This window comes from Streptomyces sp. NPDC048650 (genome assembly GCF_043199095.1).
Lineage (GTDB): Bacteria > Actinomycetota > Actinomycetes > Streptomycetales > Streptomycetaceae > Streptomyces.
In genome coordinates, this window is the sequence record NZ_JBICVM010000001.1 from 953464 (window position 1) to 1068806 (window position 115343).

Annotated in this window: 96 protein-coding genes and 1 riboswitch (2 of these 97 only partly in view); of the genes, 55 read left to right on the forward strand and 41 right to left on the reverse strand. The window is 71.8% G+C overall.

Translation table 11 applies throughout. The annotated features are described in order from the left end of the window. The 5 genes from ACGFML_RS04430 to ACGFML_RS04450 form a co-directional block, all read left to right on the forward strand. Positions 1–106: the 3' end of a DUF3817 domain-containing protein gene (locus ACGFML_RS04430; protein WP_393539843.1), read on the forward strand. The gene continues 227 nt to the left of window position 1, outside the view; only the last 106 of its 333 coding nucleotides appear in the window; the start codon falls outside the window, past its left edge; its stop codon occupies positions 104–106. Positions 107–263: 157 nt separating this feature from the next. After that, on the forward strand, positions 264–1964 hold the full coding sequence (locus tag ACGFML_RS04435) for a methylmalonyl-CoA mutase (protein WP_393539845.1): 1701 nt from the start codon (positions 264–266) through the stop codon (positions 1962–1964). Between the two features lie 40 nt (positions 1965–2004). Continuing rightward, positions 2005–2409 (forward strand): hypothetical protein, encoded by a 405-nt coding sequence (locus ACGFML_RS04440; protein ID WP_393539847.1) that lies wholly within the window; start codon positions 2005–2007, stop codon positions 2407–2409. A 452-nt stretch (positions 2410–2861) separates the two neighbouring features. Next, a complete protein-coding gene (locus ACGFML_RS04445; protein ID WP_393539849.1) occupies positions 2862–3101 on the forward strand; it encodes a hypothetical protein in 240 nt (79 codons plus the stop codon). 149 nt (positions 3102–3250) lie between these two features. Next, positions 3251–3499 carry a hypothetical protein gene (locus ACGFML_RS04450; protein WP_393539851.1) on the forward strand — a complete coding sequence of 83 codons (249 nt, stop codon included), beginning with the start codon at positions 3251–3253 and terminating at the stop codon, positions 3497–3499. A gap of 185 nt (positions 3500–3684) precedes the next feature. Here ACGFML_RS04450 and ACGFML_RS04455 read toward each other — a convergent pair whose 3' ends face one another. Then, complete coding sequence (locus tag ACGFML_RS04455) at positions 3685–5088, reverse strand: ATP-binding protein (protein ID WP_393539853.1); 1404 nt, start codon at positions 5086–5088, stop codon at positions 3685–3687. Next, positions 5085–5846: a response regulator transcription factor gene (locus ACGFML_RS04460; RefSeq protein WP_393539855.1), complete on the reverse strand. Its 762-nt coding sequence runs from the start codon at positions 5844–5846 to the stop codon at positions 5085–5087. Before ACGFML_RS04460 ends, ACGFML_RS04455 begins: the two co-directional genes overlap by 4 nt. Positions 5847–5909: 63 nt before the next feature. Between ACGFML_RS04460 and ACGFML_RS04465 the strand changes: the two genes are divergently transcribed. After that, positions 5910–7064, forward strand: coding sequence for a glycosyltransferase (locus ACGFML_RS04465; RefSeq protein ID WP_393539857.1), 1155 nt, complete (start codon positions 5910–5912; stop codon positions 7062–7064). Further along, positions 7061–8086: a GDP-mannose 4,6-dehydratase gene (locus tag ACGFML_RS04470; RefSeq protein WP_393539859.1), complete on the forward strand. Its 1026-nt coding sequence runs from the start codon at positions 7061–7063 to the stop codon at positions 8084–8086. Before ACGFML_RS04465 ends, ACGFML_RS04470 begins: the two co-directional genes overlap by 4 nt. 85 nt (positions 8087–8171) lie before the next feature. Here the strand turns inward: ACGFML_RS04470 and ACGFML_RS04475 are convergent, their stop codons facing one another. After that, positions 8172–8819, reverse strand: coding sequence for a TetR/AcrR family transcriptional regulator (locus ACGFML_RS04475; RefSeq protein ID WP_393539861.1), 648 nt, complete (start codon positions 8817–8819; stop codon positions 8172–8174). Between the two features lie 385 nt (positions 8820–9204). Here ACGFML_RS04475 and ACGFML_RS04480 point away from each other — a divergent pair, with 385 nt between their 5' ends. The 4 genes from ACGFML_RS04480 (at position 9205) to ACGFML_RS04495 (ending at position 13411) form a co-directional block, all read left to right on the forward strand. Next, the gene (locus ACGFML_RS04480) at positions 9205–10179 is read left to right on the forward strand and encodes a tetratricopeptide repeat protein (protein WP_393539863.1); all 975 of its coding nucleotides are present in this window, start codon (positions 9205–9207) and stop codon (positions 10177–10179) included. Between the two features lie 609 nt (positions 10180–10788). After that, positions 10789–11406 (forward strand): DUF6230 family protein, encoded by a 618-nt coding sequence (locus ACGFML_RS04485; RefSeq protein WP_393539865.1) that lies wholly within the window; start codon positions 10789–10791, stop codon positions 11404–11406. 132 nt (positions 11407–11538) lie between these two features. Next, on the forward strand, positions 11539–12108 hold the full coding sequence (locus tag ACGFML_RS04490; RefSeq protein ID WP_393539867.1) for a DUF6114 domain-containing protein: 570 nt from the start codon (positions 11539–11541) through the stop codon (positions 12106–12108). Beyond that, on the forward strand, positions 12098–13411 hold the full coding sequence (locus tag ACGFML_RS04495; RefSeq protein WP_393539868.1) for a hypothetical protein: 1314 nt from the start codon (positions 12098–12100) through the stop codon (positions 13409–13411). The genes ACGFML_RS04490 and ACGFML_RS04495 overlap by 11 nt, the downstream gene beginning before the upstream one ends. Before the next feature lie 106 nt (positions 13412–13517). Here ACGFML_RS04495 and pyk read toward each other — a convergent pair whose 3' ends face one another. Genes pyk through pta form a run of 3 tightly spaced genes read right to left on the reverse strand, consistent with a single transcriptional unit; the run spans position 13518 to position 18344 of the window. Continuing rightward, entirely contained in the window at positions 13518–14945 is a 1428-nt protein-coding gene (gene pyk, locus ACGFML_RS04500) for a pyruvate kinase (protein ID WP_393539870.1), read from the reverse strand. 60 nt (positions 14946–15005) lie between these two features. Further along, positions 15006–16217, reverse strand: coding sequence for an acetate kinase (locus ACGFML_RS04505; protein ID WP_393539872.1), 1212 nt, complete (start codon positions 16215–16217; stop codon positions 15006–15008). A 30-nt stretch (positions 16218–16247) separates the two neighbouring features. After that, complete coding sequence (pta, locus tag ACGFML_RS04510; RefSeq protein ID WP_393539874.1) at positions 16248–18344, reverse strand: phosphate acetyltransferase; 2097 nt, start codon at positions 18342–18344, stop codon at positions 16248–16250. 247 nt (positions 18345–18591) lie between these two features. Between pta and ACGFML_RS04515 the strand changes: the two genes are divergently transcribed. Then, positions 18592–19617, forward strand: coding sequence for an ATP-dependent 6-phosphofructokinase (locus ACGFML_RS04515; RefSeq protein WP_393539875.1), 1026 nt, complete (start codon positions 18592–18594; stop codon positions 19615–19617). A gap of 84 nt (positions 19618–19701) precedes the next feature. Here ACGFML_RS04515 and ACGFML_RS04520 read toward each other — a convergent pair whose 3' ends face one another. From ACGFML_RS04520 to ACGFML_RS04555, 8 genes are all read right to left on the reverse strand, one after another. Continuing rightward, positions 19702–22269 (reverse strand): ABC transporter permease, encoded by a 2568-nt coding sequence (locus ACGFML_RS04520; protein ID WP_393539877.1) that lies wholly within the window; start codon positions 22267–22269, stop codon positions 19702–19704. 114 nt (positions 22270–22383) lie between these two features. Continuing rightward, complete coding sequence (locus ACGFML_RS04525) at positions 22384–23202, reverse strand: ABC transporter ATP-binding protein (protein WP_393539879.1); 819 nt, start codon at positions 23200–23202, stop codon at positions 22384–22386. 139 nt (positions 23203–23341) lie between these two features. Beyond that, positions 23342–24052 carry a helix-turn-helix transcriptional regulator gene (locus tag ACGFML_RS04530; protein WP_393539881.1) on the reverse strand — a complete coding sequence of 237 codons (711 nt, stop codon included), beginning with the start codon at positions 24050–24052 and terminating at the stop codon, positions 23342–23344. A 122-nt stretch (positions 24053–24174) separates the two neighbouring features. Continuing rightward, positions 24175–25014: a carbohydrate ABC transporter permease gene (locus tag ACGFML_RS04535; protein ID WP_393539883.1), complete on the reverse strand. Its 840-nt coding sequence runs from the start codon at positions 25012–25014 to the stop codon at positions 24175–24177. Further along, positions 25014–25904, reverse strand: a complete 891-nt coding sequence (locus ACGFML_RS04540; RefSeq protein WP_393539886.1) for a carbohydrate ABC transporter permease — start codon at positions 25902–25904, stop codon at positions 25014–25016. Before ACGFML_RS04540 ends, ACGFML_RS04535 begins: the two co-directional genes overlap by 1 nt. Continuing rightward, positions 25901–27265 (reverse strand): extracellular solute-binding protein, encoded by a 1365-nt coding sequence (locus ACGFML_RS04545; protein WP_393540412.1) that lies wholly within the window; start codon positions 27263–27265, stop codon positions 25901–25903. The genes ACGFML_RS04540 and ACGFML_RS04545 overlap by 4 nt, the downstream gene beginning before the upstream one ends. Before the next feature lie 78 nt (positions 27266–27343). Beyond that, a complete protein-coding gene (locus ACGFML_RS04550; protein WP_393539888.1) occupies positions 27344–28024 on the reverse strand; it encodes a response regulator in 681 nt (226 codons plus the stop codon). 16 nt (positions 28025–28040) lie between these two features. After that, positions 28041–29693 (reverse strand): ATP-binding protein, encoded by a 1653-nt coding sequence (locus ACGFML_RS04555; RefSeq protein ID WP_393539890.1) that lies wholly within the window; start codon positions 29691–29693, stop codon positions 28041–28043. 164 nt (positions 29694–29857) lie between these two features. Here ACGFML_RS04555 and ACGFML_RS04560 point away from each other — a divergent pair, with 164 nt between their 5' ends. Beyond that, positions 29858–31276, forward strand: a complete 1419-nt coding sequence (locus tag ACGFML_RS04560; RefSeq protein ID WP_393539892.1) for a cation:dicarboxylate symporter family transporter — start codon at positions 29858–29860, stop codon at positions 31274–31276. Positions 31277–31371: 95 nt separating this feature from the next. Here ACGFML_RS04560 and glgB read toward each other — a convergent pair whose 3' ends face one another. From glgB to glgX, 7 genes are all read right to left on the reverse strand, one after another. Beyond that, positions 31372–33669, reverse strand: a complete 2298-nt coding sequence (gene glgB / locus ACGFML_RS04565; RefSeq protein WP_393540414.1) for a 1,4-alpha-glucan branching enzyme — start codon at positions 33667–33669, stop codon at positions 31372–31374. A 157-nt stretch (positions 33670–33826) separates the two neighbouring features. Further along, the gene (locus ACGFML_RS04570) at positions 33827–35269 is read right to left on the reverse strand and encodes a maltokinase (RefSeq protein WP_393539893.1); all 1443 of its coding nucleotides are present in this window, start codon (positions 35267–35269) and stop codon (positions 33827–33829) included. 319 nt (positions 35270–35588) lie between these two features. Continuing rightward, positions 35589–37307, reverse strand: a complete 1719-nt coding sequence (gene treS / locus ACGFML_RS04575) for a maltose alpha-D-glucosyltransferase (RefSeq protein ID WP_393539895.1) — start codon at positions 37305–37307, stop codon at positions 35589–35591. After that, positions 37304–39307, reverse strand: coding sequence for a maltotransferase domain-containing protein (locus ACGFML_RS04580; protein WP_393539897.1), 2004 nt, complete (start codon positions 39305–39307; stop codon positions 37304–37306). The genes treS and ACGFML_RS04580 overlap by 4 nt, the downstream gene beginning before the upstream one ends. 1008 nt (positions 39308–40315) lie before the next feature. Continuing rightward, a complete protein-coding gene (locus ACGFML_RS04585) occupies positions 40316–41947 on the reverse strand; it encodes a M4 family metallopeptidase (RefSeq protein WP_393539899.1) in 1632 nt (543 codons plus the stop codon). 286 nt (positions 41948–42233) lie between these two features. Further along, complete coding sequence (locus ACGFML_RS04590) at positions 42234–44528, reverse strand: M4 family metallopeptidase (RefSeq protein ID WP_393539901.1); 2295 nt, start codon at positions 44526–44528, stop codon at positions 42234–42236. A gap of 737 nt (positions 44529–45265) precedes the next feature. Further along, positions 45266–47521: a glycogen debranching protein GlgX gene (gene glgX / locus ACGFML_RS04595; RefSeq protein WP_393539903.1), complete on the reverse strand. Its 2256-nt coding sequence runs from the start codon at positions 47519–47521 to the stop codon at positions 45266–45268. A 297-nt stretch (positions 47522–47818) separates the two neighbouring features. On the opposite strand from glgX, the gene ACGFML_RS04600 reads away from it, so the two are divergent. The 7 genes from ACGFML_RS04600 (at position 47819) to ACGFML_RS04630 (ending at position 54538) form a co-directional block, all read left to right on the forward strand. Continuing rightward, on the forward strand, positions 47819–49027 hold the full coding sequence (locus ACGFML_RS04600) for an Ig-like domain-containing protein (protein WP_393540415.1): 1209 nt from the start codon (positions 47819–47821) through the stop codon (positions 49025–49027). 275 nt (positions 49028–49302) lie between these two features. Continuing rightward, a complete protein-coding gene (locus ACGFML_RS04605; RefSeq protein WP_393539905.1) occupies positions 49303–50541 on the forward strand; it encodes an Ig-like domain-containing protein in 1239 nt (412 codons plus the stop codon). Between the two features lie 86 nt (positions 50542–50627). After that, a complete protein-coding gene (locus ACGFML_RS04610; RefSeq protein ID WP_393539907.1) occupies positions 50628–51395 on the forward strand; it encodes an enoyl-CoA hydratase/isomerase family protein in 768 nt (255 codons plus the stop codon). A 264-nt stretch (positions 51396–51659) separates the two neighbouring features. Next, positions 51660–52199, forward strand: coding sequence for an ATP-binding protein (locus tag ACGFML_RS04615; protein ID WP_393539909.1), 540 nt, complete (start codon positions 51660–51662; stop codon positions 52197–52199). 145 nt (positions 52200–52344) lie between these two features. After that, entirely contained in the window at positions 52345–52785 is a 441-nt protein-coding gene (locus ACGFML_RS04620) for a hypothetical protein (RefSeq protein ID WP_393539911.1), read from the forward strand. Between the two features lie 119 nt (positions 52786–52904). Continuing rightward, entirely contained in the window at positions 52905–53696 is a 792-nt protein-coding gene (locus ACGFML_RS04625; RefSeq protein ID WP_393539913.1) for a DsbA family protein, read from the forward strand. After that, positions 53693–54538, forward strand: coding sequence for a cytochrome c biogenesis CcdA family protein (locus ACGFML_RS04630; RefSeq protein ID WP_393539915.1), 846 nt, complete (start codon positions 53693–53695; stop codon positions 54536–54538). The genes ACGFML_RS04625 and ACGFML_RS04630 overlap by 4 nt, the downstream gene beginning before the upstream one ends. Before the next feature lie 57 nt (positions 54539–54595). Here the strand turns inward: ACGFML_RS04630 and ACGFML_RS04635 are convergent, their stop codons facing one another. From ACGFML_RS04635 to ACGFML_RS04650, 4 genes are all read right to left on the reverse strand, one after another. Next, on the reverse strand, positions 54596–54958 hold the full coding sequence (locus ACGFML_RS04635; protein ID WP_393539917.1) for a hypothetical protein: 363 nt from the start codon (positions 54956–54958) through the stop codon (positions 54596–54598). 153 nt (positions 54959–55111) lie between these two features. Further along, positions 55112–55942, reverse strand: a complete 831-nt coding sequence (gene nadE, locus ACGFML_RS04640) for an ammonia-dependent NAD(+) synthetase (protein WP_393539919.1) — start codon at positions 55940–55942, stop codon at positions 55112–55114. Positions 55943–56066: 124 nt separating this feature from the next. Continuing rightward, positions 56067–56621 carry a GH25 family lysozyme gene (locus ACGFML_RS04645; protein WP_393539921.1) on the reverse strand — a complete coding sequence of 185 codons (555 nt, stop codon included), beginning with the start codon at positions 56619–56621 and terminating at the stop codon, positions 56067–56069. A gap of 379 nt (positions 56622–57000) precedes the next feature. Then, positions 57001–58236, reverse strand: a complete 1236-nt coding sequence (locus ACGFML_RS04650; RefSeq protein WP_393539923.1) for a glycosyltransferase family 4 protein — start codon at positions 58234–58236, stop codon at positions 57001–57003. 214 nt (positions 58237–58450) lie between these two features. On the opposite strand from ACGFML_RS04650, the gene ACGFML_RS04655 reads away from it, so the two are divergent. Continuing rightward, positions 58451–59191: a response regulator transcription factor gene (locus ACGFML_RS04655; protein ID WP_393539925.1), complete on the forward strand. Its 741-nt coding sequence runs from the start codon at positions 58451–58453 to the stop codon at positions 59189–59191. A 1-nt stretch (position 59192) separates the two neighbouring features. Next, complete coding sequence (locus tag ACGFML_RS04660; RefSeq protein ID WP_393539927.1) at positions 59193–60680, forward strand: ATP-binding protein; 1488 nt, start codon at positions 59193–59195, stop codon at positions 60678–60680. A gap of 10 nt (positions 60681–60690) precedes the next feature. On the opposite strand, the gene ACGFML_RS04665 is transcribed toward ACGFML_RS04660, so the two are convergent. Both ACGFML_RS04665 and ACGFML_RS04670 read right to left on the reverse strand, forming a co-directional pair. Next, on the reverse strand, positions 60691–61635 hold the full coding sequence (locus tag ACGFML_RS04665) for a M56 family metallopeptidase (protein ID WP_393539930.1): 945 nt from the start codon (positions 61633–61635) through the stop codon (positions 60691–60693). After that, positions 61632–62096, reverse strand: coding sequence for a BlaI/MecI/CopY family transcriptional regulator (locus tag ACGFML_RS04670; RefSeq protein WP_393539932.1), 465 nt, complete (start codon positions 62094–62096; stop codon positions 61632–61634). Before ACGFML_RS04670 ends, ACGFML_RS04665 begins: the two co-directional genes overlap by 4 nt. Positions 62097–62268: 172 nt before the next feature. Here ACGFML_RS04670 and ACGFML_RS04675 point away from each other — a divergent pair, with 172 nt between their 5' ends. The 3 genes from ACGFML_RS04675 (at position 62269) to ACGFML_RS04685 (ending at position 63980) form a co-directional block, all read left to right on the forward strand. Then, positions 62269–62874: a phosphatase PAP2 family protein gene (locus ACGFML_RS04675; RefSeq protein WP_393539934.1), complete on the forward strand. Its 606-nt coding sequence runs from the start codon at positions 62269–62271 to the stop codon at positions 62872–62874. Further along, positions 62871–63560: a phosphatase PAP2 family protein gene (locus ACGFML_RS04680; protein ID WP_393539936.1), complete on the forward strand. Its 690-nt coding sequence runs from the start codon at positions 62871–62873 to the stop codon at positions 63558–63560. Before ACGFML_RS04675 ends, ACGFML_RS04680 begins: the two co-directional genes overlap by 4 nt. 120 nt (positions 63561–63680) lie before the next feature. Next, complete coding sequence (locus tag ACGFML_RS04685) at positions 63681–63980, forward strand: hypothetical protein (RefSeq protein ID WP_393539937.1); 300 nt, start codon at positions 63681–63683, stop codon at positions 63978–63980. Positions 63981–64017: 37 nt separating this feature from the next. Here ACGFML_RS04685 and ACGFML_RS04690 read toward each other — a convergent pair whose 3' ends face one another. The 4 genes from ACGFML_RS04690 to gcvT form a co-directional block, all read right to left on the reverse strand. Then, positions 64018–65400, reverse strand: coding sequence for an L-serine ammonia-lyase (locus ACGFML_RS04690; protein WP_393539939.1), 1383 nt, complete (start codon positions 65398–65400; stop codon positions 64018–64020). A gap of 261 nt (positions 65401–65661) precedes the next feature. Continuing rightward, positions 65662–66921 carry a serine hydroxymethyltransferase gene (glyA, locus tag ACGFML_RS04695; protein WP_393539941.1) on the reverse strand — a complete coding sequence of 420 codons (1260 nt, stop codon included), beginning with the start codon at positions 66919–66921 and terminating at the stop codon, positions 65662–65664. Between the two features lie 71 nt (positions 66922–66992). Beyond that, the gene (gene gcvH / locus ACGFML_RS04700; protein WP_393539942.1) at positions 66993–67370 is read right to left on the reverse strand and encodes a glycine cleavage system protein GcvH; all 378 of its coding nucleotides are present in this window, start codon (positions 67368–67370) and stop codon (positions 66993–66995) included. Between the two features lie 89 nt (positions 67371–67459). Next, positions 67460–68587 carry a glycine cleavage system aminomethyltransferase GcvT gene (gcvT, locus tag ACGFML_RS04705; RefSeq protein ID WP_393539943.1) on the reverse strand — a complete coding sequence of 376 codons (1128 nt, stop codon included), beginning with the start codon at positions 68585–68587 and terminating at the stop codon, positions 67460–67462. Between the two features lie 151 nt (positions 68588–68738). Next, a riboswitch (glycine riboswitch) is annotated at positions 68739–68834 on the reverse strand. A gap of 216 nt (positions 68835–69050) precedes the next feature. Here gcvT and ACGFML_RS04710 point away from each other — a divergent pair. From ACGFML_RS04710 to ACGFML_RS04750, 9 genes are all read left to right on the forward strand, one after another. Then, positions 69051–69752: an AAA family ATPase gene (locus tag ACGFML_RS04710; protein WP_393540417.1), complete on the forward strand. Its 702-nt coding sequence runs from the start codon at positions 69051–69053 to the stop codon at positions 69750–69752. Between the two features lie 102 nt (positions 69753–69854). Beyond that, entirely contained in the window at positions 69855–70673 is an 819-nt protein-coding gene (locus ACGFML_RS04715; RefSeq protein ID WP_393539944.1) for an enhanced serine sensitivity protein SseB, read from the forward strand. Between the two features lie 62 nt (positions 70674–70735). Beyond that, positions 70736–71539 (forward strand): enhanced serine sensitivity protein SseB C-terminal domain-containing protein, encoded by an 804-nt coding sequence (locus ACGFML_RS04720; RefSeq protein ID WP_393539945.1) that lies wholly within the window; start codon positions 70736–70738, stop codon positions 71537–71539. Positions 71540–71957: 418 nt separating this feature from the next. Then, a complete protein-coding gene (locus ACGFML_RS04725; protein WP_393539946.1) occupies positions 71958–72956 on the forward strand; it encodes an ABC transporter permease in 999 nt (332 codons plus the stop codon). Positions 72957–73030: 74 nt separating this feature from the next. Next, entirely contained in the window at positions 73031–74785 is a 1755-nt protein-coding gene (locus ACGFML_RS04730) for an ABC transporter substrate-binding protein (protein ID WP_393539948.1), read from the forward strand. A gap of 78 nt (positions 74786–74863) precedes the next feature. Beyond that, positions 74864–75874, forward strand: coding sequence for an ABC transporter permease (locus ACGFML_RS04735; protein ID WP_393539949.1), 1011 nt, complete (start codon positions 74864–74866; stop codon positions 75872–75874). Beyond that, positions 75871–77241, forward strand: coding sequence for an ABC transporter ATP-binding protein (locus tag ACGFML_RS04740; RefSeq protein WP_393539951.1), 1371 nt, complete (start codon positions 75871–75873; stop codon positions 77239–77241). Before ACGFML_RS04735 ends, ACGFML_RS04740 begins: the two co-directional genes overlap by 4 nt. Continuing rightward, positions 77238–78332: an ABC transporter ATP-binding protein gene (locus ACGFML_RS04745; protein WP_393539953.1), complete on the forward strand. Its 1095-nt coding sequence runs from the start codon at positions 77238–77240 to the stop codon at positions 78330–78332. The genes ACGFML_RS04740 and ACGFML_RS04745 overlap by 4 nt, the downstream gene beginning before the upstream one ends. Before the next feature lie 132 nt (positions 78333–78464). Further along, positions 78465–79874, forward strand: coding sequence for a M1 family metallopeptidase (locus ACGFML_RS04750; protein WP_393539955.1), 1410 nt, complete (start codon positions 78465–78467; stop codon positions 79872–79874). Positions 79875–79889: 15 nt separating this feature from the next. Here the strand turns inward: ACGFML_RS04750 and ACGFML_RS04755 are convergent, their stop codons facing one another. Next, positions 79890–80522, reverse strand: coding sequence for a trimeric intracellular cation channel family protein (locus ACGFML_RS04755; protein WP_393539957.1), 633 nt, complete (start codon positions 80520–80522; stop codon positions 79890–79892). A 126-nt stretch (positions 80523–80648) separates the two neighbouring features. Between ACGFML_RS04755 and ACGFML_RS04760 the strand changes: the two genes are divergently transcribed. The 5 genes from ACGFML_RS04760 (at position 80649) to ACGFML_RS04780 (ending at position 89722) form a co-directional block, all read left to right on the forward strand. Continuing rightward, the gene (locus ACGFML_RS04760; RefSeq protein ID WP_393539958.1) at positions 80649–81497 is read left to right on the forward strand and encodes a thioesterase family protein; all 849 of its coding nucleotides are present in this window, start codon (positions 80649–80651) and stop codon (positions 81495–81497) included. Between the two features lie 126 nt (positions 81498–81623). After that, a complete protein-coding gene (locus tag ACGFML_RS04765; protein WP_393539959.1) occupies positions 81624–82055 on the forward strand; it encodes a CU044_2847 family protein in 432 nt (143 codons plus the stop codon). Beyond that, positions 82052–84235 carry a trypsin-like peptidase domain-containing protein gene (locus ACGFML_RS04770; RefSeq protein ID WP_393539961.1) on the forward strand — a complete coding sequence of 728 codons (2184 nt, stop codon included), beginning with the start codon at positions 82052–82054 and terminating at the stop codon, positions 84233–84235. The genes ACGFML_RS04765 and ACGFML_RS04770 overlap by 4 nt, the downstream gene beginning before the upstream one ends. Before the next feature lie 43 nt (positions 84236–84278). Then, on the forward strand, positions 84279–85292 hold the full coding sequence (locus ACGFML_RS04775) for an AAA family ATPase (protein ID WP_393539963.1): 1014 nt from the start codon (positions 84279–84281) through the stop codon (positions 85290–85292). Then, positions 85289–89722 carry an SAV_2336 N-terminal domain-related protein gene (locus ACGFML_RS04780; RefSeq protein WP_393539965.1) on the forward strand — a complete coding sequence of 1478 codons (4434 nt, stop codon included), beginning with the start codon at positions 85289–85291 and terminating at the stop codon, positions 89720–89722. The genes ACGFML_RS04775 and ACGFML_RS04780 overlap by 4 nt, the downstream gene beginning before the upstream one ends. Positions 89723–89727: 5 nt before the next feature. Here the strand turns inward: ACGFML_RS04780 and ACGFML_RS04785 are convergent, their stop codons facing one another. After that, positions 89728–90579, reverse strand: a complete 852-nt coding sequence (locus ACGFML_RS04785) for an alpha/beta fold hydrolase (protein ID WP_393539966.1) — start codon at positions 90577–90579, stop codon at positions 89728–89730. A gap of 146 nt (positions 90580–90725) precedes the next feature. Between ACGFML_RS04785 and ACGFML_RS04790 the strand changes: the two genes are divergently transcribed. Continuing rightward, a complete protein-coding gene (locus ACGFML_RS04790; RefSeq protein WP_393539968.1) occupies positions 90726–91895 on the forward strand; it encodes a cysteine desulfurase family protein in 1170 nt (389 codons plus the stop codon). Between the two features lie 81 nt (positions 91896–91976). On the opposite strand, the gene ACGFML_RS04795 is transcribed toward ACGFML_RS04790, so the two are convergent. Beyond that, entirely contained in the window at positions 91977–92699 is a 723-nt protein-coding gene (locus tag ACGFML_RS04795; protein WP_393539969.1) for an N-acetylmuramoyl-L-alanine amidase, read from the reverse strand. A 54-nt stretch (positions 92700–92753) separates the two neighbouring features. Here ACGFML_RS04795 and mnmA point away from each other — a divergent pair, with 54 nt between their 5' ends. From mnmA to ACGFML_RS04825, 6 genes are all read left to right on the forward strand, one after another. Continuing rightward, positions 92754–93884, forward strand: a complete 1131-nt coding sequence (gene mnmA / locus ACGFML_RS04800; protein ID WP_393539971.1) for a tRNA 2-thiouridine(34) synthase MnmA — start codon at positions 92754–92756, stop codon at positions 93882–93884. 284 nt (positions 93885–94168) lie between these two features. Further along, a complete protein-coding gene (locus ACGFML_RS04805) occupies positions 94169–94933 on the forward strand; it encodes a VC0807 family protein (RefSeq protein ID WP_393539973.1) in 765 nt (254 codons plus the stop codon). Positions 94934–95535: 602 nt separating this feature from the next. Further along, on the forward strand, positions 95536–96912 hold the full coding sequence (gene gdhA / locus ACGFML_RS04810; RefSeq protein WP_393539975.1) for an NADP-specific glutamate dehydrogenase: 1377 nt from the start codon (positions 95536–95538) through the stop codon (positions 96910–96912). Positions 96913–97011: 99 nt separating this feature from the next. Then, positions 97012–97554, forward strand: coding sequence for a TIGR00730 family Rossman fold protein (locus ACGFML_RS04815; protein WP_393539977.1), 543 nt, complete (start codon positions 97012–97014; stop codon positions 97552–97554). A gap of 43 nt (positions 97555–97597) precedes the next feature. After that, a complete protein-coding gene (locus ACGFML_RS04820; protein ID WP_393539979.1) occupies positions 97598–98287 on the forward strand; it encodes an SDR family oxidoreductase in 690 nt (229 codons plus the stop codon). Between the two features lie 48 nt (positions 98288–98335). Then, entirely contained in the window at positions 98336–98776 is a 441-nt protein-coding gene (locus ACGFML_RS04825) for a MarR family winged helix-turn-helix transcriptional regulator (protein WP_393539980.1), read from the forward strand. Between the two features lie 193 nt (positions 98777–98969). On the opposite strand, the gene ACGFML_RS04830 is transcribed toward ACGFML_RS04825, so the two are convergent. Then, positions 98970–99713, reverse strand: a complete 744-nt coding sequence (locus tag ACGFML_RS04830) for a DUF4232 domain-containing protein (protein ID WP_393539982.1) — start codon at positions 99711–99713, stop codon at positions 98970–98972. Positions 99714–99985: 272 nt separating this feature from the next. Here ACGFML_RS04830 and ACGFML_RS04835 point away from each other — a divergent pair, with 272 nt between their 5' ends. From ACGFML_RS04835 to gatB, 8 genes are all read left to right on the forward strand, one after another. Continuing rightward, positions 99986–101386, forward strand: a complete 1401-nt coding sequence (locus tag ACGFML_RS04835; RefSeq protein ID WP_393539984.1) for an MFS transporter — start codon at positions 99986–99988, stop codon at positions 101384–101386. Positions 101387–101554: 168 nt separating this feature from the next. After that, positions 101555–102511 carry a methionine synthase gene (locus ACGFML_RS04840; protein WP_393540419.1) on the forward strand — a complete coding sequence of 319 codons (957 nt, stop codon included), beginning with the start codon at positions 101555–101557 and terminating at the stop codon, positions 102509–102511. 31 nt (positions 102512–102542) lie between these two features. After that, positions 102543–104759, forward strand: a complete 2217-nt coding sequence (ligA, locus tag ACGFML_RS04845; protein WP_393539986.1) for an NAD-dependent DNA ligase LigA — start codon at positions 102543–102545, stop codon at positions 104757–104759. A gap of 156 nt (positions 104760–104915) precedes the next feature. Beyond that, positions 104916–107024: a putative bifunctional diguanylate cyclase/phosphodiesterase gene (locus ACGFML_RS04850; protein WP_393539988.1), complete on the forward strand. Its 2109-nt coding sequence runs from the start codon at positions 104916–104918 to the stop codon at positions 107022–107024. Between the two features lie 385 nt (positions 107025–107409). After that, on the forward strand, positions 107410–107706 hold the full coding sequence (gatC, locus tag ACGFML_RS04855; RefSeq protein WP_033266824.1) for an Asp-tRNA(Asn)/Glu-tRNA(Gln) amidotransferase subunit GatC: 297 nt from the start codon (positions 107410–107412) through the stop codon (positions 107704–107706). A gap of 5 nt (positions 107707–107711) precedes the next feature. After that, positions 107712–109205 carry an Asp-tRNA(Asn)/Glu-tRNA(Gln) amidotransferase subunit GatA gene (gene gatA / locus ACGFML_RS04860; protein WP_393539990.1) on the forward strand — a complete coding sequence of 498 codons (1494 nt, stop codon included), beginning with the start codon at positions 107712–107714 and terminating at the stop codon, positions 109203–109205. Continuing rightward, on the forward strand, positions 109202–109444 hold the full coding sequence (locus ACGFML_RS04865) for a hypothetical protein (protein WP_393539992.1): 243 nt from the start codon (positions 109202–109204) through the stop codon (positions 109442–109444). The genes gatA and ACGFML_RS04865 overlap by 4 nt, the downstream gene beginning before the upstream one ends. A 30-nt stretch (positions 109445–109474) precedes the next feature. Next, positions 109475–110983 carry an Asp-tRNA(Asn)/Glu-tRNA(Gln) amidotransferase subunit GatB gene (gatB, locus tag ACGFML_RS04870; RefSeq protein WP_393539994.1) on the forward strand — a complete coding sequence of 503 codons (1509 nt, stop codon included), beginning with the start codon at positions 109475–109477 and terminating at the stop codon, positions 110981–110983. A gap of 93 nt (positions 110984–111076) precedes the next feature. On the opposite strand, the gene ACGFML_RS04875 is transcribed toward gatB, so the two are convergent. The 3 genes from ACGFML_RS04875 to ACGFML_RS04885 are packed head-to-tail and all read right to left on the reverse strand — an operon-like array spanning position 111077 to position 112980. Beyond that, complete coding sequence (locus ACGFML_RS04875; protein WP_393539995.1) at positions 111077–111334, reverse strand: hypothetical protein; 258 nt, start codon at positions 111332–111334, stop codon at positions 111077–111079. A gap of 47 nt (positions 111335–111381) precedes the next feature. Further along, positions 111382–112518, reverse strand: coding sequence for a hypothetical protein (locus ACGFML_RS04880; RefSeq protein ID WP_393539997.1), 1137 nt, complete (start codon positions 112516–112518; stop codon positions 111382–111384). Between the two features lie 54 nt (positions 112519–112572). Then, on the reverse strand, positions 112573–112980 hold the full coding sequence (locus ACGFML_RS04885; RefSeq protein WP_393539999.1) for a hypothetical protein: 408 nt from the start codon (positions 112978–112980) through the stop codon (positions 112573–112575). Positions 112981–113407: 427 nt separating this feature from the next. Between ACGFML_RS04885 and ACGFML_RS04890 the strand changes: the two genes are divergently transcribed. After that, positions 113408–113650 carry a hypothetical protein gene (locus ACGFML_RS04890; protein ID WP_393540001.1) on the forward strand — a complete coding sequence of 81 codons (243 nt, stop codon included), beginning with the start codon at positions 113408–113410 and terminating at the stop codon, positions 113648–113650. 35 nt (positions 113651–113685) lie between these two features. Here the strand turns inward: ACGFML_RS04890 and ACGFML_RS04895 are convergent, their stop codons facing one another. The 3 genes in view from ACGFML_RS04895 to ACGFML_RS04905 are tightly spaced (at most 17 nt apart) and all read right to left on the reverse strand, a layout consistent with a single transcriptional unit that may run on beyond the window. Continuing rightward, positions 113686–114690: an aldo/keto reductase gene (locus ACGFML_RS04895; protein ID WP_393540422.1), complete on the reverse strand. Its 1005-nt coding sequence runs from the start codon at positions 114688–114690 to the stop codon at positions 113686–113688. Between the two features lie 17 nt (positions 114691–114707). Further along, positions 114708–114971 carry a DUF397 domain-containing protein gene (locus ACGFML_RS04900; RefSeq protein ID WP_393540003.1) on the reverse strand — a complete coding sequence of 88 codons (264 nt, stop codon included), beginning with the start codon at positions 114969–114971 and terminating at the stop codon, positions 114708–114710. Further along, positions 114968–115343 carry the 3' end of a Scr1 family TA system antitoxin-like transcriptional regulator gene (locus tag ACGFML_RS04905; protein ID WP_393540005.1) on the reverse strand. 449 nt of this gene lie beyond the right edge of the window, so only the last 376 of its 825 coding nucleotides appear in the window; the start codon falls outside the window, past its right edge; its stop codon occupies positions 114968–114970. Before ACGFML_RS04905 ends, ACGFML_RS04900 begins: the two co-directional genes overlap by 4 nt.

Genomic DNA, 115343 nt, shown 5'->3' on the forward strand with positions numbered 1-115343 from the left:
GGTCGCCGGGACGATCCCGACGGCCGCCTTCTTCGTCGAGCGCACGGTCGTCCGTGAGGTCGAGCCGCTGCTCGCGGACGGTGCGCCGCAGCCGGTCAAGGTCTGAGAACCGGCGTCCGTTCCCGCTTTCGACGCGCCTGTCCCTGAGGGGGCGGGCGCGTTCGCGCTGTTTCGGGCGCGTTTGCGCTGGTACGGGCGGTGTGCGAAGACTCGCCACCGCCAGCCATCGACAATTACTAGGACGTCCTAGTAAATTCGAAGGTATGGACGCTGACGCGATCGAAGAGGGCCGCAGCCGCTGGCAGGCCCGGTACGACTCCGCCCGGAAGCGGGACGCGGACTTCACCACGCTCTCCGGCGATCCGGTGGAGCCGGCGTACGGCCCCCGGCCCGGCGACAACGTCGAGGGCTTCGAGCGGATCGGCTGGCCCGGGGAGTACCCCTTCACGCGCGGTCTGTATCCGACCGGCTATCGGGGCCGCACCTGGACGATCCGCCAGTTCGCGGGCTTCGGCAACGCCGAGCAGACCAACGAGCGCTACAAGATGATCCTCAAGGCGGGCGGCGGCGGTCTCTCGGTCGCCTTCGACATGCCGACGCTGATGGGCCGGGACTCCGACGACCCCCGCTCGCTCGGCGAGGTCGGTCACTGCGGCGTCGCCATCGACTCCGCCGCCGACATGGAGGTCCTGTTCCAGGACATCCCGCTGGGCGACGTCACGACGTCCATGACGATCAGCGGCCCCGCCGTACCCGTCTTCTGCATGTATCTGGTCGCGGCCGAGCGCCAGGGGATCGACCCGGGCGTCCTCAACGGCACCCTGCAGACGGACATCTTCAAGGAGTACATCGCCCAGAAGGAGTGGCTGTTCCAGCCGGAGCCGCATCTGCGGCTGATCGGCGACCTCATGGAGCACTGCGCGAAGGGCATCCCCGCGTACAAGCCGCTCTCGGTGTCCGGGTATCACATCCGCGAGGCGGGCGCGACGGCCGCGCAGGAGCTGGCGTACACCCTCGCCGACGGCTTCGGCTACGTCGAACTGGGCCTGAGCCGCGGGCTGGACGTCAACACCTTCGCCCCGGGCCTGTCCTTCTTCTTCGATGCCCATCTCGACTTCTTCGAGGAGATCGCCAAGTTCCGGGCGGCCCGCAGGATCTGGGCCCGCTGGATGCGCGACGTCTACGGCGCGACCAGCGAGAAGGCCCAGTGGCTGCGGTTCCACACGCAGACCGCCGGTGTCTCGCTGACCGCCCAGCAGCCGTACAACAACGTCGTCCGCACGGCGGTGGAGGCGCTGGCGGCGGTGCTCGGCGGCACCAACTCCCTGCACACCAACGCCCTCGACGAGACCCTCGCGCTGCCCAGCGAGCAGGCCGCGGAGATCGCGCTGCGCACCCAGCAGGTGCTGATGGAGGAGACCGGCGTCGCCAATGTCGCCGACCCGCTGGGCGGTTCGTGGTTCATCGAGTCGCTGACCGACCGGATCGAGGCGGACGCCGAGAAGATCTTCGACCAGATCAAGGAGCGCGGCGCGCGGGCGGTGCCCAACGGCGCGCACCCGATCGGCCCGATCACCTCCGGGATTCTGCGCGGCATCGAGGACGGCTGGTTCACCGGCGAGATCGCCGAGTCCGCCTTCCAGTACCAGCAGTCCCTGGAGAAGGGCGACAAGCGGGTCGTCGGCGTCAACTGCCACCACGGTTCGGTCACCGGTGATCTGGAGATCCTGCGGGTCAGCCACGAGGTCGAACGCGAGCAGGTGCGGGTCCTGGGGGACCGTAAGGCGGCCCGCGACGACGCCCGGGTGAAGGCGTCGCTGGAGGCCATGCTCGCCGCCGCCCGCAACGGCGGCAACATGATCGAGCCCATGCTGGCGGCGGTCCGCGCGGAGGCGACGCTCGGCGAGATCTGCGGCGTGCTGCGGGACGAGTGGGGGGTCTACACGGAGCCGGCCGGGTTCTGAGCAGCACTCTTCCGAGTACGGATGGAGGGGCGGGGTCGTCGTGTTGACGACCCCGCCCCTCCATCCGTACCGGGTCGGCTCAACTGCCGGCAGTGAGCGCGAAGCCGAGGACCGGGCTGATGACGAACGCGCCGAAGAGGGCCGCCGCGGCGGCGCCGAGCACGATCTTGCGGGTTCGGGTGCCGGCGGTCGCACGCCATGCCTCCCGGGTTTTGGGGCGCGGACCATCGGTTTCTTTCGTGCGCCAGGAAAAGATCAGGTACGGGACGATGAGGAATATGGCGAAGAAGGCGAGAAAGAAGTCCTCCGTGGCCTCTCCGCGACTGGCGAGGGTGTAGGTCCCGGCGGACAGAATGCTGAGAACGATGTTGCCGTTGTGCCCCTGGACCGAGAGTCGGTCCCCGCGTCGTATTCGGTGTCGAGAGAGCTGATGGTCGCTTCGTGATCCACGACCTTTCCGTCGTCCGAGCGGAAGGTGCCCGCACAGTTGTCATCGTCGGGGTGCTTCCTGCTGTACGAGTGGCACTCCTTGACCGAAAGAGTTCCGTGCGTGCCGGTGAGGCCCACCGCGGTCAGCCCTTTTACCGTCATAATGCCGAGGATCACCAAGGCGACAAGGAATCCCGCAAAGTAGGCGCATAGGGCCTTGAATGGGACCTTGTCGGACATGTGTGAGGGGTTGGGCATGACGGTTGTTCCCTTTCCTGCTTACGAGCCGGGACCCTCCGGCCGTCGCGGACGTCGGCTACCGTACGGCACGGGCTTGACGGATTCTCGGCAGCCGAGAGCGTGGGGACCCACGGCAGGCTCCGGGTACGACGTGGATCCGGGCGTCCTCAAGAAGTAGGGCGGCGTCTTCAAGGTATTGGTGCCGATTTCAGTGCCGCCGCCAAGGAGTTGGCGACCACGCTCAAAGACGCCCAAGAGTGGGGCGACGGCGAGCTCCTCAAGATTTTCATGGACATCCATACGCCGGTGAGCGTCGGCATCGCCGAGTCAATGCCGACCCTTGGTGAAGGCCCTTCCAGGATCGGCGACAATCTCGAGGCGATGGGCGCGCAGTGCGGCAACATCGAGCAGGGTGCGCACGAGCGGCTCGCCAAGTGTGCGGCGAGTCGCCCCCAATTCGTGAACTGACGCCAATTCAACTCGGCGATGTCGCCCCGCAAAACACCGCACGTGTGCCCCATGGATCACAGAACATATGCCCCCCGGGATTGACTCGCCATGGCCCCCCTCATGCTTCCTGGCGAGGTCGACTGGGTCCTGGATCTGCTGGGCTTCCCATGGCCCCATGTCGACGAGGGCAGGATGCGCGCAACTCCGGCGAGGCGATCGAGGCGTTCGACGACAAGTGGAAGAGGTTCTCCGGCGATGGCTTTCTCGCCGAGTCCGCCGACGCCGCCGAGGCGCTCAGCTTTGTGCTCCAGGTGGTGGCCACGATCATCATGGTGATGAAGTTGGCGGAAATCGCCCAACTCATCGCACTGGCATTTGAGTTCGGACCAGGGCGTCGGCAAGGTCGCGACGGGTGATTCCTCCGAGGGTGATAAGCAGATCCGGGAGGGTGACCAGAAGGCGGCCGAGGCCGTCAGGAGCGTCTACGGCGTCGCCCACAAGGACAAGGGGCCTGCCGCCTCGGGTGATGGCACGTCGTCGGAGGGCGGCGGCGGAGGCCGAGGCGGAGGCCGCCGGCGCCGCGTACCGACCCCGTTGAGCGCTACGGCTTCGCCACCGGCACCCGCAGCCGGAACAGCGCGCCGCCCCCCGGGGCCTGTTCGGCGGTGAGTTCGGCGCCGTGGGCGCGGGCGATCTGGCGGGCCATGGCCAGGCCGAGGCCGGAGCCGGGCAGGGCGCGGGCCGCCTGGGCGCGGTAGAAGCGGTCGAAGACATGGGGGAGGTCGGCGGCGGCGATCCCGGGGCCGTGGTCGCGTACGGTCAGGTCCAACTGCCCTGAGGTCAGGGTGAGTTCGGTGTCGACGGGGCCGCCCGGCGGGGAGAACTTCGCGGCGTTGTCGAGGAGGTTGGACAGCAGCCTGGCCAGGCGGGGCGGGACGCCGGGGACGGTGATCGTGGCCGCGACCGGGTCGATGCGGGCGGTGAAGGTGATCTCCGGCCAGTGTCCGCGGGCCGCGCCGACCGCATGCTCCAGGAGCGCGGCCGGGCGCACCTGCTCCACCAGCGGCTGCGGCTCCTCGTCCCGGGCCAGCTCGATCAGGTCGTTGACCAACGTGGTGACCTCGCGCAGCTGACGGCCGAGCGCCGCCGCGGCGCGGTCGCGCTGGGCGTCGGTCAGGCGGTCGGCGCGGGCCAGGAGTTCGGCGTTGGTGCGCAGCGCGGTCAGCGGGGTCCGCAGCTCGTGGGAGGCGTCGGCGACGAGGCGGCGCTGGGAGGTGACGGACTGTTCCAGTTCGCCGAGCATGATGTTGAAGCTGGTGGCGAGGCGGGTGACCTCGTCCTCGCGGGCGGGCGGGCCGGCGGGCAGCTCGATGCGGTGGCGGGCGTCGCGGGTGGCGGCGATGCGCTCGGCGGTGGCGGTGAGCCGGGCGACCGGGGCCAGGCCCGTACGGGAGACCCAGTAGCCGAGCGCGGCGGCCAGCAGCACCCCAGCGCCGCCCACGGCGGACAGTGCCCAGGCGGCATGTCGTACGCCCCGCTCCACGGTGTCGGAACGCAGCGCCACCTGGAGTGCCTGCCGCCGGTTCGGGAGGTGCTTGGTGAACATCCGGACGGGCTGCTCGGCGACCGTCAGATTGGTGTAGTAGCCGGACCGGTGTCCGGCGGCCACCTGGCGGGTGGCGGCCGTGACCGGCAGCGCGTACCGGTTGCGGGGGTCCTCGGCGGGGTCGGACGGCACGATCTGGACGCACGGCACGGCCTGGTAGCGGCAGGAGGTGTCGCTCGCGGTCGGGCCCCATCCCCGGGTCTGCTGGGTGAGCTGGGTGGCGGTCTGGGCCAGGTTGAGGTCGAGCTGTCGGGTCATCTGGATGCGGATGATGACGAAGGCGGCCGCGCAGACGCCGACGGCCACCAGGGCCACCGCCGCGGAGGCGGCCAGCGCCAGCCGGGTGCGCAGCGGGCGCCGCCGCACCCAGCGGCCGCCCAGCCCGCGCCGGCCGCTCATGCCTCCTCCGGTCGGCCCAGGCGGTATCCGACGCCGTGCACGGTGTGGACGATGCGGGGTTCGCCGCCCGCCTCCAGCTTGCGGCGCAGGTAACCGACGTACACGGCGAGGGAGTTGGAGTCCGGTCCGAAGTCGCGGCCCCAGACCCGCTCCAGGATCACCTCACGCGGGATGACCTGTCCCGGGTGCAGCAGCAGCAGTTCCAGCAGCGCCCATTCGGTGCGGCTGAACTCCAGGGGGCGGCCCGCCCGGTGGCCGCTGCGGGTGTGCGGGTCGACGACCAGGTCTCCGAAGGCGAGCGCGGTGTCGTCGGCGGCGGGGGCGGTCGCCCGGCGGAGCAGGGCCCGCAGCCGGGCGAGGAGTTCGTCCAGCGCGAAGGGCTTGACCAGGTAGTCGTCCGCTCCGGCGTCCAGGCCGTCGACGCGTTCGCTGACGGAGTCGAGTGCGGTCAGGACGAGGATGGGCGTGCGGTCGTCCAGCGCGCGCAGCCGTCGGCAGACGGCCAGCCCGTCCAGCACCGGCATCATCACGTCCAGCACGAGGGCGTCCGGCTGCCAGGAGGCGACCTCGGACAGCGCCGCCAGGCCGTCGGCGGCGCCGCGCACCGCGTAGCCCTCGACGGTGAGCCCGTCCTCCACGGCGGCGCGCACCTCCGGTTCGTCGTCGACGACGAGGATCTTGGGCGCGGACGGCGCGGACGGCGGGGAGGGCGGGAGGACGCGGGCCGCGGGGGGCGGCTTCGGCGGCTGATGCGGCATGGACACAGGCTGTCAAACACTCCTCTTAGAAGCCTCTTAGGGCGTTTCGCGAGCGTGGCGGCCATGAGCACACCACTGTCTGTCGTGATCGGTGCGGGCGGCACCGGCGGTCACATCTATCCCGGCCTGGCCCTCGCCGACGCGCTCCGCCGGGCGGTGCCGGATGCGGTGATCTCGTTCGTCGGGACCGAGCGCGGGCTGGAGACCCGGCTCATACCGCAGGCCGGATACCGGCTGCACACCGTCGACATGATCCCCTTCGACCCGTCGCTGGGTGCCCGGCGCTATCTGCTGCCGGCCGCGCTGCTGAGATCGGGCGCCCAGTGCCGGGCCATCCTCAAGGCGCAGGGCGCACAGGTGGCCGTCGGGATGGGCGGCTATCCGAGCGCGCCGGTCATCGTGGGGGCGCGGCTGGCCGGGCTGCCGAGCCTGATCCACGAGTCCAACGCGGTGCCCGGCCGGGCCAACAGGTTCGCCGCCCGGCTCACCCCGCATCTCGCGGTCGCCTTCGACCGCAGCCGGGCCCATCTGGCGGGCGGCGAGCGGGCCGAGACGGTGGGGATGCCGCTGGTCGGGCCGCTGGCCGGGCTGGACCGGGCGGCGCTGCGGGCCACGGCCCGGCGGGCGCTGGGTGTCCCGGACGGGGCCCGGCTGCTGCTGGTCAACGGCGGGAGCCTGGGCGCGGCGCGGCTCACCGCGGCCGCGGTCGGTCTGGCGGGTCGCCACCGCACCCGCACGGACCTGCGGTTGCTGATCAAGACCGGTCCGGCCGCCATGGCGGAGACGCGGGCGCTCCTGGCGGCGAACGGCGGCGCGGCCGTCGCGGAGGCGGTGCCGTATCTGGACCGGATGGACCTGGCCTACGCCGCCGCCGATCTGGTGGTGTGCCGGGCCGGTTCGGCGACCGTCGCGGAGCTGGCCGCCATCGGGATGCCCGCCGTCCTCGTCCCGTATCCGCATGCGCCGGGCGATCACCAGACGCACAACGCGCGGGTGCTCTCCGACGCCGGGGCGGCGCTGCTGCTGCCGGACGCGCAGACCACCGCCGAGCGGCTGGACGCGCTGGTGACCCCGCTGCTCGACGATCCGGCCCGGCTCGCCGCGATGGGCGCCGCCGCCGACCCGAGCACCCACGCCCGCGCCGCCGAACTGTTGGCCGCCATGGCGCTGCGCCTGGCCGGTCACCCCCACCCGATGACGATCAAGGAGACAGCATGAGTGAGCACAGCATGAGTGAGCACAGCACGACGACGCAGTGGGCGGGGCGCAGGGTCCTGGTCACCGGGGCCGAGGGGTTCATCGGCTCGGCCCTGGTGGACATGCTGGTCGGGGCGGGCGCCGAGGTGCGCGCCTTCGTCCACTACAAGCCGTATGCCGAGAAGGGCAATCTGGCGCACCATCTGGCGCCCGGCTCGCCGGTCGAGATGGTCGCGGGCGACGTCCGGGACGCCGGCCGGGTGAGTGATGCCGTCGCGGGCTGCGACACCGTCTTCCACCTGGCGGCGCTGATCGGCATCCCGTACAGCTATGCCTCGCCCGGCGCGTATGTCCAGACGAACGTGGTCGGGACCGAGAACGTCGCGGAGGCGTGCCGCCGGCACGCCGTGCGGCGGCTGGTGCACACCTCGACCAGTGAGGTCTACGGGACGGCGCTGACCGCCCCGATCAGCGAGGAGCACCCGCTCCAGCCCCAGTCGCCCTACTCCGCCTCGAAGATCGGCGCCGATATGACGGCGCTGTCGCACTGGCACGCGTTCGAGTTGCCGGTGACGGTCGTGCGGCCGTTCAACACCTACGGGCCGCGGCAGTCGGCGCGCGCCGTGATCCCCACGATCCTGGCCCAACTGCACTCCGGTGCGCGGCAGATCCGACTCGGTTCGCTCACCCCGACCCGCGACTTCACCTATGTCACGGACACCGCGGCGGGCTTCCTGGCGATGGCGGACTGCGAGCGGGCGCTGGGCGGGGTGGTCAATCTCGGTACCGGCCGGGAGATCGCCATCGGCGCGCTGGCCGAGGCGCTGATCGCGGCGTCGGGCCGCGAGGCGGAGGTCGTGGTGGACCGGGCGCGGCTGCGGCCCTCGGGCAGCGAGGTGGAGCGGCTGCTGTCGGACAACTCCCGGGCGCGGCAGTGGTCCGGGTGGGAGCCGCGGGTGTCCCTGGAGGAGGGGCTGGTGCGGACGTCGGTGTGGGTGGCGGAGAACCTGCACCTGTTCGCGGCCGACCGCTACCAGGTCTGAGGCGCCGCCGGCCCGGAGGGCACCGGCCGACCGGGCCGACCGGGCCGACCGGTGCCAGGGGTTCCGCCCGGTTCCGCCCGGCCGGTCAGCCCAGGCCGACCAGGCCGGTCAGCAGCACTGTCGAGAACTGGTGGGCCCAGGCGGGGTCCACCGGTTCGGAGCTGACCAGGGTGCGGTGGACGATCGCACCGGCGATGACGTCGAAGATCAGGCCGACGGCCCGGTCGGCGGCCGCCGTGCCCTCGGGCCCGGGGCTGTCGGGCGGCAGTTCGCCGCGCTGCTGGGCGCGTTCGCGGCCCAGTACCACCAGCCGCTTCTGACGGTCGACGATGGCCGAGCGGATCCGCTCGCGCAGCGCACTGTCGGTGGTGGACTCGGCGACCACGGCCATCAGGGCCGTCTTGGTCTCGGGCCGGGCGAGCAGCGCCCCGAACTGGAGCACCACGCCCTCGATGTCGGATTTCAGACAGCCCCGGTCGGGGAGTTCGAGCTCGTCGAAGAGGACCGCCACGGCGTCCACGACGAGCTCGTTCTTGTTGGCCCAGCGGCGGTAGAGCGTGGTCTTGGCGACGCCGGCCCGCGCCGCGACGTCGCCCATGGTGAGTTTTCCCCAGCCCAGATCGACGAGCGCGGCGCGGGTCGCATCGAGGATCGCGCGGTCGGTCTCGGCGCTGCGCGGGCGGCCCGTGCGGCCTTTCCGGGGGCTGGTGGAGTCGTGCATGCGGGCGACCATACCGGCCGGTACGCGCCGCGGCGGCGCGGCCCGTGAGGCAGATCACGTTGCACGGGGCCGGATCCGGTTGTCGGGCGGGGTCACCGGACAGTTACGCTACGGGTCGTAGCGTAAGAGCTCTTTCGCGGAGCTCCCGTCGCGACAACCACAGGCCGTGGGTGGGGACCCAGGGCCGCACCACGGTCCTCCTCGGGACCATGCAACGGTCCTCCTCGGGACCACACGCCGGTCCTTCTCGGACCGGCTCGGGCACCTTCCCGGACGTACGCCGCAATCCGGCGGGGCGTACGCGCGGGGGCGGTGCTCCGGCGGAGCCGTCCAGGTCGTCCGGCCGGATTTCCGTATCGCTTTTCGGAACACGGTGCCCAGGGGGGAGGATGGACCCATGCAGCCACGCAACATGTCCATGAGCGGAGTCGTCGACCTCGGAGCCGTGAAGGCGGCCGGGGAGGCGAAGCAGAAGGCCGAGCAGGCACGCGCCGACGCGGCGCGCACCGGCCAGGCGCCCGCGGGCGCCACCCGCCTGGTGTTCGACGTCGACGAAGCAGGGTTCCAGCAGGACGTCCTCCAGCGCTCCACCGAGGTCCCGGTCGTCATCGACTTCTGGGCCGAGTGGTGCGAGCCGTGCAAGCAGCTCGGTCCGCTGCTGGAGCGGCTCGTGACCGAGTACGCCGGCAAGTTCGTGCTGGCGAAGATCGACGTCGACGCCAACCAGATGCTCTTCCAGCAGTTCGGGGTGCAGGGCATCCCGGCCGTCTTCGCGGTGGTCGCCGGGCAGCCCATCCCGCTGTTCCAGGGCGCGGCCCCCGAGGCGCAGATCCGGGACGTGCTGGATCAGCTGGTGCAGGCCGCCGAGCAGCAGTTCGGCATCGTGGGTGCGCCGGTCGACGCCGCCGCGCAGGAGACCGAGCAGCCCGCGGCCGAGGTGCCCGAGCCGGTCGGCCCGTACGACGCGCTGCTGGAGGCGGCGAGCCAGGCGCTGGACACCGGTGACCTGGGCGGCGCCATCCAGGCGTACCGCAACGTCCTGTCCGACGATCCCGCCAACCCCGAGGCCAAGCTGGGCCTCGCGCAGGCGGAACTGCTCAGCCGGGTGCAGGACCTGGACCCGCAGGCGGTGCGCAAGGAGGCCGCGGAGGGCCCGGCGAACGTCGAGGCGCAGATCCGCGCCGCCGACCTCGACCTGGTCGGCGGGCACGTCGAGGACGCCTTCGGGCGGCTGGTCGAAGCCGTGAAGCGGACCTTCGGTGAGGACCGGGAGGCCGCGCGGGTGCGGCTGCTGGAGCTGTTCGACGTGATCGGCGCGGACGACCCGCGGGTGACCGCCGCGCGCACCGCCCTGGCTCGGGTGCTGTTCTGACAGACCCTCGTGTGAACACCGTCTGACCTCCACACCTCCCGCGAGGTGTCTCGGCAAACGGAACGGCGCCTACGTTTTACCAAATCTTGGTAATCGTAGGCGCTGTTACTTGGAGTAAGACCGGCCACCCTTCTTGCGGCACTCTGCCCGCAATTGACCGATGTCTCTTCACTGTCGGCACGACGGTGTGTGTCTGCGGGGTTTCGGTGCGTCGCGACGGGGTTATCGCACCGTTACCCGCAAGTAACGAGCCCCTTGTGCGGCGGCCCCGAATGCACGACGATCGGCCACGCTCGGTCCATTCCCGCAGCCCCGGCATCCGGTCGGCGCGGCGGGGTATTTGGGTCCCCACCGAGTGGCCGGCGGCAGTGCGCGCCGGTCTTGGACAGGGGGGTCTTTGCCCCATCCGGCAGAGCCTGTCCAGTGCGGCCCCGCGCGAGCGTGGCCAGTGGTTGTCGCTCGGGGGTGATCGCCGGTCATCGGAACGCACATCGCCTCCGAGACGGGCGCTCTCCTTCCCGAGGACGTAGCACTTCTCCCATCCCAGGTGTGCTGCTCTCAACTTCGAGGGCGGGCACCGGAGATGTACGTCCGAGAAGGAGGAAAGTCATGGAGTCCCTGGCTCGTGGCGGGACCAGATGGAAGCGGTTCGCCGTCGTCATGGTGCCGAGCGTTGCCGCGACGGCGGCGATCGGTGTGGCCCTCTCGCAGGGTGCCCTCGCGGCGTCGTTCAGCGTGTCCGGTCAGCAGTTCAAGGTCGCGACCGACCGCTTGGACGGCACCGGATTCGTTCAGTACGGAGCCGTTGACGCCCAGAAGGGCGGCAAGAACGTCCCGGTGGCGGTCTCGGGGTTCTCGAACGCCAAGATCAAGAACCTGTGCCAGTCCGTCGTCGTGCCGGTCCCGGTGTTCGGCGATGTGTCGATGAAGCTGACGGCCGGTGGCGGCAGCACGCCGGTCGAGGCGAAGAACCTCTACATCGACCTGGACCAGCTGGACGCGGACGCGACCTTCAACAACATCAACATCGGTGTTGCTGCGGGCTCGACGTCCAAGGGCCCCGGCATGCACAAGGGCGACAAGGCCGACCCGGGCTCGTTCGCCCAGGAAGCCGACTCGGCCGTGCTGACCAACGTCAAGCAGCGTGCCTGGGCCACCACGGCCGGCACGTTCAAGCTCAGCGGCCTGAAGATGAGCGTCGCCAAGGGCAAGAACGAGTGCTACTGACGCACTGAGCGTGCGGGCGCGGGGCGAGCTGTACGGCGACCAGAGCCGTGCCCCGTGCCCGTGCGCCGGTTGCGCCGGATAGGCACTCCAGCTCAGTACCACCGATTTGCCAGTCCCGAGGAGCTGTACAACATGAGCGCCGACACGCGACCACGGCTGATCGAGACCATCGGCCACAAGCGTCTTTCGTTCCGGGAGTGGCGGGGCCGCCGCCCCTACTGGGGCGGCTTGCTGACCTTGATCGCCGGGGTCCCGATCATGTACTTCCCGTACGCGAACCTCTCGCTCGGTGGCTTGACCGTCAGCATGGCGACCACCGCCGGTGCCGGCTCGCTGATCATCGGCGTGCTGCTGGTCGTGCTCGGTCTCACCATGTGGTTCCAGCCCGTCTCGCGCGTGTTCGCGGGCGTGGCGGCGATTCTGCTCTCCCTGGTCTCCCTGGTCGTCTCGAACTTCGGCGGCTTCGTGGTCGGCTTCCTGATGGGGCTGATCGGCGGCGCGCTGGCTGTTTCGTGGGGGCCGGGCAAGCCGCAGAGCACGAACGATGCCGGCGAGCCGGACCGTGAGGTGATCGCCGGACCGGTGGTCGCCACCAACCCCGCACCGGCCACGGGTGGCGGTTCCGGGTTGGGCTTCGGACGGGACGACCTGTCAGGAACGAGCCCGACCAACGGAACGAACGGGAGGCACCGTGCCGGGTGACGAGCTGCACGACAACGCAGCCGCCGGGCCGAGAACCGGGCCGCGCCACGCGGCACCGAGGAAGCACCTGCTGACTCGGTTCCACGTGCCCGCGGGCAAGGCGATAGCCATCGCCGCCATGCCGTCCGCCGTGCTCATGGGTATGGGGCTCACGCCCCAGATGGCGATCGCCAAGCCGGCGCCCAAGAGCCCTTTCAAGGACGGCCCGTGCGTCACTGCCCCGGACAAGGTGGACGGGCAGGACGCCAAGGCCAAGCAGGACGCCAAGGCCAAGCAGGATGCCAAGGCCAAGGAGGACGCGAAGGACAAGCAGGACAGCAAGGACACCGCCAAGCCGTCCAGCAGTTCTTCCGCGACGCCCTCGCCCACCAAGGATGCGGGCAAGACGGCCGACCCCGCGCCGTCCGGCTCCCCGAAGACCGACGAGCCCTCGGGCTCCGCGACCCCGTCGCCGTCGGCCTCCGAGGACAAGAAGGACGACGGGGGTGTGCTGGGCGGCATCGGTGACGCGCTCGGCGGCCTCTTCGGCGGCAAGAGCTCCGACGAGGAGCCGGCCGCATCGCCGAGCCCCTCGCCGTCCGCGTCCAAGGACTCCGGGGCCACCGACTCCGCGTCCGAGGACTCCGGGGCCACCGGCTCCGCCGACAAGGTCACGAAGCCGGTCCAGGACACGGTCGACGGCCTCAAGGACGGTGCCGACAAGGCGACCGGAGCCCTCAAGAACGGCTCGAAGACGGTCAACGACACCGTCCACGGCGCGGTCGGCACGGCGGACAACGCCCTGCCCGGCGGTGGGCTGGACGGCAAGGACGCCAACGGCAAGAAGGCGTACCCCTGTGTCGTCGAGAACAAGCAGAAGGGCAAGAACGAGCAGACGCCCGGCACCCTGCCCGACGACCCCTGGCACCTGGAGTCCAGCGCGCTCACCCTGCGCGGCCTGAACTACGAGGGCGTCGTCAACGTCACGACCCAGGGCGGCCGCACCAAGCAGGCCCTGAAGTTCACGGCCGACAGCCTGGACATCGGGGATCTGCACCAGATCGTGGACGGTCCGCAGGGCAAGAAGTACCACGTGCAGGGGGCCCCGGGGTCCACGTCGACGATCCGCGGCGGCAAGGTGACGATGTACACCGAGCGGCTGCAGGGCAATCTCTTCGGCCTGATCCCGATCGTCTTCGACCCCGAGCACCCGCCGCCCATCAACGTTCCGTTCGCCTACTTCACCAAGGTGAAGATCGATCAGGCGGGACAGTTCGGCGGCAATCTCCACATCCCGGGCCTGCACCAGTCCATCACGGACTGAGCCGGCCGGGAACGCAGGACCCCGGAACCGTTCGGGAGCCGCAGAGAACGGCTGTGGGCCCGCCCCCTCCAAGGGGGCGGGCCCACAGCCGTCGGGCGGGGCGGCGTCAGGCGCTCTGGCCGCCGAGGTGGTGCACCCGCACCATGTTGGTGGTGCCGGGGACGCCGGGGGGCGAACCGGCGGTGATCAGCATGGTGTCGCCCTTGCTGTAGCGCTGGAGCTTGAGCAGCTCGGCGTCCACCAGGTCGACCATGGCGTCGGTGTTGTCCACGTGCGGCACGACGAAGGCGTCGACGCCCCAGCTCAGCGTCAGCTGGTTGCGGGTCGAGGCCTCGGTGGTGAAGGCCAGGATCGGCTGCGCGGCGCGGTAGCGGGACAGGCGGCGGGCGGTGTCACCGGACTTGGTGAAGGCCACCAGCGCCTCGCCGTCCAGGAAGTCGGCCATCTCGCAGGCCGCACGGGCCACCGCACCGCCCTGCGTACGCGGCTTCTTGCCGGGCACCAGCGGCTGCAGGCCCTTGGACAGCAGCTCCTCCTCGGCCGCCTCGACGATCTTCGACATCGTCTTGACGGTCTCGATCGGGTACTGGCCGACCGAGGACTCCGCGGAGAGCATGACCGCGTCGGCGCCGTCCAGGATGGCGTTGGCCACGTCGGACGCCTCGGCGCGGGTCGGCCGGGAGTTGGTGATCATCGACTCCATCATCTGGGTCGCCACGATCACCGGCTTGGCGTTCCGCCGGCACATCTCCACCAGGCGCTTCTGCACCATCGGGACCTTCTCCAGCGGGTACTCCACCGCCAGGTCACCACGGGCGACCATGACGGCGTCGAAGGCCATCACGACCTCCCGCATGTTGGCCACCGCCTGCGGCTTCTCGACCTTGGCGATGACCGGGACGCGGCGGCCGACCTCGTCCATGACGCGGTGCACGTCCTGCACGTCCTTGGCGTCGCGGACGAAGGAGAGGGCGACCATGTCGCAGCCCATGTTCAGGGAGAACTTGAGGTCGTCGATGTCCTTCTCGGACAGCGCGGGAACGTTCACCGCGGCGCCGGGCAGGTTGATGCCCTTGTGGTCGGAGATGACCCCGCCCTCGATGACGATGGTGCGCACCCGCGGGCCGTCGACCTCGGTGACCTGGAGCGCGACGTTGCCGTCGTTGATGAGGACCGGGTCGCCCTTGGAGACGTCGCCGGGCAGACCCTTGTAGGTCGTGCCGCAGATGGTCCGGTCGCCGGGGACGTCCTCGGTGGTGATGACGAACTCGTCGCCCCGCACCAGCTCCACGGGGCCGTCGGCGAAGGTCTCCAGGCGGATCTTGGGGCCCTGGAGGTCGGCCAGCACGCCGATGGCGCGGCCGGTCTCCTCCTGGGCCTTGCGGAGGCGGTGGTACCGCTCCTCGTGCTCCGAGTGGGTTCCGTGGCTCATGTTGAATCGGGCCACGTTCATACCGGCTTCGATCAGCGTCTTCAACTGATCGAAAGAGTCAACGGCAGGGCCCAGGGTGCAGACGATTTTGGAACGGCGCATGGCTAAATCCTATCGGTTTGTTTCGGAGCGGAATATTCCGGTAGGCGGAAACACCAACTTCTAGGCGTTGACCAGGGCGTATGTCTGCTGGGCGATCTCCAGTTCCTCGTCAGTGGGGACCACGGCGACCGCGACCCGGGCGTATTCGGGCGAGATCAGCCGGGGCTCGTCCGACCGCACGGCGTTGAGGGAGGCGTCCACGGCCAGGCCCATCTCCTCCAGGCCGGCGACGGCGGCCTCCCGCACCGGCGCGGCGTTCTCGCCGACGCCCGCGGTGAAGGCCACCGCGTCGACCCGGCCGAGCACCGCGCTGTAGGCGCCGATGTACTTCTTCAGCCGGTGGATGTAGATGTCGAAGGCGAGCCGGGCGCGCTCGTCGCCCTCGTCGATCCGGCGCCGGATCTCGCGCATGTCGTTGTCGCCGCAGAGGCCGACCAGCCCGCTCCTCTTGTTGAGCAACTCGTCGACGTCGTCCGTCGACATCCCCGCCACCCGCTTGAGGTGGAAGGTCACCGCCGGGTCGATGTCACCGGAGCGGGTGCCCATGACCAGGCCCTCCAGCGGCGTGAGCCCCATCGAGGTGTCCACACAGCGGCCGCCGGCCACCGCCGCGGCGGAGGCGCCGTTGCCCAGGTGCAGCACGATGACGTTGACCTCGGAGGGGTCCTTGCCCAGCAGCGCCGCGGTCTTGCGGGAGACGTAGGCGTGCGAGGTGCCGTGGAAGCCGTAGCGGCGGATGCGGTGCGCGTCGGCGATCTCCACGTCGATGGCGTAGCGGGCCGCGTACTCCGGCATCGTGGTGTGGAAGGCGGTGTCGAAGACGGCGACCTGCGGCAGGTCGGGGCGGAGTGCCCGGGCGGTCCGGATGCCGGTGAGGTTCGCCGGGTTGTGCAGCGGCGCGACCGGCACCAGGCGCTCGATCTCCTCGAGCACCGCGTCGTCGACCACGGTCGGCTCGGTGAACTTCAGCCCGCCGTGCACCACCCGGTGCCCGATCGCGGCCAGCTGCGGGGAGTCCAGCCCGAGCCCGTCGGCGGCCAGCTCCGCTGCGACGGCCTTCAGCGCGGCCTTGTGGTCGGCTATCGCACCCTCGGTCTGGCGCCTGTCGCCGCCGGTGACCAGCGGGGTGTGGGCCAGGCGCGAGTTCTCCTCCCCGATCCGCTCGACCAGGCCCACGGCGAGACGGGTGCCGTCGCTCATGTCGAGCAGCTGGTACTTCACCGACGAGGAGCCGGAGTTGAGGACGAGAACGCGGGAGGCGGTGGCAGTCATGTACGGCTTTCCGTGGTGGGGGGGGAGGGGTCAGGCGGTGCGCGCGGCGCCGGGGTGGTCGCCCTGGGCCTGGATGGCGGTGATGGCGACGGTGTTGACGATGTCCTGGACCAGGGCGCCGCGCGAGAGGTCGTTGACCGGCTTGCGCAGACCCTGCAGCACCGGCCCGACGGCGACCGCGCCCGCCGAGCGCTGGACGGCCTTGTAGGTGTTGTTGCCGGTGTTGAGGTCCGGGAAGATCAGCACGGTGGCCTTGCCGGCGACGTCGGACTCGGGCAGCTTGGTCCGTGCGACCGCCGCGTCCACCGCCGCGTCGTACTGGATCGGCCCCTCGACCAGCAGGTCGGGGCGGAGCGAGCGGACGAGCTCGGTGGCCTTGCGGACCTTGTCGACGTCCGCGCCGGAGCCGGAGGTGCCGGTGGAGTACGACAGCATCGCGATCCGCGGCTCGACCCCGAACTGCGCGGCGGTGGTCGCCGACTGGATGGCGATGTCCGCGAGCTGTTCGGCGTTCGGGTCCGGGTTGACCGCGCAGTCGCCGTAGACCAGGACGCGGTCGGCCAGGCACATGAAGAACACCGAGGACACGATCTGGGCGCCCGGCCTGGTCTTGATGATCTCGAAGGCCGGGCGGATGGTGGCGGCGGTGGAGTGCACCGCGCCGGAGACCATGCCGTCGGCCAGGCCCTCCTGGACCATCAGCGTGCCGAAGTAGGAGACGTCCGCGACCACGTCGTAGGCCAGCTCGTAGCCGACGCCCTTGTGGGCACGCAGCCCGGCGTACAGCTCGGCGAACCGCTCGCGCAGCTCGGAGGTCTGCGGGTCGATGATCTGGGCGCCGGTCAGGTCGATGGCCAGGTCGGCGGCGCGCTTGCGGATCGCCTCCTCGTCGCCGAGCAGGGTCAGGTCGCACACGTCGCGGCGCAGCAGTACGTCGGCGGCGCGCAGCACCCGCTCCTCGCTGCCCTCGGGCAGGACGACGCGGCGGCGGCCGGAGCGGGAGCGCTCGATCAGCTCGTGCTCGAACATCATCGGGGTGACCCGGCCGGAGCGGGCGACGGAGATCCGGTTCGTCAGCTCCACGGTGTCCACGTGCCGCTCGAACAGGCCGAGCGCGGTCTCCGCCTTGCGCGGCGAGGCGGCGTTCAGCTTGCCCTCGACGGCGAACAGCTCGCCCGCGGTCGGGAAGGACCCGCCGGGTACGGAGACGACCGGGGTGCCGGGCGCGAGCCGTCCGGCCAGCGCCATGATGTCCGGGCCGGGCCGCTCGTCGAGGGTGAGCACCACACCGGCGATCGGCGGGGCGCCGGCGCTGTGCGCGGCCAGCGAGCCGATGACCAGGTCGGCACGGTCCCCAGGGGTGATCACCAGGCAGCCGGGGGTCAGCGCCTTGAGGAAGGTCGGCAGCATGGCGCCGCCGAAGACGAAGTCCCGGGCGTCGCGGGCCAGGCCGGAGTCGTCGCCCAGCAGCACCTCGGCGCCCAGGGTGTGCACGATCTGGCCGACGGTCGGCGCGGAGAGCGAGCCGTCCTCCGGGAGCGCGTAGCAGGGCACCGGGAGGCGCGCGGCGAGCCGCTCGGCGACGGCCGTGCGCAGCTCGGGCGCGACCCGGTTGGCGATCATGGCGACGACGTCGCAGCCCAGCGAGTGGTAGGCGCGGTAGGCGTTGCGGACCTCGGCCCGCACCGACTCCGCCTCCTGGCCCTGACCGCCGACGACGGCGAGTACCGAGGCGCCGAACTCGTTGGCGAGGCGGGCGTTGAGGGCGAGCTCGGCCGGCAGGTTGGTGGCGGCGTAGTCCGAGCCCAGGACCAGGACGTACTCGTACTCCCTGGCCACCGCGTGGAAGCGGTCGACGAGCCGGGAGACCAGCTCGTCGGTGCCGCGCTCGGCCTGGAGGGTGGCGGCCTCCTCGTAGCCGATGCCGTACACGGTGTCGGCGGACTGGGTGAGCCGGTAGCGGGCCCGCAGCAGGTCGAAGAGCCGGTCGGGCCCGTCGTCGTGGACCAGCGGGCGGAAGACGCCCACCCGGTCGACATGGCGGGTCAGGAGCTCCATGACCCCCAGCTCGACGACCTGGCGGCCGTCGCCCCGGTCGATACCGGTCACGTACACGCTGCGCGTCACGCGTGCTCTCCGTCCTTCTGTGCCCGCAAGCCACGCCGGTGCTCGCAAGGTCAAATTACCCGATATGGTGAACTTGCCCCTCTTGACAATACCTGTGCAGCTGGCTAGGCCGCGCTCCCAGTTTCCCTTGTGGTGTTTGGTGAGGAGACAGTAGGGGTGGTCCGTCGGGGAGGTCGGCTCCCGCACGCTCATGAAACAATCGGACCGGCTCACAAGAACCAACAGCGAGCACAGGAGACACAGCACGATGCGTATCGGAGTCCTCACCGCAGGCGGCGACTGCCCCGGCCTGAACGCTGTGATCCGGTCTGTGGTCCACCGCGCCCTCACCGGTCACGACGACGAGGTCATCGGCTTCGAGGACGGTTTCGCGGGTCTGCTGGAGGGCCGTTTCCGCAAGCTCGACCTGGAGGCCGTGAGCGGCATCCTCGCCCGAGGCGGCACCATCCTCGGCTCGTCCCGGCTCGAACGCAACCGGCTCCGCGAGGCCTGCGAGAACGCCAAGGACCACTCCCAGGACTACGGCATCGACGTCCTGATCCCGATCGGCGGCGAGGGCACCCTCACCGCCGCCCGGATGCTCTCGGACGCCGGGCTCCCCGTCGTCGGCGTTCCCAAGACCATCGACAACGACATCTCCGCCACCGACCGCACCTTCGGCTTCGACACGGCCGTCGGCGTCGCGACGGAGGCCATCGACCGGCTCAAGACCACCGCGGAGTCGCACCAGCGGGTCATGGTCGTCGAGGTCATGGGCCGGCACGCGGGCTGGATCGCGCTGGAGTCCGGCATGGCCGGCGGCGCCCACGGCATCTGCCTCCCGGAGCGCGAATTCGACGTCCACGACCTCGTCGCGATGGTCGAGGAACGCTTCGCCCGCGGCAAGAAGTTCGCCGTGATCTGCGTCGCCGAGGGCGCCCACCCGGCCCCCGGCACCATGGACTACAAGAAGGGCGCCATCGACCAGTTCGGCCACGAGCGGTTCTCCGGCATCGGCAACGCCCTCGCCCACGAGCTGGAGGAGCGCCTGGGCAAGGAGGCCCGCCCGGTCATCCTCGGCCACGTCCAGCGCGGCGGTACCCCCACCGCCTACGACCGGGTGCTGGCCACCCGCTTCGGCTGGCACGCCGTCGAGGCCGCCCACCGCGGCGAGTACGGCATGATGACCGCGCTGCGCGGCACGGACATCACGATGGTGCCGCTGGCCGAGGCCGTCACCGCGCTGAAGACGGTGCCCGCGCACCGGATGGACGAGGCCGAGTCGGTCTTCTGAGCAACCCCGCAGCGGAACGGAAGGCGGCGCGCCTGTCCTCGGTCGAGGACGGGCGCGCCGCCTTTGTGGGGGGTGGTCAGGCGGTCACTGTGCGCCGATGGCTTCCAGCATGTTCAGCCGGGCCGCCCGGCGGGCCGGCCACAGTGCGGCCAGTACCCCGACGACCAGCGCGATCAGCAGGAACAGCCCGAGCCGGCCCCAGGGCAGCAGCAGTTCGTACGTCGGGAGCCCCTGGCTGACCAGGTTGCCGCCGGCCCAGGAGAGGAAGACGCCCACGCCGATGCCCAGGACCGCGCCGAACAGCGAGATGACCACCGACTCCAGCCGGACCATCTGCTTGATGCCGCTGCGGGCCAGTCCGATCGCCCGCAGCATCCCGATCTCGCGGGTCCGCTCGAAGACCGACATCGCGAGGGTGTTGACGACGCCCACCACCGCGATGATCACGGCCATGCCCAGCAGGCCGTAGACGATGTAGAGCACGGTCTCGATCTGCCCGGCGTTCTCCTTGCGCAGGTCGGCGTGGTCCTGGACCTTCAGCAGCGGGCTGTCGCCGAGCGCGTGCCGGATCTGCTTCTCCAGCTCGTCCGTGCTGCCGCCTTCGGTCTTCACCAGCAGCTCGTCGTTCTTGAGCTCGGTCAGGTGCGGGTCCACCAGCGAGGTGGCGCCGATCGCCTCGCCGACCACCGGGTTGTCCGCGTAGATCCCGACGATCTTCAGCTTCGTCTTCTTCCTGTTCGTCTCCTTCCTGTCGAAGAAGGTCGCGTCGAAGGTGTCGCCGGTCTGCCAGCCGTGCTCCTTGGCCGCGGTCCGGGAGACCGCGATGCCGTCGGCGCCGGACGCCTTCAACGAGCCGCTGCTGAAGTCCAGTCGGGCGACCCTGCCGATGGCTGCGAAGTCGGTGCCGATCAGGTTCAGGGAGGAATCACCGGTCTCGACACCCGAGTTGCGCAGCGGGGCCACCGCCTCGACACCCGGGATCTCCGCCACCTTCTGCGACAGCTCGGGGTCCAGGCCGACGTACGTCGAGGTCGCGATCTTGTAGTCGGCCTTCAGACCGTCGGCCGTCATCTTGTCCATGGCCTGCTGCGCCGAGTTCCCGACGACCGTCATGCCGGTCATCAGGGTGAGGCCGATCATCAGCGCCGATGCGGTGGCCGCCGTACGGCGCGGGTTGCGCAGCGCGTTCTGCTTGGCCAGCTTGCCGCCGATGCCGAAGAGCCGGGTGGTGACCACGCCCGCCAGCGAGACCAGGGGCCGGGACAGCAGCGGCGCGAGGATGATGACGCCGGTGAGCGTCAGCATCGCGCCCGCCATGGCGATCGGCATGTCGTCGGAGGACTTCAGCGTGGTGACGTAGAACATGACCGCGACGCCGAGGCCGGTGACGACCGTGCCGACGGAGTTGCGGATCACCAGACTGCGCAGCGCCGGCGGCGCCTCGACGGTGTTGAGCGCCTCCACCGGAGCGATCTTCGCCGCCTTGCGGGACGGCAGCCAGGCGGCCAGGACGGTCACCACGACACCCACGCCGAGTGCGCAGAGCACCGCGGTCGGGCTGATGATGAGCGGCCCGTCGGGGAAGCCCGCGCCGTTGGCGTCGAGCACCGCCCGCAGCCCCACCGCGATCGCGGCGCCCAGTCCGAGCCCGATCACGGACGAGATCAGACCCAGCATGGCCGCCTCGGCGAGTACCGAGCGCACCACCTGCCGGCGGGAGGCGCCGACCGCGCGGAGCAGGGCGATCTCCCGGCTGCGCTGGGAGATCAGCATGGTGAAGGTGTTGGCGATGATGAAGATGCCGACGAACAGCGCGATCCCGGCGAAGACCAGCAGCGTCTGGCTCAAGGACTTGTTCTGTTCGGCGATCATCCGGGACTGTTCGGCGGCGAGTTCGGTGCCGCTGGTCGCCTCGGCACGGCCCTTGGGCAGCACCTCGCGGACCTTGCCGGCCAGCGCCTGCTGATCGGTGCCGGGCGCGGCTCCCACCACCAGCTCGTCGAACTGGCCGGGGTGCAGATACAGCTTCTGTGCGGTGGCGGTGTCGAAGAGCGCGAGGCTGCCGCCCGCGGTCACCTGCGGGTCCTCGGTCGAGACGATGCCGACCAGCTTCTTCGTCAGCACCGGGCCGTCGGTGGCGAACCGCACGGAATCGCCGACCTTGTGGGCGGCGGCCTTCGCGGTGGCCTCGTCCAGCGCGATCTCGCCCCCGGCGGCCGGTCCGCGGCCCTCCAGCAGCGGATAGCGCTCGTCGTGGCCGTCCTTGTCCGGCTGGAAGTTGGTGGCGATGTTCTGCCAGCCGTTGCCGATCGGTATGCCGTCCGGGCCGGCGAGGGTCGCCGTGCCGGCGACATTGCGCCGCACGGACTGCACGCCGGGCAGCGCGCGGACGGTGTTCACGAGCTTGTCGTCGAGGGCGGTGGTGCGCTTGCCGTCCTTGCCGATCAACGGGGCGTTGTCGTCGGAGACGGCCTGGACGGAGACGGCCACGTCCTTGAGGTTCTTGGTGGAGGCCTTCTTGATGGCCTCGCCGACGGTGTCGCTGAAGATCAGGGTGCCGGCGACGAAGGCGACGCCGAGCAGGACCGCGAGCGCGGTCATCATCAAACGGGCTTTGTGCGCAAGGACGTTGCGCAAGGCGGTTCGCAGCATGGTGGTGGTGTCAGTCCTGAGGTCCGGTGCGCGGAATTCGGAGGGCCGAGGGCAGGGCCCGGTCGGCGGGGCGGGGTACGGCGCGCGGGGTGGACCCGCGTCGGCCGGTGCGTCTCAGCTGGTGCGGCCCTTGGAGTCGAACAGCCGCATCCGGTCGAGGACGGCGTCGGCGGTGGGCTCGTGCAGCTCCTCGACGATCCGGCCGTCGGCGAGGAAGACCACCCGGTCCGCGTAGCTCGCGGCGACCGGGTCGTGGGTGACCATCACCACCGTCTGCTGCATCGCCCGTACCGACTCGCGCAGGAATCCCAGCACTTCGGCGCCGGAGCGCGAGTCGAGGTTGCCGGTCGGCTCGTCCGCGAAGATGATCTCCGGCTGGGCGGCCAGCGCCCGCGCCACCGCGACCCGCTGCTGCTGGCCGCCGGAGAGCTGCGCCGGCCGGTGCGCCAGCCGCTCCGACAGGCCCACCGTCGCGATGACGGTGTTCACCCACTCCCGGTCCGGACGGCGGCCCGCGATGTCCATCGGCAGCGTGATGTTCTCCAGCGCGGTCAGTGTCGGCAGCAGATTGAACGCCTGGAAGATGAAGCCGATCTTGTCCCGGCGCAGTCGGGTCAGCTGCCGGTCGTTCAGCGACGCCAGCTCCGTCTCGCCGATCCGGGCGGAGCCCGAGGAGATGCCGTCCAGACCCGCCATGCAGTGCATCAGCGTGGACTTGCCGGAGCCCGACGGTCCCATGATGGCCGTGAACCGGGCCCTGCCGAACTCCACGGAGACGGAGTCCAGAGCGACCACGCGGGTCTCGCCCGTGCCGTAGACCTTGCTCAGGTCCGAGGCCCGGGCGGCGACGGCCGCGGTGGCGGTGGAAGGGGGGAACGGGGCCGTATGGGACACGGGGACTCCTGCGTGGGGACGGTCGATGCGATATCCCATTCTCGAATCCGCAGGTCAGCCGAGTCGTCAGTCCCAAGGACCCAAAACGGACCGGCCTGAGGTGCGACGCCGGCCGCCGGCGTCCTCCCGCAGGGGGACCCCTGTCTGACCTTCGGCCTACGGGCCGCGGCGCCGGGACTCAGGGTTGCCGCCGGCCGATCCGCTCCCAGAACGCCGCCAGGATCCCGTCGAGGAAGGCACGTCCGGTCCTGCCGGACTCGTCGGCGCTGCCCGTCCCGCCCCAGTTGAGTGTGCCGGTCATGGTCGCCTGGTAGTCGTCGTGCAGCTCCTGCAGCACGTCCTGGAGCGGCTGCCGGGGCAGCGCCGCGAGCTTGCCGACCGGCCGCACATACGCCTGCCAGCGGGTGGTGGCGGCGCTGGTCAGCATCTCGGTCAGCTTCCCGTCCTGCCCGGTGAACCGCACCAGCGCGGGCGGCGGCAGCTCGAGCGCCTCCCGCAGCGCCGCCGCCTGGCGGTCGTTGCCGGTCCACTTCCCGCCCTTCTCCAGCCGCTCGTAGGCCCGCTGGTCCATGCCGGTCCGCATCGCGACATCGGCCGCCGCGAGGCCGCGCGCCATCCGGTATTCACGCAGCGTCCCGGGGGTCCCCAGCAGTTCCCCGGGCGCGCACCACAGGGCACCCGCCAGCGCGGTCAGCTCCGCGTCCGTGGGGGCGCTCTCGGCCAGCTCCCAGGACGCCACCATGGCGGGTGAGATGCGCAGTCCGTAGGCGGCCGCCATCCCGTAGGCGACGTGCGCGGGCGTCATACCGAGGGCCTCGCGCAGCCGGCGGGCGGCCTCGGCGTCGAATGGGGGCCGGCGCGCCTCCCCGTCGTGCGTGTTCACCGGCACACGGTAAGTGACGGGGTGCTGCCGCTCCTATGGTGCGGATGAACAAGTTGTTAACTCGTAGGTTCGTACGTGGGAAAAGGGCAGGGTGCCGCCCGCCGTACCGGGCGGACGGTATGGCGCCGCTATCCCTTCACCGCCCCGCCCGGTGCGAACCCGCCGCCCAGCCGCCGCGCGATGAGGACGTACAGCGCGATCACCGGCGTCGAGTAGACGACGGAGAAGGCCGCCAGCTGCCCGAAGGCGACGCCGCCCTCGCTACCGAAGAAGGTGAAGACGCTGACGGAGGCGGGCAGCTGTTCCGGGGAGAGCAGCAGCATGAAGGGGACGAAGAAGTTCCCCCACATCATGATGAAGGTGTAGACGGTCACGACGGTGAAGCCGGGGCCCATCAGCGGCAGGACGACCCGCAGCAGGGTCTGCCGCCAGGAGGCGCCGTCCGTCCAGGCCGCCTCCTCCAGGACCCTCGGCACACCGTCCATGAAGTTCTTCATCAGCCAGATGGCGAACGGAAGCTGGGCCGCGGCCAGGAACAGCGCGGTGCCGTACATCGTGTCGATCAGGTCGACCTGCACGAACAGGCCGTAGACCGGGACCATGACCGCGGTGATCGGCAGACAGGTCGAGAACAGGACGGTGAGCAGGAACGGGCGGCTGAAGCGGGCGCGGAAGCGGGAGAGCGGGTAGGCGGCGAGGGCCGCGCAGACGACCGTGACCGCGGTGGCGCCACCGCACAGCAGCAGGCTGTTGAGCACCGGCCGGAAGGTGATGTCCTCGGTGAGCACGGCCGAGAAGTTGTCCGTCGTGACGGACCGGGGAAGCCGTACGCGCAGCGTCGCCCCGCCGTCCACGGAGGACAGCACCAGCCACGCCAGCGGGACGGCGAAGGCCGCGGCGACCACCAGCAGCCCCGCGTCGGCGGCGAGTCGGTGGCGGGTACGGCGCGTGAGGGGGAGCCGGAGCATCAGACCTCCTCGCGCAGCAGGCGCAGATAGACGGCCGAGAACAGCGCGCCCACCAGGAGCAGCAGCAGCGCCACCGCGGTGCCGTAACCGATCAGCGACTTCATGAACGCCTGGTCGTACATGAACACGGGCAGGGTCTGGCTGCGATTGCCCGGGCCGCCGCGCGTCATCGCCCAGATCAGCCCGAAGACGGAGAGCGTCTGGAGGGTGTTGAGCATCAGGTTGGTGCCGATGGAGCGGCGGATCATCGGCAGCGTGATGTGCCACAGCCGCCGCGGCCCGCCCGCGCCGTCGACCTGGGCCGACTCGGCGACCTCCTGGGGGATCTCGGCCAGCGCCGCGGAGTAGACGAGCATCGAGAAGGCGGTGCCGCGCCAGACGTTGGCGAACGACACGGCCAGGATGGGGAGGGTGAACAGCCAGTTCTGGGTGGGCAGATGGAGCCAGTCCAGCAGCGCGTTGAGGGTGCCGCGCCGGGCGAAGAAGGCGTAGAGCAGGAAGCCGGCGACGATCTCGGGGACCACCCACGCGGTGATCACGACCGCCCCGGTCAGGGACCGCAGCGGCCGCGAGGCGCGCCGCATCAGGCCGGCCAGCGCCAGCCCCAGGGCGTTCTGGCCGAGGATCGAGGACACGACGGTGAACACCAGCGTCAGCACGACCGCGTTGAGGAACGCGCGGTCGCCGAGGGCGTGTTGGAAGTTGGCCAGGCCGACGAAGGACGCCGACTCCTGGCCCGTCAGCTGGGTGTCGGTGAAGGCGATGACGACGCAGTAGCCGATGGGCGCGGCGAGGAAGAGCAGCAGCAGGACGGTGGCGGGGGCGAGGGGGGACCAGCGCAGCAGTGCCGTACGGGCCGGGCGCGCGGCCTTGGTGGCGGCGCGGGTCATGGCTTGGCGACGACCTGGCCGTCGACGAGGGACGGCAGCTGTTCGTCGTAGTCCCCGGCGGCCCGGCCGGGCGAGGAGGAACCGGCGGTGACGGCCTCCATCGCCTCACCGATGGCCGCGGAGACCCTGGGGTAGGCGGGCAGCGCGGGTCGGTACCGGCTGACCTCGACCAGGCCGGTGAAGAAGCCGATGCCGGGGACGGACCGGCGATACCTCGGGTCGGCGGCGACGTCCTTGCGGACCGCGATCTGGGCGCCCCGGACACACCACGCCAGGGCGTTCTCGCGCGACTGGAAGGTCTTGATCAGCTGCCACGCCAGATCGGGCCGCCGGGACTGCCGCGGCACCGACCAGGTCCAGCCGCCGGCCAGGCTGACCTTGCCGGGAGCGGCGCCGTGCTGGGTGGGGAACGGGGCCTGGCCGAGGGTCCGGGACCACTGCGGCCACGGATTCCCGCCGCCCGTCTTCTGCCACTGCTGCCCCAACCACGACCCGTCCAGATCGATCGCGAGTCTCTCCTCGGGAAGCAGCTCGGCCGCCACGCTGGTCTGGATGCTGGGGCTGAGCGCATCGGACACCTCGGGCCCGAGCTTCTCCCGGTAGACCGTGTCGATGAACGTCAGGCTGTCGCGGAAGCCCTTGCTGCCGGTGACCCATTTCCTGCTGCCCGGATCGTAGAGCGGGTGCGCACCCGTGCCGTAGAGCAGCATCTCGAAGCCCTGCATCACCGCGGCCTCGCCCGCGCCCTTGCCGGTGAAGACGTTCAGCGGGATGACGCCGGGGACCTTGCGCTTGACGGTGCGGGCCGCGTCCAGCACCTCGTCCCAGGTGCGGGGCCGCCAGTCGGCAGGCAGCCCCGCCTTCTTGAAGATCTTCCTGTTGAACCACAGGCCGCGGGTGTCCGTGCCGTCCGGGACGCCGTAGGTCCTGCCGTCCTGGGCCCTGGCGGCGGTCTTCGCGGTCGGTTCGAACTGCCGCCAGTCGCGCCACTCGGCCAGATACGGGTCCAGGGGGCGCAACAGCCCCGCCTTGATGTCGGAGTTGACCAGGAAGGTGTCCTCGTAGACCAGGTCCGGTGCGGTCTTCGGGGAGCGCATCATCTGCTGGATCTTGGTGTAGTAGTCGTTCTCCGACGCCTGGATCGGGATGAGCCTGACCTTTTTCCCGGGGTGCGCCTTCTCGAACTTCCTCGCCACGAGGGCGATGTACTGGTCACGGACCAGCACCTTGCCGTTGGTGTCCTTGATGAAGGCGACCTTGACGGTGTTCCGGTCGCTCCCGGACCCGTCGCCGCAGGCGGTGAGCGTGCCGGCGGCCAGGACGGCGGCGGTGAGCAGAATCAGCGGGGCGGTGGAGCGCACGGGCACGACCTCCAACTAACCACGGTCAACCAACCACGGCGTACTGCCAGCTGAAAGTAGGTCACCGTGCGCAGTCGGTCAATGGCCCGACCAGCGGTAGCGCAATTCTGGGCGGCCGACCTGGCCGTACTGCGGGGCCCGGGCCGCCCGGCCGCCGTCGACGAGATGTTCCAGATAGCGGCGGGCGGTGATCCGGGAGATCCCGACGTCGGCTGCCGCCTCCGCCGCCGTCAGCCCGCCCTCGGCGCCCCGCAGCACATCGGTCACCGCGCGCAGGGTGGCGGCGGTCAGCCCCTTGGGCAGCGCGGCCGGCCGCGGCGCCCGCAGCGCCGCGATCGCCCGGTCGACCTCGTCCTGGCCGCTGGCCTCGCCCGCGGTGGCCCGGAACGCGGCGTAACGGGTGAGCCGGTCGCGCAGGGTGGCGAACGTGAACGGCTTGAGGACGTACTGCACCACGCCGAGCGAGACGCCCTCGCGCACCATCGCCAGATCGCGCGCGGAGGTGACGGCGATGATGTCCGCGGTGTGCCCGGCCGCGCGCAGCGCCCGTACGAGATGCAGCCCGTGGCCGTCGGGCAGGTACAGGTCGAGCAGCAGCAGATCCACGGCGTGCTGGTCGAGATGGCGGCGGGCGTCGCCCATGGAGTGCACGGTGCCCGAGACGGTGAAGCCGGGCACCCGCCCCACGTACAGCGCGTGCGCGTCGGCCGCGACCGGGTCGTCCTCGACGACCAGGACCCGGATGTCGGGGGTGCTCACCGGCGGCTCCTCTCGTTCACCGGGCACGTTCTCCCCTCTCGTGGCCCGCGGTGTGCAGCGGCAGCCGTACGGTGAACCGCGCGCCGCCCTCCGGCGCCCGGTCCAGGGTGATCGACCCGCGGTTGCGTCGCACGGCCTGCCGGACGAGGGCCAGCCCCAGACCGTGCCCCGGTCCCGCCTTGGTGGACCAGCCCCGCCGGAAGACCTCCTCGGTGGCGTCCGCGGCGACCCCGGGGCCGTTGTCCGCGACGCACAGCAGCAGTTCGCCGGCCGCCGCGCGCGCGGTGACCCGTACCGTACCGGCGTGCTCCCGGGGCGGGGAGGCGGCGTCGATGGCATTGTCGACGAGGTTGCCCAGCACCGTCACCAGGTCGCGGGCGGGCAGGCCGCGCGGCAGCAGCCCGTCGTCGATCCCGCTGTCGGGCGTCAGGGTCAGCTCCACGCCGTGCTCGTGGGCCTGCGCGGCCTTGCCGAGCAGCAGCGCGGCGAGCACCGGTTCGGCGACGGCGCCGACCACCTGGTCCGTCAGTGTCTGCGCCAGTTCCAGCTCCGCGGTCGCGAAGTCCACCGCTTCCTCGGCCCGGCCCAGTTCGATCAGCGAGACGACGGCGTGCAGTCGGTTGGCGGCCTCGTGGGCCTGCGAGCGCAGCGCCTCGGCGAAGCCCCGTACGGAGTCCAACTCCCCGGACAGGGACTGTAGTTCGGTGTGGTCGCGCAGGGTGACGACGCTGCCGCGGTGCTCGCCGCCGGAGACCGGCGAGGAGTTGAGGACCAGCACCCGCTCGGCGGTCAGGTGCAGCTCGTCGACGCGCGGGCCCGGCGCCAGGAGCGCGTCGGTCAGCGACTGCGGCAGTCCGAGCTCCGGGACGAGGCGGCCCACCGCGTCGCCGGACAGCCCCAGCAGCTCTCGCCCGCCGTCATTGATCAGGGCGACCCGGTGCTGCCCGTCGAGCATCAGCAGCCCCTCGCGTACCGCGTGCAGCGCGGCCTGGTGGTAGTCGTGCATCCGGCTCAGCTCGCCGGCGTTCATCCCGTGGGTGTGCCTCCGCAGCCGCGCGTTGATCACGTACGTCCCCAGTCCGCCGAGCGCCAGCGCGCCCACCGCGACCGCGAGGACCGCCAGCACCTGCTCCCGCAGCTGCGCGCTGATCGTCTCGACGGTGATCCCGGCGCTGACCAGCGCGGTGATCCGCCCGCCCTGCCGCGGGTCGTGGACCGGCGCGACGACCCGCACGGACGGCCCGAGCATCCCCAGGTACGTCTCGGGGACGATCCGGCCGTGCAGCGCCGGCCCGATGTGCCCCAGGTACTTCCCGCCGATCGCGGCCGGCTCGGGGTGGGTCCAGCGCGTCTTGTCCGGCGCCATCACCACCACGAAGTCGACGCCCGCGTCGTGCCGCAGTCGCTCGGCGTACGGCTGGAGCGCGGCCGTCGGGTGCTTCGAGCGGGCCGCCGTCACGACGGCCGGGGAATCGGCGACGGCGGTGGCCACGGCGGTCGTCTGCCGCCGGGCGGTCTGCTCCGCCTGCCGCTGGGCGCTCAGATACGCGAACAGCGCGCACCCCGCCACCACCGCCGCCACCAGCACCACCTGCATGGCGAAGAGCTGCGCGGCCAGACTGCGCGGGCCGCGCAGCCGCCGGGGCGGCCGGGGACGGGGGAGTCGCATACAGAACAGTCTGCACGGTCGCTTTCGCGGCGGTCGCACGGTCGCCTTTACGTGAACGAAATGCACGCAAGGGTGACGGGCGCCACAGCGGCGTGCATAGTCGCCGGGACTCGTTGTGCACCAGAGCCGCAGATCATGCACAGCCGCAACCCGAGGAGGCAGCCGTGGCTGCACAGACCCCGCCGCACGGGGGCATCGCCAAGGAGACCGCACCCCGCAAGCGGGACCGGACCCACTATCTCTACCTCGCCGTCATCGGTGCGGTGCTGCTCGGCATCGCCGTGGGCTTCGCCGCGCCCGGTGTCGCCGTCCAGCTCAAGCCGCTCGGCACCGGGTTCGTCAACCTCATCAAGATGATGATCTCGCCGGTCATCTTCTGCACCATCGTGCTGGGCGTCGGCTCGGTGCGTAAGGCCGCCAAGGTCGGCGCGGTCGGCGGGCTGGCGCTCGGCTACTTCATGGTGATGTCCACCGTGGCGCTGGCCATCGGCCTGGTCGTCGGCAACCTCCTGGATCCCGGATCGGGGCTGCACCTGACCGAGACCGTCCGGCACAGCGGCCAGGCGCAGACCGAGGGCGGCGGGGAGTCCCTGCCGGACTTCCTCCTCGGCATGATCCCCAAGACGTTCGTCTCCGCCTTCACCCAGGGTGAGGTGCTGCAGACGCTGCTGGTGGCCCTGCTGGTCGGCTTCGGGCTGCAGGCCCTGGGGTCGGCGGGCGAGCCGGTGCTGCGCGGCGTCGGGCATCTCCAGAAGCTGGTCTTCCGGGTGCTCGCCATGATCATGTGGGCGGCGCCGGTGGGCGCCTTCGGCGCCATGGCGGCGGTGGTCGGCGAGACCGGCCTGGACGCACTGAAGTCCCTGGCCGTCATCATGGTCGGCTTCTACGTCACCTGTCTGCTGTTCGTGATCGTGGTGCTCGGCACGCTGCTGCGGCTCGTCGCGGGCGTCAACATCTTCCGGCTGCTGACGTACCTGGGCCGCGAATTCCTGCTGATCCTGTCCACCTCCTCGTCGGAGTCGGCACTCCCCAGGCTGATCGCGAAGATGGAGCACCTGGGCGTGAGCAAGCCCGTGGTCGGCATCACCGTCCCCACCGGCTACAGCTTCAATCTGGACGGCACCGCCATCTACCTGACGATGTCCTCGCTCTTCGTGGCCGAGGCGATGGGCAAGCCGCTGCCCCTCGGCCAGCAGATCTCGCTGCTGGTCTTCATGGTCATCGCCTCCAAGGGCGCGGCCGGCGTCACCGGCGCGGGCCTGGCCACACTGGCCGGCGGCCTCCAGTCGCACCGCCCCGAACTGGTCGACGGCGTCGGCCTGATCGTCGGCATCGACCGCTTCATGAGCGAGGCGCGGGCCCTGACCAACTTCGCCGGCAACGCGGTGGCCACGGTCCTGGTCGGCACGTGGACCAAGGAGATCGACAAGGCGCGGGTGACCGAGGTGCTGGCCGGCCGGGCGCCGTTCGACGAGCGGACCCTGGCGGCCGACGTCCACGGCGATGCCCCGTCGACCGGGGTCGTCGAGCCGCGGGACGGCGGGGCGAAGGCCGCCGAGGCCAAGGACTCCGCCCCGGTCTGATCCGCGACGGCTCGGCCGAGGGCCGCAGGAGGGGAGCGGGGGCGGGGCCGGATGCGGCGCCCGACCCCCGCGGTCCGTGCCCCGGGCGGCGGCCCTCAGGCCGGCCGGAACCAGACCGTCGCCAGCGGCGGCAGGACGGGTGCGAACGAGGCGTCCCGGCCGTGCCACGGCGTGGGCTCGGCCTTGAGCGGGTCGGGGTGGGTGACACCGCTGCCGCCGTAGCGCAGGTCGTCGGTGTTGAGCACCTCGCGCCAGACCGGGACGTGGCCGGGCACGCCGAGGCGGTAGGCGTGACGGACCACCGGCGAGAAGTTGCTGACCGCGATCAGGGGGCTGCCGTCGGCGGCGTACCGGAGGAAGGAGAGGACGTTGTCCTCGCCGGCGTCGCCGTCGATCCAGGAGAAGCCGGCCGGGTCGGTGTCGCGCTCCCACAGCGCGGGCGCCTGCGTATAGACGTGGTTGAGGTCGCGGACGAGATCGCGCACGCCCCGGTGGTCCGCCTCCGCGTCGTACGACGGGTCCAGCAGCCACCAGTCCGGGCCGTGGCTCTCCGCCCATTCGGCGCCCTGCGCGAACTCCTGCCCCATGAAGAGCAGTTGCTTACCGGGGTGGGCCCACATATAGCCGAGGTAGGCCCGGTGGTTGGCACGCTGCTGCCACCAGTCGCCGGGCATCTTCGACACCAGCGAGCGCTTGCCGTGCACCACCTCGTCGTGGGAGATCGGCAGCACGTAGTTCTCCGAGTAGGCGTAGACCATGGAGAAGGTCATCTCGCCGTGGTGGTACTTGCGGTGCACCGGCTCCTTGGAGACGTAGACCAGCGAGTCGTGCATCCAGCCCATGTTCCACTTCAGCCCGAAGCCCAGACCGCCGAAGCCGCCGGGGCCGGCATGGTGCGTGGCGCGGGTGACACCGTCCCAGGCCGTGGACTCCTCGGCGACGGTGACGACGCCGGGGCAGCGGCGGTAGACGGTCGCGTTCATCTCCTGGAGGAAGGCGACGGCGTCGAGGTTCTCCCGCCCGCCGTGGACGTTGGGCGTCCAGTCGCCCTCCTCGCGGGAGTAGTCGAGGTAGAGCATGGAGGCGACGGCGTCGACCCGCAGGCCGTCGATGTGGAACTCCTCGCACCAGTACACGGCGTTGGCGACCAGGAAGTTGCGGACCTCGGCGCGGCCGTAGTCGAACTCCAGGGTGCCCCAGTCCGGGTGCGCGGCGCGTCGGGGGTCCGCGGGCTCGTACAGCGGGAGTCCGTCGAACTCCGCCAGCGCCCAGTCGTCGCGGGGGAAGTGCGCCGGCACCCAGTCCATCAGGACACCGATACCGGCGCGGTGCAGCGCGTCGATCAGGTACCGAAAGTCGTCCGGGGTGCCCATCCTGGCGGTCGGCGCGTAGAACCCGGTCACCTGGTAGCCCCACGACCCGCCGAAGGGATGCTCGGCGACGGGCATCAGCTCGACGTGCGTGAACCCCAGGTCCTTGACGTACGCGGGGAGCTGCTCGGCCAGTTGACGGTACGTCAGTCCAGGTCGCCAGGAGGGCAGGTGCAGCTCGTAGACGGAGAACGGCGCCCGGTGCACCGGCCGCTCGCCGCGCCGCGCCATCCAGTCGGCGTCCTTCCAGCGGTAGTGCGACTCCTCGACGACCGAGGCGGTGGCGGGCGGGCACTCGGTCCGCCGGGCCATCGGGTCGGCACGCACGGTCCTGGAGCCGTCCGGCCGGGTGATCTCGTACTTGTAGAGCTCACCCTCGCCGACGCCCGGCACGAAGAGCTCCCAGATGCCGCTGGAGCCCAGCGACCGCATCGGGCAGGCGGTCCCGTCCCAGAAGTTGAAGCCGCCCACGACCCGCACGCCCCGGGCGTTGGGGGCCCAGACGGTGAAGCGGGTGCCCGTCACGCCGTGATGGTCCATGGTCCGTGCGCCGAGCGCCCGCCACAGCTCCTCGTGCCGGCCCTCGCCGAAGAGGTGCAGATCCAGTTCGCCGAGCGCCGGCAGGAACCGGTAGGGGTCGCGCACCGTCACCGTGGCGTCCGCGTACTCGACCAGCAGCTCGTAGTCCGGGGCCTCGCGCAGCGGCAGTACCCCGGCGAACAGCCCGTCCCCCTCGGGGTGCAGGGTGGCGCGCAGCCCCTTCGCCACGACGGTGACGCCCTTGGCGTACGGCTGCAGGACCCGGAAGAGCAGCCCGCCGCGCACCGGGTGTGCGCCGAGCAGCCCGTGCGGATCGTGATGGGCGCCGCCCAGCAGCCGGCCCCGGTCCTCCTCGCCCAGGGGTTCGGCGGCACGCACCCCACGGCTCGCGGCCGCAGGCTCCGCCGCAGGGGCGGTGGCGGGCGGCCGGGCGGGCGCGGCGACGGCACGGGGCGCCGGCGGGCGGGTGCCCGACGCGCGCACGCCGCTGCGGGTGCTCGCCGCTGGTGCGTCGGTCGCCTTCTGGCCGGGCGCGGTGTCGGGGGTGGGGGCGCGAGACGGGCGGGCGGTCACGTGGGGTGCCTCCTCGGGGCGGGGCGGGGCGTCGGTCCGGGCAGGGGGATCACAGGGGGCACCGCGCTCATCCGTCCGCCGCCAGCCGGCGGACGGCGGCCATCGGCACGGGCAGCCAGTCGGGGCGGTGGCGGGCCTCGTACAGCACTTCGTAGACGGCCTTGTCGGTCTCGTAGGCCCGTATCAGTTCGGGCGCCGAGCGCGGGTCGAGCCCGCCGGCTTCGGCGTAGCCCCGGCAGTAGGCGTCACGGGTGCGGCGCGCCCACTCCAGGGACCAGGGGTCGCCGCCGCCGGGCCCGCTGCGCGCCGCGTAGTCGAAGGAGCGCAGCATCGCGGCGACGTCGCGCAGCGCCGGCTGCGGGCGGCGCCGCTCGGCCAGCGGCCGGGCCGGTTCGCCCTCGAAGTCGATCAGCGACCAGCGGCCCTCGCCGGCGGAGCGCAGCGTCTGGCCCAGGTGCAGGTCGCCGTGGATGCGCTGGGCGGCCCAGCTGCCGCCGGCGCGACCGGCGGCGGCGAGCGCGTCGAAGGCGGCCCGCAGCCCCGGTCGGTAGGGCTGGAGCACGGGCACCGCGCGGGCGGTGGCCTCCAGCCGCGCGGTCATCCGGGCGGCGATGGCGGCCAGCTGGGGCCGCTGGAGCTCGGTGGTCGGCAGCGTCCGGGCGAGCGCGGTGTGCACCTCGGCGGTGGCGTGCCCCAGGGCCCGCGCGGAGCCGGTGAAGTCGGCCCGTACGGCCAGCGCGTGGAGAGCCAGCTGCCAGCCGTCCGCGGAGCCGGGCAGATACGGCTGGAGCACCCCCAGTGTGGTCGGCTCGCCGCCCTCCTCGGTGGCCTCGGCCTCGAACCACGCCACCGGGGCGGGCACCCGCGCGCACCGCTCGCCGGCGAGCGCGCGGGGCAGCTCCAGGTCCGGGTTGACGCCGGGAGCGATCCGCCGGAACACCTTGAGGATGAACGAATCGCCGTACACGATCGAGGAGTTGGACTGCTCGGCCGTGATCGGCCGGGCCGTCAGCCCGGGCGGGATCTCGGTGTCCGACGCGCGCGCGAAGCGCAGCGCGCCGATCCGGCCGGGCACCCGCAGCCGCTCCAGCAGCAGCGCGCACAGCCGGCCGTCGAGCAGTGCGTCGTAGACGGTACGGCCGCGCAGCGGGCCGCCCGCCGGCCGGCCGATCGCGGCGGGCGCCAGCTGCGGCGGCAGCGCCGGGTGTACGCCCAGCAGGAGTTGGTAGCAGTCCCCCGCGACGGTGGTCCGGCTCGGCGGCACGGACTGCTGGGGGCGCACGACCAGCTGCAGTATTCCCGGGGTGCCGCCGTCGGCGGTGCACGGCAGCAGCTCGGTCGCCGAGATCAGCGAGAAGCCCGTGATCAGCCGGCCCTTGCCGGCGAACCAGCGCTGGTGGGGCACCCATTCGGCGAGCAGGGGGACGAGCGAGGACAGCAGGTCGGGTGCGGTGACGAGCGGTCGGTCGGCGGTATGACGGGTGGCACGGGTCGAGGCGGTGTCCGACATGGCGTCGCGTCCTTTCCCCGGGCACACGACAGATAGCCCAAAGTGTCCCGGAATGCGGCCTTGACTGTGCGGCGGCGCGGTGGGGGTACCCCCAGACGGAGTCCGGGCCGGGGGGTACGTCGTCCGTACGGCAGCGGCATGGTGCGGCACCTGCTGCATGGTGCGCGTCGGTCCCCAGGGCCCCGGGGACCGACGATGGCTCGCCCGGCCCGTGGTAGTGGGGAGCCTGCCCGAGCGAAAGGTCAAAAAACGCCCGTACGCGCGCGTGGCCGCGTACGGGCGGATTTCTTACCGGCCCGTGCCCGATGGGACGGGCCGGTCAGGCGGCGTTCCGGCGCAGCCGGAACCAGTAGAAGCCGTGGCCCGCGAGGGTGAGCAGGTACGGCAGTTCGCCGATCGGCGGGAAGCGGACGCCGCCGATCAGCTCGACCGGATGGCGGCCGCTGAACGCCTGGAGGTCCAGCTCCGTCGGTTGCGCGAAGCGGGAGAAGTTGTTCACGCACAGCACCAGATCGTCGTCCGCGCCGCCGGTGCCGGGCGACTCCCGCAGATACGCGAGCACCGCCGGGTTGCTGGAGGGCAGTTCGGTGTAGGTGCCGAGGCCGAACGCCGGGTTCTGCTTGCGGATCTCGATCATCCGGCGGGTCCAGTGCAGCAGCGAGGAGGGCGAACTCATCGCCGCCTCGACATTGGTGACCTGGTAGCCGTAGACCGGATCCATGATGGTCGGCAGCGAGAGCCGGCCCGGGTCGCAGGAGGAGAAGCCGGCGTTGCGGTCGGGCGTCCACTGCATCGGGGTGCGCACCGCGTCGCGGTCACCGAGCCAGATGTTGTCGCCCATGCCGATCTCGTCGCCGTAGTACAGGATCGGCGAGCCGGGCAGGGACAGCAGCAGGGCCGTGAAGAGTTCGATCTGGTTGCGGTCGTTGTCGAGCAGCGGGGCCAGCCGCCGGCGGATGCCGATATTGGCCCGCATCCGCGGGTCCTTGGCGTATTCCGCATACATGTAGTCGCGCTCTTCGTCCGTGACCATTTCGAGGGTCAGCTCGTCGTGGTTGCGAAGGAAGATGCCCCACTGGCAGCCGGACGGGATCGACGGGGTCTTGGCCAGGATCTCCGATACCGGGTAGCGCGACTCGCGGCGGACCGCCATGAAGATCCGGGGCATGACCGGGAAGTGGAACGCCATATGGCACTCGTCGCCCCCGACGGCGTAGTTGCCGAAGTAGTCGACGACGTCCTCCGGCCACTGGTTGGCCTCGGCCAGCAGCACGGTGTCCGGGTAGTGCGCGTCGATCTCGGCGCGCACCCGCTTGAGGAAGGCGTGCGAGGCGGGCAGGTTCTCGCAGTTGGTGCCCTCCTCGGCGTAGAGGTACGGCACCGCGTCCAGCCGGAAGCCGTCGATGCCCAGGTCGAGCCAGAACCTCAGGGCGGAGATCATCTCCTCCTGGACCGTGGGGTTCTCGTAGTTGAGGTCCGGCTGGTGGGAGAAGAAGCGGTGCCAGTAGTACTGCTTGCGGACCGGATCGAAGGTCCAGTTCGACGCCTCGGTGTCGACGAAGATGATCCGCGCGTCGGGGTACTGCTTGTCGTCGTCCGCCCAGACGTAGTAGTCGCCGTACGGCCCTTCGGGGTCGGTGCGGGACTCCTGGAACCACGGGTGCTGGTCGCTGGTGTGGTTCATCACCATGTCGATGATGACCCGCATTCCGCGGTGGTGCGCGGCGTCCACGAACTCCACGAAGTCGGCGAGGTCGCCGAACTCGGGGAGCACCGAGGTGTAGTCCGAGACGTCGTATCCGCCGTCCCGCAGCGGGGATTTGAAGAACGGCGGCAGCCAGAGGCAGTCCACCCCCAGCCATTGCAGATAGTCGAGCTTGGCCGTGATGCCCTTGAGGTCCCCGACGCCGTCGCCGTTGCTGTCCTGGAACGAGCGCACCAGGACTTCGTAGAAGACGGCCCGTTTGAACCAGTCGGGATCGCGGTCCTTCGCCGGTGTGTCCTCGAACGTGTCGGGGACAGGCTCATTGACGATCAATTGGGTGACCCTCCGATCGGTGAGGACGGTCGCAGTGACAGCACATGAGCGGGCGCGAGCGAGCGGCCCGGCTCCAGGCGCACATAGTTGTCCCTGCCCCAGTGGTAGGTGTCGCCGGTGAGCTCGTCGCGCACCGGCAAGGAATCGTGCCGGCCGAGGCCGAGTTCCGGCATGTCCAACGACACCGTCGCCTCGTGGGTGTGGTGCGGGTCGAGGTTGACCACGGTGAGCACCGTGTCCGTCGCGTCCCCGTGTCCCGACCGCTTGGAGAACGCGATCACGGAGTCGTTGTCGGCATGGTGGAAGTGCAGGTCACGCAGCTGCTGGAGCGCGGGGTGCCGGCGCCGGATGCGGTTGAGCGCCGTGATGAGCGGGGCGATGGTACGCCCCTCGCGGGCCGCCGCGTCCCAGTCGCGCGGCCGGAGTTGGTACTTCTCCGAGTCGAGGTACTCCTCGCTGCCCTGGTGCAGCCCGGTCGCCTCGCACAGCTCGTAGCCCGCGTAGACACCCCAGTTGGGGGAGAGGGCGGCGGCGAGGACGGCGCGGATCTCGAAGGCCGCGCGGCCGCCTTCCTGGAGGTAGGCGTGCAGGATGTCCGGGGTGTTGACGAAGAAGTTGGGGCGCATGTGGTCGGCGCTCTCGCCGGACAGTTCGGTGAGGTACTCGGTCAGCTCCTGCTTGGTGTTGCGCCAGGTGAAGTACGTGTACGACTGGTGGAAGCCGACCCGGGCGAGGGTGTGCAGCATCGCGGGGCGGGTGAACGCCTCGGCCAGGAACAGCACATCGGGATCGGTGCGGTTGATGTCCGCGAGCACCTTCTCCCAGAACACCACCGGCTTGGTGTGCGGGTTGTCCACCCGGAAGATCCGGACGCCCTTGGCCATCCAGAAGCGCAGCAGCCGCTCCGTCTCGCGCACCAGCCCGCGAAAGTCGGTGTCGAAGGAGAGGGGGTAGATGTCCTGGTACTTCTTCGGCGGGTTCTCCGCGTACGCGATGGAGCCGTCGGCGCGGTGGTGGAACCACTGCGGGTGCTGCTCGACCCACGGGTGGTCGGGGGAGCACTGCAGCGCGAAGTCCAGGGCCACCTCCATCCGCAGATCGCGGGCGGTGCGCACGAAGTGGTCGAAGTCCTCGAAGGTGCCCAGGTCCGGATGGAGGGCGTCGTGGCCGCCGTCGGCGGAGCCGATCGCCCAGGGGGAGCCGACGTCGTCCGGGCCCGCGGACAGGGCGTTGTTGGGGCCCTTGCGGAAGGCGCCGCCGATGGGGTGGACGGGCGGCAGATAGACGACGTCGAAGCCCATCGCGGCGACCGCGGGCAGCCGTTCGGCGGCGGTGCGCAGCGTGCCGCCGACGACGCTGCCGTCCGGTGCGGTGACCGCGCCCTCGGAGCGCGGGAAGAGCTCGTACCACGAGCCGAACAGGGCCCGTCGGCGGTCGACGACCAGGGGCATCGGCCGGGAGACGGTGAGCAGTTCGCGCAGCGGATGGCGGTCCAGCGCCTCGGTGACCTCGGGGGCCAGGGCGGCGGCGAGGCGGGTGGCGGCGGGGAGTTCGCCGTCGCGCAGCGTGTCCACCGCGGCGAGCACCGGCTCGCGGCCGTCGCTCTTGGGGACGTCCGCGGCGGCCCGTTCGTGCAGTGCGGCGCCCTCGGCGAGGACGAGCTCGGTGTCGATGCCCGCGGGAATCTTGATCGTGGCGTGCCGGCGCCAGGTGGTGAGCGGATCGGACCAGGCCTCGACGGTGTACGTCCAGGGGCCTTCGATCCCGGGGGTGACCTCGGCGGTCCACCGGTCGGTGCCGGGGGCGGCCTCGCGCATCGGGGTCCAGGGCCCGCAGCGGCCGGCGGGGTTGCGCAGCACCACGTTGGCGGCGACCGCGTCATGCCCTTCTCGGAAGACCGTGGCCGAGACCTCGAAGGTCTCGCCCGCCACGGCCTTCGCCGGGCGGCGGCCGCAATCGATCTGCGGGCGGATGTCCAGTACAGGGATGCGACCGATCATGGGCTCACCTGGGCTATTGATGCTTTGCGGGGTTTTGTCCTTTGTATCCGCTCCACGGTAGGGGGGCGGGGTGGGGGCATGGGCCCTCCTGTCCGCTTTCACTCGGTTGGCGGTGGGTGCGGTGGGTCGGGTCGCCGCCTGCGCACCGGCCGTGGGCGGCGGTGTACGGGAGGAGCCTGCCCGGTGGGGAGGGTCGGGCAATCCGGCTCCCCGGTGAACTGCTCGTTCGTCACTCCTCGCCCGTCGTGGTCCGTCGGGCATCCCTCAGGACTCTCGCGGGGCTGGGCGGAAAAGCGCTGACACGATCGGGTCGCCTCCTCAACTCAGGTGAATCACAAGGAAATTTGGATCACAGGGGAGTTGCGGTGTGCGGATGTCCGGTGCCGCGCCGGGCCCGTTGGCGCCACCTCCGCAGCCTCTCGCCAGGAACGGGTCCGTACAAGAGCGCATGAGGGGGTGGAATCGGCCATATCGCCGGACGCGGCGGTGCGGCACGGCGGCCGCGACGTCCGGGCCGGAGGCGGGACGGCCGACCAGCGATGCGGCGGCGTGCGCGGCCCGGACGCCGGTCGTCGCCGGGAGGCCGAAGACGTCATCCGGGTACGGGTGGGGCGACGGGTGTCCGGTGGGGCCTGCGCTCGGCGGTGCGGTCGCGGTGCGGCGGCCGGATCCGATGTGTTCGCTCGCCCTCATCCGGCCCTGCGCGCCGCGTCGCGCGCCCGGTCTCCGCGGGGCCGGCCGGGTCGTCCGCGCGCGCCGGGGATTGCGCGGGCGAACGGCACATCGCCCACGCGGAGTTCGGCGCCGGGCCGTCGGCGCCGGCCACGGAGCGCCTTCCGACCGCATGGATTCGGCCACTGCGCGAGCCGGGACGCCGTGCGGGCGCACGACGAAGGCGGTGCCCGGAGGAACTCCGGACACCGCCTTCGCTTGAGGTCTCACCTCACCCCGGAGCGGTCGGCTCGCGATCGGGTCGGGCCCTACGACGGCCTCCCCGGGGCGCGGGAACTACTTGACCGCGACGCCGGTCCACGCGGCCTCGACGCCCTTGACCTCGGGGCTGCCGGCCTTGTACAGGTCGGTGGCGGCCTTGACGGTCGCCTCACGGGCGGCCTTGTAGTCGGTGTTCGAGGTCATGTACTCGGTCAGGGCCTTGAACCAGATCTTCTCGGCCTTGTCCCGGCCGATGCCCTCGACCTTCTTGCCGTCCGCCGTCGGGCTGTCGTACTTCACGCCACCGATCTCCTTCGGGCCGCTGCCCTCGGACAGCAGGTAGAAGAAGTGGTTGGCGACACCCGAGGAGTAGTGCGGGTCCAGGCCACCGGTGCTGGAGTCCCAGTTGTCCTGCGACTGGCCGTCCTTGGACGGCTTGTCCATGTAGCGCAGCGGCGTACCGTCACCGTTGATGTCGATCTTCTCGCCGATGAGGTAGTCGCCCGGGTCCTTGTCGTTCTTGGCGTAGAACTCGACCGAGGTACCGAAGATGTCCGAGGTGCCCTCGTTCAGGCCGCCGGACTCACCGCTGTAGGTGAGGTTGGCGGTGGCCGAGGTGACACCGTGCGACATCTCGTGCGCCGCGACGTCGATGGCGGTGAGCGGGGCCTTGTTGCCCTCGCCGTCGCCGTACGTCATGCAGAAGCAGCTGTCGTCCCAGAAGGCGTTGACGTAGTTGTTGCCGTAGTGGACGCGCGAGGAGGCACCCTTGCCGTCGCCCTTGATGCCCGCGCGGCCGTGCACCTCCTTGTAGTAGTCCCACGTCTCGGCGGCGCCGTAGTGCGCGTCGACGGCCGCGGTCTGCGGGTCGTCGGGCTTGCCGGTGCCCCACTTGTCGTCGTCGTCCGTGAAGGCCTTGCCGTCACCGGACTCGCTGTTCTCCAGGTTGGTGGTCTTGTGGCCGCCGCGCTCCTTGTCGGTCAGCGTGTAGCCGCTGCCCTCCTTGGTGGTGCCCAGCTCGACGGGGCCGCTGAACTCGCTCTCGCCCTTGCCGGTGCGGATCTCGTCGTACTGGAAGAGCTTCTTGCCGCTGTCGGCGTCGGTGATGACGTGCAGCCGGCTGGGCGTGCCGTCCTTCTTGACGCTGGTGACGACGGTGTCGTACGCGAGAACGGGGCTGCCGGAGGCGGCCCAGACGACCTTGCGGGCCGTCTTGGCGGCGGCCGACTTCGCACCGAGGCTCTTGGCCGCGACGCCCTGCGCCGACTTCTGCGCGGCCTGCGGGGCGATCTTCGCGGTGGTGGAGGACACCGCGATCGACTTCTCCGTGGACTTGGTGGTGCTCTTGACGGCGCCGCCCTTGGCGGTGTGCACGACCATGTCGCCGCCCAGGACGGGCAGTCCGGCGAAGGTGCGCTCGTAGCGGGTGTGCGTGGTGCCGTTGGCGTCCTTGATGACGTCCTTGACGACCAGCTTCTCCTGCGAGCCCAGACCCAGGGTCTTGGCGGTCTGCGCCCGGCCGGCGTCCGCGTCGCGCAGCAGCTCGGCGCGCTGCGAGCCGCTGAGCTTGAGCGGGGTGCCGCCGAGCGCGGTGGGCTTGTCGGGCGAGGCACCGGCGGTGCCCGCGGTGATGCCGGCGGCCAGCAGGGCCGCGGCGGCGAGGGCGGATCCGGTTATACGGGTCTTACGAGAAATGCGGGGGGTCACGCGTGCTCCTTCAACTTTGCCAAGTGGTGGGGGTGCAAAGCGATGCGGGTGTGACGTGCGTCGGGAAGACTGCCATTCGAACGCGTGCATGTCAGGAGGGTGTGCGAAGGTTGGCTGAAAATAGTCCGCACAGAGGAGATCGTTGTTCGTTAAACGGAACGGGGCGCCGCCCCCGAAGATCCGGGGACGACGCCCAACTTCCTTGTTCAGCAGGTCAGTTGTGATTTCCGTTCCACACCGGCCCGCCTCTGGCACACGAAGGTGACGCCGTGGTGCCGCCGTCGCGTCAGAAGGTCAACTTCCAGCCGTTGATGTGGCCCGAGTCCTGGGAGTAGACGTCCTGGACCCGCAGCTTCCAGGTGCCACCGGCCGCCTTCGAGGAGGCGTTGACGGTGTACGTCGTCTTCACGTCGGCGGCCGAGTCGAACGCGCTGGAGTTCTTCAGCCGGTAGGCCGTCCCGTCCGGGGCGAGCAGGTCGACGACCAGGTCACCGCGGTAGGAGTGGACGATGTCCACGGCCACCTTCAGGGTGCTGGGCGCGTTGCCGCTGCGGCTGACGGTGATCGGTGAGGTGACGGCCGCACCCGCGTCCGGGATCGCCACGTCGTCGGCGTTCTCGAAGACACTGCCGCCACCGGCCGGGTTGACCGTCCAGGTGAAGGCGGCGGTGCCCGTCTTCTTCGCGGAGTCGGTGACCGTCACCGTCACGTTGCCGGTGCCGGTGGCCGTCGGCGTCCCGGAGATCAGCCCGCTGGAGGCGTTGATCGACAGGCCGGCCGGCAGCCCGCTCGCGGCGTAGGTCAGGGCGCCCGCGGTGCCGCTGGTCGCCTTGATCTGCAGGCTCGCCGCCTGGTTCACGGTGCTGGTCTGGTTGCCCGGGTCGGTGACGGTGACGCCGCCGCCGTCCGGGACGCGGGAGCCGACGTTGACCGCCGCCCAGGTGTTGGCCACCGTGTTGTAGCTGGCGCTGCCCTGGCCGAACAGGTCCGCCGCGGCCTTCAGGGTGGCGGTGCGCGCCGCCGCGTAGTTGGTGTTGGCGCTCATGTACTGGCTGAGCGCCTTGAACCACACCTTCTCGGCGTTGGCCCGGCCGATGCCCCCGACGGGCAGGTTGTCGAAGGTCGGGCTGTCGTAGTGGACGCCGCCGATGTCCTTCGGGCCGCTGCCCTCGGACAGCAGGTAGAAGAAGTGGTTGGCGACACCGGACGAGTAGTGCACGTCCTTGTTGCCGACGGTGCTCGACCAGTAGTCGGCCGAGGCGCCGTCCTTGGACGGCTTGTCCATGTAGCGCAGCGGCGTGCCGTCGCCGTTGATGTCGATCTTCTCGCCGATGAGGTAGTCACCGGGGTCGGAGGCGTTGTTGGCGTAGAACTCGACCGAGGTACCGAAGATGTCCGAGGTCGCCTCGTTCAGGCCGCCGGACTCGCCGCTGTAGGTGAGGTTGGCGGTGGCCGCGGTGACACCGTGCGACATCTCGTGGCCGGCGACGTCGATGGCGGTCAGCGGGGCGGAGTTGCCGCTGCCGTCGCCGTAGGTCATGCAGAAGCAGCCGTCGTCCCAGAAGGCGTTGACGTAGTTGTTGCCGTAGTGGACGCGGGAGTAGGCGCCGACGCCGTCACCGCGGATCCCGCTGCGGCCGTGCACGTTCTTGTAGTAGTCCCAGGTCTCCTGCGCGCCGTAGGCGGCGTCCACGCCGGCGGTCTGGGCGTTCTGCGGCGTGCCGTCGCCCCAGGTGTCGTCCGCGTCGGTGAAGAGCGTGCCGGTGCCGGACGACCCGTGCTTGAGGTCGTAGGTCTTGTGGTTGCCGCGGGTGGCGTCCGTCATCGAGAAGTTCGGGGCCGAGCCCGACGTCCCCAGGGTGACCTTGCCGCTGTACTCGCTGTTGCCGACGCCGTTCTCGATCCCCTGGTACTGGAAGATCCTGGCGCCGGACGTGGCGTCCGTGATGACGTGCAGCTCGTTGGGTGTGCCGTCGTCCTGCAGACCGCCGACCACCGTCTCGTAGGCGAGCAGCGGCTTGCCGTCGGCGACCCAGACCACCTTGCGCGGCGCCTTGGCGGCCTCGGTCTTCTGCGATCCGAGGGCCCGGGCCGATTTGACGGCCTTCGCCTCGGCCGCCGCCGGCCCGACCTTCGCCGTGGTGGTGGCGACCTTGAGCTGCGAGCGCACGGCCTTGGTGACGCCCTTGAGGGCTCCGGCCCTGCTCTTGTGCACGACGAGGTCGCCGCCGAGGACGGGCAGTCCGGCGTAGGTGCGCTCGTAGCGGGTGTGGACGGTGCCGTCGACATCCTTCGAGACGTCCTTGACGACCAGCTTCTCCTTCGCGCCGAGCCCCAGCTCCTCGGCGGTCCGGGCGGTCGTGGCGCCGGCTTCCCGTATCAGCTCCGCACGCTGGGACGGGGACAGCTTGGCCGGCAGCGCGCCGGGGTCGGGCGCGGCATGCGAGGTGCCCGGCCGCGGGGCGGCGGCCGTGCCGGTGCCGGCCTGTACGCCGACTGCCAGCAGCGCGGTGACGGCGACCAGGGCGCCGGTCGCCACAGCGCGCCGTTGGGGCGTGTGGCGATGGGGGGTGCGTCTCACACTGACTCCTTCTGCGGTGGCCGCGACGTGACGGTGCGGCCGAGGGGGACCGGGCGGCGAAGCGGCCGTCCGGGCAGAACAAGGCAGAACACGTGGAGCGTGTGGGGGGAGACGTACGTGATGTGCGGGTGGTACCGGTCGTGCAGGCGGTACCGGCAGCCGTGGACGTGGGGCTGTGGGGGCCCGTGCGGCGGCTGCGGGGAAGAGTCCCACCGGAGACGCCCGGTTGTCAGGATCTGTTCAAGTAAATGGCCGGAATACGTCCGTTGGGCGGAATCGGTGTCCGGAAGGCGGACGGGGTCGCAGTCCGGCGGGACCCTTCACCTCCGGATCAAAACCGCCACCAGCAGCCGCGCCGGCTCCGGACGGCTCTCGTGGGCCATGTGCCCGCCCGTCGTCGCGGACGCGTACGTGCCCGAGTGGTGGGTCATCCCGTGCACCGATCGGACATCTCGCCATGGCTGCGACTCCGTGAAATCGCCCAACCGCATCTGCCGCACCGGTACTTCACGTACCGAGGTGTCGTCGTACCGGATCGACGCCATGGGAATCCCGCGTGTACGAAGGGGACTGCCCGTACTCCGTACCGTCATGTCCTGCGGCGGTATCGGAGCCCCCGGCGTGCCGTCCTCGAAAGATCGCAAGAGACCGACAACGACGGCTACGGGCCGTAACACATGCGCACCGGTCGCCGGATTCGGCACTCCTCCCCTCCCGGCGCGCCGCCCCCGGCACTCCTACCCCGGCACCGCCCGGAACAGCAGCACCGTCCGGCCCGGCACGGTGACCGCGGCGCCCGCCGGGTGCCGGGTACCCGGCGTGCCCGCGGCCGGCTGCTCCTCGTGCGCGGTGTCGACGAGGAGTTCGTAGGACCGGGCCCAGGGCGGGCCGGGGAGGGTGAGGGACCGGGGGTGCGCGTCGGCGTGCAGTACGGCCAGGAAGCTGTCGTCGACGATGCGGACGCCTTGTGCGTCGCGCTGGGAGATGTCGTTGCCGGAGAGGTACATGGCCAGGGTGGCCCCCGGGGCGTACCAGTCCTCCTCGGTCATCTCCGCGCCGTCGGCGGTGAACCATGCCAGGTCGCGCAGTCCGTCCCGCCCCTGCGGCCGGCCGGAGAAGAACGCCCGGCGGCGCAGCACGGGGTGGGCGCGGCGCAGCGCGATGAGCCGGGCGGCGAGGTCCGCCAGCGGCCGCCACCGCGGGTCCTCGCGCAGCGACCAGTCGAGCCAGCCGGTCGGATTGTCCTGGCAGTAGGCGTTGTTGTTGCCGTGCTGGGTGCGGCCCATCTCGTCCCCCGCGACGAGCATCGGAACACCGGTGGACAGCAGCAGCGTGGTCAGCAGATTGCGCAGCTGGCGGCGGCGCAGTGCGGTGATCTTGGGGTCGTCGGTCTCGCCCTCGGTGCCGCAGTTCCAGGCCCGGTTGTCGTGGGTGCCGTCGCGGTTGCCCTCGCCGTTGTCGCCGTTGCGCTTGTGCTCGTAGGTGACCAGGTCGCGCAGGGTGAAGCCGTCGTGGGCGGTGATGAAGTTGACCGAGGCGTACGGGCGGCGGCCGCCCCAGGCGTAGAGGTCGCTCGACCCGGAGAGGCGGTAGCCCAGGTCGCGGACGTCGTGCTGGGCGCCGCGCCAGAAGTCGCGGACGGTGTCGCGGTAGCGGTCGTTCCACTCCGTCCACAGGGGTGGGAAGGCGCCGACCTGATAGCCGCCGGAGCCGACGTCCCAGGGTTCGGCGATCAGCTTGACCCGGCGCAGCACCGGATCCTGTGCGATCACGGCGAGGAACGGGGAGAGCATGTCCACGTCGTGCATGGAGCGGGCCAGCGCGGCGGCCAGGTCGAAGCGGAAGCCGTCCACGCCCATCTCGGTGACCCAGTACCGCAGCGAATCGGTGATCAGCCGCAGGACGTTGGGCTGGACGACGTGCAGGGTGTTGCCGCAGCCGGTGTAGTCGGCGTAGCGGCGGGCGTCACCGGCCAGGCGGTAGTAGCGGCGGTTGTCGATGCCCCGCAGGGAGAGGGTCGGGCCCCGCTCCCCGGCCTCCGCGGTGTGGTTGTAGACGACGTCCAGGATGACCTCGATCCCGGCGTCGTGCAGCGCGCGCACCATGCGCTTGAACTCGCCGACCTGCTGGCCGCGGGTCCCGGTGGCGGCGTATCCGGCGTGCGGCGCGAAGTAGCCGACGGAGTTGTAGCCCCAGTAGTTGCGCAGCCCCCGGCGCACCAGATGGTCCTCGTGGGCGAACTGGTGGACCGGCAGCAGTTCGACGGCGGTGATCCCGAGCCGGACCAGGTGCTCCAGCGCGGCGGGGTGGGCGAGCCCCGCGTACGTACCGCGCAGCCGCTCGGGGACGCCGGGGTGGCGCATGGTGAAGCCGCGCACATGCAGTTCGTAGAGCACGGAGTCCGGCCACGGCGTCTTGGGCCGCCGGTCGTCGCGCCACTCGTCGTCGCCGTCGTCCCCCGCGTCGCCGACGACGACGCCCTTGGGGACGTACGGCGCCGAGTCGCGGTCGTCGCGCACGGTGTCGGCGACCTGCTGCTGCGGCCAGTCGCGGACGTGCCCGTAGAGCTGCGCGGGCAGGGCGGGCCCGTGCGGCCCCGGTTCGGTGCGGGTGCCGAAGTCGCCGTCCACGGCGCGTGCGTAGGGGTCGAGCAGCAGCTTGGCCGGATTCCAGCGGGCGCCGGTCCACGGGTCCCAGCGGCCGTGCACCCGGTAGCCGTAGCGCTGACCCGGGTGTACGCCGGGCAGGAAGCCGTGCCAGATCTCGTGGGTGAGTTCGGTGAGCGGGTGGCGCGTCTCCTGGCCCCGGTCGTCGAAGAGACAGACCTCCACGGCCTCGGCGCCGCCCGCCCACAGGGCGAAGTTGGTACCGGCGGCGCCGTCCGGTCCGGTGCGGTAACGGGCCCCCAGGGGCGTGGGACTGCCGGGGCGGGCGTCTGCGGGCGGGACGAGTACTCCGTCCCGGGCCGCCTCCTGCTCGGGTGCGCTCGACACGTACCGGCCTCCTGCGGCTCATGGCTCGGTCGGGCGGCGGCCCGTGCACGGGGGACCCCAGCGTCGGCTGGGGGAGTCCCGGCCGTGCGTCCGCGTCCCCGCCCTCCCCGTTGTTCTGCCCGCAACCGGGCGTTGCCGCACGTGTCCCCTCGGTGTGTGCGGGAGGAGGGCGCCGGGACATTCACCGGCGTGACATTCCCTGTCGTCCCCCACTCATCCGCCACAATTCGGTGTATGACCGGCGGCGAGAAGCGCTCAGTGAAGGACCACCCGGGCAAGGACCGGCTACGAGGGCGGGTGCGGCATCGGGGGCGCCGCTCCCGTCTCGTGTGCGCCGTACTGGCCGCGCTGGCGCTGCCGGTCGGCTGTTCCTCCCCGGACGGCTTCGTCGGCGGCAAGCCGCCCTCGCCCGAGGAGGCGATCCGGGTCGTCCCGCACGACGGCGCGCACGGTGTCCGGGCCGGCGGCCGGTTCGAGGTGCGGGTGCCGGCCGGGCGGCTGGAGCGGGTCGAGGTCCGGCGGAGCGGGGACGCGGGCCACGAGCCGGTCGTCGGCCGGATCTCGTCGGACGGGCTGATCTGGCGCCCGGCGGGCGGTCTCGCGCCCGGCTCCCGCTACACCGTCGACGCGGTGGCCCGGGACGGCGCCGGCCACCGCTCCGCCCGCCACACGACGTTCACCACCTCCGTGCCCCACGGCCGCGTCGCGGGCTACTTCTCGCCCGAGGACCACACGACCGTCGGCACCGGGATGATCGTCTCGCTGGAGTTCAACCGGCCGATCGCCGACCGTGCCGCCGTCGAACGCGCCGTCACCGTCACCGCCGACCCCGCCGTCGAGATCGCCCCGCACTGGTTCGGCGCCCGGCGGCTGGACTTCCGGCCCCGCGAGCGCTGGAAGCCCGGTACCGACATCTCCGTCGACCTGCGGCTGCGCGGCGTCCGGGCCGGGCCCAACACGTACGGGACGCAGGCGAAGACGATCCACTACCACGTCGGACGGGACCAGATCACCCTCGTCGACGCCGCCCGGCACACCCTGACGGTGCGCCGGGGCAGCCGGGCGCTGGCCACCTTCCCCATCACCGCGGGTGACGCCGAAAGCCCCACCTACAACGGGAAGATGGTGATCCTGGAGCGGCGCTCGGTGACCCGGATGAACGGGCACACCGTCGGCTTCGGGGGCGAGTACGACATCCCGGACGTGCCGCACGCGATGCGCCTCACCAGCTCGGGCACCTTCCTGCACGGCAACTACTGGGCACGGCCGCAGATCTTCGGCGGCGCCAACACCAGCCACGGCTGCGTGGGCCTGCGGGACGTCAAGGGCGGCGGCCCGCACACCCCGGCCGGCTGGCTGTTCCGCCACTCGATCGTCGGCGACACCGTGCAGGTGCGCCACGCCCGCGGCGCGTCCCGCCGGGGCGGCACCGTCGAGCCGGACAACGGACTCGGTGGCTGGAACGTGTCGTGGGGGCGGTGGAAGCGCGGCAGCGCGCTGGGTTGAACTCCGCGCGGGGGGGCTGCGCCGATACGGCGGTCCGACCGGATGCCGCCGGCCGACCGCCGCCCTGAAACGGACAGTTCCGGCCACACCCCGTGCGGCTCCGCACGCTGCGCGCGTCCCCTGGCCGACCGGTGCGCCCCGGCCTCGCACTTGGGACCGAACGGTGACAACGGCGGGGAGTTCACCGTCACCGCGGTGTGGTTATCTAACGGCAAGCGCGCGGCGCGTTCGCGCGCGGGGGACCGCGGGCCGTGCGAGGGGAAAAGGGGCCAGTCGTGAAGGTGCAGCCGAATTCGGGGGAGCCGGCCTGCCGGCGGTGGCCACACGGAGGCCGTGGCGCTCTCGCCCTGGTGCTTGGCTCGATGCTGCTGCTGGTGACCGCGTGCGGCGGGGACGAGGCGGACGGCAAGCATCCCGCCGACAGAGCGGGCGGCGACAAGGCCGCGTCGCGGGCCGCGGTGACGATCGCGCCCAAGGACGGCGCGGACGACGTCGCCACCAGCGGTGCGCTGAAGGTGACCGCCGGGAAGGGCAGGCTCGCGTCCGTCAAGGTCAAGGACGGCAAGGGCAATGAGGTCGGCGGGAGGATATCCGGCGGCGGAGCCCGGTGGGAGCCCAGCGGCCACCTGGGCGCCTCGACGGAGTACACCGTGGACGCGGTGGCGGTGGACGGCCGGGGCCGGGAGGCGGCCGAGCACTCCACCTTCACCACGCTCGTCCCGAAGAACACCTTCATCGGCCGGTACAGCCCGGAGAACGGCCAGCAGGTCGGCGTCGGGATGCCCGTCTCGATCCGCTTCACCCGAGGCATCACGGACCTCAAGGCCGTCGAGGACGCCGTCAAGGTCACCGCGAAGCCGTCCGTGCCGGTCGAGGGCCACTGGTTCGGCAACGACCGCCTCGACTTCCGCCCCGAGAAGTACTGGGCACCGGGCACCAAGGTCACCCTCGCACTCGACCTCGACGGCGTCGAGGGCCGTCCCGGCGTCTACGGCACCCAGGCCAAGAAGGTCTCGTTCACCGTCGGCCGCAGCCAGGTGAGCACCGTCGACGCCCGGTCGAAGAAGATGACCGTGGTCCGCGACGGCAGGACCGTCAAAACGATCCCGATCACCGCCGGCGCGCCGGGCACCGAGACGTACAACGGCCGGATGGTGATCAGCGAGAAGCATCCGGTGACCCGCATGAACGGCGACACCGTGGGCTTCGGCGGTGAGTACGACATCAAGGACGTGCCGCACGCCATGCGGCTGAGCACGTCCGGCACGTTCATCCACGGCAACTACTGGTCGGGCCGGCCGACGTTCGGTACCCGCAACGCCAGCCACGGCTGTGTGGGCCTGTTCGACCGGCGCGGCGGCGGGGACGGCTCGACCGCCGCCGCGTGGTTCTTCCGCAGTTCCCGGATCGGCGACGTCGTGGTCATCAAGAACTCGCACGACGAGACGATCCGGCCGGACAACGGCTTCAGCGACTGGAACCTCTCCTGGGAGAGGTGGAAGGCCGCGCAGTAGAGCCGCGGAGTACGGGGGCGGGGCCCGGTGCACTGTGACCAAGTGCACCGGGTCCCGTGCCGTTAACGCGTACTAACCTTCCCCGCATGACTGTGAATCTCGAGGTCGCCGACGGCGTCGGCACCATCCGCCTGGACCGTCCGCCGATGAACGCACTGGACATCGCCACCCAGGACCGGCTGCGCGAGCTGGCCGAGGAGGCCACCCGCCGCGACGATGTGCGCGCCGTGGTCATCTGGGGTGGCGAGAAGGTGTTCGCGGCCGGTGCGGACATCAAGGAGATGCAGGCCATGGACCACCCGGCCATGGTCGTCCGTTCCAAGGCCCTGCAGGACGCGTTCACCGCCGTGGCCCGGATCCCCAAGCCGGTGGTCGCCGCGGTCACCGGCTACGCGCTGGGCGGCGGCTGCGAGCTGGCGCTCTGCGCCGACTTCCGGATCGCCGCCCAGAACGCCAAGCTCGGCCAGCCCGAGATCCTGCTCGGTCTGATCCCCGGCGCCGGCGGCACCCAGCGGCTGGCCCGGCTGGTGGGCCCGTCCAAGGCCAAGGACCTGATCTTCACCGGGCGGCACGTCAAGGCCGACGAGGCGCTCGCCATCGGTCTGGTCGACCGGGTGGTGCCCGCCGACGAGGTCTACGGGCAGGCGCACGCCTGGGCGTCCCGGCTGGCGGCCGGCCCGGCACTCGCGCTGCGGGCCGCGAAGGAGTCCGTCGACGCGGGCCTGGAGACGGACATCGACACCGGCCTGACGGTCGAACGCAACTGGTTCGCGGGGCTCTTCGCGACCGAGGACCGGGAGACCGGAATGCGTAGTTTCGTCGAGGAGGGGCCGGGCAAGGCCAAGTTCCTCTGAAACAGGTGGTGTTGACGGGGCGCCTGATGTTTGGCCGGGACGCAATGCCTCGTGCGGGGGAATTGCGGGAAACCCGATCCGGGTGGCGGTGAAGTGTGTCCACCACGCCCGGTGTCCTGCCCTCGACGGCGTTGCGCCGCTGGTCAGTTGGGGTGCGACGACGCCTCGACTGCCGTTGGCATATGTCCCGCCAGGGGTGCGGAAGGGTCGATTCCGGGCAACGGATTCCGTCGGTTCCGCCCCCGTGACCGTCAAGGAGCGGCCATGATGGGGGGCATGGCGGGCCTCGAAGGAATGGAGCAGCCGCGGCCGCGGAGCGACCCGGCCGCCGGACACCGAGGGATTCCGGACGCGGGCCGGGACCCCGTGGTCCCGACCCCGGGCGGCCCGACCTCCGGGCTCGGGCTGGTCGCCGACCCGACCCTCGACGAGGTCCGGCTCCCCTCGCGCCCCCAGTCCGCGCGCATCGCGCGCCGGCTGACCGGCTGCGTCCTGCTCAAGCAGTGGTCGATGACCCCGCAGCTCGCCGAACACGCCGTCCTCCTCGTCTCGGAGCTGGTCGGCAACGCCGTACGGCACACCGGCGCCCGCGCCTTCGGCCTGCGGATGCTGCGCCGCCGCGGCTGGATCCGGATCGAGGTGCGCGACCCCTCCCGCGGACTGCCCTGCCTGATGCCGGTGCAGGAGATGGACACCAGCGGGCGCGGCCTCTTCCTCGTCGACAAGCTCTCCGACCGCTGGGGCGTGGATCTGCTCCCGCGCGGCAAGACGACCTGGTTCGAGATGCGGGTCATGGACCGCTGACGCGCCCACTGCGCCCACTGCGCGCCGCATGATCCGGTGAGCGGCGGCGGTCCGTAGGATGGGCTGTTCATGCGCGCGGGCCGGTCGTGCCCGCGGGCCGGAACTGCCGGACGGGTCGCCGGGCCGTCGGAGGAGGGAGGGGCACATGTGCCGACTGCGCCGTGTGCGCCGGTCGCCGGCGCTGATCCTGCTGCTCCTCCTCGCGGTCACCTTCGGCCCGATGCTGTGCCGGACCGGCGCGGACCCGACCGGCGGTGACCCGACCGGGCCGGCGGGGCGGACGGCGACGACCGCGGCACCCGACCGGCACGCCCGGGCCGCGGCGGACAGCGTCCGGGCGGCCGCCGCCGGGGCGAGGGTCGCCGTCGCCGACGCACCCAAGCGCTGCTCCCACCAGGACGCCCCCGCACCCGACGAGTCCGTCCCGCTGCCCGCCCCGCACCGCGGCGAGCCGCTCGCGCCCACCGCCACCGGCCCGGCGCCGCACGCCGCCGACGGCGCGGTGCAGTACGCACTCGCCCGGCCGCCCACCGGCGGCACACCCGTCACCGAGCACACCGAGCTCCTGCCCGTACTGCGGATTTAGGCGGACCTTCCGGATCACCCGGGCCCGAGAGCCCGGCTGACCCGGAGGACACCTTCCCGGTCGGCGCCGCACCGCGCGCCCGGCCGAAATCCCCTTCTCCGTACGTCTGGAGCTCCGGCATGCCGTCTTCCCCTCCTCCGCCCTCCGCCGCCTCACCCGCCCGCAAACTGGCCGCCATCGGTGCGGTCATCGCCCTCGTCGTGGCCGTGGTCGCGATTGCCGTCGCCGTCGGGAAGGCCGTCGAGGGCGGCCGCGACGCCGGCCGCACCGGCGGACCCGAGGCCGCCGCCTCCGTGCAGCCGCAGGAGGACGCCGCACAGCAGAAGATGTTCGACCGCCTCGCCCGGCAGACCACCCGGCGCGAGCACGGCGACCCGCTGGCCGTCGGACGGCAGGACGCCCCCGTCCTCCTCGTCGAGTACGCCGACTACCAGTGCTCGTTCTGCGGCCGTTTCACCCGCGAGACCCAGCCCGAGCTGATCAAGAAGTACGTCGACGCGGGCACCCTGCGCATCGAGTTCCGCAACTTCACCCTCTACGGCGCCGACTCCGAGCGGGCCGCCCGCGCCTCCTGGGCCGCCGGCCGGCAGGGCAGGTTCTGGCAGCTGCACGACGAGCTCTACGCCAAGACCCGCAAGGGCGACGCGCTCGCCGAGGACGAGCTCGTCCGCATGGCGCGCGCGAGCGGGGTGACGGACCTCGGCAGGTTCCGTACGGACCTGCACAGCGCGGCCGCCGACCGCGCCGTCAAGCGTGACCAGGACGAGGGCTACGAGCTCGGCGTGCAGTCCACGCCGTCGTTCCTGATCAACGGGCGGCCGGTCTCGGGGGCCCAGCCCACCGAGGTCTTCACGCAGGCGGTCGAGGACGCCGCGGCCCGCGCGGCGAAGAACCGGGCGGCCGCGAAGTGACCGACATCGGCTATCTTGCGGCGTTCCTCGGCGGCGCGCTCGCCCTGCTCAGTCCGTGCAGCGCGCTGCTGCTGCCGGCCTTCTTCGCCTACTCACTGGCGGACACCGGGCGGCTGCTGGCCCGCACCGGGGTGTTCTATCTGGGACTCGCCACCACGCTGGTCCCGCTCGGCGCGGCCAGCACGGCGGCCAGCCGGCTGTTCAACGGCCACCGCGACCTGCTGATCGCCGTCGGCGGCTGGGTCGTCATCGCGATGGGCGTCGCCCAGATCCTGGGCCTGGGCTTCGCCTCCCGGCGCGCCCAGGCCGCCGCGGCCCGGATCACGCCGCACACGGCCGTCTCCACCTTCCTCCTCGGTTGTGTCTACGGCCTGGCCGGCTTCTGTGCGGGCCCGATCCTCGGCGCGGTGCTGACGGTGACGGCGCTCAGCGGCTCACCCGTCCACGGCGCCTCGATGCTGGCCGTCTACGCGCTGGGCATGGCGCTTCCGCTGTTCGTCCTGGCGCTGCTGTGGGACCGCTTCCGGCTCGGTGGCCGCGGCTGGCTGCGCGGCCGCGAGTTCACCCTCGGCAGGCTGCGGCTGCACACCACCTCGGTGCTGTCCGGAGTCTTCTTCCTCGGCATCGGCGTGCTCTTCCTGCGCTTCAACGGGACCAGCGCGCTGCCGGGAATCCTCGACGCGGACGCCGAGTTCGGGCTGGAGGAATGGGCGGCGCGGATCGGGAACGGCGTACCGGACGTCGTGCTCGTCGCCGTGGCCGCACTGGTCGTGGCCGGGGTGCTGGCGCGGATCGCGCTGCGGCCGCCGAAGCGGGCGCCGGGCGCGGACGACCGGCGCTGAGCCGCGGGGCGACGGCCCCGCGGCCCTGCGCCGCCCGGCGGCGCGGCGGGCCGGACGCTACGCGCTCTGCCGTCGCCGCCGGTGCAGTTGCAGGTGCGGGCGGCGGGGGCGCAGATGCGGGTGCGGGCCGTGGGCGTCCGCCCGGCGCCGCCGGTCGTTGCAGAGCAGGCATTTGCCGTACCCGGGCGGAAGCGGGTCCTCCGGGTCGCCGTACAACGGGTCGACCGCGCCGTTGGGGTGGTCGGCGCAGCCGGTCGGCCCGGTGACGGCACCCAGCGATCCGGCGGCGGCCAGCGCCCGGCGCAGCACGTCGACGAGCTGGTCGGCGTCGTGTCGGGTCGGGGTGTGCTGGAGGGACGTGGCGAGGTCGGAGGCGGTGGTCAGCGCGTTCTGGAGTTCGCGCAGGTCTGCGTGGCCCATGCCGTGGAGCGTAGGCGTCCCCACTGACAGTTGATCTTGCGATCGCACTTCGCGGCTTCCCATGGCCGCATGCATGCCCGCTCGGGCCCACGATCTAGCACCCGGGCGGTGACCGGGGCCTGGACGGCGGATGTCGGTCGGGGGCGCGCGGCCTCAGGGGGCGACCGGCAGCGCCCGCTTGTGTCCGGTCAGGCGGTAGCGGCGCACGATGGCCTCGAAGTCGGCGGCGGGGACCGGCCTGCCCTCCAGGAAGTCGTCGATCCGGTCGTAGCTCACACCGAGCGCGTCCTCGTCGGGCTTGCCCGGGTCCAGCGTCTCCAGGTCGGCCGTCGGGACCTTCCGGACCAGTTCGGACGGTGCGCCGAGGGCCTCCGCCACGGCGCGCACCCGGCGCTTGGTCAACCCGGTCAGGGGCACCACGTCGGCCGCGCCGTCGCCGAACTTCGTGAAGAAGCCGGAGACCGCCTCGGCGGCGTGGTCGGTGCCCACGACCAGGCCGTCCTGGGCGCCCGCGACCGCGTACTGGGCGATCATGCGCTGCCGGGCCTTGATGTTGCCCTGGACGAAGTCCTGGTGACGGTCGTCACGGAAGGCGACGCCGCCGTCCACCGCCGCGGCCAGCGCCGCGTCGCTCGCGGGCGCGATGTCCACGGTCAGCTCCCGGTCGGCGCGGATGAACTCCAGCGCCAGCTGGGCGTCCTTCTCGTCCGCCTGGACGCCGTACGGCAGCCGCATCGCGAAGAACGTGGCGTCGTGGCCGGCGGCACGGGCCCGCTCGACGGCGAGCTGGCACAGCCGGCCCGTGGTCGTGGAGTCGACGCCGCCGCTGATCCCCAGGACCAGGGAGCGCAGGCCGGTGGAGGTCAGCCGCTCCGTGAGGAACGTCACCCGGCGCTCGATCTCCCGCTCGGCCTCGAAGGCCGCGCTCACCTGGAGTTCCCGGGCGATCTCCTGCTGCAGGGCGTTGGCCGCCGGATCGGTCACGGCTGCTCCTCGTCGTCTGTGGGGGCGTCGGCCGTACGCCGGTCGTGCGCCTGGTGCTGATGGGGCCGGCGGTGTCCGCAGGGCCGGCGGTCCGGTCCTGCGCATGACGCCGCCGGAGGAAACCTTATGCCGGGTGCGCCCACTTCTTGAGGGCGGCCTTGCTGGAGAAGTCCGCGACGTCCTTGTCCAGCGGCCGGTCGGTGTACTGGTGGATGCGCCACTTCGCCTTGATCCGCGGGTGCCCGGCGGAGACGTAGTCGGCGATCCACAGCCCGTCCGCCGCATAGGACGTGGTGTCGTGGTTGAGCCAGAAGTCGCGGTTGCAGTAGAGCATCACGCGGTGCGTGGGCCGCAGCTTCTTGACCTCCAGCAGGAACTGGTCCTTCTGCGCATTGCTCGCGTAGGTGCCCTCGCCGGTGCGCTCCCAGTCGGCCGCCAGGATGTCGCCCTGGACCGAGGCGCACTTCTCGACGAAGTACTTCGCCTGCGCCGCGATGTTCCCCGGCCACAGGAAGTGGTAGAAGCCGACCACACAGCCCGCCTTACGGGCCTTCGCCGCCTGCGCGGACTGGTGCGGGTTGATGTACGAGCGGCCTTCGGTGGCCTTGACGAAAACGAAGTCCAGCCCCGCGGTGGAATACGAGGTGTTGTAGGAACTGACATCGACACCATGCAGCATGCGCGGCCTCCTGCCGATCGGACCTGAGTTTCGGACCTGAGTTTCGGACCTGCGATTCGATGCGTCGTCTGCGTCAACTGCGGGGAACATCACTGCGGTTCCCGCAGTTCAGCATGTTCATGTCCCAGGACGCCAGATTGCGGCAGGGAAGTTCCGGACGCGGGGAAGTTCCGAAAGCAGGGATGTTCCGAAAACGGGGAACCTCCGGAAACGGGACCTCCGGCGGCGGGGAGGTTCCGGAAGCGGGGAGGTTCCGGAAGCGGGCAGGTTCCGGCGGTCGTGGATTTCCCGCGGTGCGGAACTTCCGTGCGGCGGCGGGAGGTTGAGCGGCGGGGCCGGTCCCGCCCACCGGACCGGCCCCGCCTGCTTCGGTGCCGGTTCAGCCCGCGGCGTGCCCCGCCCGCCGGATGCGCCGCAGCAGACCCCGTAGCCGCCCCCGGGCGCGGCCGAGCACCCGGAGTCCGGCCCGGCTGCGCCGGGTGGCCCGCAGTTCCTGGAAGAGGAGCCGGTAGCGCTCGGCGATCGGCTCCGGGTCGTAGCGGCGGGCGCTGAGCAGCGCCGCACCGGCCATCCGGCGGCGGCGCTCCGGGTCCTCGATCAGCTCCAGCAGTGCCTCCGTCAGCGCCCGCCCGTCACCGCGAGGCACCAGCAGGCCGTCCGTACCGCTGTCGATGATCTCGGCCGGGCCGAGCGGGCAGTCGGTGCTCACCACCGGCACGCCGCAGCGCATCGCCTCGACGAGGGTCATGCCGAACGACTCCGCATCCGAGGCCGACGCGACGATCGACGCCTTGGCGAACTCCGCTTCGATCGGTGACCGCGGCCCGGTCAGCTCCGCCCGTCCGGCGAGCCCCAGCCCGTCGATCAGCACCTGGAGCCGGGCCCGCTCCTCGCCGCCGCCGTGGATCCGCAGCCGCCAGTCGGGGTGCTTGGCGGCGACCGCGGCGAACGCCTCGATCAGCAGGTCGAAACGCTTGCCGTGGACCAGCCGCCCGGCCGCGGCGACGACCTTGGCGGTGCCCTCGGCGGACGGCCCGACCGGCTCCGGCACGATGTTGGGCACGGACAGCACCCGGACGCCCGGCAGCGGCATCCGGGCCCGGTAGACCTCGGCGTCGGCCTCGGTCGTGGTGACCAGCGCGTCCAGCGTCCGGTAGTGGGGGGCGAGCTCGGCCCGCAGCCGCTTGCTGTGCGCGTCGTGCCGCAGGTGTTCCTGGGCGATCCGCAGGGCCCGGCGCGGGCCGAAGCGGGCGAGGTAGACGTTGATGCCGGGCCGGGTCCCGACCAGGACGTCCGCGTCCGTCGTGCGCAGGAGGTCGGCCACCCGGACATCGACCAGCCGGCTGTACTGAGGGTGGCGCTTCTCGGCGGCGGGGAAGTCCCGGGCGGGCTCGTCGAAGAGCGGGTCCGCCATGTCGTCGCTGCCGACCCGGGTGTCCACCAGGGGGACCAGCCGCACCCGGGGATCCACGGTGAACCGCGGTGTCTCGCGGTGCCGCAGCATCGAGACGATCTCGACCTCGTGCCGGCCGGCGAGGGCCGCGGCCAGGTTGAGGGTGGTGCGGACGGTACCGCCTATGGCATACGCGTTGTGCAGCAGCAGGGTGATCTTCATCCGGTGTCTTCCCGGGGCCTTTCGGGCGGGCCCTTCGCCGTGGCCGGCCGGTCCGGCACCGGGCAACGTTCCCGGTAAGGGGTAAGCCGACGGCGTGGTCCTGGTGAGAGGCCGGTAAGAGCGACGGGTGAGAGTCGGGTAAGACCGGGTGAGAAAGGGCCCGCCGCTCCCTCACCCGGCGCCCGCACCTCCGGGGCCTTGGCAGACTTGCCGGGTGACCCATTCCGTACTGCTCGCCGAGGACGACCGTCCCATCCGTACCGCGCTGGAGCGCGCCCTGACCCTGGAGGGGTACCGGGTCACCGCCGTCGCCGACGGGATCCAGGCGCTCGCCGCGGCGCACCGGGAGCGGCCGGACGTGATCCTGCTCGACGTGATGATGCCGGGGATCGACGGCCTCCAGGTGTGCCAGGTGCTGCGTGCCGAAGCGGACCGCACCCCGATCCTGATGCTGACCGCCCGGGTCGAGACCGCCGACCGGATCGCCGGCCTGGACGCCGGTGCGGACGACTACGTCGTCAAGCCCTTCGAGGTCGAGGAGGTCTTCGCCCGGCTGCGGGCCCTGCTGCGGCGGACGACCCCGGCGGCCGGGCCCCGGGCGGAGGGCGAGCGGAGCGACGACGGGCCGTTCGACGACGGCCGGGCGGCGGAGAGCGGCGTGGTCGAGGCGGCCGACCTGCGCATCGACGGCCCCTCGCGCCGCGCCTGGCGCGGGGAGCGCGAGCTGGAGCTGACCCGGACCGAGTTCGAGCTGCTGGAGCTGCTCGCGCGCAACGCCGGGATCGTGCTGGACCACTCGACGATCTACGACCGGATCTGGGGCTACGACTTCGGCCCCGGCTCGAAGAACCTCGCCGTCTACGTGGGATATCTGCGGCGCAAGGTCGACGTCCCCGGCAGCCGGCCCCTGATCCACACCGTGCGGGGCGTCGGCTACGTCCTCCGGGAGGACTGAGGTGTCCGCGCCCGGTGGCCGCGGCGGGCCCCTGGCCGACCGGGCCCGCCGCCCGGTCCACCGGCTGAGCGCCTGGCTGCGCACCCGCAAGCCGGCCAGCCTGCGCACCGCCTTCGCGGTGGCCTTCGCCGCCGGCGCGGCGGCGGTGACCGTCCTCGTGGGATTCCTCAGCTACGACGCGGCGGCCAGGCTGGTGCGGGTGGACGAGAAGTCGGTGTTCTCCGAGGTCGTGGGGGACCTGCGGACCCAGGTGCGGGAGAAGCCGTTCGGGCCCGGCGACTACGTGACCGCCGACCCCGACCACGACGGGCCGCGCGACGACCTCACCCGCCCCACCCGCACCGATGTCCAGGTCCTGGGCGCCGGCGGCCGGGTCGTGGACCTGGGGCGCCCGCTGCTCCCGGTCGGCTCCGGGGAACGCCGGATCGCCGCCGAGCAGCACGCGGGCCGGTACGTGCAGCGGGAGGCGTCGGTGGGCGACGACGAGTACCACGTCGCGACCGTGGCCCTGGGCGGCGGGCGCGGGGCGGTGCAGGTCGCCCAGAAGTTCAGCGAGACCGAGGACCTGCTCGCGGCGCTCCAGCAGCGCACCGCCCTGCTGGCGGCGGCGGTCATCGCGCTGTCCGGGGCGGTCGGCTGGTGGCTGGCCCGCCGGATCACCGGCCGGCTGGTCCGCCTCACCTCGGTCGCCGAGAGCGTGGCCGAGCACGGGCGGCTGGACGTCCCGGTGCCGGTGGCGGGCCGCGACGAGGTCGCCCGGCTGGGCCGCGCCTTCGACGACATGCTCGGGCGGCTGGCCAACGCGGTCGAGGACCAGCAGCGGCTCGTCCAGGACGCCGGCCACGAACTGCGCACCCCGCTCACCTCGCTCCGGACCAACATCTCGCTGCTGAAGCGGTTCGAGGACCTCCCGCCCGACGCACGCGAGGAACTCCTCGCCGACCTGGCGGGCGAGGCCCGTGAACTGACGCATCTGGTCAACGAGTTGGTGAGCCTGGCCGCCGGCCGGCGGGGCGACGACCCGCTCGGCGAGGTTCGCCTCGCCGACGTCGCCGAGAAGGCCGCTGCCTCCGCCCGCCGCCGTACGGGCCGGGAGATCACCGTACGGACCAACCGCCCGGCCGAGGTCGAGGGCCGGCCGGTCGCCCTGCACCGCGCGCTCACCAACCTCCTGGAGAACGCGGCGAAGTTCGACGCGGGCGGCACCGGGCCGATCGAGGTCAGGGTGACCGGCACCCGGATCGAGGTGCTCGACCGCGGACCCGGTATCGCGGAGTCCGACGTCACCCGCGTCTTCGACCGCTTCTACCGGGCGCCGGCCGCCCGCGGCATGCCGGGCTCCGGCCTGGGCCTGGCCATCGTCCGCGAGATCGCCACGGCGCACGGCGGGCACGCCTTCGCGAGCCGTCGGCCCGACGGCGGTGCGCTGTTCGGCTTCACGGTGGGTCGGGGCCGCCGGGCGGCCGGCGAGCAGGACACCGGCGGCTGAGCGCCCGGCCTCACCGCTCCGTGGCGTCCTGGGCCGTTTCCACCGTCCGGTGCAGGTCCTGAGCGGCGTCCAGCGCACCGGCCGCCGAGAACGCCACACAGGCGAGCAGCGCGGCCGCGACCAGCCGGCGGCCGCCCGCCCGCGAACGCGGCGCCGGGCGGCCCGGGGACAGCAGCGCGGCGACGCGACGCGGCACCGGGCCCGCCGTGGCCGCGAGCGTGGCGTCCGGGCGGTGCGGTGTCGCGGGGCGCGGTCCGGCGAGGGCGGCGCGGCCGATGGCACGGGCCGTCAGCCGCCGGTCGCCCACCCGCGCGGCGGCCGTCTCGTCGGCCCAGCGCTCCAGCGCGTACGCCAGCGGTGCGCGCAGCCCCCGCAGCAGCGGATGGCAGGTCGACGCCAGCGCGGCCGTGAGCAGGAAGAGATGGTGGCGGCCGGCGAGATGCGCGCGCTCGTGGGCCAGCAGGGCGTCGCGCTCGGCCGGTGCCAGCGCCCGCAGCATCCCGGAGGTCACGACGACGCGCGCCGGGCGCCCCGGCAGGGCGTACGCGTCCGGCGCCGGGTCCGGCAGGACGCACAGGTCACCGGCGCCGACGTGGGCCTCGGTGGCCCGCCGGGCGCTGCGCAGCTCGGCGCGGTGGCGCAGCGCGCGACGGCCGGCCGCCGCGGCGACGACGGCCAGCAGGGCGCCCGCGACGCAGGCCAGCGGTGCGTACGGGACCGGGGCCCGGCCGAGCAGGTGCAACGGGACGTGGTCGAGGGCGGCGACCGCGGGCAGCCGCAGCGCTCCGGCGGCGGCCAGCAGTCCGAGCGCCGCGATCGCGCACCCGGCCAGGACGACGGCGCTGCCGGTCAGCAGCCAGGCGGCGGCGCGCGGCGGCAGCGACTCGGCGAGCAGCCGGGCGACCGGTACGGCGAGCAGCGGCACCAGCAGCGGGATCCAGACGGCGATGATCACGTGGCGGCTCCGGGGTCGGTGCCCCCGCCGTCGCCCGGCCCGGCGCCCGGCCCGTCGCCCGGCCCGGCGCCCGGCCCGGCGCCCGGGGTGCCGTCCGCCTCGTCGAGGAGGGACCGCAGCAGTCGCTCGTCCTCCGTCGTCAGCTGCGACACGAACCGGGCGAGCGCGGTGCCCCGGTCGTCCTGCTTGTCGAGCTCGCTGCGCATCCGGCGGGCGGTCAGCCCGGCGGAGTCCTGTATCGGCGAGTAGACGTACCCGCGCCCCGCGCGGGACCGTGCAACGGTCCCCTTGCCGTACAGCCTGGTGAGGATCGTCGTGACGGTCGTGCGGGCGAGCAGCCCGCCCAGCGCGCACTGCACCTCGGCCGGGGTCTGCGGCCCCTCGGCCGCCCAGAGCGCCGCCAGCACACTGGCCTCCAGCGCGCCGGCGGGGCGCCGTGGCACGGGTGATGTCTGCGACATGGAACGCCCTTCACCAGATCGTCGTCTACAGTTCCGAGGACCGCTACCGTCTACGTGACTGTAGTCGTCCGGTGGGCCCGCACGGCGGGCTCGCCCCAGTAAACCCGCCCGTACCCGAAAACCGAACCGGCCCGCCCCGCCCGGTCCGGCCCGCCGCCAAGGAGAACCACCCATGCACGACCTCGCCCTCGGCGGAGCCTCCATCGACGGCGGGCTGTACACCTCGATCACGGGTCTGGCACAGCACGCCCCGCACGCCGTCAACACCCTCGTGGCCTACGGGACCGACTACGGCCTGGGCCTGTTCGCGATCCTGATGCTGTGCGCCTGGTGGCGGGCCCGGCATGCCGACTCCCGCCGGATGGCGATGGTGCTGGCCACCCCGCCGGTGGTGGTCGCGGCCTATCTGGCGAACGACATGATCAAGAGCTTCGTCGACGAGCAGCGGCCCTGCCAGACGCTCCATGTGGCCACCGTCGAGGCGTGCCCCGGGATCGGCGACTGGTCCTTCCCGAGCAACCACTCCGCCATCGCCGCGGCCGCCGCGGTCGCCCTGGTGCTGTGCGGCAGCCGACTCGGCCGGATCGCGGTCCCGGCCGCGCTCCTGATGGGGGCCTCGCGCGTCTGGGTCGGCGCCCACTACCCGCACGACGTCGCCGCCGGCCTGATAACGGGCGCGCTCGCCGCATGGGCCCTGACGCCCCTGGCCCGCCGTGCGGCGCCCGCCGTCGACCACGTCCGCGCCGGCCGGCTGCGCCCCCTGGTGGCCGCGCGGTGACGGCGACGGGGCGGCGCCCGCACCGGCCCGGCCCGCTCCTCGTCCTCGCCGCGCTCTGCGCCGGGCTGCTCGCCGCCATGGCCGTCGTCTCGGCCGTACGCCACGGGGCCCCGCTCGCCCCCGAGCGGGCCGCCCACCACTGGTCGACCGCACACCGGGGCGAGCCGCTGCGCTCCCTCGCCCGCGCCGTCACGGCGACCGGCACCGGCCCCGTCCCGTATCTGATGGCGGTGCTCGCCGGGCTCCTGGCCGGGCGGGACACCCCGCGCCGGCTGCGCGCCGTCACCTGCGCCGTGGCCGTCCTCGCGACCGGCCAGGCGATCCGCTACGGGCTGATGGAACTCCTCGCCCGCCCCCGCCCACCCGTCGCCGACTGGGCCGGGCAGGCCACCGGCTACGCCTTCCCCTCGGGGCACGCCACCACCTCCGCGCTGGCGGCCGGGCTCCTGGCCTGGGGCATCGTGCACCGGGCCGGCCCCGGCACCGCCCGCACCTGGTGCGCGGTGCTCGCCCTGTGGACCCTCGCCGTCGGCGCCACCCGCGTCTTCCTGGGCGTCCACTGGCCGGGCGACGTCCTGGCCGGCTGGCTCCTGGCCGCCGCCGTGCTGTCCCTGGCGCTGCTCCTCGAACCCTTCGCCCTGCCGCCGCCGGATCCGGCGGACGGCGCCCCCGCACGCCATGAATAGCTGACGATAGGACCAGTTCTTCCCCAAGCGGGCATGGACCCGCTCCGCGCGGAGCAGCACTGACGTGGGCGCCCGTGGGCCGCCCGCGCAAGCGATCACCGCACCGCCAGGGGGACGCCGATGGAACGCCGGACCGAGCACGTCACGAACCCGCCGGCGGTCCCGCCGGCGGACCGCGTACCGGGCCGCTGCGCGGCGGCCGCCGACAAGGACCCGACCGGGTGCGAGGGCCCGCCCGACGCGGCCACCATCCTCGACCGCCACGGCCGCGAAGTGGCCGGCTGCGTCCACCACTGCGCCCGGCTCCTGGCCGGTCTCGAAGGCGCTCGGGTGCACCCCTTCGTCCCGGCGGCCTGCGCCCTGGAGATCTACTCCCGGGCGAGCGAACTCCCGCCCTTCGCCTGGGAGATCGGCAGATAGCCGGAGCCGTCCACGACCCTGCGGGCGCGCGGGCGGCTCAGCACTCGATGATGTTGACCGCGAGCCCGCCCCGCGCCGTCTCCTTGTACTTGACGCTCATGTCGGCGCCGGTCTCCTTCATGGTCTTGATGACCTTGTCGAGGGAGACGTGGTGGCGGCCGTCGCCGCGCAGCGCCATCCGGGCGGCGGTGACGGCCTTCACGGCGGCCATGCCGTTGCGCTCGATGCACGGGATCTGGACGAGTCCGCCGACCGGGTCGCAGGTCAGACCGAGGTTGTGCTCCATGCCGATCTCTGCGGCGTTCTCCACCTGCTCCGGGGAGCCGCCCAGTACCTCCGCCAGGCCGCCGGCCGCCATCGAGCAGGCCGAGCCGACCTCGCCCTGGCAGCCGACCTCGGCGCCGGAGATGGAGGCGTTCTCCTTGAAGAGCATGCCGATGGCGCCGGCGGCGAGCAGGAAGCGGACCACGCCGTCCTCGTCGGCGCCGGGCACGAAGTTGACGTAGTAGTGCAGGACCGCGGGGATGATGCCGGCCGCGCCGTTGGTGGGCGCGGTCACCACCCGGCCGCCGGCGGCGTTCTCCTCGTTGACGGCCATCGCGTAGAGGGTGACCCATTCCATCGCGTGCGCGAGCGGGTCGCCCTCGGAGCGCAGGGCGCGGGCGGCGGTGGCGGCGCGGCGGCGGACCTTGAGGCCGCCGGGCAGGATCCCGTCGCGGGACATCCCGCGCTCCACGCACCCCTGCATGACACGCCAGATCTCCAGCAGGCCCGCGCGGATCTCGTCCTCGGTGCGCCAGGCCCGCTCGTTCTCCAGCATCAGGGAGGCGATGGACAGGCCGGTGTCGTGGGAGAGGCGCAGCAGTTCGTCACCGGTGCGGAAGGGGTGCGTGAGCACCGTGTCGTCGAGCTTGATCCGGTCCTCGCCCACCGCGTCCTCGTCGACGACGAAGCCGCCGCCGACCGAGTAGTACGTCTTCTCCAGCAGCGGGGCGCCGCCGGCGTCGTACGCGAAGAGGGTCATGCCGTTGGCGTGGTACGGCAGGGAGCGGCGGCGGTGCAGGATCAGCTCGCGGCTCTCGTCGAAGTCGATCTCGTGGGCGGCGCCGATCTCGGCGCCGAGCAGGCGCAGCCGGCCGGTGCGGCGGATGCGCTCCACCTCGTCGTCGGCGCTCTCCACGTCGACGGTGCGGGGGGAGTGGCCCTCCAGACCGAGCAGCACGGCCTTGGGGGTGCCGTGGCCGTGGCCGGTGGCGCCCAGGGAGCCGAAGAGCTCGGCGCGCACCGAGGCCGTCTGGGCGACCAGGCCGTCCTTCTTGAGCCGGCCCACGAACATGCGGGCGGCGCGCATCGGGCCGACGGTGTGGGAGCTGGAGGGCCCGATGCCGATGGAGAAGAGATCGAAGACGGAGATGGCCACGGTTGCGGACTCCCTTGGCTGCTCGTGGTGGATGGTGGAGCGGTTGCGCGGTGGGGCCGGGGGTGGAGCCCATACGGCAGCAGGTACGTTTCTGCGCCGGATTTCGAGCGTAACGCGGACGGCGACGGCAGCCCACGGACGGGACCCGGCGGACGGCCGTCGGCAGGGGTAACGGCGGATGGCGCGGCCGCGGACCGGCCGCGAGCCCGGGGCGGGTGTCCGGCCCCGGGCTCGCGGCTGGTGCTTACGGAGTGGCAACCGTCACAGGGACGGGTACAGCGGGTGCTTGTCCGCCAGCGCGGTGACCCGGGCCTTCAGCGCCGCCACGTCGTACGACGGCTTGAGCGCCTCGGCGATGACGTCGGCGACCTCGCGGAAGTCCTCGACCGTGAAGCCGCGGGTGGCCAGCGCCGGCGTACCGATGCGCAGCCCGGAGGTGACCATCGGGGGGCGGGGGTCGTTCGGGATGGCGTTGCGGTTGACCGTGATGCCGACCTCGTGGAGGCGGTCCTCGGCCTGCTGGCCGTCCAGCTCGCTGTTGCGCAGGTCGACCAGGACCAGGTGGACGTCGGTGCCGCCGGACAGGACGGAGACGCCGACCTCGGTGACGTCCGGCTGGACCAGACGCTCGGCGAGGATGCGGGCGCCGTCCAGGGTGCGCTGCTGGCGCTCCTTGAACTCCTCGGACGCCGCGACCTTGAAGGAGACCGCCTTCGCCGCGATGACGTGCTCCAGCGGGCCACCCTGCTGACCGGGGAAGACCGCAGAGTTGATCTTCTTGGCGAGCTCCTGGGTGGACAGGATGACGCCGCCGCGCGGGCCGCCCAGGGTCTTGTGGGTGGTGGTGGTCACGACGTGGGCGTGCGGCACCGGGGAGGGGTGCAGACCCGCGGCCACCAGACCGGCGAAGTGCGCCATGTCCACCATCAGGTACGCGCCGACCTCGTCGGCGATGCGCCGGAACTCGGCGAAGTCCAGCTGGCGCGGGTACGCGGACCAGCCGGCCACGATCAGCTTCGGGCGGTGCTCCTTGGCGAGGCGCTCGACCTCTTCCATGTCGACCAGGTTGGTCTTCTCGTCGACGTGGTAGGGCACCACGTTGTAGAGCTTGCCGGAGAAGTTGATCTTCATGCCGTGGGTCAGGTGCCCGCCGTGCGCGAGGTTCAGCCCCAGGATCGTGTCGCCCGGCTTGATCAGCGCGAACATCGCGGCGGCGTTGGCCTGCGCGCCGGAGTGCGGCTGGACGTTGGCGGCCTCGGCGCCGAAGAGCGCCTTGATGCGGTCGATGGCGATCTGCTCGACGACATCGACGTGCTCGCAGCCGCCGTAGTAGCGGCGGCCGGGGTAGCCCTCGGCGTACTTGTTGGTGAGGACGGAGCCCTGGGCCTCCATGACGGCGGCGGGGGCGAAGTTCTCCGACGCGATCATCTCGAGGGTGGACTGCTGGCGGTGGAGCTCGGCGTCGACGGCGGCGGCGATGTCGGGGTCGAGCTCGTGGAGGGAGCTGTTGAGAAGCGACATGAGTCTTTCCTGGAGGGGTCAGGGGGCGCGGAGCGCTTCCGATCGGGCGGTGGCGGGGAGAGCCGGAAGGCTCAGCTTTGGGTGAAGGCGGCGTACTCGTCGGCCGACAGCAGCTCGCCCGGCTCGCCGCTGATCTTCACCTTGAACAGCCAACCGCCCTCGAACGGGGCGGAGTTCACCAGCGAGGGGTCGGCGACGACGTCCTCGTTGATCTCCGTGATCTCGCCGTCCACGGGCGAGTAGAGATCGCTGACCGACTTGGTCGACTCCAGCTCACCGCAGGTCTCGCCCGCCGTGATCGTCGAGCCGACCTCAGGAAGTTCCACATAGACGACATCGCCGAGCGCATTGGCGGCGTGCTCGGTGATGCCGACCGTCGAGACGCCGTCCGCGGCGGCCGACAGCCACTCGTGCTCCTTGCTGTAGCGCAGCTGCTGGGGGTTGCTCATGGCTCGATTCTCCTGTACGCGAGGGTGTGATCGTGAATGGGGTCTTGCCCAGTGAGACGGCGGAGGGTGCCGCTCCCGGCGCGGGACCGCTACTTCTGGCGCTTGTAGAAGGGCAGCGCCACGACCTCGTACGGTTCGTGGGTTCCCCGGATGTCCACGGCGACGCCCTCGGTGCCCGGCGTGGCGTGGGCCGCGTCCAGGTAGGCGATGGCGAGCGGCTTGCCCAGCGTCGGGGACGGTGCCCCGGAGGTGACCTCGCCGATGACCGTGCCGTCGGCGGCGACGACCTGATACCCGGCACGCGGTACCCGGCGGCCCTCGGCGATCAGTCCGACCAGCTTGCGCGGCGGGCTGGTCTCGGCGCGCTCGGCGGCCGCCGCCAGCGCGGCGCGGCCCACGAAGTCGCCGCCGTTGGTGGTCTTCTCGAACTTCACGACCCGGCCCAGGCCCGCGTCGAACGGCGTGGTCGCGGTGGTCAGCTCGTGCCCGTACAGCGGCATCCCCGCCTCCAGGCGCAGGGTGTCGCGGCAGGACAGCCCGCACGGGACCAGCCCGGCGTCCTTGCCCGCCTCGGTCAGCGCCGCCCAGAGGGCGACCGCGTCCGCCGGCCGTACGAACAGCTCGAAGCCGTCCTCGCCGGTGTAGCCGGTACGGGCGATCAGCGCGTCCACCCCGGCGACGGTGCCGGGCAGACCCGCGTAGTACTTCAGGCCGTCCAGGTCGGCGTCGGTCAGGCGCTTGAGGATGCCGGGGGACTCCGGTCCCTGGACGGCGAGCAGGGCGTAGGCGTCGCGGTCGTCGCGCACCGCGGCGTCGAAGCCCGCCTGCCGGTGGGCCAGCGCGTCCAGCACCACCTGGGCGTTGGAGGCGTTGGCGACGACCATGTACTCCTGGTCGGCGAGGCGGTAGACGATCAGGTCGTCGAGGATGCCGCCCTCGGCCTCGCAGATCATGGTGTAGCGGGCGCGGCCGGTCCTGACGCCGCCGATGTTGCCCACCAGGGCGTAGTCCAGGAGGTCGGCGGCCTGCGGTCCGGTGACGGTGATCTCGCCCATGTGGGAGAGGTCGAAGAGGCCGGCGCGGGTGCGGACGGCGACATGTTCGTCGCGCTCGCTGCCGTAGCGCAGCGGCATGTCCCAGCCGGCGAAGTCGGTCATGGTCGCGCCGAGCGCGCGATGGGTGGCATCCAGCGCGGTGCGGCGGGGGGCATCAGTCATGGTTCTGGGCTCCCAGGCATGGGTGACAAGACGTTCTCCCCATCTGTCATCGGAACCTGAGAGGTTCACCGGGATCCCGCGAACGGACCCGGTTTGCACCTTGGGTGGAGCCGCCCCGTCGACCGGGCAGTGGCTCGCTTTTCAGATCTGCCTCGCCCGCGCGGTATAGGGGCCTGAGAGATTCAAGGGAGGACTTGCTCCTTCGGCGCCCCGCCGTGGCGGCCGGGGACTCTCCCGCGCGGATTCAAGCGGCCGGTATGCAGTTGGCTGTGCGCAGGTGAGCAGAGGTGCGCACGTGGCGCCGACATCATTGCACGGGATCGCCCGATCGAGGAGGGGCGGTCGTCGACCGGCCCACGAGCTGGACAGATCCGACAATCGCCTTGATGTCCATTACCTTTTCTTGACACTCTGCGAGGTGGGAACGGGGCCGAACCGGCGCCGAACCGGACCGGGAGGGGCGATCACGGTGCACCGCGAAACCGCATTCGCGACAACATCAGGGGCCGCTCCCGAGGAGCCGCCGCCGGCACACCGCCCGCGGCGCGCCTCCCGGGGCGTCCTCCGGCCCGGCGACGGCGTCCTGGACCTGCGCGGGTCCGGCCCCCTGGCGGCGGAACTGCGCTTCCCGGCGGGCGACCTGGTGGTGGTCTCCGGGCTGCCGGGCAGCGGCAAGAGCACCCTGATGCACCGCGCCGTGCCGTCGCTGGACGCCCGCGGAGCCGCGGTGCACCGCATCGATTCGCAGGACGTCCGCGAGCGCTGGGAGCGCGGCCCGCTGCGCCGCCTGCCGTACGGCCTCTATCGCCCGCTGGTCCGGGCCGCGCACTACCTCGGGCTGCACCGCGCGCTGCGCTCGGGCACCAGCGTGGTGGTGCACGACTGCGGGACGCTGGCCTGGGTGCGCCGCTGGGTCGCGTGGTCGGCCCGGCGCGGGGGCCGCGGGCTGCATCTGGTGCTGCTCGACGTGCCGCCCGAGGTGGCGCTGTCCGGCCAGGAGGAGCGGGGGCGCGGGGTCTCGGGGTACGCCTTCGCGCGCCACCGGGGAGCGGTGGGCGGGCTGGTCGCGGCGGCCGGGGCGGGCCGGTTGCCGGAGGGGTTCGGCTCGGCGGTGCTGCTGGACCGGCGGGCGGCCGGCGCCTTGCGGACGGTCGGTTTCGACTGAGCGGACGGGCCGGTCGCCCGGTGCCGCCCCGCGGGTTGTGCCGCCCGCTTCCTCGTCTAGGGTCGTTGGCCAGAAGGCGCGGTTCGGAACGGGTGGATGCAGATGACATTTCCGGAGCAGGGGCACTTTCCGGAGCAGGGGATACCGCAGCTGGCCTGGCCGGCGAACGAGTTGGAAGAAGTGCTGTCGGCCGCGGTCGGACACCCGGGCGCGGGTGGCCGGATCGTGGAGGTCCTCGGCCGCAGCCGGGTGTGGGTGCCGCTGCCCAACGGCGGCGGCCCGCAGAGCGCGGGGCCGGGTGCCCGCGGGCTGGATCTGCCCACCGTGGAGATAGCCGGCCTGGCCTACGTCCCGGTCTTCAGCTCCGAGCAGGAGTTCATGAAGGCCGTCGGGGCGCACATGCCGTTCACCGTCGCCCCGGCCCGCGAGTTCGCCCGCGGACTGCCGCCGAAGATGGGGATCGCGGTCAATCCGGACGGCACCATAGGTGTTCCCCTCCCGGCGCCCGCGGTGGCCGAACTGTGCCGGGCGGGCCGCGCGGAGGCCGATGGCCAACTGCCCAGCGGCGGCCGGGTCCGGCTCTTCGAGCCGGACTGGCAGGAGGAGCCGGTCGACTTCCTGGCCGCGGCCGGACTCGAGTTCTCCGGCACCCCAATTGTCCTGACTGCCCGGCGTGCCCTGGCAAGTGTCGAGGGCGACACGCCCGCGCTGTTCGTCGGAGTTCAGGTCGCGGCGGACGCCGGGGCGCTGCAGGACGGATCCGCCCGCGAAGCGGTCCTGAACGCCCTGGGGCATGCGCTCGGCACGGTGCCGGTGCCCTGGCCCGTCCAGCTCGTCATGCTCGACGTCGCGCAGGGCGATCCGGTGGCCGACTGGATGCTGGAGCGCGTGCGGCCCTTCTACTCCCGGGACCACTCGTAAGCTGGTTGGATGACGGGCGGGCGCACCTCACGTGCCCTGCCGAGGAGAAGGGACGGGACCACGTGAGCGCGGGTGCGCATCAGGGAGCGGCGGCGGCCGACCACGTCGAGCAGATGCTGCAGCAGGTCTCGCCCGACCGCTACGACGCCTACGAGGGGCTGCTGGCCGCGCTCGCCGCCGGGCAGGTCTGGATGCTGCTGTGGCAGGGCCGCGCCGGGACACCCGATGCGCAGTACGGGAACATGGAGGTCGAGGGGCTGGGCTACGCGCCCTGTGTGACCTCCGCCGCCGCGCTCGCCGCCTCCGGCTGGAACCGCGACCACGAGTTGGTCAGCGGCCCCGAGATCGCCGCATCGCTCTTCCCCGACCGCTGGGGGCTGTGGCTGAATCCGCACGCTCCCGGTGGCGGTGTGGGCATTCCGTGGCTGGACCTGCGCCGTATCGCCGGCGGCCTCGACCGGCTGCCCGCCGGGCCGCTGCGGCTCTCCGAACCGGTCATCGACATCCCGCAGTTCTATGCCCTGCTCGCCCAGAACGCCCACCGGACGCCCGCCGTGCGGTCGTTGCGCCGGGCCTGGGTGCAACCGGCCCTCGGTGCCCCTTATCTGGCGATCGGGCTGGATCTGTACGACACCGGGCAGCAGGCGGTGGATTCGGTGCGGCTGATGATTCAGCAGTCGATCGGCGCGGTGCCGGACGGTCTGCCCGTCTCGACGGTCGCGATGAACGACGAATACGACCCCGTCGGCATGTGGATGCGCGCCTCCACCCGCCCGTTCTTCGACCGCGACGGCTACGGCGGCCCCGCGGGTGCCCCGCCCGCTCCGGCGCCGTCCTACGGCTACGGCTACCCGCGCGCCTACTGACACCGAAGTCAGCAGCGGGCGCCGCCGCCGGCCGCCGATCTTGGGGTGAATTCACCCCAAGTGCACCGTGGTTGCGCGCCCCTTTCGTGGGCCCTCGACCCGCTCAGCCGGTACCCCTGTTCGTATAACGGAACCCGGCGGACCACATCACAGTTACGCATCCATTCACCGCCAGGACTGGTGAGTGATCGCGAATCGGATGAAGACTCCGGCAACAGAGAGCTTCGGCTCTTTGTACGACCGATCATCCGAACCGGCGTCGCGCGCATCCCGGATTTCCTCCCGGGCCACCTTCCGCGACGTCCGTCCGAACTGCTCGGCCGCGTCCGTGGCGGCCGGTGCACCAGTGATGTGAACCAAGCCGCTACCGCGGCGGGCATGGGCCGACCACCGTCGGCCGAGAGGGGTCAAAGGCACCGTGACCGCACCGATCGAGACCACCGGGGCGGCTGCCGAGGCGCAGCCGGAAGCGGTGCTGCAAGGCGTGGAGAGCAAGCGCATCGAAGGGCGCTCGCTCGGCCAGATCGCGCTGCTGCGCTTCCGCCGCGACAAGGTCGCGGTAGCGGGCGCCATCGTTGTCATCCTGCTCGTCGTCCTCGCCGCTTTCTCCCGTCCCCTCCAGTCCCTGCTCGGCCTGGACCCGGACAGCCCCAACCAGAGTCTGATCGACCCCAACACCACGCTGCCCAAGGGCGACCTCGGCGGCATGAGCGGCGATCACCCCCTGGGTGTGGACCCCAAGTTCGGCCGCGACCTGCTCGCCCGCATCATCGAGGGCTCCTGGGTGTCGCTGATCGTGGCCTTCGGCGCGACGCTGCTGTCGGTGGCGATCGGCACCGTCCTCGGTGTGGTCGCGGGCTTCTACCGCGGCCGGGTGGACGCGTTCATCAGCCGCATGATGGACGTCTTCCTGGCCTTCCCGCTGCTGCTGTTCGCCATCGCGATCTCCGCCTCGCTGCAGGGCGGTGCCTTCGGCCTGGAGGGGCTGCCGCTGCACATCTCCGTCCTGATCTTCGTGATCGGCTTCTTCAACTGGCCGTACATGGGACGGATCGTGCGGGCGCAGACGCTGTCGCTGCGGGAGCGCGAGTTCGTGGACGCCGCCCGCGGCATGGGCGCCCGCGGGCCGTTCATCCTCTTCCGTGAACTGCTGCCCAACCTGGTGGGGCCGATCATCGTCTACTCGACGCTCCTGATCCCCTCCAACATCCTCTTCGAGGCGGCGCTGAGCTTCCTGGGCGTCGGCATCCAGCCGCCCCAGGCGTCCTGGGGCGGCATGCTCAACCAGGCGGTCAAGTACTACGAGGTCGACCCTCAGTACATGATCGTCCCCGGCCTCGCGATCTTCGTCACCGTGCTGGCGTTCAACCTGCTCGGTGACGGTCTGAGGGACGCACTGGACCCGCGCAGCCGCTGAGTTCCGCCGGCACCCGCCCAGACGCCTCAACCGCAGTGCTCACGTTTCGACGAACGAAGGGGATACCGACCACGATGCGAAGGTCAGTTCCGGTCGCGGCTATCGCGGCCATCACCAGTGCCGGCCTGCTGCTGGCCGGCTGCAGCGGGGGCAAGGGCTCCGACGGCGAGTCCGGCACGGCGAACGCCGCCACCACGGGCGTCGTCAACGCCTCGGACGCGAAGGGCGGCACGCTCAACTACGCGATCAGCGACGCCCCCGAGTCGTTCGACCCGGGCAACACGTACTACGCCTTCATCTACAACTTCAGCCGGCTCTACGCGCGCCCGCTCACCACCTTCAAGCCGGGCGCCGGCGCGAAGGGGAACGAGCTGGCTCCGGACCTCGCCGAGTCGATGGGCAAGCCCACCGACGGGGGCAAGACCTGGACGTACAAGATCCGCAAGGGTCTGAAGTACGACGACGGCTCCAAGATCACCTCGCAGGACGTGAAGTACGCCGTCGAGCGCAGCAACTTCGCGCGTGACACGCTCTCGCTCGGCCCGAACTACTTCCAGCAGTTCCTCAAGGACAACGACGGCGGCGGCTACAAGGGTCCCTACAAGGACAAGAGCAAGGCCGGTCTGAAGTCCATCGAGACCCCCGACGAGCACACGATCGTCTTCCACCTCAAGCAGGCGTTCGCGGAGTTCGACTACCTCGTCAGCGCCCCGCAGACCGCGCCGGTCCCGCAGGCCAAGGACAAGGGCGCGGACTACACCAAGTCCGTGGTCTCCTCCGGCTCGTACAAGTTCCAGAGCTACGAGGAGGGCAAGCAGCTCACCCTCGTTCGCAACCCGCAGTGGTCCGCGAAGACCGACCCGCTGCGCAAGCAGCTGCCGGAGAAGATCGTCCTGAAGCTGAAGGTCGCCCAGTCGACCATCGACAAGGACCTCCAGTCCGGCAACACCCACGTCGACCTGGCCGGCCGCGGTGTCGACGGCCAGACGCAGGCCCAGCTCCTGACGGACTCCAAGGAGAAGGGCAACACCGACAACGCGCTCGGTCAGCGTCTCGTCTACTCGGCGATCAACACCAAGGTGAAGCCGTTCGACAACATCGAGTGCCGCAAGGCCGTCGAGTACGCGATCGACAAGAAGGCCGTGCAGACCTCGCTCGGCGGCCCGATACGCGGCCAGATCGCCTCCACCGTGCTGCCGACCGACATCGACGGCTACCAGAAGTTCGACCAGTACCCGCAGAAGTACAGCGGTGACAAGCTGAACCTGGCGGAGGCCCAGAAGCACTGGAAGAAGTGCGGCGCCGGCAAGACCACGACCACCATCCTGGCGCGCAACGACCGCCAGGACGAGGTGGACGCGGCGACCTCGGTCATCGAGTCGCTGAAGAAGATCGGTGTGACGGCGAAGATCCAGAGCTACCCGACGAGCAAGTACTTCTCGGACTACGCGGGTGTGCCGAAGTTCAACAAGAAGAACAACGTCGGTCTCATCATGATGCAGTGGGGCTCGGACTTCCCGACCGGCTACGGCTACCTGCAGCAGATCCTCAACGGCAAGGCGATCAGCCAGTCCGGTAACACCAACCTGTCGGAGCTGGACGACCCGGGCATCAACAAGCTGCTCAACAGCGCCATCGCCAACACCGACAAGGCCGCTCGGGAAAAGGCGTACGCCGAGATCGACAAGAAGACGATGGAGCAGGCGGTGATCGTGCCGCTCACCTACTTCAAGGTCCTGATGTACCGCTCGCCCAAGGCCACCAACATGGTGTCCACCTCGGCCTTCAGTGGCGAGTACGACTACCTCAACATCGGCGTCAAGAAGTAGCAGCCCTGGAAGGCAGGTGAAGGCATTGGTGTCCGCGGGCCGGTCGCTACCGGCTCGCGGCGCCGACGCCGCATCCCCGTGTTCTCGTACATCATCCGCAGGTTGATCAGCGCAGTGATCCTGCTGCTGATCGTCAGCGCGGTCACATTCGGCATTTTCTTCCTGCTGCCGAAAATGGCCGGGCAGAGCACCGACCAGCTTGCCCAGCAGTACATCGGAAAGGCCCCCACGGCCGCGGACATCGCCGCGGTGAAGAAGAATCTCGGCCTGGACAAGCCCGTGTACGAGCAGTACTGGGACTTCATCAAGGGCATTTTCGTCGGCGTCGACTACAAATTCGGTCCGGAAGCGGCCAGGTGCCATGTGCCGTGCTTCGGATACTCCTTCAAGACGCATATCGAGGTCTGGCCGGAAATCCAGTCGCGGCTCCCGGTGACGCTGTCGCTGGCCGCCGGTGCGGCCGTGCTGTGGGTCGTCTCCGGTGTCGCCACCGGTGTGCTCTCCGCGCTGCGCCCCGGTTCGCTCTTCGACCGGTTCGCCATGACCGTCGCGCTGGCCGGCGTCTCGCTGCCCATGTTCTTCACCGGCGCCCTGGCGCTGGCCCTGTTCACCTACCAGTGGCCGATCTTCGAGCGCAGCGACTACATCCCGCTGCTGGAGGATCCGTTGCTGTGGGCCCGGACCCTGGTCCTGCCCTGGGTGACCCTGGCCTTCCTCTACTCCGCGCTCTATGCCCGGCTCACCAGAGCGGGCATGCTGGAGACGCTGAGCGAGGACTACATCCGTACGGCCCGCGCCAAGGGTCTGCGCGAACGCAAGGTCGTCGTACGGCACGGCCTGCGGGCCGCGCTCACCCCGATCATCACCGTCTTCGGCATGGACCTGGGCCTGCTGCTGGGCGGCGCGCTGATCACCGAACAGGTCTTCTCGCTCAAGGGTGTCGGCGCCTTCGCGGTGGAGGCGATCAACGCCAACGACCTGCCGAACATTCTCGGCGTCACCCTGCTCGCCGCGTTCTTCATCGTCATATGCAACCTGGTGGTGGACGTTCTGTACGCCGCCGTCGACCCGCGGGTGAGGCTCTCGTGACCGACTCCTCCGAGGACAAGACCGGGGCGGCACAAGCCGCCGGCACGGCCGAGGCCGCCACGACGGACGCGGCGCAGGCCGGGACCGCCGAGGCTGTCGAGACCGACGCCACGGCCGACGCCACGGCCGACGCCACGGCCGACGCCACGACTGAGGCCACGGCCGACGCCAAGGGCACGGCCGACACCGAGACCGACGCCACGGCGGAGGCCCGGGCCGACGCCGAGGCGGACCCCGAGCCCGAGCCCGGGCCGGCTGTCACGAGCGTGACCGAGGCCGCTCCGGCCGCCGGGGCCGCGACCGTGCGGCAGCCCGAGGCGCCCGGCACACCCGCCGCCTTCCTCGAAGTGCGCGACCTCAAGGTGCACTTCCCCACCGACGACGGCCTGGTGAAGTCCGTCGACGGGCTGACCTTCAGCCTGGAGAAGGGCAAGACGCTCGGCATCGTCGGCGAGTCCGGGTCCGGCAAGTCCGTGACCTCGCTCGCCGTCATGGGCCTGCACCGCGCCTCGCGCCAGCAGCGCAACAAGGTGCAGATGTCCGGCGAGATCTGGCTGGACGGCAAGGAGCTGGTCGGCGCCGAGCCGGACGAGGTGCGCCGGCTGCGCGGCCGGCAGATGGCGATGATCTTCCAGGATCCGCTGTCCGCGCTGCACCCCTTCTATTCGGTGGGCAGCCAGATCGTGGAGGCGTACCGCGTCCACCACGACGTCAACAAGAAGACGGCGCGCAAGCGGGCGATCGAGATGCTCGACCGGGTCGGCATCCCGCAGCCGGACAAGCGGGTGGACGACCATCCGCACCAGTTCTCCGGCGGTATGCGCCAGCGCGCCATGATCGCCATGGCGCTGGTCAACAACCCCGAGCTGCTGATCGCCGACGAGCCGACCACCGCCCTGGACGTGACCGTCCAGGCGCAGATCCTGGACCTGATCCGCGACCTGCAGAAGGAGTTCGGCTCGGCGGTCGTCATCATCACCCACGACCTGGGTGTGGTGGCCGAGCTCGCCGACGACCTGCTGGTGATGTACGGCGGCCGGTGTGTGGAGCGGGGGCCCGCGGACAAGGTGTTCTCCGCGCCCCAGCACCCCTACACCTGGGGGCTGCTCGGCTCCATGCCGCGGATCGACCGCGACCAGACGGAGCGGCTGATCCCCGTCAAGGGGTCGCCGCCCAGCCTGATCAACGTCCCGTCCGGCTGTGCCTTCAACCCCCGTTGCCCGTACGCGGACGTCCCCAAGGACAACCTCACCCGCACGGTCCGCCCCGAACTGCGCCAGGTCGAGGGCGGGCACTTCTCCGCCTGCCACATGGCGCCGGAGGAGCGGGAGCGTATCTGGACCGAAGAGATTGCGCCGAAGCTGTGACCGAGACGACAGACGAGCAGAACAAGAAGATCCCGCGCCAGCAGGACGGCGAGCCCGCGGCGGACCCGTCCGCCGCGGCCGAGCCCCTGCTGCGCGTCCGCGGCCTGGTCCGTCACTTCCCGATCACCAAGGGCCTCCTCAAGCGTCAGGTCGGGGCGGTGCAGGCGGTCGACGGCATCGACTTCGAGGTCCGGCCCGGGGAGACGCTCGGCGTCGTCGGCGAGTCGGGCTGCGGCAAGTCGACGATGGGCCGGCTGATCACCCGGCTCGACGAGCCGACCGGCGGCTCCATCGAGTTCCAGGGCCAGGACATCACGCATCTGTCGTCGGGCAAGCTGCGTCCGATGCGTCGCGACGTCCAGATGATCTTCCAGGACCCGTACGGTTCGCTGAACCCGCGGCACACCATCGGCGGCATCGTCTCCACCCCCTTCCGCCTCCAGGGCATCGAGCCCGAGGGCGGCGTGAAGAAGGAGGTGCAGCGGCTGCTGGAGCTGGTGGGCCTGAGCCCGGAGCACTACAACCGCTATCCGCACGAGTTCTCCGGCGGCCAGCGGCAGCGCATCGGCATCGCCCGCGCGCTCGCGCTCAAGCCGAAGCTGGTCGTCGCCGACGAGCCGGTCTCCGCGCTGGACGTCTCGATCCAGGCCCAGGTCGTCAACCTCATGGACGACCTCCAGGAGGAGCTGGGCCTGACGTACGTCATCATCGCCCACGACCTCTCGGTCATCCGGCACGTCTCGGACCGCATCGCCGTGATGTACCTCGGCAAGATCGTGGAACTCAGCGACCGCAAGTCGCTCTACGAGTCGCCGATGCACCCGTACACCAAGGCGCTGCTGTCGGCCGTTCCGGTGCCCGACCCCAAGCGGCGCACCCAGCGGGACCGGATCCTGCTCAAGGGCGATGTGCCCTCGCCGATCAACCCGCCCTCCGGCTGCCGGTTCCGTACCCGCTGCTGGAAGGCGACCGAGGAGTGCGCCACCACCGAGCCGCCGCTGGTCGCGCTGCGGACCGGTCATCAGGTGGCCTGCCACCACCCGGAGAACGCCCCGAGCGGCCAGGGGGAAAAGCAGCTGAGCGGCGCCTGAGCGGGACCCGGGCGCCCACCGGGCGGTGAATGCAGAGGAATTGGCAAAGTCCTGGGCAAAGTGGTGCGGGAGAGTGCAGAGTCGGCACGGTTGTTCATCATCCGTGTGTTCGAAGGTCCGAAGGGACTGCTCATGGCACTCTCCCGCTCCGCCCGTCGCACCTCCCGCTGGCTCGCTCTCGCCACGGCCGTGGCCTCCGCCGCCACCATCGCCGCCGCGCCCGCCGCCTCGCCCGGTGCCCCCGGCGTCGGAGATCCGTACTTCCCCGAGCTGGGCAACGGCGGTTTCGACGCCCTTCATTACGACCTCGGTGTCAGCTACCACCCCGACTCGGGCCGACTGGACGGCCGGACGACGCTGACCGCCCGGGCCACCCGGAACCTCACCGCCTTCGACCTCGACCTGCAGAAGCTGAAGGTCGACTCGGTCCGGGTGAACGGCCGGCGCGCCCACTTCGCCAGATCCGGCGACGAGATATCCGTACGCCCCGACTTCGCGCTGCGCCGCGGGGGGAAGTTCACCGTCACCGTGGCCTACCACGGCGTCCCCAAGCCGCTCAGCGGGCCGATCGTCTTCGGCTCGGACTACGGATGGATGAAGACCAAGGACGGTGTCTTCGTCGCCTGCGAGCCGAACGCCGCCTCGACGTGGTTCCCCTCCAGCGACCACCCCAGCGACAAGGCGACCTATGACATCCGCATCGACGCCCCCAAGGGGCTGACCGGCGTCTCCAACGGCCGGCTCATCAACTCCGGCGAGGCGCACGGCCGTTCCTACGCCCACTGGCGCGAGCGGCGCCCGATGGCGACGTACCTCGCCACCGCCACCATCGGAAAGTTCGACGTCCGTACGGGCACCACCCCGGGCGGTACGCCCATCTACGTCGCCACCGACCCGACCCTGCCCACCGGCAAGGTCGATGTCTACGGCATCACCGCCGAGGCCACCGACTACTGGTCCAAGGTGTTCGGCCCGTACCCCTTCGAGGAGACCGGCGCGATCGTCGACGACATGCCGCAGGCCGGCTTCTCGCTGGAGGTGCAGTCCAAGCCGGTCTACTCGGCCGTGCGCAGCGAGAGCACCATCGTGCACGAGCTGGCCCACCAGTGGTTCGGTGACTCGGTCTCGGTCAGGCAGTGGAAGAACATCTGGCTCAACGAGGGCTTCGCCAGCTACGCGCAGTGGCTGTGGGCCGAGCACCGGGGCACCCAGAGCGCGCACGACGCCTTCCGCGAGGAGTACGCCTCCCTGCCGGCCGGCGACGACTTCTGGAAGGTGAAGGTCGCCGACCCGAAGCGGGACACCATGTTCTCCGGCGCGGTCTACGACCGGGGCGCGATGACCCTTCAGGCGCTGCGCGAGCGGATCGGCGACAAGGCGTTCTTCAGGCTGCTCCCGGCCTGGACCTCGGCGCACCGCTACGGCAACGCGGAGACGTCGCAGTTCATCGCGCTCGCCGAGAAGATCTCCGGGCAGCAGCTGGACGACCTCTTCCACGCCTGGCTCTCCACCGACAGCAGGCCGGCCCTGCCCGGGAAGTAGGCCCCGCGGGCGCCGTCAGCCGGCGTCCGGCCCGCCCCGGCGGCCGAGCTGCTCCGGCCGGGGCAGATGCACCCCGAAGTACACCGCACCCATGCGCAGCGCGAACACCACCCCCGCCGAGACCGCCGCGGCGGGGGTGGCCCCCAGGCCGAGGTGGTAGAGCGCCAGATAGCAGCAGGCGCCCGCCAGGGCGGCGATCGCGTACACGTCCTCGCGCAGCAGCAGCGGGGGGAACTCCCCGCACAGCACATCGCGGATGACCTCGCCGGCGACCCCGGTCAGGACGGCCAGGATGATGACGGCCAGCGGCGTCGCGCCGGCGTCGATGGCCGCCCGCGCGCCGATCACGGTGACCACGGACAGCCCGACCGCGTCCACGACCAGCAGGGACTTGTGCGGCAGCTGCCAGAACCGCAGATAGACCATGGTGCCGACGCCGACGCAGATGATCAGCGTCAGCAGCACCCAGTCGTGGGTCCAGTACAGCGGGCGCCGGTCGAGGATCACATCGCGCAGCGTGCCCCCGGAGATCGACGCGGCGAAGGCGAGCACCAGGCCGCCGAAGGGGTCCATGTTGGCCCGGTAGGCGGCCAGGACCCCGCTCGCGGCGAAGGCGGCGACACCGACCAGGTAGAGCACATGCAGCATGCCCGCATCATCGCAGGCCGGACCGACCCGCTCCGCTTAGGTGTTCCCTTTGTGCCCGGCCCGTGCCCGAGGCGACGCTCGAAATTGACACTACCGGTCGGTAACTATTCGGTGTACCGTGCCGCCATGGCTACGGTGACCATTGGTAACAGCGAGTTCGACCGCGATACGGCGGTCACGCGCCGCGCCCCAGGCGTGTACGACGCGCACCTCTCCGCCGGCTGGACGATCATCCAGGCGGTCAACGGCGGCTATCTGCTCGCGCTGATGGGCCGTGCGCTGGGCGACGCCCTCCCGCACCCCGACCCCTTCTCGGTCACCGCCCACTACCTCACCGCCTCCGTCCCCGGTCCCGCCGTCATCCGCACCGAGGTGGTCCGCAGCGGCCGCACGATGTCGACCGGCACCGCCACCCTCGTGCAGTTCGCCGAGGACGGCACCGAGGTGGAGCGGCTGCGGGTCCTCGCCTCCTACGGCGATCTCGACGCCCTCCCCGACGACGTCCGCACGACCGCCAAGCCGCCGGCCATCCCCCCGTACGAACACTGCCTGGGCAGCGACAGCGCGCCCGCCGGCCGCCCGGCCATCGCCGGCAGCACGGCCATCACCGACCGTCTGGCCCTCCGCCTGGACCCGGCGACCGCCGGCTGGGCCGTCGGCGCGCCTTCCGGCAAGGGGGAGATGCGTGCCTGGTTCGGCCTCGCCGACGGCCGCGAACCCGATCCGCTCTCCCTGCTCCTGGCCGTCGACGCCCTCCCGCCCACCGCCTTCGAACTGGGCCTGGCCGGCTGGGTTCCCACCGTCGAGCTCACCACCCACATCCGCCACCGCCCGGCCCCCGGCCCGCTCCGCGTCGCCATCACCACCCGCAACCTCGCGGGCGGCTTCCTGGAGGAGGACGCCGAGGTCTGGGACTCCGCGGACCGGCTGGTCGCCCAGTCCCGCCAGTTGGCGCGCACCGTGCTGCACGGCTGACACGGCTGACACGGCGCCCCGGCAGGCCGCCGCTCCGCCCTTTGCGCAGGTGGCTCCCGTTGCGCAAGCGGAAAGCATGCGTCAAAAGTGCGCGTGGGGGCGGTGGGCCCATGGCAGACTGACGGTATGGGGGACGTGGCGCTGAAGTTGGAAGACGGAACCGTCGTATGGCTGCGCGCCGCGGAGCCGGCCACCGACGGCACCCCCGGCGCCCCGCCGGCCCAACCACCCGCCGCCGAGGACGAATTGGCGCTGCCCGACGCGTTCGGCTCCGCCGAGCCGGTCAGCGTGGACAGCCGGGTCGGCCGGGCGCTGACCCGCGGTGGGGAGGCTCTGGAAGAGGCCCTGCGTCCGCTCGGCGGCGTGCTCGCACAGATCCACCGCTCGATCTCCGCAGGCAGCCACCGCCCGGACGAGGTCACCGTGGAGTTCGGCGTCACGCTCGGCTCCGATCTGCGCCTGGGCGTCTTCTCCGGCAAGGGCGATGCCAGCTTCAAGATCAGCGCCAAGTGGAACCTCGGCAGCGGCGCGGGTGAACCCGGCGGGGCCACGCCGTGATCCCCGGCGCGGGCCCGGACACCCCGCTCCAGCTCTCCTTCGCCTCCGTACGCCACGGCGAACAGGCCGTCGGCGCGGGCGTGCTGGTCGCCGAACGGCTCGTGCTGACCTGCGCGCACGTCGTCAACAGCGCCTTGGGCAGGGAGCGGTTCGCCCAGGACACCCCCGGCCACGGCGACACGGTCACGCTCCGACTGCCGCATGTCGCCCCCGCCCGCGACCTGACCGCCCGGGTCCTGCGGGAGATGTGGGTGCCGCCGCGGGCCAAGGCCGCCGGGCGCGATCCGGTCGAGCCGGGACGGGTGCCGTATCACGGCGATCTGGCCGTGCTGGAGTTGACGGACGCCCCGCCCGGGGGCGCCGAGCCCGCACCGTTCCTCCAGCACAACTACGCGGGCGAAGTCGTCGCGTTATGGGCCAGCGGCAATCCGCTGCCCACCCTCCGCGCCGTGCCCCGGGTGTCGGCGCCGCCCTGGATCGCGCTGGACGTGCTCGGCGGCGCCCAGGTCACCGAGGGCTTCAGCGGCGGACCGCTGTGGGACCGCGAACGGCAGGCCGTGGTCGGTCTGGTCGCGGCCGTGCACCGGGCCGCCGGCCCGCCCGCCCCCGGGTCGCCGCCGGCCACGATGTACGCCATCAGCGTCCCCGCCATCGAGGCCGAACTCCCCGCGCTGCCGCCCTCATCGGTGCCCACCGCCCGGCGCGGCGTGCAGCAGTTGCTGACCGCGCTGGAGCGGGTGCTGCCGGGCCGCGAGGCCGTCCTGGCCTGCGAGGAGCGCCTCGCCGCCCGGCTCGGCCGGGCCTCGGCGGGCCCCGCGGCCGACCTGGACCGGCTCGTCGGCCTGGCGGTGAGCGTCCGCCGCGGGCTGCCCGAACTCCTCGACCTCGTACGGGACCACCAGCCGCCACGGGCCGCCTCCTACGACCGGTCCGGCCACCACACCGCGCGCGAGGACTGGGAACGGCTGCGCCGCGCGGCCCGCACCGTCCGCCCCGGCGAGTACCTGACCACCCGCCAGCGCCGCGATCTGTCCGGCCTGCTGGCCCACTGCACCCGCACGGACCCCCGCACCCTCCTCGAACGCGTCCTGCCGCACGCACCGGAGCTGCCCGCCGTCACGGGCCTCGCCGACGCGATGGACGCCCTGGAGGGCTTCGGCTCCGCCACCGGCGGGCCCGTGCCCCCTCTGCTGCAAGGGGTGGTCCGGATCAGCGTCGAGGAGCTGGCCGCCGGCCCGTATCCGGCCGAGGACCTCGACGCCTGGGTCGAGCGGGTCGCCGCCCGGTCGGGGGTGGACGAGGACGCGGTCAGCCAGTTCCGGGCCGATGCCGAGGCCGCCGCCGTGGTACGGGCGCCCGCACCGGGCCCCTTCCCCGGCCCGTCGGCCGCCGTCCTCGCGGCCCCGGTCGCACGTGCCCCGCGCGTCCAGGTGGAGCTGCTGCCCGCCCCCAACGGCCGCCGCTTCACCTATCAGATCTGGACCTTCGCCGACGACCTGTCGCACCGTCTCTCCCTGGTCCGCGACGCGGAGTCGGGCAGCGAGCAGGTGGTCGACGACATCCGCCGGGTGCTGCGCACCGAGGTCCGCGAGGACCCGGAGACCGCCCTGGTGGAGTACTTCCTGCCGTCCGCCTGGCTCGGCCTCGACGTCGACTCCTGGGAATCGCCGGACAGCGACGAGGACGGGCCGTTCGCCCCCGGCATCACCCGCCGGGTGGTGGTGCGCACCACCGAACGCTCCCGCGAGAGCTACGCCGGCTGGAAACAGCGCACCGCGGCCCTGGCGTCTGCCAAACACCTCGTGCTCGACCACCGGCACACCGACCGCATGGTCGCCCGCGCCCAGCTGGAGGTGCACCGCGACGCCGGGACGGTCATCGTGTGCTGCGAGCCGCGCCACCACGGCACGCTGTTGCGCCAGTGCGTCCAGGCGGGTGTGCACACCGTGCTGTGGCACCGCGCCGAACACGGCGCCAGGATCGCCCAGGACCTGCTGGCGCTGGTCGACGGCACGGACCACGCCGAGGTCCCCGAAGCGGTGCGCCTGGAGCGGGCCAAGGCGATGGCCGAGCCCGACAGCACGACGCACCACGGCCGCCGGCTGTCCCTGCTCTACGACGCGCCGGACCACCGGCCTCCGCAACTCGCGCCCGATGCCTGGGTGCTGACGCAACCATGAAGGCCCTGTGTGTGGACGCAGCCATGAACGAGGAGAACACGCGGTGACCGGACAGAGCGCAGCCGGCGCATACGGCGAACCGGAGGAAGCGCCGGAGGACTGGTGGGTCTTCCGCGGCCCCTCGGACCTGCCGGCTCCACCGCCCTGGCGCGGCTTCTCGGCCGCCGGGGGGACGGCGCCCCGCGCCCCGTACCTCCTGGAGCGCAACGAGATCTCCGTCGTCAATGCCGCCCTGCATCTGCACCGGCCGCTGCTGGTCACCGGCCGCCCCGGAGCCGGCAAGAGTTCGCTGGCCCGCGCCGTCGCCGACGAGTTGGCGCTGGGCGACGTCCTGCGCTGGTCGGTCAACAGCCGCTCCACGCTTGCGGATGCCCTCTACCGCTACGACGCCGTGGGCCGGCTCCGTGAGGCGTCGCTACGGCGCGAGCGCGAGACGTCGCGCGGCTCCGCCCGCCGCCCCAGGGTCCGGCGCGCCGCCGCGGCCGGCGACATCGGCCAGTATCTGCGCCTCGGCCCGCTGGGCAGTGCCCTGGCGGCCGACCGCCCCCGCGTCCTGCTGGTGGACGAGCTCGACAAGGCCGACATCGACCTGCCCAACGACCTGCTGGTCGTCCTGGAGGAGGGCGAGTTCGAGATCCCGGAGCTGGCCCGGCTGCCCGAGCACCAGCAGGAGGTGCAGGTCCTGCTGAGCGGCAGCCGCGAGCGGGTCACGGTCCGGCGCGGGATGGTCCGCTGCGCCCATTTCCCGGTCGTCGTGATGACCAGCAACGGCGAACGCGACTTCCCGCCCGCCTTCCTGCGCCGCTGCGTGCGGCTGGACCTGCCGGAACCGACCGGCGACCGACTGCGGAAGATCATCGAGCACAACCTGGGCGAGCGGGCCGTGGCCGCCGCCGAGGACCTCATCGAGGACTTCCACCAGCGCGCCAAGACGCAGACCCTGGCCACCGACCAGCTGCTGGCCGCCGTCCATCTGCGCATCAGCGGCGCCGACCTCAGCAGGGAAGAGCTCCTCGCCGCCGTGCTGCACCGCCTCGACGAACCCATGGCGCCATGACCGAACGGCTGCGGCAGTTGATGTCCGCCGCAGGCTACGACCTCGGCGCCGCCGAACTCCTCGACGTGCTGTGGCTGACGCAGGTGATGCAGGGGCGCGGGGAGCCCCGTACGACGGGGGAGCCGGGGGAGCACGTGCGGGTGCCGGGGGCCGATGCGGGCGGAGCCGAAGGGGACTTCGGGCGGACGGACGGGGACGGCGAGGCGGCCGGGGACGCGGCCGGCGCACCGCCCGGCCCTCCCGCGGACGAGGCCGGCGAGGCCGGCGAGGCCGCCGGGCCGGTCCCGGCCGATCCCGCCGACGCCGGCGATCCCTCCGACGTCGCCGACCCCGCCGATCCCACGGCGCCCGCCGTGCCGCCCCGCCGCGCGCTGTACGCCATGGGCAGCCAGGGCAGCGGGCCCGGCCATGACCGCGCCCGCGCCGCACGGGTCCCCGGCGGGCGAGCGCTGCCCGACGCCCAGCAGCTGGGCCGCGCACTGCGCCCGCTGCGCAGGTCCCGGGACCATCCGCACCGCACCGTCACCGATGTCGAGGCCACGGTCCGGCTCGCCGCCGAGACCGGCTTCCTCGACGTCGTCTCCCGCCCGGACCAGGAACGCCACTGGTCGGCCGTGCTCCTGGTCGACTGCTCCGCCGCCATGCAGGTGTGGGGCCCGCTGGCCGCGGAGCTGCGCGCGATGCTCGCCCGGAGCACGATCTTCCGTTCCGTCCAGGTCCACTCGATCGACCCGCAGGATCCGGCCGGCCCCCTGCTGAGCCGGCAGACCGCCGCCACGGCGGTCACCTTCCTCCTGACCGACGGGACGAATCCGGGATGGCGCGGCCCGCAGGCCGTACGGGCGCTGGCGGCCTGGGGCCGCGGCGGCCCGGTGGCGGTCCTCAACCCGCTGCCCCGGCGGCTGTGGCGCGGCACGGCCCTGGACGCACGCCCCCGGCTCCTGGCCGCACCGGGCGAGTTCGACCCCGTGGGCCGCCTCATCGTCTGCGACGCCCTGAGCGGTGAACGCGACCCGGAGGCGGACGGTCTCCTCGCGCTGCCCGTGCTGCACCCCACTGCCTCGGCCCTGGAGCAGTGGGCCGGACTGCTCACCCGCCCCGGCGTCCCGCACCTGATCGAGACCGCACTGCTGGACGAGGAGCCCGCGCAGCTCCCGCCGCCCCGGCCGCACGGCACCGCCGAGGAACTGCTCGCCCACTTCCGCGGCGCCTTCTCGCCCGAGGCCTACCGCCTCGCCGTACGCCTCTCGGCGATCCGTCCGCTGACCACCCCCCTGATGCAGCTGGTACGCGCCGCCACGATGCGCGACGCCGGCCCCACTCACGTCGCCGAGATCCTCCTCGGCGGCCTCCTCGAACGCACCGGCCGGGCCCGCGACGCGGCCGCCGCCGAGGCCCTGGACCGCGCCCTGGACCCGCCGCCGGGCCAACAGGCCCAACCCGTCTACGACTTCCGGCCCGGGGTCCGCGAGCTGCTCTTCAGCGGCCTCGGCACGGAACAGGCGGTGGAGGTCGTCGAGGCGGTCGGCCGCTCCCTGGAGCCGTACATGGGACGGCTGCCGGACTTCCCCGTGCTGATGGGGGACGACGAGGGCGAGGTGGCGCTGCACGCCTCGGCGCGGGCGTTCGCCGTACTGGCCAGCCCGGTGCTGGAGCGGATGGGCGGCGCGGTGCCGGACCGGTGCGGCACCGCGGTGCCCCCGCAGCGCCGTCCCCCGCTCCCGCCGGCGCTGCGTTTCGGGGTGCTCGGTCCGGTCTGCGCCTGGCGGGGCGCGACGGCGGTCGGGCCGGCGGGGCCCGAGGAGCAGGCGCTGCTGGCGTCCTTGCTGTTGAGGCCCGCACACGCCGCCACCACGGCGGAACTGGCGGCCGACCTGTGGGGCGACGCCCCGCCGCCGGGCGCCGTCGCCGCGCTGCCCGCCCACGCCTCGCGGCTCGGCCGGGCGCTCGGCGACGGCGTCGTGCTCACCGACCGGGACGGCGTCCACGCGCTGCGCGGGCCCGACGGCGGCGAGCCCGTCCTCGACCTCGACCTGGACCGGGCCGCGCGGCTGGTCGCCCGCGCCCGCGACGCCGACGACCCCGCCGAGGCCCGCCGACTGCGCGACGCGGCACTGGAGTTGTGGGCCGGCGAACCCCTCGCCGGCCTGCCCGGACCGTTCGCCGCGGCCCACCGTGCCCGGATCGACCGGTGGCGCAGGGACCTCCTGGACGGCGTGTACCGCTCCCCGACAGCGGCCCCCGGCCCCGGGCCCGAGGCGGCGCCCGCCGTCCCCGCGTACTTCTTCGGCCGCGGCCGGGAGATCGCCCGGCTGGCGGCGGGGCTGACCCGCCGGGACGGCCCGCCGCCCTGCTGGGCCGTCCACGGACCGGCCGGCGTCGGCAAGACGGCGCTCGCCGTGCGGGTCGCCCAGGAGGTGGCGGAACACTTCCCGGACGGGGTGCTGTTCGTGGACCTGCACGAGAGCGGGCCGGACCGCCGCGCCCACTACCGCTCGCTGCTGTCGGAGCGCCGGGTCCTGCTCGTCGTGGACGGCGCGGACGACGCGGCGGCCTCGCTGCTCCCGGCCGCCACGGCCCGGCCGGGCGGCGCCGTGCTGCTCACGGGCCGCCGGCGCCCGGCGTTCGACGGCCTCACCGGCAGCGTCGAGCTGACCCGACAGACCGCCGTCGACGCCCATCGGGCCCTGCCCGAGCACCTGTTGCTCCAGTGGCTCGACGCGCAGCTCACCCCGCTCGCGCAGCGCGCCCTGTGCCTGCTGGCCGTGCCGGAGGGCGCCGAGCCGTCGCTCCCCGCCGCCGCCGCGCTGCTGGACACGACGGTGGAGCGGGCCCGTGCGCAGCTGGCCGAACTCCTGGCGGCCGGCGCGCTCACGAAGACGCCCTCCGGCCACTACCGGTACGCCGGCGAACTGCGGTCCCTCGCCCGCGCGATGGTCGACCGCGAACTGCCCGCCGCCGCGCGCGACGAGGCGCATTCCCGCCTGCTGACCTGTTATCTGGCCATGGGCCGGCGGCTGCACGAGAGCCGGTACGCGGGGGAGCGCTGGCTCGACGACCTCACCCGTGCCTCGTGCGCCGTGCTCCCCGCGGAGCCGGACACCGGCCGCGCGCTGGCCGCCTGGGCCGACGAGGCACCCCACGTCCTCGCGTTCGTCCGCCGGCTGGCGGTGCGCTCCGCGCGCTTCGTGCGGCCGGCCGCCGACCTCCTGCTGCTGGTCGAGGTGACGGCGGACTCCGGAACGCTCTCCGCCGCGTTCGAGACGGCGGCGCACGCGGTGGCGGCACGGGCGGCGGCGGCGGGTGACGAGCGGGCGGAGGCCCGGGCCCGGGCCGCGCTCGCCGACGCCTGCGCCGCACTGGGCAGGTTCGCCGAGGCCGAGCCGCAGGCGCGGCAGGCGGAGCGGCTCGCGGACCGCTGCGGCGACCGTGTGACGCGCTTCCGGGCGCCGTATGCGCGCGGGATCATCGCCCTGCACCAGGGGCGGCACGACGCGGCCGAGCGTCATCTCACCGCCGCCTGGGAGCACTGTCGCGACCACGACGACGGCTCGGGCGAGGCCGCCGCGCTCGCTGCGCTGGCCCGCCTGTGGGCGGCGGCCGGCAACAGCGCCGACGCCGTCCTGTTCGCCGAGCGCGGCGTGGCCGTCCACCGCCGGGCCGGGGACGGTTCCCCGCGGCTCGCGCACGGGCTGTACGCCCTGTCCGAGGCGCTGTCCGCGGCCGGCCGGCACACCGATGCGCTCCGATGCGTGTTCCAGGCGCTGCCGCTCTTCGAGGAGGACCACCAGCACCTCTGGGCGGGGCGGGCCCGCTGCCGGGCGGCCGAGGCGACGGCCGCGCTGATCCGGCCCGGCGAGGCCGCCTCGGCCGCGCAGGACGCGGCGAAGCGCCTGCTGGTGCCGGGCGGCGAGCGGTGGCGTGCCGATGCGCTGGCCGCGCTGGGGCACGCCGAGGCCGCGCTGGGCCGCAAGCGGGGTGCCCGGACGCACTGGCGTGAGGCGCTCGCGGTCTACGAGGCGTTCGGTGCCCCGGAGGCGGCCGGGGTGCGTGCGCTGTTGCGGGACAAGCCGGGCCCGGCGACCGGTCCGGGCCGGGCGGGTGTGTCGCGCGCGGCGGACAAGTCGGCCGCCGGCACGGTCCTGCGCGATCTGGCCGCGGCGGTGGGCGTGCTGCGCGACCGGCTGCGACTGGCCTCCGGGGAGCGGGCCCCGGCGGCCACCCTCGCGGACCTCGGCTCCCTGGAGGCCGAACTCCTCGGCCGGGTGGCCGACTTCGCGCGCGGCGGCCGCCTCCCGCACGCCGACCGGGACCGCCTGCGCGGGGTGCTGGACACCGTGACCTCGCAGGAGGCCCTGGCGGGGGCGGCGCCCGAGGTCGGCGACGCGGTCGCCGCCGTGCACCGCGCCGGCCGCCGCCTGGCGCCCTGATCGCGTTACCCGCCCGCCCCCAGGAACGACGCCAGCGCCGCCGTCAGCTCCGCGGGCGCGTCCTCCTGTACGAGATGGCCCGCGCCCTCGACGACATGGAGCCGCGCCCCCGGAATCAGGGACGCCAGCTCGCGGCCCTTGGCGAGCGGGATCCAGCTGTCCTGCGCTCCCCAGCACACCAGCGTGGGCAGGTCGATCCGCCCGTAGCGCCCCTGCACCTCGTCCGTGAACCGCTGATCGTTCTGTGCGATCTGCCGGTAGAAGGCGGGCTGCCCCTGTTCCGTGCACCAGGGCTCGACCAGCCGTTCCCGTACGTCCGGGTGCAGCCCCTGGTGGCTCGCCGAGGAGACGTACTCCCGGACCATCGCCCGGTGCAGCGGCGGCGGCAGCCGGCCGAAGACCTCGGCGTGCGCGCCCAGCAGCCGGTACGTCGGCGAGCCCCAGGGCGCCAGTGCCACCGGGTCGACCAGCGCCAGCCGGGAACAGCGCGCACCGTGCAGCAGATGGGCCCGCAGCGCCACGCAGCCCCCGAAGTCGTGCGCGACCACGGCCGGCGGGGTCCGGTCCCCGGTCAGTTCCCAGTGGGCCAGCAACTCCCCGAACACCCGGGCCTGTGCGCCGAGCGTGACGTCCTGGCCCGCCCGCTGCTGCGAGGCGCCGTATCCCGGCATGTCCCAGACGAACACCCGGTGCCGCGCGGCGAGGGCGCGGGCCACGCCCCGCCAGACGTACGACGAGAACGGCGTCCCGTGCAGCAGGACCACCGGAGGTGCCGCCCGGTCCTCCCCGAGGACGGCCCAGCGCACCTCGTCGCCCGATGAGGTGTGGAATGTCCGGTCCAGAAGCCACTGTGTCATGAGTGTCACGCTAAACACTCCTTACGGGTTCGTCCATGGGTGTGCGGTCACGCGTACCGGACGCCGTCCCTCCGCGCCCGGCGCAACCGCGCGCCGGACATGCGCCCCCGGGGTCCCGCGGGCCTGCTCGTAGAATCGTCCGCACCATGGTTTACCTCGACCACGCCGCCACCACTCCGATGCTCCCGGAGGCGGTGCAGGCGATGACCGCCCAGCTGACCGTCACCGGCAACGCGTCCTCCCTGCATGCCGCCGGCCGGCGCGCCCGGCGCACCGTGGAGGAGGCACGGGAATCCCTCGCCGCCTCGCTCGGTGCGCGCCCCAGCGAAGTCGTCTTCACGGCGGGCGGCACCGAGGCCGACAACCTCGCGGTCAAAGGCCTGTACTGGTCCCGGCGGGCGGCCGACCCGGCCCGTACCCGCGTGCTCGCCAGCCCGGTCGAGCACCACGCCGTCCTGGACGCCGTGGAGTGGCTCGCCGAGCACGAAGGGGCCCGCGTCGACTGGCTGCCGGTCGACACCTACGGCCGGGTGCACGCCGAGGCGCTGCGCGAGGCCATCGCGCGCAACCCCGCCGACGTCGCGCTCGCCACCGTCATGTGGGCCAACAACGAGGTCGGGACCGTCCAGCCGGTCCAGGAACTCGCCCGGACCGCAGCGGAGTTCGAGATTCCGCTGCACGCGGACGCGGTGCAGGCGTTCGGTCAGCTGGAGGTCGACTTCGCCGCCTCCGGGCTCGCCGCCATGACCGTCTCCGGCCACAAGATCGGCGGCCCGTACGGCATCGGCGCGCTGCTCCTGGGCCGCGAGTACGCACCCGTGCCGGTGCTGCACGGCGGCGGCCAGGAGCGGCACGTCCGCTCCGGCACCCTGGACACCCCTGCCATCGCCGCCTTCGCCGCGGCCGGCCGGTATGCCGCGGCCCACCGCGCGGAGTTCGCCCGCGACATCGGCGCCCTCCGCGACGACCTCGTCAAGGCCGTCCGTGCCGCTGCCCCCGACGCCGTGCTCGGCGGCGACCCGGACCCCGCGGGCCGGCTCCCCGCCAACGCCCACTTCTCCTTCCCCGGCTGCGAGGGGGACTCCCTCCTGCTGCTGCTGGACGCCCAGGGCATCGCCTGCTCGACGGGTTCCGCCTGCACCGCCGGCGTCGCCCAGCCCAGTCACGTCCTGCTGGCCACCGGCATGTCCCCGGAACTGGCCCGCGGCACCCTGCGCTTCTCGCTGGGCCACACCTCCACCACGGAGGAGGTGGCGGCACTGGCCGAGGCCATCGGTCCGGTGGTCGAGCGGGCTCGCAGCGCCGGCCTGAGCTGAGGGGGCGGCGCCCGCCTCCACGGCGCTTCCCCGCGCGTCGGCGGCGGCGCCCGCTCGCCGGCCCGCGGCGCCTCGCCCCGGTTACGTACCGGACCGCCGCGTCCCGGCCTGCTCGGCCGCCTCCCGCCCGCGCAGCTCGGCCACCACGAGCGCCAGATAGCGGTCCCAGTTCCAGTGCGGTCCCGGGTCCGTGTGATCCGTCCCCGGCACCTCCACATGCCCCACGATGTGCTCCCGGTCGGCCGGGAACCGATAGCGGTGGCATATCTCGGCCGTCAGCCGCGCGGATGACGCATACATGGCATCCGTGAACGACTCCGGCCGGTCGACGTACCCCTCGTGCTCGATGCCGACACTGCGCTCGTTGTAGCCGCGGCTCCCGGCGTGGAAGGCCACATCCAGCTCGCGGACGGTCTGCGCCACCCGCCCGTCCTTGCGTATGACGTAGTGGGCGGCGGCCTCGTGCCCCGGATCCTGGAAGACGCTCAGCGCGGTCGCGAAACTCCCCTGGACGACATGGATCACCACCCGGTCGACGGCGTAGTCGGCCGGACGGTCGGCCCGCCGGTAGTTCTCCGGGGACGCCGCGACCCACTGCGCGCCCCGGTGGTCGACGGCCCCCGGTTTCCGGGGCCGGTCGTGGCCCGGCAGCCGCCACCACCAGTGAGACAGCTCACCCGTGGCCCCCAGCGCCGCCACGCCGGCGGCGGCCACACCCGCACCGCCGATCCACAGCGCCCGCCGCCGCGTCGGCCCGCGCGACGTCCCGTCCGCGCCGTCCCGGCGCTCCCCGTTTCTCCCCACACCCCCCACAACGCTTTCCCGGCCGCCGACAGTTCCGCTTACCCTGGACGGGCTATGACTGAAGACGCCCCCCGCCGCCTCCGCGTACTCGCCGCCATGTCCGGCGGTGTCGACTCCGCCGTCGCCGCGGCCCGCGCCGCCGAGGCCGGCCATGATGTGACCGGCGTGCATCTCGCGCTCTCCGAGAACCCGAAGTCGTTCCGCACCGGCGCCCGCGGCTGCTGCACGATCGAGGACTCCCACGACGCACGCCGCGCCGCGGACGTCATCGGCATCCCCTTCTACGTCTGGGATCTCGCCGAGCGCTTCCGCGAGGATGTCGTCGACGACTTCATCGCCGAGTACGAAGCCGGGCGCACCCCGAACCCCTGCCTGCGCTGCAACGAGAAGATCAAGTTCGCCGCGCTGCTGGACAAGGCCCTCGCGCTCGGCTTCGACGCCGTGTGCACCGGCCACTACGCCACGGTCGTGAAGAACCCCGACGGCGGCCGCGAGCTGCACCGCGCCTCCGACATGGCCAAGGACCAGTCGTACGTCCTCGGTGTCCTCGACGACCGCCAGCTGGCGCACGCCATGTTCCCGCTCGGCGACACCCTCACCACCAAGCCCGAGATCCGTGAAGAGGCCGCCCGCCGCGGCCTGTTCGTCGCCAAGAAGCCGGACAGCCACGACATCTGCTTCATCGCCGACGGCGACACCCAGGGCTTCCTCGCCAAGCGCCTGGGCACGGCCGAGGGCGACATCGTCGACGAGTCCGGCACGGTCCTGGGCAGCCACGAGGGCGCCTACGGCTTCACCATCGGCCAGCGCAAGGGCCTGCGCATCGGCACGCCCGCCCCCGACGGCAAGCCGCGCTACGTCCTGGACATCTCCCCGGTCGACAACACCGTCACCGTCGGTCCCGCCGGGTCCCTCGACGTCACCGGCCTCACCGCCATCAGGCCCCGCTGGTGCGGCCGCCCCCCGAGCGCCGGACCCGCCGTCTACACCGCCCAGCTCCGCGCCCACGGCGGCGAGACCGAGGTCACCGCCGAGCTGGTCGACGGCACCGAACTCCAGGTCACCTTCACCGAACCGGTCCGCGGCGTGGCCCCCGGCCAGGCGATCGTCCTCTACGACGGGACGCGGGTGGTCGGCTCGGCGACGATCGCCACGACGGAGCGGCGGGCCCGGGCGGGGGCGTAGCCGGGCCGGTCGGAGGCCGGCAGCCGGAGAGCGCCAGGACGCCGGGTCCGACATCGCTCGGGGCGCCGATCGCCGCCGGTTCGCCGAACTCCGCCGCCACGGACGCCCGGTGGCCGTCACCGCCCGGCAGGAGGTGGAGCGCGGCGCGTGCCCGGCCCCGGTACTGACAAATGTCATGGCGAAGCCGGGACAGTCGGGACTGTTGGCGGGCGGACCGTCGGGCGAAGCTGACTGCGTCGGAACCGTCGACGCAGCAGAGCACCGTCCACCATGGGGGAACAGTCATGAGTCAGAAACCGCCGGTCGCCGGGGACCGGCCCCGCAATCCGCTGCTGGACAGTTTTCTGCCGCTGATCGTGGACGCCGGAATCCCGGTGGCCTCGTACTACGTCCTCAGTGACGGCTTCGGGCTGAGCACGATGGCAGCGCTGGGATGGAGCAGCGTGGTGCCGGCGCTGCGCACGGTGTGGGGGCTGGTGCGAAGCCGCAGCGTCAACGGCCTCGCGCTGCTGATGCTGATCGTGAACGCCGTCGGACTGGCGATGAGCGCGGTGGCCGGCGATCCGCGGCTGATGCTGGCCAAGGACAGCGCCGTGAGCAGCGTCGTCGGCATCGCGATCCTGGTCTCGGTACCGATGGGGAAGCCCCTGATGACCGCGGGGCTCAAGCCATGGGTGACGAAGGGGAGCGCGGCCGGGAACGCCGCGTGGGACCGGCTGCGGGCGGACTCCGCGCCGTTCCGGCGGGCCGAGCGGCGCTTCTCGGTGATCTGGGGGAGCGCCCTGCTGGCCGAGTGCGTGCTGAAGGTCGTGGGCGCCTACACGGTGCCGGTGCACACCATGGTCTGGCTCGGGACGGTACTGACCGTGGTGGCCATCCTGGTGGCGATGGTAGCCGCGGGCGGCACCTCGGCCGATCCGATGGAGAAGATGGTCAAGGCCGAGGCGGATGCCGGGCGCGACGCCGGTGCCCAGGGCACCGCCGGCACCGGCCGGGACCCGGCGGCGCAGGTTCCGCCCGACGTCGAGACGGTCGCGGCCGAGAGCTGACCACGGCCGACGGCGCTCACGGCCTCAGGGAAGAGGGCCCGCGGCGTCGGACGTCGGCGCGCCGGCGCACGGAGCGAGGCCATCGGACAACGACCGGCCGGTTCGGCCCCGCATTGCGGAGGGCGAACACCGAATACCGGATATGACATATCGCACGCGCGATGCCGCGTGTGAATTCCGCTCGGTGGATACACGATGCCGGGGAAACGTATGCCGAAGAACGTATGCCGAAACGAGGCCGACGGAGGGCGCCTGGAGTATCCGCGAGTGGAGTGCGGGAGTGCGGGCCGTAGGCAACCGGCCGGGCCCGTTCAGGGTTCTCCTGACCGGGCCGCCGGTGGCGGACATCGCCGGAGCGCCGGTGGCGGACCTCGTCGGACAGGGACGCACACCGGCAACCCTCCGCACAGCGGGAGCACGGGGGCGGCAGGCATCCATCGGATGCAGAAGGCCGCCACCACTGCGGGTGGTGTTCTCGATCGGCCACGGGTCGGCAAGTAGGGTCGGCGAAGCGACGGGACGTCTACGGTCGCTGCGGCTCGGCGTCGTCATCACCCGGACCGCAGGCGGCATTTCGTTCGGCCACGAAGGGAACGCAAGTCATGTCGAGTGTTCAAACCGAGGGCAGGTCCGGCGTCCGGACGGCGGGCCCGGCTTCACTGCACGCGGAGCTGGTGCGGCGGAATCCCGGGGAGCCGGAATTCCACCAGGCGGCCCTGGAGGTGCTGGAGACGCTGGCCCCGGTGCTGGCGGCCCGTCCCGAGTTCGTCGAGGCGCGGGTGCTGGAGCGGCTCTGTGAGCCGGAGCGGCAGATCATGTTCCGGGTCCCCTGGCAGGACGATTCCGGGGCCATTCACGTCAACCGCGGCTTCCGGGTGGAATTCAACAGCGCGCTCGGCCCGTACAAGGGCGGACTGCGGTTCCATTCGTCGGTGAATCTGGGGATCGTGAAGTTCCTCGGTTTCGAGCAGATCTTCAAGAACGCGCTCACCGGCCTGAACATCGGCGGCGGCAAGGGCGGCAGCGACTTCGATCCGCACGGCAGGTCGGACGCCGAAGTGATGCGGTTCTGCCAGTCGTTCATGACCGAACTCCACCGCCATCTCGGCGAGCACACCGACGTCCCGGCCGGGGACATCGGCGTCGGCGGCCGGGAGATCGGCTACCTCTTCGGCCAGTACCGGCGGATCACCAACCGCTGGGAGGCCGGCGTGCTGACCGGCAAGGGCCTCGAGTGGGGCGGCTCCACGGCCCGTACGGAAGCCACCGGCTACGGCAACGTGCTGTTCACCGAGGAGATGCTCAAGCGGCGCGGCGAGGAGCTCGACGGCCAGCAGGTCGTGGTCTCCGGTTCCGGCAATGTCGCGATCTACACCATCGAGAAGGCACAGGCGCTCGGCGCCAACGTCCTGACCTGCTCGGACTCCGGCGGATACGTCGTCGACGAGAAGGGCATCGACCTCGCGCTGCTCCAGCAGATCAAGGAGGTCGAGCGCGGCCGGATCGCCGAGTACGCCGAGCGGCGCGGGGTGTCGGCCACTTACGTACCCGGCGGACGGGTGTGGGACGTCGCCTGCGATGTGGCCCTGCCGTCGGCCACCCAGAACGAACTGGACGCGGACGCCGCCCGGATCCTGGTCCGCAACGGTGTCAAGGCGGTCTCCGAGGGCGCGAACATGCCCACCACCCCGGAGGCGGTGACGCTGCTGAAGGAGGCCGGTGTGGCCTTCGGCCCCGGGAAGGCCGCCAACGCCGGCGGGGTGGCGACCAGCGCTCTGGAGATGCGGCAGAACGCCGCACGGGACGCCTGGGCATTCGAGCGGACGGCGGGCGAGCTCGCGGGCATCATGCGCGCGATCCACGACACCTGCTACGAGACGGCCGAGCGGTTCGGGCTGCCGGGCGACTACGTCGCGGGCGCGAACATCGCCGGGTTCGAGCGGGTCGCGGACGCGATGCTGGACCAGGGCCTGATCTAGGGAGTCACCGCCGGGCCGGGGCTGGGGCGTGCCCTGCCCGGCCCGGCGGGACTCCGCCGCCCTGTCGGGGCCGGCCGCCCGGTCCGTATCGTGACGCGTATGAACATCTGTGTCTTCTGCTCCGCCGCCGACCTCGACGACCGCTATGTCACGCCCGCGCGGGAGTTCGCCGAGCTGATCGGCAGGGGCGGCCATGCGCTGGTCTGGGGCGGCTCGGACACCGGGCTGATGAAGGTGATGGCGGACGGGGTGAGCGGAGCGGGCGGGAAGCTCATCGGGGTCTCGGTGGAGTTCCTGGCGCACAAGGCGCACGCGGGCGCGGACGAGATGGTCGTCACCAAGGACCTCGCCGAGCGCAAGGCGCAGCTGCTGGCGCGGGCCGACGCCGTCGTCATCATGGTCGGCGGCACGGGCACGCTGGACGAGGCCACCGAGATCCTGGAGCTGCGCAAACACGCCATGCACAGCAAGCCGGTCGTGCTGCTGAACACCGCGGGCTTCTACGACGGGTTGAAGGAGCAGTTCCTGCGGATGGAGGCGGAGGGCTTCCTTCCGGTACCGCTCACCGAGCTGGTCTTCTTCGCGGCGGACGGCGTCGGCGCGCTCGCGTACCTGGAGGAGAAGGCGGGCATCGAGGGCTGAGCCCCGGTCCCCGGCCATGCGGCCCCTCGTTAGGATCGGCCGCATGGGTACGCACTTGATCACAGGCGCAGGGTCCGGCATCGGAGCGGCGGTCGCACGGCGGCTCGCGGAGCGCGGGGAGGACCTGTGGCTGCTCGCCCGGAACGCGGTGCGGGCCAAGGAGCTGGCCGCGCAGTTCCCCGGTGCGCGCACGCTCGTGGGTGATCTGGCCAACCCCGAGAAGCTCTCCTGGGCCTTCGGTCAGCAGCCGCTGCCGGACCGTATCGACTCCCTCCAGCACATCGCGGGCGTCGTGGAACTGGGCGCGGTGGGCGATCTGCCCGCCAAGGCGTGGCAGCGCCAGCTCACCGTCAACCTCGTCGCGCCCGCGGAGATCACCCGGCTGCTGCTGCCGCTGGTACGGGTCGCGCAGGGGCATGTCGTCTTCGTCAACTCCGGTGCGGGCCTCCATGCGCACGCCCAGTGGGGCGGCTATGCCGCGAGCAAGCACGGGCTGAAGGCGCTGGCCGACTCGCTGCGGGCCGAGGAGCACGACAACGGCGTACGCGTGACGTCGGTCTACCCGGGGCGCACCGCGACGCCCATGCAGGGCAGCGTCCATCAGCAGGAGGGCAAGGACTACGACCCGTCCCGGTGGATCGACCCGGAGTCGGTGGCGACGACCGTCCTCGCCGCCATCGACCTGCCGCGCGACGCGGAGATCAACGACGTGTCGGTGCGGCCGGGGCGCTAGCGTCGGCCGCACCGGCCGGTGCGGCCGGCGGCGACGTACCCTGCTGGGGTGACCACAGAAGCGAAGGCGACCGCGGCGGCGGGGTGCGGATTCCGGGAGATCCGGGGGCTCGTCACCGAGCTGGGCCGCCGGCTGGACGCCCACCAGCGCAGCCGGATCGCCGAGCTCGATCTGACGCCGACGCAGGCCAAGGCGCTGGAGGAGCTCGGCGAGCCGAGAACGGCACGGGAGCTGGCCGTGCTGCTGTGCTGTGAGCCGCCCAATGTCACCTATGTCATCTCCAAGCTGGAGAAGCAGGGCATGGTGGTGCGCCGGCCGCATCCGCAGGACGGGCGCGCCAAGCAGCTCGTACTGACCGATGCGGGGCGGGAGTTGCGGCTGGATCTGCTGCGGCGGATGGGTACGGCGTCGCCGCTCGACCACCTCTCCCACGCGGAGCGGGCGGCGCTGCGCGACGATCTGCTGGCGGCCCTGGGGCGCGACGCCTAGGACCTGTCGTTCGACGGGGGCGGCCCGGCGCCCGGGGCGCGGGTCCGTCAAGCGGAAAGTCCGCTGCCCCGGTGTGTCACACGGGGCAGCGGACTTCTCGGCGCGGCGCCGGCGGGACGAGTCCTCGCCGGGTGGAGAGCGGTCAGCGGTGGTGGAGGGTGCTCGGCCCATGTCCGGGGCAGCGCCGAGGTGGTCAGCCGATGGGGTTGACGAAGGTGGCCGGGTGGGTGGCACCCCGCTGGTCGACGAGCGTGCCCCAGGGCCACTCGATGGTGATCGACTTGGTCTCGTTGGGCGGGGTGACGTCCGCCCAGGCGGGCTGGTAGAAGCCCTCCTCTTCCTTGGTCAGGGCGACGTTGATCGTGAAGTCGGTGCTGTCCCCGGGGTTCAGGGTGATCGAGCCGTGCTTGGCCGTCGAGCGCTGCAGCGACCAGCGCTCACCGCCGTTCTCCGACTTGAGGTCCACGCCCGGGAAGCCGCCGATCGTGCAGGCGCTGCCGCCCTTGTTGGTCAGCACGACGCTGGTGGTCGTCGAGCCGCCCGCGTTCGGGTCCGGGGTCGCGTCGCCGCCCGTGGCGAACGCCGCCTTCAGGCCGGAGGTGTGGCAGCGCTGGACGCCCGAGGACGCCTTGCCGCCGCCGGTGGCGTTCGCGCTGCCCGACTGCTTGTTCGCGGCGTCCGCCTCGGTGTCGGCCTTGGTGTCGGCCTTGGTGCCGGGGTCCGCCTTGCCGTCGGAGCCCTGTGCCCCGGCGGAGGAGCCGGCGCCGCTGGACTCGGCGGCGGCCTTGACCGACTCCGCGTGGGCCGCGGGCTTGGTGCCGGTGGCGTCCGAGCCGGAGCAGGCGGTCAGGGTGAGGCCGGCGGCTGCGGTGAGGACCGCGGCGGCCGTGCGCAGGGTGCGGCGGCGAACGGTGCGGGCAGTGGTGCTGGAGCTCATTGCGGGTCCCCCGGGGCGGTCCGTGTCGTTGTCTTCTCGGTACGTCACCCACTCTGACCGGGGCCGCTGTTGCCGGGCTGCCGCTCCGCTAACGTCCGGCTAACACGGGTGCGAGTGGGGGGGAAGGACGCCGAGGAGAACCCGAAGAACCGGGCCGTCCGCCGGGCCGGAGGGGGCCCTGGGGGCGTCTCCCCGGGGCCTTTCGTATGGGTTCAGTAAAGTTACAGCTGTCATCATTGTGTCCCGGGACGGATACAGCTTTAACTGAGCGCATGATCACTAAGACAACGGCGCCGCGCGCGAAGGCGAGCGTGGCGCGGCCCTCCGGCCGGCCCCGTGGTGGACTCCAACTCCTCGTCCTGGCCCTGGGGTTCGTGATGGCGAGCCTGGACACCGGCATCATGAACGTCGCCTCGAACGACCTGCGGTCCCGCCTCGGCCTGACCATGTCGGGGCTGACCTGGGTCGTCGACGGCTATGTCCTCGCCTTCGCGGCGCTGCTGCTGCTCGCCGGGTCCCTGGCCAAGCGCCACGGGGCCCGCCGGATCTACCTCATCGGGCTGGCGACATTCACCGCCGCCTCCCTGCTGGGCGCCGTCGCGCCGAACGGCGCCGTCCTGGTGGCGGCCCGCTTGGCCCAGGGGGCGGGCGCCGCGCTCTTCATGCCCAGTTCGCTGTCGCTGCTGATGAACGCCTTCCCCGAGCCGGCCCGCCGCGCAAAGATCCTCGGTATCTGGTCCGCGATCGTCTCGACGTCCGTCGGACTCGCGCCGTCCATCGGCGGCCTCCTCGTCGGCACCCTCGGCTGGCGCAGCATCTTCCTCGTCAACCTCCCCATCGGCCTGGTCGCGCTCGTCCTCACCCCGCGGATCGTCGCGGCGATACCGGCGCGCCGCTCCGTGCTGGGCGGCGGCGGCCATGTGCTGGGGCTGTTGGCGCTCGGATCGCTCAGCTACGGGCTCATCGAGGGACCGGACCGGGGCTGGTCCTCGCCCTGGGTGCTGGGGGCGTTCGCGGTGACCGTGGCGGCCGCGGCCGGATTCGCCGTGCGCGAGCGCGCGGTGCGGACCCCGATCCTGCCCGTCGAGCTCTTCGCGGACGGCCGCTTCGCCGCCGCCAACGCCATCGGCTTCCTCTTCAACTTCGCCTTCTACGGGGCGCTGTTCGTCCTCGGCCTCTTCCTCCAGATCGCACGCGGCGCCGGCCCTGTCACGGCGGGACTCCAGATGCTGCCGGCCGTGCTGGTCATCGCGTTCGGGAACATGCTCTACGCGCGCTTCGGGCTGCGCATCGGCAACCGGCCCGCCCTCACCGGCTCTCTCGCGGTCTCCGCCGCGGGGTACGGACTCCTCCTTCTGCTCCTGACGCCCGCCCTGCCGTACTGGGTGATCGCGGTCGTCCTCGCCGTCGCCAACCTCAGCAGCGGTGTCGCGGTCCCGGCCATGACCGGCGTCCTGATGGAGGCCGCGGGCCGCGAGCACGCCGACATCGCCAGCGCGACCCTGAACGCCAACCGACAGATCGGCTCACTGGTCGGCATCGCCGGGATGGGCGCGGCGCTGACCGGAGCGGGCGGCGGCTACCGGGGCGCGACCCTCGCCTTCGCGCTGGCGGCGGGCGCGCTGGCGGCCGCGGCGGTCATCGGGTGGGCCGGCCTGCGCCGGAGGGGCTGACGCCCGCGAGACAGCCGACGGGGGCGCTGCGGCGGGCGCGGGCGGCGGGGCTCGGCCGGCGGGGCGTGGGCGGGCCCGCGCCCACCGGGCCTTGCCGCATACCCTCTCCGGGTGAGCACGAACAGCACGCACAAGTGGGCCGCCGGCGCGGCGACCGGCGTCGGATCGATGCCGGGCGGTGATGCGCGGGAAGCGGCGAAGACCGTCACCGGGTCGCTGGAGTCCTTTCCGCACCTGCCCGAGCTGCCGGCCCGGGGACCGGGCGCCGACATGATCGGCCGGACCATCGGGATGCTCGTCGAGGTCTATGCCCATGTGGAGCCCAGCGGTTGGCGGATCAGCGACCGGCCGGGGCGGGACACCCGCCGCGCCCGCTCCTGGCTCGGCGAGGACCTCGACGCCCTGGAGGAGTTCACCCAGGGGTACCAGGGTCCGCTGAAGGTCTCGGCGGTCGGCCCCTGGACGCTGGCCACCTCCCTGGAAATGCGCGGCGGCGAGGCGGCCCTGAGCGACGCGGGAGCCTGCCGGGACCTGGTGGCGTCCCTCGCGGAGGGGCTGCGCGGGCATCTTGCGGAGGTACGGCGGCGGGTGCCCGGCGCCGAGATCGTCCTCCAGCTGGACGAGCCGTCGCTGACGGCGGTGCTCCAGGGCCAGGTGCGGAGCGCCAGCGGCTACCGCACCCACCGGGCCGTGGACCGGGCGGTGGTCGAGGGCGCGTTGCGCGATCTCGTCCAGGTCGCCCAGGGCGCACCCGTCGTCGTCCATTCGTGCGCGCCCGGGGTGCCGTTCGGACTGCTGCGGCGGGCCGGGGCCACGGGCGTCTCGTTCGATTTCTCGCTGCTCACCGAGCGTGAGGAAGAGGCGATCGGGGAGGCCGTCGAGGGCGGTACGGCACTGTTCGCGGGCGTGGTGCCCGGCGTGGACGGCCCATTGTCAGACCCTGCCGGTAGCGTCATGGGTGTCAGGACGTTGTGGCGCAGGCTGGGGCTGGCACCAGGGACTCTTGCCGAGTCGGTGGTCGTCACCCCGTCGTGCGGACTGGCGGGCGCATCCCCCGCCTACGCCCGCTCGGCCCTCGCGCACTGCGTCCGGGCGGCGAGATCGCTCGCAGACAACCCTGAGTGATGTCACTCAAGGACCACGGGAGGACAAGACGGTGGCTGGCGAACAGCACGCAGCGGTATCCGATGTGCCCGCAGCGGCGCGGGAGAAGCATGCGCAGCTCGCTGAGCAGATCGAGGAGCACCGCTTCCGGTACTACGTGAAGGACGCCCCGGTCGTCAGCGACGCGGAGTTCGACACGCTGCTGCGCTCCCTGGAGGCCCTGGAGGCGGAGCACCCGCAGTTGCGCACCCCGGACTCGCCGACACAGAAGGTGGCCGGGGCGTACGCCACGGAGTTCACCGCGGTCGAGCACCGCGAGCGGATGCTCTCCCTGGACAACGCCTTCGACGACGACGAGCTGGCGGCCTGGGCCGAGCGGCTGGCGGGCGAGCTGGGCGGCGACCCCAAGAGCGCCGGCTACCACTTCCTGTGCGAGCTGAAGGTGGACGGCCTCGCGGTCAACCTCACCTACGAGCACGGCCGGCTGACCCGCGCCGCGACCCGCGGCGACGGCCGTACCGGCGAGGACATCACCCCCAATGTCCGCACCATCGCCGAGATCCCGCACCGCCTCACGGGCGAGCGGATCCCCGAGCTCGTCGAGGTGCGCGGCGAGGTCTACTTCCCGATGGAGAAGTTCCTCGAGCTCAACGAGCGCCTGGTGGCCGAGGGGAAGCCGCCGTTCGCCAACCCCCGCAACGCCGCGGCCGGTTCGCTGCGCCAGAAGGACCCCAGGGTCACCGCCGGCCGCCCCCTGCACATGGTCGTGCACGGCACCGGCGCCCGCAGCGGCTTCGCCATCGACCGCCAGTCGCAGAGCTACGACCTGCTCAAGGAGTGGGGCCTGCCGACGGCCGCACACAACACCGTCGTCGACTCCCTCGCGGCGGTACGCGAGTTCATCGCCCACTACGGCGACCCCGTCGTCCGCCGCACGGCCGTCGAGCACGAGATCGACGGCGTGGTCGTCAAGCTGGACGAGATCCCGCTCCAGGGGCGGCTGGGCTCCACCTCGCGGGCGCCGCGCTGGGCGATCGCCTGGAAGTACCCGCCGGAGGAGGTCAACACCAAGCTGGTCGACATCCGCGTGGGCGTCGGCCGCACGGGGCGGGTCACGCCGTACGCCGTGGTCGAGCCGGTCACCGTCGCCGGGTCCGAGGTGGAGTTCGCCACCCTGCACAACCAGGACGTGGTCAAGGCCAAGGGCGTCTTCATCGGGGACACCGTCGTGCTGCGCAAGGCGGGCGACGTCATCCCGGAGATCCTGGGCCCGGTCGTCGACCTGCGTGACGGCAGTGAGCGGGAGTTCGTGATGCCCGCCGACTGCCCCGAGTGCGGCACGCCGCTGCAGCCCGCCAAGGAAGGCGATATCGACCTGCGGTGCCCCAACGCCCGCGCCTGCCCCGCCCAGATCCGCGAGCGGCTGTTCTATCTGGCCGGCCGCAAGTGCCTGGACATCGAGAACTTCGGCTATGTCGCGGCCACCGCGCTCAGCCAGCCGCTGGAGCCCGCGGAGCCGCCCCTGAAGGACGAGGGCGGCCTCTTCGACCTCTCCATCGAGCAGCTGCTGCCCATCAAGTCCTACGTCCTCGACCCCGACACCGGGCTGCCCAAGCGGGACCCGAAGACCGGCGAGGAGAAGGTCGTCACCTTCTTCGCCAACCAGAAGGGCGAGCCGAAGAAGAACGCCCTGGCCATGCTGGAGAACATCCAGGCCGCCAAGCGTCGCCCGCTGGCCCGGATCCTGACCGGCCTGTCGATCCGGCACGTCGGGCCGGTGGCGGCCGAGGCGCTGGCGCGCGAGTTCCGCTCCATCGACCGGATCCGCGACGCCGGCGAGGAGGAACTGGCCGCCGTCGAGGGCGTCGGCGCGACGATCGCCGCGTCCCTCAAGCGGTGGTTCGCCGAGGAGTGGCACCAGCAGATCATCGAGAGCTGGCGGGCCGCCGGCGTCCGGATGGAGGAGGAGCACAAGGGCGAGGAGGGCCCGCGTCCGCTGGAGGGCGTCACCGTCGTGGTCACGGGCACCCTTCAGTCACACACCAGAGATGGCGCGAAAGAGGCCCTCCAAAGCCTCGGAGCGAAGGTGACCGGTTCCGTTTCGAAGAAGACCGGTTTCGTGGTCGTGGGCGATAACCCAGGTTCGAAGTACGACAAAGCCATGCAGCTGAAGGTGCCTGTACTGGACGACGAAGGCTTCGCGGTGCTGCTGGCAGAGGGTCCCGAGGCGGCACGAGCGGTAGCGGTCACTCCGCCTGAGGAGGAGTGAGAATTCACCCCACTGGCGCATAGCAGATCGGCCAGCTGTGCCAGGTCGCATTCGGGCAACCGCTGCCGATCGCTGCCCGGAGTGGCCCCGGGCGGCCTACTGTTGAGGGGTGCGCCTGCCGTGGCGCGGGCACCGCCGGCTGTGAGAGGGATCGGAATGAAACCGACCGACAGCGCCGCTCCGGCGTCGCGGCTCCAGCGGCTCGTCGTGCCCGGGCTGCCCGCGACCATCCTCGTCGTGGCGGGCCTCGCGCTCGCCACGGGCGTCATACGCACCCTCAGCGACGATGACGGGCTCTTCCCGGGAGGGCCCGTCGGCTGGTCGCTGGCGATCCTCACCGGCATCATCGTCGGCCACCTGGTCGCGCTCGGCCGGGACCGCTGGTGGGGCGGCACCGGCTCCGGCGCCGCCCTCGCCCTGGCCGTCCTGCTCCTGTACGGCTGGGTGCCCGCCACCCTCGTCAGCCTCGCGGTCGTCGTCCTGGTGGGCGCCGCCCGCCGACACCGCTGGCGGCAGGCCGTCCTGCACGGCGCCGTGGACATCCTCGGCATCGGGGCCGCCGCACTCGGCCTCGCCGTCTTCGGCATCGACGCCACCGTCCGACATCCCTGGGCCCCCCAGGAATGGGACCTCTCCGTCCTCCCCGAAGTCCTCACCGCGGCCGGCGTCTATCTGCTCGTCAGCCGCGCCCTGCTCTGGTTCATGCTGGCGCCGCGCAACGGCGGACTGCCCACCATCGCCCGGACGGCCGTGGTGCGGCAGGTTCTCGTCGGCACCGCACTGCTCGGCATCTCCCCGCTGATCGCCATCTGCGCCGTCCACGCACCACTGCTGCTGCCGCTGTTCGCCGTACCCCTCATCGCGCTGGACTCCACCCTGTGGATAGCCCGCGCCCGCGCCGAGGAACAGCTGCGGGACCCGCTCACCGGACTGCCCAACCGGCAGTGGCTGCTGGAGCGCACCTGGACGGCACTGGACGAGGCGGAGCGGGCCGGCGCCCGCTCCGCCCTCGTCCTCATCGACCTGGACCGCTTCCGGTCCGTCAACGACACCCTCGGCCACCTCGCCGGCGACCGCCTGCTGCTGCAGATCGCCGACCGGCTGCGGCACGCCCTGCCGCGCGGCGCCGAGGCGGCCCGGCTCGGCGGCGACGAATTCGCCGTCCTGCTGCCCACCACGGATTCGCTCACCAGCTCCCAGCGGGTGGCCCGCCACCTCGTCGCCGCCCTGGGATCCCCCCTCGACCTCGACGGTCTGACCCTCGTACTGGAAGCCAGCGCGGGGGTCGCCGTCTTCCCCGACCACGCGCTGGACGCCGAAGGGCTGCTGCGCCGCGCCGACGTGGCGATGTACCAGGCCAAGCGGGACCGCAGCGGCGTCGAGCTCTACGAGGCCAAGCGGGACGGCAACACCCCCGACCGGCTCGGCCTGCTGGGCGACCTGCGTCGCGCCCTGGACGCCGGCGACGTCGAGCTGCACTACCAGCCCAAGGTCGGCTTCGACGGGCATGTCGCCGGGCTGGAGGCGCTGGTCCGCTGGGTGCACCCGGACCGCGGCAGAGTCCCACCGGACGAGTTCATCGCCATCGCGGAGACCTCCGGCCTGATGCCGCGGCTGACGGAGTACGTCCTGGAGACGGCTCTCGCCCAGGTGGCGCGCTGGCGCGCGATGGGCCTGGATGTGCCGGTCGCGGTGAACGTCTCCCCGCGCGATGTGCACTCCCCGGGCTTCGCCGGAGCCGTCGCCGCCCGGCTGGCCCGACATCGGGTTCCACCGGGCTCCCTCCAACTGGAGATCACCGAACACGTCCTCCTGGAGGACCCGCAGCGTGCCGCCGACACCCTCGCCGGGCTCACCGCCCACGGCGTGAAGATGTCCCTCGACGACTTCGGCACCGGCTACTCCTCCCTCGTCCATCTGCGTCGCCTCCCGGTCAGCGAGCTCAAGATCGACCGGTCCTTCGTGGCCCGGTTGGCCGTCGACAACGAGGACGCCGAGATCGTCCGCTGCACTCTCGACCTCGCCCACTCGCTCGGCCTCCTGGTCGTCGCCGAGGGCGTCGAGGACGACGAGACCTGGGAGCGGCTGCGGGACCTCGGCTGCGACGCCGTACAGGGCTGGTTGGTGGCCGCCGCGATGCCACCGGACGAGACCACGGCCTGGCTACGCGCCCGCGGAGAGCACGGCTGGCACCGCGAGTCGGAGACGACCGCCCTGGCGGCGGAGAAGGCAGCCAAAAGCCCTTCGGGACAGGTCTTGAACTGACCCGGCCACCGGCCGTCCCGTGTCCCCGCTCCGAAGAAACCTCGCAGGACCAGCCGCAGGACCCGCCACCGCAGGACCAGAACCCGCCCGAGCAGAACCCGCCCGAGCAGAATCCGCCCCCGCCGGACCGGCCCGGCGCGTCCGGACCGGACAACGCGTCCGACCCGTCGGGGGCCGGTGAGCCCGAGGCCCGCTAGCGGGCCGTGCGCCCGCCGGCGATCTCCGAGAGGCCCCGCTCCCGGAGTCCCCGGCGGAAACGGCTGCGCGATTCCGATCCCATGGGCAATAGGATTGGGCCGGAAAGTTCACCGGAGCATTCACCGAGAAGACTCCACCCGGACATTCCGCCCAGAAGACTCCGCCCAGAACACCAGAGGATCGCTGCATGCCTGGCATCACGCGCGAGGAGGTCGCCCACCTCGCCCGGCTGGCACGTCTGGAGCTGAAGGCCGAAGAGCTCGACCACTTCGCCACGCAGCTCGACGACATCATCGGCGCGGTCGCCCGCGTCTCCGAGGTCGCCGACCAAGACGTACCGCCGACCTCCCACCCGCTGCCCCTGACCAACGTCATGCGGCCGGACGAGGTCCGTCCCTCGCTGACCCCCGAGCAGGCGCTCTCCGGCGCCCCGGCCCAGGAGCAGCAGCGTTTCAAGGTGCCGCAGATCCTGGGGGAGGAGTGACCGACATGGCTGACCTGATCAAGCTCACCGCCGCCGAGATCGCGGCGAAGATCGCCGCCGGCGAGCTCACCGCCGTCGAGGTGACCGAGGCGCACCTGGCCCGCATCGAGGCCGTCGACGAGAAGGTGAACGCCTTCCTCCACATCGACCGCGAGGGCGCGCTGGCCCAGGCCCGCGCCGTGGACGAGAAGAAGGCCCGCGGCGAGAAGCTCGGCCCGCTGGCCGGTGTCCCGCTCGCGCTCAAGGACATCTTCACGACGGAGGGCATTCCCACCACCGTCGGCTCCAAGATCCTCGAAGGCTGGCTGCCGCCCTACGACGCGACGCTCACCAAGAAGCTCAAGGCCGCCGACGTCGTGATCCTCGGCAAGACCAACATGGACGAGTTCGCCATGGGGTCCTCCACCGAGAACAGCGCCTACGGGCCGACCGGCAACCCCTGGGACCTGACCAAGATCCCCGGCGGCTCCGGCGGCGGCTCCTCCGCCGCCCTCGCCTCCTTCCAGGCCCCGCTCGCCATCGGCACGGACACCGGCGGCTCCATCCGCCAGCCCGCCGCCGTCACCGGCACGGTCGGCGTCAAGCCCACCTACGGCGGCGTCTCGCGCTACGGCATGGTGGCCTTCTCGTCCTCCCTCGACCAGGGCGGCCCCTGCGCCCGTACGGTCCTGGACGCGGCGCTGCTGCACGAGGCCATCGCCGGCCACGACCCGCTGGACTCCACCTCCATCGACGCGCCGGTCCCGCCGGTCGTCGAGGCGGCCCGCAACGGCAGCGTCGAGGGCATGCGCGTCGGCGTCGTCAAGCAGTTCCGCGGCGAGGGCTACCAGGCCGGCGTCATCCAGCGCTTCGACGAATCGGTCGCGCTGATGAAGGAGCTGGGCGCCGAGATCGTCGAGCTGGACTGCCCGTCCTTCGACCTGGCGCTGTCCGCGTACTACCTGATCGCGCCGTCCGAGTGCTCCTCCAACCTGGCCCGCTTCGACGCCATGCGCTACGGCCTGCGGGTCGGCGACGACGGCACCAAGTCCGCCGAGGACGTCACGGCCCTGACCCGCGAGGCCGGCTTCGGCGACGAGGTCAAGCGCCGGATCATCCTCGGCACGTACGCGCTCAGCTCCGGCTACTACGACGCGTACTACGGCAGCGCCCAGAAGGTCCGCACCCTCATCACGCGCGACTTCGAGAAGGCCTTCGAGCAGGTCGACGTGATCATCTCGCCGACCACGCCCACCACCGCCTTCCCGATCGGTGAGCGCAGCGACGACCCGATGGCGATGTACCTCGCCGACGTGTGCACGATCCCCACCAACCTGGCAGGCAACGCAGCCATGTCGCTGCCCTGTGGACTGGCCCCCGAGGACGGGCTGCCGGTGGGTCTGCAGATCATCGCTCCTGCCATGGCCGACGACCGGCTCTACAAGGTCGGTGCCGCGGTCGAGGCCGCGTTCACCGCCAAGTGGGGTCATCCGCTGCTCGAGGAGGCACCTGCACTGTGAGTGGAAAGCTTGCCAAGGCCAAGGGCTTCAAGAAGTCGAAGCCCGGTACGTACCTGTCCATCGGCACCACGCTGTTCGGCGCGGTGAGCGTCGTCAAGCAGGCGAAGAAGGCCCGGACGGAGCAGGACACGCTCCAGCTGGTCGACGCCGTCGTCTCCGCCGCCGCCATCGTCACCGGTGTCGCCCTGCTCATCCGCGAACTGCGTCGTCTGGGCGACGACGACGTCCTCGCGGGCTGAGGGCGCCGGACCTGAGAGGTTAGTTTCACCGTGACTGTCACCGACCTGGTGTCGTACGAGGACGCGCTGGCCACCTACGACCCCGTCATGGGGCTCGAGGTGCACGTCGAACTCGGCACCAAGACCAAGATGTTCTGCGGGTGTTCCACCACCCTGGGCGCCGATGCCAACTCGCAGACCTGCCCCACCTGCCTGGGCCTGCCCGGCTCGCTGCCGGTCGTCAACGCGACCGGCATCGAGTCCGCCATCAAGATCGGCCTGGCCCTGAACTGCTCCATCGCCGACTGGTGCCGCTTCGCCCGGAAGAACTACTTCTATCCGGACATGCCGAAGAACTTCCAGACCTCCCAGTACGACGAGCCGATCGCCTTCGACGGTTACCTCGACGTACAGCTGGAGGACGGGGAGATCTTCCGGGTGCAGATCGAGCGCGCCCACATGGAGGAGGACACCGGCAAGTCCACGCACGTCGGGGGCGCGACGGGCCGTATCCACGGCGCCTCGCACTCCCTGCTGGACTACAACCGCGCCGGCATCCCGCTCATCGAGATCGTCACCAAGCCCATCGAGGGCGCGGGCGAGCGGGCCCCCGAGGTCGCCAAGGCGTACGTCGCCGAACTGCGCGAGCTCATCAAGGCGCTGGGCGTCTCCGAGGCCCGGATGGAGCAGGGCCAGATGCGCTGCGACGTGAACCTCTCGCTGCGCCCGAACGGCACCGAGAAGTTCGGCACCCGCAGCGAGACCAAGAACGTCAACTCGCTGCGCTCCGTGGAGCGTGCGGCCCGTTTCGAGATCCAGCGGCACGCCGCCGTGCTCTCCTCGGGCGGCACCATCGTCCAGGAGACCCGGCACTTCCATGAGGAGGACGGCTCCACGACGGCCGGCCGCATCAAGGACAACGCCGAGGACTACCGCTACTTCCCCGAGCCGGACCTGGTGCCGGTGGCCCCCGCGCGCGAGTGGGTCGAGGAACTGCGGGCCGGCCTGCCCGAGCTGCCGCGGTTGCGCCGCAACCGGCTGCGCGAGGAGTGGGGCGTCTCCGAGCACGACATGCAGTCGATCCTCAACGCGGGCGCGGTCGACCTGATCACCGCCACCGTCGACGCCGGCGCGGACTCCGCCTCGGCCCGCAAGTGGTGGATGGGCGAGCTGGCCCGCCGCGCCAACGAGGACGGCGTGGACCTGGCCGCCCTGCCGATCACCCCCGCCCAGGTCGCCCGGGTCACCGCCCTGGTGGCCGACGGCTCCCTCAACGACAAGCTGGCCCGCCAGACCATCGAGGGCGTGCTGGCCGGCGAGGGCGACCCGGACACCGTGGTCGAGAAGCGCGGCCTGAAGGTCGTCTCCGACGAGGGTGCCCTCGGTACCGCCGTCGACGAGGCCATCGCCGCCAACGCCGGCATCGCCGACAAGATCCGCGGTGGCAAGGTGGCCGCGGCCGGCGCCCTGGTCGGCGCGGTCATGAAGGCGACGCGCGGACAGGCCGACGCGGCCCGGGTGCGCGAGCTCATCCTGGAGAGGCTGGGCGTCGAGGGCTGAGAGGCTCCTTGCGGTGAGCGGCCGCCTTTCCCGGGAGTTGCGTTCCGGGAAAGGCGGCCGCTTTTGCCGTAAGGCGGCGTGGATGCCTGGTCCTCAACGAAGCAGGGTGAGAGAACCGACAGCAATCAAATATGCCGCACCCGATGAGTACGCCATCCATGCCTTGTCCTTGCGCCATCCCAGGATCGCGAGGACGGTGCAACCCACAGTGACCGGAGCGATGATCGCGAGGCGATCCGCTCCGGGAGTGCCCTTGATGAGTCCGACAACCACCGCGATAAGAATGATTGCCGTCATGGCGCTGAGTAGCTGAACAAGCTTCCGCAGGGTGCGTTCACGGTAGAAATCCATCTGTTTCGCCAGCTCCTCCTTCCGATGAGAGTCGGCCGCAGGACGGATCACACGGCCTGGTTGTCATAGCCTGCTCCGGGGCGCGGAAAGTTTTTGACTTCATCGAAGAGGGAGGCCGAGAGGCCGAATACTGCGCCCACCAGGGCGTTGCACCCGCCGGCGACCTTCTCGAGAACAGCGAGCATTTCCGTGTAACTCCTGAGGGCGGCGAACACTCGCTGCATGGAGAGGGCTTCCAGGGCCGGCGCCGCAGGGGATTCGGCGACCGATGCGAGTGCCGCGACAGCCGCAATGTTGAAGAAAACCGCCTGGACCGCTTGATCACAAAGCCCCACGATAAAGCCCTTCACGGCTTCAGCAAACGCATAGACCATACGTGCGATCTGGACGTACTGATCCTTCAGGGAATTGAAGGACTCCGCCGCCTTTCTGAGCTTCTGGGCGAGCTCATGAAAATACCTCCATGCAACCTCGGCGGAAACTCCGTACCATGATTCGTCGAGAGTGCGATTGCCGTCCTCGATGTTTTCCGCAATGCTTACGCAGAAGCTCCCCAGATTCTCCCAGGCTGCGGATGCCTTCATGTATCCTTCCCAGTCCCCACCGAACCACTGGGTTGGCTTCTCGAACGCATCGACGACGCCGGCGAACTTGAGGCATTCTGTCACGAAGGCGGTCGGACTTCCGAAGTCCATGATGGTTCCGCCGATTTTGGCCACAGGGTTGAGCATGAACTCCCCGCCCCACTCCTGAAAATAGTTCTCATCGACATCTGTCGGCTTCAGATGGTCGGTGGGTGAGGTGCTGTCACTGAAGTCGCTCGGATCGACCGTTCCTATATCCGTCTCGCTCTCGTCCCACTCGCGGGGGCCGCTGGGGCCGCGATAGGTCTGATCGAGCTTGGCGGCTTGCTTGTGGTCGGTTTCGCGATAGTACCTGGCGGATGACTTTAACTCTTTCTCCGAGGCGTCCAGGACCTCAGTGAATCCCTTGAGTGCAGCCTTTGCGTGGGATACGGCCTGGTCGTGACTTCCGTAGAGAACGTCCCACACGGGGCCGAAAGCCTGGAAGCCGAGTTCTGTATTGTCTCCGAGGTAGGACATAGCCTTACGCATGTCGTCGGCGGCGCGACCGACCAGCTTGCCGAATCCTGCGATGTTCTCGGGCTCGACTTTAAAATTCACAACATCCCCCGTGTGTCTTGCGATGCGCTTCGGTAGTGCCCTTGGTGCAGATTATTAAAGGGTCCACGAGCCGCCGCTGTGGCGGGCGGTCGAACCTTTTCGTGTGTCGCCTCGGAGTGCCGCTGCGGCCTCTTCGTCGATTTCTCTCTGTTGCTCTGCGAGGTGCTTTTCCCCCGCGGCGGCCATCGCTTCACGTTCTCGCTCGGACAGGCCGTCCCATCGTTCGCGCGTCGATTGTGCCTGTTCAATCATTGAGTCTGTGTACGCAGAGATGTTCAGAGCCTCGCGAAATCCGACACGCCCGGTGAGCACCTCTTGTGCCATCTCCTTGAGCGTGTCGCCGGCACCGCCACCGGCGACCAATTCCAAGGCCTTCCGCGTGGCGCGTGCCTCGGCCGGACTTCCGGACACGTCCTCGAACTCGGAGTCGTCGACATACTTCTCTGATCGTTCATTCTGCATTGTGGAGTCCCCCGATGGTGGCGTGCCATGTGCATGCAACTTACTCGGCATTCTGCCCGTTGTTCGCTTGGCGGTCCAGCGTGCAGGTTTGATTCCCGGCTATATGGCGGAATTTTGATCGGGCATCGATTTTCGGCCGTGGAATACTGGAGGTCCCGTCCTCTGCCGGGGGAGGAGCCGCGATCGATTCGCCGGGCAGTGAACCGCAGGTATCGAAGAAAGCACGCAGCAGAAGGCTCCCGCCGCAGGGATCGGATGGATCGGACTTCGCGGGCACGGCCGGGCGGGGTGGTTCTCGGCCGGTGCGGCGCGGGATGCGGCGGCGGAGATCGAGGGACAGGGCTACGAGGCAGCGTGGTTCGTAGGCACACCGCCGGCGAGGCGTTCAGCTACTCCGAGCTGCTGGCGGTGGCCCGGTGCCTTCCTATTGCCGAACTACACCGGCAACCTGCGCCGCCTCGGCTTCGACGACGACGACTTCGTGGACGGCGGCAGCGACCGGCTGGTGGACGCGATCGTGGCGTGGGGCGACGTGGACGCCATCCGGCGGCGCGTGCAGGAGCACCACGATGCGGGCGCCGACCATGTGTCCGTCCAGCCGCTGGCCGCGAACCGCGGCCTGGGGATCGATCAACTGCGGGAGCTGGCGCCGGCGTTGCTGACGGGCTGACCGCCATCAGGGGGCAGCTACTGGGCCCGCCGGCGTCAGTGACCCAGCCGGGCCAGGGCGGCGAGGGGATAGCGTTCCCCGGCCACGGCACCGTCGGGCACGGCCGCGCGGAGCCGCGCCGCCTGCTCCGGGCCCAGCGCGACGTCGGCCGCCGCCGCGTTCTCCTCCAGGTAGCCACGTCGCTTGGTTCCGGGGATCGGCACGATGTCCTCACCCTGGGCCAGGAGCCAGGCCAGGACGGCCTGCGCCGGGGTGCGGTCGAGGGACCCCGCGAGGGTGCGAAGGGCCTGGACGAGGCGCAGATTGCGGTCGATGTTCTCCGCGGAGAACCGCGGCCACCGGCGGCGGGCGTCCTCGGCGGTGAGATCGTCGCGAGCGGCGAGCGCGCCCGTCAGCATGCCGCGCCCGAGCGGTGAGTAGGCGACGACGCCGATGCCGAGCTCCCGGCAGGTCGCCAGCATCTCGCCCTCCACGACGTCCCGGGTGAAGAGGGAGTACTCCAGCTGGACGGCGCTGATGGGGTGGACGGCGTGCGCCCGGCGCAACGTCTGCGGGCCCACTTCGCTGAGGCCGAGATGGCGCACGGCGCCGGCGGCGACGAGCTCGGCCATCGCGCCGACCGTCTCCTCGATGGGGACGGCCGGATCACGGCGGTGGAGGTAGTAGAGGTCGATGCGGTCCGTGTCGAGGCGGCGCAGTGAGGCGCGGCAGGCTTCGCGCACCCAGGCGGCGGAGGAGTCGACGTCGTTCACCCGCCCGGTGGCGGCGTCGTGCCGCAGCCCGAACTTGGTCGCGACGACCAGCCCGTCCCGCTGTGCGGCCGTCCGGCTGCGCAGCCACCGGCCGAGGAACTCCTCGTTGGCGCCGCGCCCGTAGGCGTCCGCGGTGTCGAGGAGGTTCACGCCGAGCTCGGCCGCGCGGTCGAGGGTCCGTACGGACTCCGCGTCGTCCGGGACGCCGTACGAGGTCGACATCCCCATGCAGCCGAGGCCGAGCGCGGAGACGCTCGGCCCGTGGGTGCCGAGTCGGCGGTGCCGCATCGTCGCCCCGGCGCCGGTCAGTTGGCGACGTCGGCGACGAAGGCGGCCCATGCGGTGGCACTCAGGGTGAGCGACGGCCCGTCGGGGTTCTTGGAGTCGCGGATGTGGACGGCGTGGGGGCAGGTGGCGATCTCCAGGCAGTCGCCGCCCTGGCTGCCGCTGTAGCTGGACTTGCGCCAGTCGTAGGCAACTTCGACGCAGTTGCCGCCTGCGCTGCCGCTGTAGCTCGACGTGAACCAGTGAAGGCCGCGGGAGAAGGGCTGGGCTGCTTTGCTGGTCATGACTCTCCTAGCAAGTCGTCCAGCAGGCCCTTCGTCTCCTCAGGGGTAAGAGCCTGCGGCCGCAGCATCCCATATACCTGGTGATACACGCTGACCTGATCTGGATCGTCCACCAGGAAGCTGATCCGTTGCGCTTCGATGTAGGCGAGGTGATCGTGGCCGGGTGTCTCCAGCAGGACCAGCGGACCGTCCAGGGCGGCATGGGAATGTCGGGCCGTCGGCATGATCTGAAGCCCGAGGAAAGGGAGTTCGGCGCATGACCGGAGGCGTCGGAGCTGTGCACGCAGGATTCCCGGACTGCCGATCGGTCGGTGGAGCACGACCTCTTCCAGGACGAAGTTGAGCATGGGCCGCGGTTCCTTGCGCGCCAGC

Bases quoted from the DNA above. Each gene is read 5' to 3' on its own strand.
- ACGFML_RS04715 (WP_393539944.1), top strand. From the start codon at position 69,855: ATGACATTTCCGGAGCAGGGGCACTTTCCGGAGCAGGGGATACCGCAG.
- ACGFML_RS04465 (WP_393539857.1), top strand. From the start codon at position 5,910: ATGAGCACACCACTGTCTGTCGTGATCGGTGCGGGCGGCACCGGCGGT.
- ACGFML_RS04450 (WP_393539851.1), top strand. From the start codon at position 3,251: ATGGCCCCATGTCGACGAGGGCAGGATGCGCGCAACTCCGGCGAGGCG.
- ACGFML_RS04580 (WP_393539897.1), bottom strand. From the start codon at position 39,307: ATGATCGGTCGCATCCCTGTACTGGACATCCGCCCGCAGATCGATTGC.
- gatC (WP_033266824.1), top strand. From the start codon at position 107,410: ATGCCTGGCATCACGCGCGAGGAGGTCGCCCACCTCGCCCGGCTGGCA.
- ACGFML_RS04620 (WP_393539911.1), top strand. From the start codon at position 52,345: ATGTGCCGACTGCGCCGTGTGCGCCGGTCGCCGGCGCTGATCCTGCTG.
- ACGFML_RS04895 (WP_393540422.1), bottom strand. From the start codon at position 114,690: ATGCGGCACCGCCGACTCGGCACCCACGGGCCGAGCGTCTCCGCGCTC.
- ACGFML_RS04525 (WP_393539879.1), bottom strand. From the start codon at position 23,202: ATGGGATATCGCATCGACCGTCCCCACGCAGGAGTCCCCGTGTCCCAT.
- ACGFML_RS04555 (WP_393539890.1), bottom strand. From the start codon at position 29,693: ATGCGACTCCCCCGTCCCCGGCCGCCCCGGCGGCTGCGCGGCCCGCGC.
- ACGFML_RS04520 (WP_393539877.1), bottom strand. From the start codon at position 22,269: ATGCTGCGAACCGCCTTGCGCAACGTCCTTGCGCACAAAGCCCGTTTG.
- ACGFML_RS04850 (WP_393539988.1), top strand. From the start codon at position 104,916: ATGAAACCGACCGACAGCGCCGCTCCGGCGTCGCGGCTCCAGCGGCTC.
- ACGFML_RS04610 (WP_393539907.1), top strand. From the start codon at position 50,628: ATGACTGTGAATCTCGAGGTCGCCGACGGCGTCGGCACCATCCGCCTG.
- ACGFML_RS04785 (WP_393539966.1), bottom strand. From the start codon at position 90,579: ATGACACAGTGGCTTCTGGACCGGACATTCCACACCTCATCGGGCGAC.
- ACGFML_RS04480 (WP_393539863.1), top strand. From the start codon at position 9,205: ATGCAGCCACGCAACATGTCCATGAGCGGAGTCGTCGACCTCGGAGCC.
- ACGFML_RS04765 (WP_393539959.1), top strand. From the start codon at position 81,624: ATGGGGGACGTGGCGCTGAAGTTGGAAGACGGAACCGTCGTATGGCTG.
- ACGFML_RS04815 (WP_393539977.1), top strand. From the start codon at position 97,012: ATGAACATCTGTGTCTTCTGCTCCGCCGCCGACCTCGACGACCGCTAT.
- ACGFML_RS04470 (WP_393539859.1), top strand. From the start codon at position 7,061: ATGAGTGAGCACAGCATGAGTGAGCACAGCACGACGACGCAGTGGGCG.
- mnmA (WP_393539971.1), top strand. From the start codon at position 92,754: ATGACTGAAGACGCCCCCCGCCGCCTCCGCGTACTCGCCGCCATGTCC.
- ACGFML_RS04780 (WP_393539965.1), top strand. From the start codon at position 85,289: ATGACCGAACGGCTGCGGCAGTTGATGTCCGCCGCAGGCTACGACCTC.
- glyA (WP_393539941.1), bottom strand. From the start codon at position 66,921: ATGTCGCTTCTCAACAGCTCCCTCCACGAGCTCGACCCCGACATCGCC.
- ACGFML_RS04435 (WP_393539845.1), top strand. From the start codon at position 264: ATGGACGCTGACGCGATCGAAGAGGGCCGCAGCCGCTGGCAGGCCCGG.
- pyk (WP_393539870.1), bottom strand. From the start codon at position 14,945: ATGCGCCGTTCCAAAATCGTCTGCACCCTGGGCCCTGCCGTTGACTCT.
- ACGFML_RS04820 (WP_393539979.1), top strand. From the start codon at position 97,598: ATGGGTACGCACTTGATCACAGGCGCAGGGTCCGGCATCGGAGCGGCG.
- ACGFML_RS04490 (WP_393539867.1), top strand. From the start codon at position 11,539: ATGAGCGCCGACACGCGACCACGGCTGATCGAGACCATCGGCCACAAG.
- ACGFML_RS04645 (WP_393539921.1), bottom strand. From the start codon at position 56,621: ATGCTGCATGGTGTCGATGTCAGTTCCTACAACACCTCGTATTCCACC.
- ACGFML_RS04685 (WP_393539937.1), top strand. From the start codon at position 63,681: ATGGAACGCCGGACCGAGCACGTCACGAACCCGCCGGCGGTCCCGCCG.
- ACGFML_RS04805 (WP_393539973.1), top strand. From the start codon at position 94,169: ATGAGTCAGAAACCGCCGGTCGCCGGGGACCGGCCCCGCAATCCGCTG.
- ACGFML_RS04830 (WP_393539982.1), bottom strand. From the start codon at position 99,713: ATGAGCTCCAGCACCACTGCCCGCACCGTTCGCCGCCGCACCCTGCGC.
- ACGFML_RS04650 (WP_393539923.1), bottom strand. From the start codon at position 58,236: ATGAAGATCACCCTGCTGCTGCACAACGCGTATGCCATAGGCGGTACC.
- ACGFML_RS04875 (WP_393539995.1), bottom strand. From the start codon at position 111,334: ATGGATTTCTACCGTGAACGCACCCTGCGGAAGCTTGTTCAGCTACTC.
- ACGFML_RS04675 (WP_393539934.1), top strand. From the start codon at position 62,269: ATGCACGACCTCGCCCTCGGCGGAGCCTCCATCGACGGCGGGCTGTAC.
- ACGFML_RS04625 (WP_393539913.1), top strand. From the start codon at position 52,905: ATGCCGTCTTCCCCTCCTCCGCCCTCCGCCGCCTCACCCGCCCGCAAA.
- ACGFML_RS04475 (WP_393539861.1), bottom strand. From the start codon at position 8,819: ATGGTCGCCCGCATGCACGACTCCACCAGCCCCCGGAAAGGCCGCACG.
- ACGFML_RS04570 (WP_393539893.1), bottom strand. From the start codon at position 35,269: ATGTCGGACACCGCCTCGACCCGTGCCACCCGTCATACCGCCGACCGA.
- ACGFML_RS04760 (WP_393539958.1), top strand. From the start codon at position 80,649: ATGGCTACGGTGACCATTGGTAACAGCGAGTTCGACCGCGATACGGCG.
- ACGFML_RS04515 (WP_393539875.1), top strand. From the start codon at position 18,592: ATGCGTATCGGAGTCCTCACCGCAGGCGGCGACTGCCCCGGCCTGAAC.
- ACGFML_RS04790 (WP_393539968.1), top strand. From the start codon at position 90,726: ATGGTTTACCTCGACCACGCCGCCACCACTCCGATGCTCCCGGAGGCG.
- ACGFML_RS04635 (WP_393539917.1), bottom strand. From the start codon at position 54,958: ATGGGCCACGCAGACCTGCGCGAACTCCAGAACGCGCTGACCACCGCC.
- gdhA (WP_393539975.1), top strand. From the start codon at position 95,536: ATGTCGAGTGTTCAAACCGAGGGCAGGTCCGGCGTCCGGACGGCGGGC.
- ACGFML_RS04615 (WP_393539909.1), top strand. From the start codon at position 51,660: ATGATGGGGGGCATGGCGGGCCTCGAAGGAATGGAGCAGCCGCGGCCG.
- ACGFML_RS04485 (WP_393539865.1), top strand. From the start codon at position 10,789: ATGGAGTCCCTGGCTCGTGGCGGGACCAGATGGAAGCGGTTCGCCGTC.
- ACGFML_RS04840 (WP_393540419.1), top strand. From the start codon at position 101,555: ATGCCGGGCGGTGATGCGCGGGAAGCGGCGAAGACCGTCACCGGGTCG.
- ACGFML_RS04670 (WP_393539932.1), bottom strand. From the start codon at position 62,096: ATGTCGCAGACATCACCCGTGCCACGGCGCCCCGCCGGCGCGCTGGAG.
- ACGFML_RS04835 (WP_393539984.1), top strand. From the start codon at position 99,986: ATGATCACTAAGACAACGGCGCCGCGCGCGAAGGCGAGCGTGGCGCGG.
- ACGFML_RS04505 (WP_393539872.1), bottom strand. From the start codon at position 16,217: ATGACTGCCACCGCCTCCCGCGTTCTCGTCCTCAACTCCGGCTCCTCG.
- gcvH (WP_393539942.1), bottom strand. From the start codon at position 67,370: ATGAGCAACCCCCAGCAGCTGCGCTACAGCAAGGAGCACGAGTGGCTG.
- gatA (WP_393539990.1), top strand. From the start codon at position 107,712: ATGGCTGACCTGATCAAGCTCACCGCCGCCGAGATCGCGGCGAAGATC.
- ACGFML_RS04540 (WP_393539886.1), bottom strand. From the start codon at position 25,904: ATGACCCGCGCCGCCACCAAGGCCGCGCGCCCGGCCCGTACGGCACTG.
- ACGFML_RS04535 (WP_393539883.1), bottom strand. From the start codon at position 25,014: ATGCTCCGGCTCCCCCTCACGCGCCGTACCCGCCACCGACTCGCCGCC.
- ACGFML_RS04900 (WP_393540003.1), bottom strand. From the start codon at position 114,971: ATGACCAGCAAAGCAGCCCAGCCCTTCTCCCGCGGCCTTCACTGGTTC.
- ACGFML_RS04460 (WP_393539855.1), bottom strand. From the start codon at position 5,846: ATGCCGCATCAGCCGCCGAAGCCGCCCCCCGCGGCCCGCGTCCTCCCG.
- ACGFML_RS04730 (WP_393539948.1), top strand. From the start codon at position 73,031: ATGCGAAGGTCAGTTCCGGTCGCGGCTATCGCGGCCATCACCAGTGCC.
- ACGFML_RS04755 (WP_393539957.1), bottom strand. From the start codon at position 80,522: ATGCTGCATGTGCTCTACCTGGTCGGTGTCGCCGCCTTCGCCGCGAGC.
- ACGFML_RS04750 (WP_393539955.1), top strand. From the start codon at position 78,465: ATGGCACTCTCCCGCTCCGCCCGTCGCACCTCCCGCTGGCTCGCTCTC.
- ACGFML_RS04885 (WP_393539999.1), bottom strand. From the start codon at position 112,980: ATGCAGAATGAACGATCAGAGAAGTATGTCGACGACTCCGAGTTCGAG.
- ACGFML_RS04455 (WP_393539853.1), bottom strand. From the start codon at position 5,088: ATGAGCGGCCGGCGCGGGCTGGGCGGCCGCTGGGTGCGGCGGCGCCCG.
- gcvT (WP_393539943.1), bottom strand. From the start codon at position 68,587: ATGACTGATGCCCCCCGCCGCACCGCGCTGGATGCCACCCATCGCGCG.